Source organism: Streptosporangium sp. NPDC049248, from assembly GCF_040678965.1.
In the GTDB taxonomy this organism is placed as follows: domain Bacteria; phylum Actinomycetota; class Actinomycetes; order Streptosporangiales; family Streptosporangiaceae; genus Streptosporangium; species Streptosporangium fukuiense.
This window is the reverse complement of record NZ_JBFAQY010000020.1, coordinates 1-115,343: the sequence shown is the minus strand read 5'-3', so window position 1 is coordinate 115,343 and position 115,343 is coordinate 1. Positions and strand designations below refer to the sequence as shown.

Below are 115,343 nucleotides of genomic sequence, written 5' to 3'. Positions count from 1 at the left end.
CCCCGACGAGGTCGTGGCGCTGGGCGCGGCGGTCCAGGCCGCCGTCATCAAGGGCGAGCTGAAGGACGTCGTGCTGCTGGACGTGACGCCGCTCTCCCTCGGCATCGAGACGCTCGGCGGGGTGATGACGAAGGTCATCGAGCGCAACACCACCATTCCGGCCCGCCGCTCCGAGGTGTTCAGCACCGCGGAGGACAACCAGACCGCCGTGGACGTCGCCGTGCTGCAGGGCGAGCGCGAGCGTGCCGCCGACAACCGTTCCCTCGGCCGGTTCCGGCTGGAGAACATCAGGCCCGCTCCGCGCGGCGTGCCGCAGGTCGATGTGACCTTCGACATCGACGCCAACGGGATCCTGAACGTCTCGGCCAAGGACAAGGACACCGGCGCCGAGCAGCGCATCACGATCAGCGAGAGCTCGAACCTGGACACCGGTGAGGTCGAGCGGATGGTCGCCGACGCCGAGCGGCACCGCGAGGAGGACCAGCGGATGCGGCAGGTCATCGACGCGCGCAACGAGCTCGACAGCGCCGCCTACCAGGTGGAGCACCGCCTGGCCGAGCTGGGGGAGTCGGTGCCCGTCCATGAGAAGGCGCGGGGCGAGATGCTGGTGAACGACGCCCGCGAGGCGATCAAGCAGGAGGCCCCGCTCGACCGGGTCCGCTCGCTCACCGCCGAGCTCCAGCAGGTCTACCACAGCCTCGGCGCGTCGGCCTCCGGCGCCTCCGGCCCGGGGAAGGGCGCGACCGGGGCTCCGGGCGGTCAGGCGGGTGCCGGCGGGAACGACGACGTCATCGACGCGGAGTTCACGACCGATGAGTGAGACAGCCGGGCAGGGCGGCCACGTCCCTGGTCGTGAGCCGGATCCGCGGGCCCAGGGCCGGCCTGGCGCCGAGGGGTCGGGCAAGGACCGGAACCGGCAAGGCGGCCAGGAGGAGCACGGCGGGAAGAGCCATGCGCAAGAACGGCACGGTCAAGGACAGCACGGTCAAGGACCGCATGCCCAGGAGGCGCGCGGGGAGCCAGAGGCCGCCCCGGCCGACCTGGCGGCCCGGGTCGAGGAGCTCCAGGCCCTGGTGAGCGACCTGCAGGACCGCTGGCGGCGCGCCCTCGCCGACCTTGACAACCTGCGCAAGCGCGTCAGCAGGGACACCGGGCGGATGCGGGAGGAGGAGCGGGCGCGGGCCGCCACCGAATGGCTGCCCGTACTGGACAACCTGGACCGCGCGCTGGAGCACGCGGAGACCGACCCCGCCTCCATCGTCGACGGGATGCGGGCGATCAGGGACCAGGCGCAGGAGGTGCTCTCCCTCCTCGGCTACCCGCGCCGCGACGACGCCGGCGCCGCCTTCGACCCGGCCAGGCACGAGGCGGTGGCCGTGCTCCCGCAGGAGGGCGTGCCCGACGGCACGGTCCTGCAGGTGGTGCGGCCCGGCTACGGAGACGGCGAACAACAGCTACGGCCCGCGCTGGTCGTGGTGGCCAAGGGGGACTGATGCCCCCCGAGCGCGACTTCTACGAGATCCTCGGAGTGCGGAGGGGCGCGAGCCAGGAGGAGATCCAGCGCGCCTACCGCAAGCTGGCGCGGGTCAACCACCCCGACGTCAACAAGGACCCGGCCGCCGAGGACCGCTTCAAGGAGGTCTCCGAGGCGTACAGCGTGCTGTCCGACCCCGCGACCCGGCGCCGCTACGACGCCTTCGGGCCGAACTTCCGCCAGGTGCCCGAGGACGTGGACCCCGAGGCATGGGCGCGCGCCCAGGGCCGCCGTACGCGGGCCGGCGCGGGGGCGGGCCGTGCCGGCGGGGGCAGGGCCACGGGGCAGGCCGGTTTCGGGGAGGGGATCGACCTCGACGACCTTCTCGAAGGGCTGTTCTCCGGACGGGGAGCGCGGGGAGGCAGGGCCGGCGGAGGCTGGGGGCCGATCCCCGGCGCCGACCAGGAGGCCGAGATCGAGCTGAGCGTCGAGGACGCCTACCGGGGCGGCCGCCACTCGATCACCGTCGGCTCGCGCACGCTGCGGGTCGAGATTCCCGCGGGTGTCTCCGAGGGGCAGCGCATCAGGCTGGCCGGACAGGGCGGAAGGGGCGGCGACGGGGCACCTGCGGGCGACCTCTACCTGATCGTCAGGATCGCGCCGCACCCCCGGTACCGGGTCTCGGGGCGAGACATCCACGTCCTGCTCCAGGTCACCCCGTGGGAGGCGGCGCTCGGCGCCACCGTCGCGATCGACACCCCCGCGGGCGAGGCCAAGGTCAAGGTGCCGGCGGGCACCTCCAGCGGCAGGCGGCTGCGGCTGCGCGGCAGGGGGATGCCCGGTCCCCAGAACAAGGCGGGCGACCTGTACGCCGAGGTGCGGATCATGGTTCCGGCCCGGCTGTCGGAGGAGGAGCGGCGGCTGTTCGAGCAGCTCGCCGCTGTCTCCACGTTCGATCCGAGGAGACGGCGATGACCCATCCCTTCCCGGAGCGCAGGCCGCCCCACCCGGGGGCGCGGCCCTCCGGCCCGCGGGGGGCGGCCTCGGCCGGGGGCTCCGTCTCCCGCCCGGGGAGGGCGTCGGGCGGAGTGGAGCGGACCTATCAGCTCACCAGGCCCGAGCGCCTGGATCTGGAGACGTTCGCCAGCGCGACGGGGACCCACCCCGAGCTGGTGCGACGCCTTGTCAGGCTGGGCCTGATCGAGGCCGGGACCGACTCCGCCGGGCACCTGTGGTTCCCGCCTCCCGCAGTGCTCACCATGGCGCGGATCCGGCGGCTGCGGGCCGGGTTCTCGATCAACTACGCCGCGCTCGGCCTCGTGCTCGACCTGCTGGACCGCATCGCCCAGCTGGAGGCCGCCCAGCGTGGGCGTTCCCGACTCACCGGAGGCTCGCCGTGGACATGAACCAGCTGACCCAGAAGTCGCAGGAGGCGCTGCACGACGCGCAGACCAAGGCCCTGCGCTTCGGGCACACCGAGGTGGACGGCGAGCACCTGCTGCTGGCGCTGCTCGACCAGCCGGAGGGGCTGATACCCCGCCTGCTCTCGTACGCGAACGTCGACACCGACAGGCTCAGGGGCGATCTGGAGGCGGAGCTGGGCCGCCGCCCCAAGGTGAGCGGCCCCGGTGCCGCGCCGGGCCAGGTCTATGTGACGCAGCGGCTCTCCCGCCTGCTGGACGCGGCCAAGCGGGAGGCCGACCGGCTCAAGGACGAGTACGTGTCGGTGGAGCACCTGCTCATCGCCCTGCTGGAGGAGGGCAGTTCGAGCTCCGCCGGGAGACTGCTGCACGATCAGGGGCTGACCAGGGACGGCTTCCTCAAGGCGCTCACCGCGGTCCGCGGCAACCAGCGGGTGACGTCCGCGATGCCCGAGGTGGCGTACGAGGCGCTGGAGAAGTACGGGCGCGACCTGGTGGCCGACGCCCTGTCGGGCAAGCTCGACCCGGTCGTGGGGCGCGACGCCGAGATCCGCCGCGTCGTGCAGATCCTGTCCCGCAAGACGAAGAACAACCCCGTACTGGTCGGTGACCCCGGTGTCGGCAAGACCGCCATCGTGGAGGGTCTCGCGCAGCGGATCAGCCACGGGGACGTGCCGGAGGGACTCAAGGGCAAGACGGTCTTCAGCCTCGACATGGGCTCGCTGGTGGCCGGGGCGAAGTACCGGGGCGAGTTCGAGGAGCGCCTCAAGGCCGTGCTCAACGAGGTCAAGGCCGCCGAGGGGCGGATCCTGCTCTTCGTCGACGAGTTGCACACCGTGGTGGGCGCCGGAGCGGCCGAGGGCGCCATGGACGCGGGCAACATGCTCAAGCCCATGCTGGCCCGCGGCGAGCTGCACATGATCGGGGCGACGACCCTCAGCGAGTACCGCAAGCACATCGAGAAGGACGCCGCGCTGGAGCGCCGGTTCCAGCCGGTGATGGTCGACGAGCCCTCGGTCGAGGACGCCATCTCCATCCTGCGCGGCCTGCGCGAGCGCCTGGAGATCTTTCACGGGGTGAAGATCCAGGACAGCGCGCTGGTGGCCGCCGTCGTGCTGAGCCACCGCTACATCTCCGATCGCTTCCTGCCGGACAAGGCCATCGACCTGGTGGACGAGGCGTGCGCGATGCTCCGTACGGAGATCGACTCGATGCCCGCCGCGCTCGACGAGCTCACCCGCAGGGTGATGCGCCTGGAGATCGAGGAGGCCGCGCTCGCCAAGGAGGAGGATCTCGCGAGCGGGGTCCGCCTGGAGGAGCTGCGCGCGGAGCTCGCCGACGTGCGCGCCGAGGCCGACGCCATGCGGGCGCAGTGGGAGGCCGAGCGGCACGCGCTACGCGCGGTCCAGAACCTGCGCGAGGAGATCGAACACGTACGTGCCGACGCCGATCGGGCCGAACGCGACTACGACCTCAACCGTGCCGCGGAGCTGCGGCACGGCAGGCTGCCCGACCTGGAGCGACGGCTGGAGGCGGAGGAGGAGCGTCTGCTCGCCAAGCAGGGGACGGCGCGCCTGCTGCGCGAGGTCGTCACCGACGACGAGATCTCGATGATCGTCTCCCGGTGGACGGGCATCCCGGTGAGCCGCCTGCAGGAGGGCGAGAGGGAGAAGCTCCTCCGGCTCGACCAGGTCCTGCACGAGCGGGTGATCGGCCAGGACGAGGCGGTGCGGCTGGTGGCCGACGCCGTCATCCGGGCCCGTTCCGGCATCAAGGACCCGCGCCGCCCGATCGGGTCGTTCATCTTCCTGGGACCGACGGGCGTCGGCAAGACCGAGCTGGCCAAGGCGCTCGCGGAGGCGCTCTTCGACACCGAGGACAACATGATCCGCATCGACATGAGCGAGTACCAGGAGCGGCACACCGTCAGCCGCCTCGTCGGCGCGCCCCCCGGCTACGTGGGGTACGAGGAGGGCGGCCAGCTGACCGAGGCCGTGCGGCGCAAGCCGTACTCCGTGGTGCTCTTCGACGAGGTGGAGAAGGCGCACGCGGATGTCTTCAACACGCTGTTGCAGGTGCTGGACGACGGGCGGCTCACCGACGCGCAGGGCAGGACCGTCGACTTCCGCAACACGGTCCTGATCATGACCTCCAACATCGGCTCCGTCTACCTCCTCGACGGCGTCACACCGAGCGGAGAGATCGAGGAGGAGGCGCAGCAGCGGGTGATGGCCGAGCTGCGCGCGCACTTCCGCCCCGAGTTCCTCAACCGCGTCGACGACATCGTGATCTTCAAGCCGCTCACCATGGAGGAGATCGAGCGCATCGTCGGCCTGATGTTCGCCGAGCTGCGGACCCGTCTCGAACAGCGGGGGATCCGGCTGGACGTCACCGAGGCCGCGCTCAGGTACATCGCCGAGCGCGGCTACGACCCGGTCTACGGCGCCCGCCCGCTGCGCCGGTTCATCTCCAGGGAGGTCGAGACGCGCATCGGCCGCGCACTGCTGTCCGGGGAGGCCTACGAGGGGGGCGTGGTCCGGGTCGACCTCGCCGAGGGGGAGCTCGACGTCACCTACCGATGAGGAGAACCGGCGACGTCACCAGATGTCGTGCGATGCCGGAACCGCGGGAAGGGGAGCCGGATCCCCACGGTCGCGGCGGGCACCCCGCGCTGCGGCGACCGCGGCAGCGCGCCGTCCCGGATCGCCGAGGCGGTCGACAGCCGCGTGGGGGGCGACGGTGAGCACCTCGCCAGGTAGACGGCCCAGGTGAACCGCGTCCGGGGAGGGGCGCTCAGGGGTCTTCGCGGAGGTCTCGGTGGCCGTGGTGGACGCCCTCCTCGGCGGAGAGCCTGGCCAGCTCGACCCGGGAGTGGATGCCCAGCTTGCGGAAGACCTGCCGCAGGTGGAAGGCGACCGTGTGCTCGCTGATGAACATCTGCTCGGCGGCGTTGCGGTTCGTCAGCCCCTGGGAGACCAGGTCGCAGACGGCCTGCTCGGTGCCGGTCAGGCTGGCCCATCCCGAGGTGGGATGGGCGGTCCTGACCCAGTGGCGGCGCCGCTCGCCCAGCAGCCGCAGCCTGCCCCGTACTCGGGCGGCGTCACGGACGGCCCCCATCGCGCCGTAGCAGGCGAGCGCGATCTTGAGGTTCTGCACGGCCGGATCCCGGCAGCCGTCGTCCGCGCCGAGCAGCACGCCCAGATCCTCCGCCGCCGAACCCCTGGCCCACGGATCGCCGTGCCCGGCCACCGCGCGGCCCAGCGCCTCGGGGTCGCCCTCCCGCAGTCCACGGGCGTGGTCGGCGGCCACCGACGGGCTGGGCAGGCCGGGGCTGCGCCGGGCGATGCCCTCGGCCGCGTCGACCACGGCGTCGGCCCGGTGCCGCTGACCCGTCGCCATGGCCAGCCGTACCAGCCAGGCCGCGGCGGTGGGCTCGCTGGTCAGCGCCCCGGTGTGCCGGGGAAGCGCGTCGTACAGCCCGCCGAGCGAGCTCATCCCGCCCGTGGCTCCGTCGCGCGCCTCGTTGATCCGACCGGCCACCAGCTCCGAGCGCAGCCACGTGCGCGGGGGCAGGCCTCGCGCCGACCCGGCGAGGTTCCTCTCCATGTACCTGACGGCCCCCGGCAGGTCGCCCGCCCGCAGTGACGCGGTGCCGAGCACCGACAGGGCCGAGGAGGCCGGTGACGGGGCGCCCAGGATCCCGGCGGCGGCCAGGGCGGCCTCCGCGTGCTCGATCGCGCTGCCGAGCCTGCCCGCGGCCAGGTGCAGGCGGGCGCGCAGGACGGGGATCTCCGCGGCCCAGGCCGGCTCGCCCTCGGCCTCGGCCGCGGCGATCTCCGTCGTGCTCTCCGCCTCCTCCAGCAGCCAGAGGTCGATCAGCATCGAGGCGAGCACGGCCCGGGGCTGCTGCCGCCGCCGTCCACCGGCCGGTTGCTCCACGGCCTCGCGCGCCAGGTCCAGTCCGTACGAGAGCCTGCCCTCGTCCCAGGCCAGCAGGGCCAGGTCCGTCAGCGTCTCGGCGCCGCCGCCCCCGGTCAGACGGGCCGGGCGGGTCCGGGCGGCGCGCTCGACCTGTTCGCGCAGCGCTCGTCGCACCGGTTGGGGCACCCTCTCGACGACCGAGCGCCACAGCAGTTCGTGCCTGAACGCCAGCTCGTCGGGGGTGGTGACGAGCACGCCCGCGGCCAGGGCCTCCTCCAGCGCGGGAAGCAGTGCGGCCGGGGTCTCGCCGAGCATCTCGGCCGCGTACGCCGGTGAGAACGAGCGCCCGAGCACCGCCGTGGCCTCCAGCAGGTACCTGGTCTTGGCGCCGAGCTCGTTCAGCCGCCGCCGGACGGCGGTGTGCACCCGCAGGGGCAGCTCGGCTCTGGCCGGAGTGGTCTCGGCCAGCCGGGCGACGCCGTCCCGCACGAGGACGGCGCCCTCCTCGCACAGTCCGGTGAGATATTCCGACAGCAGCAGCGGGTTGCCGCCGGCCTGTGCGGCCAGTGCCGCCAGATCCTTCCCGGGAGCCGCGCCCAGGATGTCGGCGCAGACCTCGGCGACCGCGCCGTCGTCGAGCGGGCGCAGTACGGTCCGGGTGGCCCCCTCCTCTTCGAGCAGGTCGAACAGCCGTCTGGCGTCGCCGCGCGCCGGGGTGCTGCGGCAGGCCAGCAGCCATGCCACCGGCCGTTCGGCCAGCCGCGAGGGCAGTGTGCGCAGGGCCATGAGCGTGGCGGGATCGGCCCACTGCAGATCGTCCAGGGTGACCAGCAGCGGCCCCGCGCCCAGCCTTCTCTCCAGCGAGGCCCTGACCTGCTCGGCCAGCCAGAGCAGCAGGCCGGGACCGTCGGGGGCGGCGTTCCTGGCCACGGCCAGGGGCGCCGGGGACTCCTCCAGGGCCGACAGCAGCGGCCCCAGCGGTGTCAGCCGTCCCAGCTCGTCGGCCCGTCCGTTCGCGACCGCCGTCCCCCGCGCGGCCGCGAGACCGGCCGCCTCGCCGAGCAGCAGCGTCTTGCCTGTCCCCGGCTCGCCCTCGACGAGCATGACGTTCCCTGTGGTGGACGCGACGCCTTCCAGCAGGGCGAGGACCGCCGCCTGTTCATCTCTCCGGCCGCGCATCGTCTTGTCTCGGATCTGGGGTCATACGCCAGGCTTTCTTAGCGGTGATTACCCGTATGACATCCCCATCGGGCGAAATGCCATGCGGTGGATGCTCCCGACTACTGGTTGTTTGATGCAGATTTGACCTTTAAGTACGACTTCTAGTCCTTCTGTCGATCTGGCCGATGCCCGACGAGCGTGATCTCCGGGAGGCGATCGCCGCGTGCGTTTCGTACGGTCCCCTCCCCGGCGGGGACCGGATTGTCCTGACGAAAAACGGCCGAGGCTCGCGGAGATGCCCGCCACGCGGGTAGGGGGCGTGCGTTCTCGTACAGGATGGGAGTCGGGGCGGCTCTAGAGACCACGGGCCTGCGCACAGCACTTGAACAAGCCCATGGCGAGAACCTTGAACTCCGGCGCGAACTCGCCCGCCGGGGCGGATGACCGTTGAGCACCATTCCAGCAACTGAGCAGCAGGCTGTTCCTAGGAGCAGCCAGTCAGGATCAGAACCGCGGTCAAGATAAGCGAGACGAGCGAGGTCCACCCTCCCACACAGAGTGCTGCCGCCAGGGCGAACGGGACTGCACTAAGCAACGACCACCACAGCGGGTCCGTCGTGGATAGCCCCAGCTTGCCGAGGGCTGACGCCCCGGCAACCCAGCTGATCGCCCCGAGAATCAAGACCGCGCCCGCCCACAGCACCCTGCCGCCTGGGGTCGCCGTCATCGACGAACCGTCGGGTGTCATGAGCGCCACAACATACAAAACGGCCATCGCGAAGAGCGCGGCGAAGACCAAGACGATCGGGCCCAGCCCGAGAACAAAGACAGCGACAACATAGAAGCAGGGGCCAAGCAACGAGCCCCACTCCGATTATTTGACCGACAGTTTAGGGCCATTTCCGGCCCGACAGAACCGCCTTCCACCTGGCGACTAACGCAGATGACCGCATCGCAAGATCGTAACGTTTACTCAGCAACATCCGGGAGTGCTGAGTGACGCGACAAGCCAACGCTCCTGCGATCGCATGAACATTCTGATCAGCCTTGACGCCCTCACCTCATGATCGTCCTGCAGATAAGTTCCGGGCCGGGAGGAATGGCTTCCCTTCCTGCGCCCGGACGCTGGTCCGGACGTTTCTGGCTCTCGATGTACTCGCGGATGATCTCCACTGGTGCGCCGCCGCACGAGCCAGCGAAGTACGACGGCGACCACAGGTGACCGTGCATGATGTGCCGGTCGATCCGGCCGGTGAACTCCTTGCGCAGGTAATGCGCCGAGACGCCCTTGAGCCGGTTGACCAGAGTCGAGATCGGCAGTTTGGGCGGGTAGTGCACGAGTAGGTGCACGTGGTCTTCCTCGCCGTTGAACTCCCCCAGGGCCGCGCCGAGCTGGGCGCACACCTCCCGCATGACCTCCTCGCAGCGGGTGAGCATCGCATCATTAAGGACGCCGCCCCGGTACTTGGTGACGAAGACAAGATGAACTTGAAGGTTGTAGATGACGCTACGGCCCCTTCTTACATCAGGGTCTGGTTCCCATCGAGGTGACATAGACAAGATGATACCCATGGTAAAATCCCGGGGATGAAGCTGGTCGTGCAGGTGAAGCTGCTCCCCGACGCCGCCACGGAGGTGGCGCTGCGGGAGACGCTGACCCTGTGCAACCGGGCCGCCAACCACGCATCCCGCCGCGCCTTCGACACCGGCACCAAGAACAAGACCTCCCTGCAGCGCCTCGTCTACGGCGACCTGAAGGCCATGGGCCTGTCCGCGCAGCCCGCCATCCACATCGCGCGGAAAGTCGCCGGGGCCTACGCCACACTGAAGGCCAACCTGAAGGCCGGAAACCACGGCCCGAACACCGCCACGCGGCGCACCAAGGTCGAGAGCAAACCGATCCGGTTCCGCAAGGACGCCGCGCAGCCCTACGACGACCGGTGTCTGTCCTGGCAGTACGGCGCCTCTACGATCTCGATCTGGACCGCGCGCGGCCGCTTTGGCCGCATCCCCTTCGCCTGCTCGCCCGAACAGATGAAGTTGCCGACCGCCTACCGCAAGGGCGAGTCCGACCTGGTGTTTCGGGGCGGCTCCTGGTACCTGTACGCCACCTGCGAGATGCCCCAACCCCAGACCTTCGAGCCCGACGGGTTCCTCGGCGTGGATCTCGGCATCGCCAACATCGCCACCACATCCGATGGCATCGTCCACGCCGGCAAGCACCTGAACCAGGTACGCCACCGCAACCGGCGGCTGCGCCGACGCCTGCAATCCAAGGGCACCAAGGCCGCCAAGAGGCTCCTGCGCAAGATCTCCGGCCGGGAAGCGCGCTTCGCGGCCGACACCAACCACCGCATCTCCAAGACCATCGTGACCGAGGCGCAACGCACCTCGCGCGGCATCGCCCTGGAAGACCTGGGCGGCATCCGCGCAAGGGTACGGCTCCGCAAGCCCCAGCGGGTCACGCTGCACTCTTGGAGCTTCCACCAGTTCGGCTCCTTCGTCGCCTACAAGGCGTCCCGGGCCGGGGTGCCGGTGGTGTACGTGGACCCGGCCCACACCTCGCAGGGGTGCTCGGCATGCGGCCACATCTCGAAGAAGAACCGGCCCGATCAGGCCACCTTCCGATGCATGTCGTGCGGCTTCGCTGAGCACGCCGACGTGAACGCGGCCCGTAACATCGCCGTGCGCGGTGTCGCGAGCTGGGCAGTGAGTCACGCTACCGACGACGCGGCCTGAACCGTGCACCCCATGCACGATGAGGAGCTGCAAGCTCGGCCCCTAGGGCCGAGAAGCTGACTGGAGGAAGCATGGATCAGAGCACCTCGACAGAGCTCTCGGCCGTCGCGGTCGAGGCCGCCCGCGCGGCGGGCGACCGGCTCCGCAAGGCGTTCAGGTCGCGTCCCGCGGTCGAGACCAAGAGCGACTTCCACGATCCGGTGACCGAGCACGACCGTGCCGCGGAGGAGATCATCCGGGAGGTCATCGAAAGGCGCGTCCCGGGCAGCACGGTCATCGGCGAGGAGGGCGGCAGCGAGGGGTCCGGTGAGATCCGCTGGTACGTCGACCCGATCGACGGGACCGCGAACTTCGCCGCCGGGCTGCCCTTCTTCTGCGTGTCGATCGCCGCCGCCGCCGGGGACGAGGTGGTCGCCGGGGTGGTCTACGACCCGGTGCGCGACGACGAGTTCCGGGCCGACCTGGGCGGGGCCTGGTGCAACGACGTGCGGTTGCGCAGCGCCGGTGCCACGCGCGATCGGGAGGCGATGCTGCTGACCAGTTATCCCACCCCCCGTGAGCTGGCCGACGGCGGGGAGGAGGTGCTGCGCGAGTTCGGCCGGATGCTGGCGTCGTTCGCCTCCACGCGCCGTCCGGGCAGCACGGCGCTCAAGCTGGCCCATGTCGCGGGAGGGTGGGCGGACGTCGCCTACGGCAGTAGGGTCAGCCCATGGGACGTGGCGGCGGGGTCGCTGCTGGTCCGGCAGGCGGGGGGAGTGTTCATCCCGCTGGACGGATCGATCTTCGAACCTGGCGGCTACCTCGCCCATGTCGGCGGGTTCGATCTGGCGGGATCGGTCATGAGCGATCTGGTTCCCCCGGGCCGCTCGGCCTGAACACGGGCGAGGGGAGACCCGCGTGGTCCACGAGCAGGCGTCACCGCATTACCTATTGATCCTGTAGGAAATACAGGTAACATGATTGTCTCGCCGTACGAAGGAGCCGCCATGAGCCTGGAGTCGAGGGCGGAGAGCCCGCTGGCCACCGCGGTCGGGGCCGCGCGCTGGATCCGCTCGGCGGCCGTGGACGACGAGCGGGGACGGCACTGGCAGGCCAACCCCGACCCCCGGGGCCAGGCCGCGATGCCCGACCACCCCCTGTCGTTGTACTCGGGGGCGGCCGGGATCATCCTGTTCTTCCTGGAGCTCGCCGCCGCCACGGGTGAGGAGGGCTACCTGGACGACGCCGCGGCCGGGGCCCGCTATCTCGCCGCCACCTGGCGGGAGCAGGCCGATCTCTCCCTCCACCACGGTCTGGCCGGGGTGATGTTCGCCCTCGCCGAGGCCGGATGGGCCACCGGTGAACGGGGTTTCGAAGTCGAGGCGGGCGCGGTCGCCGACCGCATCGTGCGCAGTGCCCGCCCCATCGACGGCGGCCTGGGCTGGACCGGTGACCCCGCCCAGCGCGGCGACGGCGGGATCATCCTCGGCCTGCTGCACGCCGGGGGCATCCTGGGGGTGCCCGCCTACCAGGAGATCGCCGTCGAGGCCGGCGCCCGCATCGCCGCACTCGCCGTCCCCGGCCACCGCTTCGGCGAGGGCGCCTGCGCCGACCTGCCGCTGGACGCGGTCACCCCGGGGTTCCTGTCCGGCACGGCCGGCACCGCCTTCCTGCTCGCCCGCCTGTACGGCGTGACCGGCGAGACCCGCTTTCTCGACGGCTCTCGCAGGGGGGCCGACTTCGTCCGCGCGGTCAGCGCCGTGACCGAACGGTGCGCGCTGGTGCCGCACCACATCCCGCAGGGCCGCGACCTGCACTACCTGGGCTTCTGCTCCGGCTCAGCGGGGGTCGCCCGGACCTTCTACGAGCTGTACCGGGTGTCGGGTGACGCCGGAGACCTCGACTGGGTCGAGCGGCTGGCCAGGGGGATCGTCAGCAGCGGCGCCCCCGCCGGCCAGAGCGGTGGCCACTGGAACTCGGCTTGCCAGTGCTGCGGCACCGCCGGGCTGGTGGAGCTGTTCGTCGGGCTCTGGGCGGCGACCGGCCGCCCGCAGCACCTGGAGTTCGCCCGCACGCTGGGGGAGAACCTGACCGGCCTGGCAACCGGCCACGACGGCCGGGGCTCTCGCTGGTACCAGGCCTACCGGCGGCTGCGTCCCTGGGAGGTCACCGCCGACACCGGCTACATGGTCGGCGCCGCGGGCATCGGGGCCGCGCTCCTGCATCTGGACGCCACCGCGCGCCCGCAGGAGGCCCGGCGGCTCATCCTGCCGCCGGACAACCCGTTCCCCGCCATCCCGCTGCCGAGCGCGACGCTCCGCCGGTCCTGAAGAGCGTGGAAGGCGCGTCGCCGGTGAACCGGGCGATCATCGTGGGGGAGCACGGCGCGGGCCCGCGTACCTCCCCCCACCCTGTACGGTCGGCATCGAGGTCTTCGCGGGTCCCGGCATCACGGCCCCGTCCCCTGGCGCGCACGGCATCCGGACCATGTCACCCCCGCGCGCCCGATCGTGCCGGTCCGGCCGTGGAGGGACGGCGGCCGCCGCGCCTCCCACGCCGGAGGCCCGAGAACGACGCACCCTTTGGCCGTCAAGGGGTGACAAAACTCGTGACCATGATTGGTGATTCTCCGTGAGTGCCACCCAGGGCCTGCCTAATCTCGGTGTCGTGACGATCGAGGATTTCCTTCCCGACCCGGGCCGTTCCACAGTCGCGATCGAACCGGCCCGGCCGGGCGTGGGCCACTGGGCCGGTGCGCCGAGCGCCGTGGCGAGCGACGGGCTGATCTATCTCGCCTACCGGCTGCGCCGCCCCGTCGGCGAGGGTCGCGGCTACGCCGTCGCCGTCGCCCGCTCCACCGACGGCGAGCGGTTCGAGACCCTGCTCACCATCGACAGGCGGGAGATGGACACCGAGTCACTGGAGCGACCCACCCTGGTCCGCACACCGGAAGGGCGCTGGCGGCTCTACCTCAGCTGCGCCACCTACGACACCAAGCACTGGCGGGTCGAGGTGCTGGAGGCCGACGACCCGTCCGGGTTCCGCGCCTCGCAGCGGCAGGTGGTGCTACCCGGCGACCCGAAGACCGGCGTCAAGGACCCGGTGATCGTGCGGCGGGGCGGCGTGTGGCATCTGTGGGCCTCCTGCCACCCCCTGGCGGAGGACGACGAGGCCGACCAGATGGTGACCGACTACGCCACCAGCGCCGACGGCATCGAGTGGACCTGGCAGGGCACCGCGCTCAGCGGCCGGCCCGGAGACTGGGACGCCCGGGGGGCGCGGGTGGCGGCGGTCCGCTTCCTCGGGGAGCAGGTGGTGGCCTTCTACGACGGCAGGGCCACGGCGGCGGAGAACTACGAGGAGAAGACCGGTGTCGCGGTCGGCGCCGACCCGGCGGAGCTGACCCCGGTCGGCACCGGGCCGGCCGCCCTCTCGCCGCACGCGGGCGGGGGCCTGCGCTACCTGGACATCGTGGACCTGCCGGAGGGCGGGCGGCGGCTCTACTACGAGTACACCCGCGCTGACGGGGCGCACGAGCTCCGCACCGAGCTGCGCTGAGCACGGCCGCCGGCCTGCGCGAGGTCACGCCGATCACGCCCCGGCCGGGCACGGTGAGGTTCGAACGGTGAGGCCCACGAGCCCCGTACCGGGTGGTGCCGCCCGGTACGGGGCTCGGGCGCGCACCGGCGAATCGGGGACTCCCGGAAGGGAGAACACCGTCACGGCAACGGGGCGGCTCGCCGGCCTCGCGGCGGACACCGAGAGTCGGCGAACGGTCAAACCTGGGGGCGGCCGTTGCGGGCCTGGCGCTGGCCGTTGGGGCGGACGCCCACCAGGCCGCCGGAGCGTTCGCGGGGGCGGAGCCAGTCGCTGAAGTCCTCGCCGGTCACCCTCTGCAGCAGTGCCACGTCCTGGGTGAAGTGGGAGATCAGTTTCTCCCGCTGGTCCCAGGTCAGCGGCTGGCGGGAGCGGGCCCGCCGCTGCAGCGTGCGCTCCAGTGGATCGGTCAGCGCCACGCTCACCCGCGACGGCAGGAACCGTCCCACGGACGACCCCACGCGCAACGCCCGCGACAGCATCCGGTGTCCGCGGGTCGGCTCCGGATGGGCGGTCACGTTCTCCCGGGGGACCTCGGTGACGACGCCGGTCTCCACGCCGAGGAAGCGGCAGATCCGGTCCAGCGTGTCGGCGGGCCGGTCGACCAGGTCGCGGTAGCGGTAGACGAGCACCTGTTCGCGGGGGAACAGGGTGAACAGGTGTTCCAGCTGCCTGCCGTACCTGCCGAGCCCCAGGTAGTGCCAGAACGGCGCCCAGCCGGCCGCGACCCTTCGTTCCTCCTCGGCGCAGGCCTCCAGCACGTCGCCGATCGGCTCCAGTCCGGCCGACCACAGATGTGTCCAGTTGGAGTGGGCGCGCTCCACCGGGTCGCGCAGCACCACGATGAGCCTGGCGTCGGGGATGGTCCTCCTGATGCGCCGCTGGGCCGCCAGGTCGTAGAGGTAGAACGGCGTGGACTCGCCGGTGAGCGTTCCCGGCGGTGCCGCGTCGAACAGGGCTTCGTAGTCCTCGCGCCGCCAGACGTGCTCGCGGTAGGTCTGGACGTCGCCCGGGCCTCCCTTGGTGGGAGGGGGGCCGTCACTGAGGAAGAACTTCGGCTCCTTCACCGGGGACATGAACAGCTCCGGGTGCCGGGCCAGTGCGGCGTGCAGGGCGGTGGTCCCGGTTTTAGGAGCACCGATCGTGAGGAAATTCGGCAGGGGCATCGTTATTACCCTCAATTCCTACTATTATTATTGGTAAATATAACCCCTTTCCCGGTGAAGGCAAGCGTCCCACCGCGGGGTCGTCGTGCCCCAAAGGCCTGCCCCTTGGCGGGAGTTCCAGTCGCCGGCGCCTGACCCCCAGCTCATGGGGGGCGAGTCGCACTGTTTCGTTCAATGAACGCCAGGTGCTTCTCTGCTATTTCGACGTCGCGAGGGGGTTTTTGTTGCGTTGTAAATAAACGCGGCGTCCGTTCCGTATTCCGATCCTGATGCGGCCCGCCGGACTCCCGGGGGCGAGCGCGGCCCCGGGATCCTTTCCGCGGCGGCGATCGAGCATCGGGCCACCCGCCGCGAGGGCTTCGGCATCGGGACGCCTCCTAGGGCGGCCGGAAAGGCGTGCGCGAAGGAGCGAACCGGGAACCCCGCCGATACCCTTGCCGAATGCCCGACCCGTATCTGACTCCGCGGAACACGACAGAGCACGAGATCGACATAAGGCGCTCCCGTTTCCTGTGCGCCGTCGGTCAGGTCACCTCGGAGGAAGAGGCCAGGGAGTTCGTCGCCGACCGTAAACGGCTGTACGGTGACGCCACGCACAACTGCTCGGCCTACGTGATCGGTGGCGACCGCCGCATCCAGCGGGCCGACGACGACGGCGAGCCCGGTGGCACCGCGGGCACCCCGATGCTGGAGACCCTGCTGCGCAGGGGCGTCGCCGACGTGGTGGCGGTGGTCACCCGGTACTTCGGCGGGGTGAAGCTCGGTGCGGGAGGTCTGGTCCGCGCGTACGGCTCGTCGGTCGGCAAGACGCTGGATCTCACGCCGCTGGTCGAGATGGTGCCCGCCAGGGTCATGACCGTGACCGTGGACCACGTCCAGGCCGGGCGGCTGGAGAACGACCTGCGCATCTCGCCGTACGAGGTCAGGGAGGTCCGCTACGGCGCGGAGGTCGGCTTCCGCGTCGCGGTGCGCGAGCGTGACCTGGCCGGCTTTCCCGGCTGGGTCGCCACGCTGACCGCGGGCCGCGCCAGGATCGAGCAGGGCGAGACGGTCCATCTCAAAAACAGCTGAAATGGTGCCGGACCGTATAAGAGTAAAGATATTCAGACGTCCCCCGCGTGGGCTCAAACCATTTTTCGGCGGCGGTCAATGTGGGATAGGTCACAGTTGGGTGTGGCGAGACCCGCCGGAGGGCGGGTGCGCCCGCCCTTTCCCGGGCCGTGACGGCCGCTGCCCGCCGCACTCGCCTGGTCGGCCGACACCCACCCTGACGTGCGAGAACCCCGGAGATTTAGTGATCGCCGCGATGGGGTTCCAGGCACCTGTGGTTTTCCGCAGCCGAACCCTGTGGCGTGCACGAGGCGGGAACGGGCGCATTCCTCATCCACGCCCTACCCAACTCTCCGTAGCCTTGTCCCTATGAGTTCACCGAATCTCGACGGAGTCGCCGGATGGGCGATCAACCTTATGGAAACCCTGGGTGCGCCAGGGGCGGGGCTGGCGATCGCACTTGAGAACCTGTTCCCGCCGCTGCCCAGCGAGGTGATCCTGCCGCTGGCCGGGTTCACCGCGAGCAAGGGGAACATGGGGCTGTTCGACGCCGTGCTCTGGACGACCCTGGGATCGGTGATCGGCGCGCTGGCGCTGTACGGGGTCGGGGCCGTGCTGGGCCGCGAACGCGTGGTGTTCATCGCCTCCAAGCTGCCGCTGGTCAGCGTCTCCGACATTGAGAAGACCGAGGCGTGGTTCGCCAAGCACGGCAGGAAGACCGTCTTCTTCGGCCGGATGATCCCCATCTTCCGGAGCCTCATCTCGATCCCGGCGGGGGTCGAGCGGATGCCGATCCTCATCTTCACCCTGCTCACCACCCTGGGCAGCCTCATCTGGAACACGGCGTTCGTGATGGCGGGGTTCCTGCTGGGAGAGAACTGGTCGCTGGTCGAGGACTACATGGGGATCGTCTCGAAGGCCGTGCTGGGCATCGTGATCCTCGCCGTGCTGGTCTTCGTGGTCGTCAGGCTGTCCGACAGGCGCAAGGGAAAGCACCACGCCTGATCCGTGAAACCGCCGAACAGGGCCTGCCGGATGTCGGCAGGCCTCGCGCTCGGGGCCCTCTCGGCCGGGGCCGGACCGCACCGAACCGGCCGGGACATGGACGGGCATCGTGGCGGCGGCCGATCAGGAGCGCAGGCGCATCGAGCGCGACCTGCGCGACGGCGTGCAGCAGCGCCTGGTCTCGCCGGCCATGTTGATCGGGGCGCTCGTCCGAACTGCTCGATGAGCTTTTCCGTCAGGCCCACGATCAGGCTCAGCAGGTGCTGGGAGCCCTGAAGCCGCCGCCCCTGCCGCACGCTCCGACTCCGAGCGCCAAGCGCTCTCCGCGGCGGCCCCCGTCGCCGCGGAGGCCGCCGCCGAAATCAAGACGAGCAACCGCCGAACCCGGCCGCACGCCAAGGAACCCGAGCGCGCGGCCGACACCACGGTGGACACGGTTCACGTGAAGGCCCAAAGCTCGTTGTCGTCGACCAAGGTCGCGGCGTCGATACGCTTGAACTCATCTGATTCGTAGTACGTGAACGTCCTGCCCTCCGTAGTGCGCCACCACGACTCAAGCTTGGCTTTGAGTCGATGCTTCAGGTCCTCGTATGTTGTGTCGGCGGCGAGGTTGCGCTCCTCGTGGGGATCATGCTGAAGGTCGTACAACTCCTCGGCGGGTTCGTCGGGGCCGTAGTAGTAGACGTACTTGTAGGAACGAGTCACGATCATCCGGAACGGGTGCCACCCCCAGTAGGCGCCGTAGTGCTCCATGAAGACCTGCTCAGGACCTTCTGCCTGCCGGAGCACCACATCGGTGACCGAGCGGTTCGGCCAGTCGTCGGGTACTTCCACCCCGGCGAGTTCCATCAGAGTTCGGGGCAGGCTCACGTTCACTCCGAGGCTCGCCGTGCGGGCACCGCCCGCGACACCGGGCGCCTTGATGATCAGAGGAACACGGAAGAGTTCTTCGTACGGGAATGTGCCTTTCAGCCGCAAGCCGTGGCCGCCCATCATGTCGCCGTGATCTGATGTGAACGCGATAACCGAATCGTTCCAAAGACCGCGGCCCTCGAGTGCGTGGCGGACTCTGCCAAAGAGTTCGTCTACTTTGGTGATCATTGAGTAGTACTGCGTCATTTCAAGACGCAACTGTTGCCTGGTGACGCCTCCTCCGGGCGACTCTCTTCTTTTTCTCTGGAACTCGGGCCTGCCGGTCAGGTCGTCGGCAAAGGAGGGGGGAATCGGCATCTGTTCCGGGTCGAACGACCGGATGTATGGCTCGACGGACTCGAAGGGGGGATGCGGCTGATGGAGGGATATCACTAGGAAGAGCGGTTCCGTCGCGTCGTAGCTCGCCAGGAAGTTCGTGGCGTCGCGAGTGATCTCCTCGTCCACGACCGCCAGGGAACCTCCGCCACCGCGTTCGATCCCCTTCTCGTAGCCGAGCTTCTCAAGCGGGTACCCGAAGTGGCTCTTACCGAAGTAGGCGGTCCGGTAACCGTGTTCCTTGAGGACCTGCGCGATGGTGCGGTGCCGGGGGCCAAGGTGGCCGGTATGGCCACCGAAGCCATAGATCACCATCACGCCGGCCTCGTGGGGGTGGAGGCCTGTCTGCAGGGACATGCGAGACGGTGAACATTGTGGGTTCGAGCAGTAGAACCGGTCGAAGAAAACGCCTTCGTCGGCGAGCGCGTCGAGGTTGGGCGTCCGGGCCAGCGGATCGACACGGCCCTGTCTCATGTACTGCATCTGGTCGCAGATGAACAGCACGATGTGCTTGCCGGGTAAATCAGACATGCTCACGTCATGCTCCGATCCGATCGATGATGAGGGGAGAACAGCTATGGGCGGGCCTTTCGGGCGCGGTGAGGTGTCCGCCCTTGAGTGCGTGCTCGCTCCCGCTCGTCAGGGCGTGGTGTTGAGCAGCAGCCGACCACGGATGAGCTGTCCTGGCGTGGTGTGGACCTCCATGCCGTCGCAGGCCCGCCATCGAAGCCGGATGAGGATACCTCGGAATTTCACCGATGGAGTCGACCACGCCTCCTAGCGCCGTACACGCCCCGTAGCGCCGTTGAGTACCTCCCAGGTCGCGATCTCGTCGACGCTGACCGGCTTCTTCAGGACACCGAGCTGTTGGTACTCGCTGAGCGCGCTCTCCCAGAGCGCCTTGTCCATCCACCCCCATCCGTGCTGCTGGGTCTGGGGTCCGTACAGGAAGCCGGGAAGAAGGGTCTTGATCTCCTCAAGCTCGTGCTTCTTCTGAAGCCCGGGAGCGGTCTCGGCCACCATGTCGACCGCCTGCTGTGGGTTGTCGATCGCGTAGGCCCATCCCTTGGAGACCGCTTCGAGGAAGGCGACCAGTTCGTCTCGGCGGTTGGTGAGGGTTTCCTCCGTGGCGATGTAGTAGTTGGACTGGATGCGCACGCCGTTGTCCCACAGGGTCTGGTGGTTGAGGCCCTTCTCCTTGGCGGGGGCCAGTTGCTGGAGGTTGAGCACCCAGGCGGCGAAGAGGTCTACCTGCCCCGTGATGAGCGGGGTCGTGTCCGCGCCGACCTTGACCAGTTCGACGTCCGACAGGTCCAGGCCGTTCTTGCGGAGCAGCGCGGAGAGCAGGGGCTCTCCACCGACCTGCACCCCGATCTTCTTGCCCTTGTACTGACTCACGCTGGTGATGCCGCTGCTCTTCAGGGAGAAGTAGGCCAGCGGCGCCTTCTGCATCGCGGCGCCGAAACAGCGGACGGGGATGTCTTGACTGCGCGCCAACATCAGCGCGGGCGCGTAGGTGATTCCGACCAGGGAGTTTCCCCCCGCCACCAGCGGGATCGGATTGGCGTTCGGGCCACCTGGCCGGGTGGCCACCGTCAGCCCGACCTCCTTGAAGTACCCGAGTTTGTCGGCCGCGATCTCGCCGGCCGACTGGACGTTGGCGAGCCAGGCGAGCTGCAGGGAGAGATTCTTCGTGCCGGGCACGGTGGTGTTCCGTGTGACCGCGTCGCGACGGTCCTGCCCGCAACCCGCGAGCAGAGTGGCTGAGCTTAGTCCGGCGACGCCTGCGAGCGCTGTCTTGAGCATGGAGCGCCGGGAGAGATCATTGTTCGGCATGGGTGTCCTCTGGGGGTGTTCTCAAGAAAGGAGAGGCCGTACGGAGAATGCACCGAAAGCCGAGATGTGAGCTCGACGTGTCGGCGGCCTGGGGGCTGCGAGCTGCCGGTCGGTAGCGTCGGCAGTAGTCGGGGGCGCACAGGTGCGAGCCGCCCTTGGTGACGAAGCGTGGAATACGGGCTTGTGGCATCGTGGGATCCCACGCGTCGTCCGGAACTCGCGGGGGGCCGCAGCAGGGTGACGGGGCCTTCGCTGACCGGCGGGTGGCGGTCCACCAGCTGGTGGTCCACTCCCACACGTTTCCCGTCATGTCGTGGAGGCCGTACCGGTTGGCCGGGTAGGAGCCGACGGGGGAGGTCCCCACCCAGCCGTCCGCGGCGAGGTTCTCCCAGGGGAACCGGCCCTGCCAGGTGTTCGCCCGATACTTCCCGCCGGGGGTGAACTCGTCGCCCCACTCGTAGCGCGCCTGGTGCAGACCTCCGCGCGCGGCGTGCTCCCACTCGTCCTCGCCGGCGAGCTCGGCTCCTCGCCAGCGCGCGTAGGCGCGGGCGTCCTCGATCGTGACGTGGACCACCGGATGGTCCTCCACACCGGCGATGTCACTGCCCGGCCCTGAGGGGTGATACCAGGTGACGCCCGGTACGACCTGCCACCACTGCGAGGCGTCGTTCAGGTCGACTGGATGGTCACCGGGAGTGAACAGCAGAGAGGAGGGGGCTCGCAGGTCAGGAGGCAGGTCGCGGTACACGCTCGCGTCCAGCGGACGTTCCGCGTCGGTGACATGACCTGTCGCCTCGACGAACTCGGCGAACCGCCGGTTCGTCACCGGGCAGGGGTCCATCCAGAAGCCGGCCACGAGCACCTCGCGCGCGGGGGCTTCCTCCGGATACGCGGTGTCACACCCCACGATGGTTCTGCCGCCGGGAATCCAGACCATTCCCTCGGCGGCAGCGGGCCCGGTCATGTGGGACGCTCCTCAAGCAGTCTGAGGTCCAGTCGCAGCAGACGCCCCAGCACCCCAGCACTGAGTACCGGCGAGGCGCTGTCACGCCCAACGGCCAGGCCGAGGAACGAGACGTTGTCGAGCGTCAGGGGGATACGTCCCTCGCCGACGGTCACATCGTCGATGAGCAGCCGGACGCTGCCGCCCCGCTCCCGCGCGGGGCGAAACGAGATCTCCACTCGCGCCGGGACGGTGGGAACGGGCATCCCGGCACTGACACGGGTGCGGTGGCCGAGCGCGTTGTACTCGTAGACCAAGATCCCGTCGATGATGCCGAGCCCGTGCCCGGTGAGCGCGCTGCCCTGGGCGAACACCGTCCCGTCGCCCTCCCCGGCCAGCAGGTCCGCCCGGCAGCTCCAGGCACGCCTCGCCAGGTTGGGGGCGAGGCCGAAGGGAACGTAGGTCGGCGGGTACAGGGTCCACCGGGTGCGCCGGTAGGCGGGGGCGACGTGGCCGCCGTTGAGCATGTCGCGCATGGGACGGTCGTCCAGCGGGAGGATGCCGTTGGCCTCGGCCTCCCGCCACCAGAGCGCGGCCAGTTGCTCGACGAGACGAGGCTGCCGGGCGGCGAGGTCGTGGTGTTCCGAGACGTCGGTATGGAGGTCGTACAGGCGCCACCGGTCCTGGGCGTAGTCCTCACCCGTAACGTGCTCGGCGACGATCTTCCATCGCTCGTGCACCAGCGCCCGGTGACCGAACATCTCGAATGCCTGGGTTCGGCGGCCTGCGGGGACGTCCGGGTTGTCGAGCGCGGGGGCGACGCTCCGCCCGTCCATCGGACGTTGCGGCACACCGGCGATCGACCTCGGCGGGTCGATGCCGACGACGTCGAGGATCGTCGGGGTGATGTCGATGGCGTGCACGAACTGCGTCCGCACCGCCCCGGCGTCTCCGATCCTGTGGGGATAGCGGACCAGCAGCGGCGTGTTGACACCACCGCCGTCCACGTACTGCTTGTAACGCCGGAAGGGGGTGTTGCTCGCCATGGCCCAGCCTGCCGGGTAGTGCGGGGCGGTCGTCCTGCCTCCGGCCGCCTCAAGGAAGCGCTCCGACTCGGACAGCTCCTCCGACAGGCCGTTGTACGGGGCGAGCACCTGCATGGCGCCGCTCCCGCCCTCGTGACTGGCACCGTTGTCGCTCAACAGCACGATCATCGTGTCGTCGAGAACACCGCATCCGCCCAGTGCGTCGAGCAGCCGCCCGATCTGTGTGTCGGTGTGCTCGAGGAAGGCCGCGTAGGTCGCCTGCAGCCGGGTGGCGACGCGGCGCTGCCGGTCGTCGAGGTCGTGCCAGGCCGGTATGTCCTGGGGCCGCTCTGACAGCTCCGTCCCCTGTGGAACGATCCCAAGCTCGATCTGCCGCTGGAGGCGTTCCAGGCGAATCCGGTCCCAGCCGTGCGCGAAGACCTCGTCGTACTTCTCCACCAGGTGCACCGGCACCTGAAACGGCGCGTGGGTCGCGCCGAAGGCCAGATAGAGGAAGAATGGCCGGTCGGCAGCCAGTGAGGTCTGTTCGCGTACGAAGAGTACGGCTTCGTCGGTCAGGTCTTCGGACAGGTGGTAGTCGTCGCCGAAGTCCCGGCGTATCCGTGTGTTGTCCCGGACGAGCTCCGGCGTGTAGTGGTCGGTCACCCCGCCCATGAAGCCGTAGAAACGCTGGAATCCCCGGCCCAACGGCCAGTTGTGGAAGGGGCCGGCGTGCGAGGTCTCCGTCAGCGGCGCGAGGTGCCACTTGCCGACCGCCATGGTCGCGTAACCGTTCGTGTCAAGGATCTGGGCGAGCGTGCCGCAGGTGGCGGAGATCTGGCCACGGCAGTTGGGAAAACCGGTGTCCACCTCGGACAGGAACCGCATACCGACGTTGTGTGAATTCCGGCCGGTGAGGAGGGCCGCCCGGGTCGGGGAGCACAGTGGCGTGGTGTGGAAGTTCCTGAAGCGCAGGCCGTCGGAGGCGAGCCGGTCGATGTTGGGCGTCCTGATCTCCGATCCGTAACAGCCGAGGTCCGCGAATCCGGTGTCGTCGAGGACGATCACCACGATGTTGGGCCGGTTCGAGTGGCTGGGGGTCTCGGGCCACCACGGCGTGGACTCGGTGACGGAGGTGCCGATGACGCCGCGGAACTCTTCCTCGAAGGTCATCGCGCCGGCTCCTGCTCCCAGCGCACGATCAGCTTCTCGGCGACGGCGACGAGCCCGAAGGCGATTATCGCGAGTATCGAGACGACCAACATCGTCGCGTACAGCAGTGTCGTGTTGAAGTCGAACGTCGACTGGATGATCAGGTAGCCGAGCCCCCTGTCCGCGCCGATCCACTCACCCACCACGGCGCCGAGCACGCAGTTCCCTGTTGCGATCTTCAGTGCGGAGAAGATGAAGGGAAGGGCGCTGAACACCCTCACCCGCAGGAACGTCTCCCACGGCCGCGCCGAGAGGATCGCCATGAGCTCCAGCATTTTGGGATCGACGTTCTTGAAGCCGACGATCGCGTTGACCAGCGTCGGAAAGAACGAGATCAACGCCGCGATCACAATCTTGGGTGTGGCGTCGTTGCCGAAGATGATGATGAGGATCGGCGCGATGGCGATGATCGGGACCGTGCGCAGGCCGACCACGATGGGAAAGGTGAGTCGTTCGAGGAACGGGCTCATCACGAAGACGACGGCCAGCGCGATGGCCGCGGCGTTTCCGATCGCGAAGCCCAGGAAGGCCTCCTGCGCGGTCTGACCGGTGTTGGAGTAGATGAGTTCCCAGTTGTCGACAAAAGCGGTAAAGACCTTCGAGGGGGCCGGCACCAGGTAGACGGGCACGGCAAAGGCCCGAACCACGGCTTCCCACAGCGCGACAAACAGGACGAAGCCCATGGCCGGTACGAGAGTCCGCGCGATCGGTGACCGCTTCTTCGACCTCCTTTTTTCCTGGAGGCGGCCGTGCTCACGAGTGCCCGCCTGGACGGTCACAGTTCCTCCTCGGTGAGCAGGCGCCGCAACTGGGCGACGATGCCGGTGAACTGGGGGCTGTCTCGCAAGGACAACTCGCGGGGGTACGGCAGAGGCACCTCCACCGTCGCCCTGACGCGACCCGGTCTGGAGGACATGAGGATCACGCGCTGCCCGAGGAACACGGCCTCCGGGATCGAGTGCGTGACGAAGACGATCGTCGTCTTGCTGGCCTGCCAGATGTCCAGAAGCTGGACATTCAGCCGGTCGCGGGTCAGCTCGTCCAGGGCGCCGAACGGCTCGTCCATCAGGAGAATGTCGGGCTTGGTCACCAGCGCCCGCGCGATGGCGACCCGCTGCCGCATTCCTCCCGAGAGCTGGGACGGGTAGGCCTGAGCGAAGGAGGTGAGCCCGACCACGGCGAGAGCCTCGTCCGGCGACATGCCGAGCTTGCCGCGCACGCGCGACGGCCCGACCTGGGTCGGTAGGAGCACGTTGTCGATGACCCGCCGCCAGGGCAGCAGGGTGGCGTCCTGGAACACGAAGCCAACGCGCCGGTGCGCTCGGGCGGTGCCTGGGCTGTCGCCCAGGACGTTCAGCTCTCCCTCCTCGGGACGCAGCAGGTCGGCGATGAGGCGGAGTGTGGTGGACTTGCCGCAGCCGGAAGGGCCGAGTACCGATAGGAACCCGCCGTGCCCGACCCCGAAACTCACGTCGTCAAGAGCGACGATCCTGTCACCGCCGACGGTGAAGGAGACGGTGACCCGGTCAAGGGCGAGTGCCTCGCGGCTACCGGTGTTAGGTAATGTGTCTGATTTTTCACGCTCGGTCGATCTGTTCATCGCCGCTCAACTCCTATCCGGCCGGCATGTCCGACGCCTCCGATGAGCGGTGGCGCCAAGTTGCCGCTGATAAGGCCATCAGGATAGGTTGGACCTTCTACCTCGTCAATATTCATTCCGGCAGAATCGGTGCTGTCGAATGGGCGGTAGTGGTGTGACCGGAAGCAAGGAAGGGTGGGCCTGATGCCATCACAACCTGCGACGCGATCAGTGCAGCGCACTCAGCGGAGCGCCCTCGTGCGGGAACTGCTCGAACGGTTCCCCGCCGACTCCAAGCTGCCCCCCGAGGTGACCCTCGCCTCCGAGCTCGGGGTTTCACGCAACACGCTCCGCGAGGCGTTGGAGGAGTTACGTGTCCGTGGGCTCGTGGTTCGCCGGTGGGGCATAGGCACCTTCATGGCGAAGCGGCCCGAGCAGATCGAGTACACGCTCTCGGACCTGGTGTCCGTCGAGACGCTGCTCACCGCCGCCGGACGTGTGTGCCGCATCGTCGAGCAGCCCCACGGGAAGGTGCCGGCGGACGACGATGTCGCCACCGCCCTGCATGTCCCGCGAAAAAGCGAGGTCTGGAAGACCGACCGGCTCTACTTCGCCGACGAGATCCCCGTGGTGTGGGTCCACGAGTTCCTGCCCACCTTGCTCGACGGAGTCTCCATCGACCCCCGGGGGGTGGGCGATGACATCCAGGCGTACTTCGCGCAGCAACTCGGTATACCCCTGAGTCATGCCGACGCCTACCTGGAGCCACTGGTGCCGGACGAGAGGACTTCCGAGTTGTTGGACGTCGATTCCTCGACGCTGGTGGTCCGCACCTGGCAGACGATCTATACGGTCAGGGGGCACACCGCGGTGTACGCCGTGGCGACGTTCCGGCCCGACATCCTCCACATCAAGTTCCAGCGTCGCCCCCCTGTCCTGTAGCGCCTGTAGCGCCAGGTGGGCGGGCTGCTGCATGTCGCCGGCCACAGCCGCCGTGTTCTGGCCGTGCTGCGCTATCTCGGCCTCCGACGCCGGATCCCGGCCGGTCGAAGATCGAGGATACGGCGGCCGCCCCGGTACACCCGCCGCTCAGAGCCGGAGCTCGTCCTCCTGGGCCGAGGTGAGGTCGCTGGGCCAGAGCCGGTAGACGTTGAGGCGCGTCTCGTAGTACTTGTCCGTCTCGCCGACCCACTGCATGCCGATGCGCCTGGCCGTGCCGGCGCCGCGCTCGTTGTTCACCCGCACGACCGCGACGAGTTCGTGGGCACCGATGGAGAAGGCCCATCCGGCCAGGGCGCGGCCGGCCTCGGTGGCGTAGCCGTGCCCCCAGAAGTCGGGGGCGAGCTGCCAGCCGATCTCGATGTCCTCCTCGTCGGGCGGCAGGTACCTCAGGGAGAGGCCACCGATGATCCGCTGGTCGGAGTTGCGGACGATCGCCCAGCGGCCGAGCGGGGGTGTCAGGGTTTCACGGTTGCGTTCCCACGCCTCCAGCGTGGCCCGCATGGCCCCCTCACCGTCGAGCTGGTTCATCGCCGGAGACAGCCACCGGGTGACCTCCGGTGTGCCGTAGATGGCCAGAGCGTCGCGGGCGTCCTCGGGACTCCAGTCGCGTACCGTGAGGCGGTCGGTGGTCAGTAACGCCATGGTCTTCCTCTCCCCGGCGAGCGAGCCGGCCGTGCGGCGACGAGAGAACAGCGAGTAGCAGAAAGTGTTGTTTTCTTGCCGGAAATGTCCGATGTGTTGCCCTTGTGAGGGTACGCCCATCTGGCTGCCGTCGACCAGCCGGGTGGGAATTACCCGTTCAGGGGTGATCGCCCTGGTCAGCCCTCCAAGGCGTACTGCATCACCCGGAGCTTGGCCTGGGCCTCGGCGAGCTCGGACGCGGGATCGGAGTCGCCCATGATGCCGCACCCGGCGAACAGCCTGGCCCGGGGGCCCTCGATCTGGGCGCAACGCAGCGCGATCCCCCACTCGCCGTCCCCCCGCGCGTCGATCCAACCGACCGGACCGGCGTATCCGGCGCGGTCCATGCCCTCAAGCTCGCGGATGACGCCGAGCGCGGCCCCGGTCGGGGTGCCGCCGACGGCGGCGGTCGGGTGCATGGCCGCCACCACGTCCAGGACCGAGATCCCCGCCGACAGCCGCCCGGTCACCGGGCTGGCCAGATGCTGGACGTTGGGGAGCACCAGGAGTTCGGGCTCCTCGGGGATCTTCAGTTCGGCGCAGAGCGGGTCGAGCGCCTCCCGTACCGACGCGACCGCGCAGGCATGCTCGTAGCGGTCCTTCTCCGAGGAGAACAGGGCGGCGCCGCGTGCCATGTCGTCCGCCCGGTCGCTGCCCCGCGCGATCGTGCCGGCCAGCACCAGGGACTCGACGGTCTCCCCGGTACGCCGGACCAGCAGCTCGGGGGTGGCGCCGACCAGCCCGGCGCAGGAGAAGGTGTAGCACTCCGGGTAGCGGCCCGACAGGCGGGCCAGCAGCAGGCGGACGTCGATCGCCCGCTCGGCGACGGCGGTCAGGTCGCGGGCGAGCACCGTCTTCTCCAACCGGCCCGACCTGATCCGCCGGACGGCGCGGGCCACGGCGTGCTCCCACTCCGGCGCGCTCAGGCTGCCGTCGCCGTACCGGATCCTGCCGGGGTCGCGGAGCGGGGTGACGGCGTCGAGCCGCTGCTCACCGACGGTGGTCAGCCAGGCGCGGCCGTCGCGGCGGGCGAGGACGGTCCGGGGGACGAGAAGGACCGACCCGCGTGACTCCGGGTCGAAGGTGAACGAGCCGAAGGCGACGGGGCCCGAACCGGGGGTCGTCACGTCGTCGGCGACATCCGCCTCGCCGAAGAGGTCCGACAGCCGGTCACGAGCCCAGTCGAAACGCCGGGGGCCGGGCGGCACCTCCAGACGCAGGGCCTCGCCCCAGGCCACGAGGCCCTCTCCGCGCCTGACCCAGGCATAGGGCGCGGTCTCCGGCAGTCGTGCGAACAGGTCACCGGGGTCGTCGACGGAGGTGGTTCGCACCACGAGAGGACGGGTTGATCCGAGCGCTACACTCACCTCCGCCACTCTATGCCGGAAACTGAACATGTTCGACGGCGGTTCCCCCGTCAGCACGGCCGCCACGCGGTGTCAAGAAAACCAAGGCACTCGGTCAACGGAACCTGCCGTCCTGGCCTGCGGTGATACATCCGAAGCAGACGCGATCTCTCAGCGGAGGTGTCATGCTTCGCAGGACTGTGACAGCACTCACAGGGCTGGCCGCCCTGACGGTCGCCCAAGCCGTTCCGGCCGGGGCGACAGCGGTGGGGCAACCCTGGCGGCCGGTGGTCATGGCGGCGCTCGGAGACTCCATCAGCGCGGGGTTCAACGCCTGCGGGTGGTACGTCACCTGCGCCTCGCGTTCCTGGTCGACCGGCGAGCACCGCGATGTCAGGAGCCACTACCTGAGGCTACGCGCCCTGGACGTGGCACTCGCCGGGCACAATGTGAACCTCGCCGTCCCCGGCTCCACCAGCGCCGACCTGGCCGGGCAGGTGACGCAGGCGGTCGGCCACCGCGCCGACTACGTGACGCTCCTGATCGGCGCCCAGGACGTCTGCGTGTCCGAGGAGCGGCTGATGACCCCCGTGGCCGTCTACGAGAGCCGGGTGGCCGGGGCGCTGGCCCTGCTGCGGGCGGGCAGGCCCGACGCCCGGGTGTTCGTGGCGAGCATCCCCGACATCAGCCGGCTCTGGCAGACCGGTAGGAACAACCTGGTGGCACGCGGGTTCTGGGAGGTGGGCCGGATCTGTCCCACCATGCTGGCGCGCCCCACCTCGACGTCGGCGGCCGACCAGGCCCGCCGCGACCGGGTGCGCGACCGGGTGATCGGTTTCAACGCCGCACTCGCCAGGGTCTGCGCGGCGTACGGCCCGAACTGCCGGTTCGACGGCAACGAGGTGTTCAGGCAGGCGTTCACGCTGAGCCACATCAGCAAGTGGGACTTCTTCCACCCCAACGCCGCGGGTCAGCGGCTGATCGCGGAGAAGACCTACGGCGCGATGCGCGACTGGCTCGCGGAAGAGGAACCGGTGCCCGTCCTCGCCCCCTGAACCGGCGGCCCGGACCGGCCGGTCCTCAGAGCCAGCCGTTGTGCCGGGCGGTGCGGGCGGCCTCGATGCGGTTACGGGTGCCGGTCTTGCCGATCGCGGCGGACAGGTAGTTGCGGACGGTGCTCTCCGACAGGTGCAGCCGCCGAGAGATGTCGGCGATCGTCGCGCCGTCCGCCCCCGCGGCCAGTACGTCCCGCTCGCGATCGGTCAGCGGGCTGGCGCCGGCGCTCAGCGCGGCGGCGGCCAGCGCGGGATCGATCACCTTCTCGCCCGCCAGGACCCGGCGGATCGCCGCGGCGAGATCCTCGACGGGGCCGTCCTTGACGAGGAATCCGGCGGCGCCCGCCTCCATCGCCCGGCGCAGGTAGCCGGGCCTGCCGAAGGTGGTCAGGATCAGCACCCGGCAGCCGGGCAGCCGGTCCCGGAGGCCGGCCGCGGCTTCCAGGCCGCTGATCCCCGGCATCTCGACGTCCAGCAGGGCGATGTCGGGACGTGTGTCCAGCGCGGCGGCCACGACCTCGTCGCCCCCGGCGACCGTGGCGACGACCTCGATGTCGTCCTCCAGGCCGAGAAGCAGGGCCAGCGCGCTGCGCATCATGCCCTGGTCCTCGGCCAGCAGCACCCTGATCATGAAAGCGTTCCTCCTCGGCGGAAAACCAGCGATCTCGAAAGGCTCCTCCCCGGCGGAAGAGCGCCGATCACGGGAGCGTCACCCTCAGCACGAAGCCGTCGCCTCCGCCGGCCTCCAGCGTTCCGCCGAGCGCGACGACCCGCTCGGTCAGGCCGCGCAGGCCGTTGCCCAGGGCCCCCGGGCCGGCCCCCCGGCCGTCGTCGCGGATCTCCAGCACCGTGCCCTCCAGAGTGATCTCGCAGGTGCGGGCGGCGCTGTGGCGGACGACATTGGTCACACCCTCCCGCACGGCCCAGCCCAGCAGGGCGTCCGCCTCCGGCGCGGGGCGGTCCTCGGAGACGGTGACCGTGGCGGCGATGCCCGCGTCGGCCAGCACCGTGCGCGCCGAGGCCAGCTCGGCGGCCAGCCCGCGCCCCCGGTAACCGCTGACCGCGGCCCGCACCTCGGTCAGCGCCTTCCGGCCGACCGCCTCGATGTCGGCCGCCTGCCGAGCCGCCGCCTCCGCGTCGCGGGGGGCCAGCCGCCGTACGGCCTCCGCCTTGACCACCATCACCGACAGGGTGTGCCCGAGCAGGTCGTGCAGGTCGCGGGAGAACCGCAGCCGCTCCTCGGCCACCGCGACCCGGGCCAGCTCCTCACGGGTCTCCTGGAGCTCGGTGATCACGGAGAAGAGCTTCAGGACGACGCTGACCACCAGGCCGCCGGTGGCCGTTCCCCAGGTGGCCAGGGAGATACTCGCCCAGCCGGCTCCCGAATGCCACATCACCGCGGTCAGTGCGAGAGTCAGGACGGTCAGGAGGAGGTAGACGGACCTGCCGCGCAGCACGACCCCGCAGGCGATCGTCATCAGCGGTGCGAGGTAGAACCAGTTCTGCGCCGGCCCCGTCAGCAGCAGGAAGATCACCACCAGCAGCCCGGCCAGGGCCACGGCCGCCGCTCGTCGCCGGCCACGGAAGGACAGCCGGATGCAGAGCACGTACAGGACGGCGAAGCCGACGACGCCCAGCGCGGCCGGCAGCGCCGGCCGCACGTGTCCTTCCACGAGGTCGCTGATCGGGGGGTAGGCGATCAGCAGCCACGGATAGAAGGCGAGCTCCCCGGGCCCCTGCCTTCTCAACCTCCCCGACCACTTCCGTCCGGCCGTTCCCGGCCGTTCCGGTCTCGCCCTCTTCGGCCCCTGCGGCCCCTCCCGCCCGGTGACCCCCGGTCCCTCCGGCTTCCCGCTCATCCGGCCACTCCTATCACGCGGCCCGCGCGATTCACACCACGCGCCCGGCCCGGCGGTAGCCGTACACCGCCAGGACGCCGAAGGCGACCAGCCAGCCGGTCAGGATCAGTGCCACGCCGGCCCCGGGCGCCTGACCGAAGGCGATCTTCCGCGCCAGGTCGGCGTAGGCGAAACTCGGCGTCCACTCCGCGAGCGCCTTCAGCCAGGAGGGGAAGGTCTCGGCGGGCAGCCACAGACCTCCGACGATAGCCAGCGCCAGGTTGGCCGCGATGTTGAGCACGGCGGCGGTCTGGCCGCTGAACCGGTAGCCGATGGCCAGGCCGAGCAGGGTGAAGGGCAGGGAACCCGCCCAGAGCAGCAGCACGATCGAGGCCCACTGCCAGATCTCCAGCCGTACCCCGTTGAGCAGCGCCGCCGACAGGCACACCCCGGCGATCGCGGGCAGTACCACGAGCATCCCGGTGCCCGCCTTGCCGGCGATCACCTGTACCGGCGCCAGGGGAGTGATGCGCAGCTGCCGCAGCCAGCCCGCGGTCCTGTCCTCGGCGATGCCGGCGCCGTTGTTGAAGGCCGAGCCGATCGCGCCGAAGGCGGCCATGCTGACCATCACGTGCAGGACGGCCCAGCCGTGGTCGTCACCCGCCACGCCGAGGTTGGTGAAGAGCAGGTACATCACCACGGGCATGGTGAAACCCATGATCACGTATCCCGGGTCGCGGCGGGCTCTGGCGATCTCCAGGCGGATGTAGCCGAGCATCAGGCGTCCGCTCCCGTCAGTGCGATGAAGGCGTCCTCGAGCGCGGCGGGGACCACCTCAAGGTCTCGTACGGCTCCCGCCTCGGCCAGCGCCAGCACGGTGGCGTCGGCGTCGCGGGTGCGCAGGTGAGCGCGCTCCCCACGGCTCTCGACGGAGGTGACCCCGGGAAGGAGTTCCAGCCAGGCCGTCTCCGGGGCGGAGACGGTGACGCTGACCGTGGTCAGCGAGACCAGGCGCTTGATCTCCCGGCTGGTGCCGTCGGCCACGATCCGGCCTCTGTCGATCACCACCACCCGGTCGGCGTACTCGTCGGCCTCCTCCAGGTAGTGGGTGGAGAACAGCACGGTCCTGCCGCGCGCGGCGAAGGCACGCATGCTCTCCCAGAACTCCCGCCTGGCCCGGACGTCCAGCGCCGCGGTCGGCTCGTCCAGCAGGATCAGCTCCGGGTCCCCGGCCAGCGCCAGCGCGAAGCGGAGGCGCTGCGCCTGGCCGCCGGAGAGCCGCTCCACCCTGCGGCCGGCCAGCTCCTCCAGCCCCGCGACGGCCATCACCTCCCGTAGCGGGAGCGGCGCCCGGTAGGTCCCGGAGACGAAGCCGAGCAGCTCACCGACCGTGGTCCGGGAGACCAGGCCGCCCTCCTGAGGCATCGCCGCCAGCCGTCCGCTCCGGATCGCGGTCTCCGGGGCGCCCCCGAACACGCGTACCGTCCCGGAGTCGGCGGCCAGCAGCCCGAGCAGCAACCGGATACCGGTCGACTTGCCCGCGCCGTTGGGACCGAGCAGGGCGACGGTCTGTCCGGCGGGGATGTCGAGGCTGAGGTCGTCCACGGCGCGTACCGCCCCGAAACGTTTGGTCACGTTATTGAGTGACACCGCGTTATTCGTCATGCGAAAGACGTTACGGAGGGCGCAGGATCCCAGGTAGATCCATCGATCCAGGACTGCCCGGGACAAATGTCACCCCTCGGTGCTCGCGGAGTTCCCGGCCCGTCACCGGAATCACAGCGTGGAGGCCCCGGTGGACCCTGTGGTGGGGGCATCGGGCGGGGCAGGCCGGCCGCTCTCAGCCTCGCCTGCCCTTTCCCGTTCCCCCCGCCCGGTCGGGCTTTCGTCTCAGACCGCCAGCGCGGCGAGCGCGGCCGCGGTCTCCTCCGGCCTGGAGAACATCGGCCAGTGGCCGGTGGGCACCGCCGCGAAGCTCCACTCGGGTCCGGCGAGCGCCGCGAAGGCCGGGTGACCGGCGTCGATCATGGCGTGCACCTGCTCCAGCGGGAACGAGCACGCGATGAGCGTCTTGGGCAGCGCGTCCGCGCCGCCCTTGAGCACCAGGGGCCGGGTCATCGTCCCGTACGGCTGGGGGGTCGCGCGGGAGGTGAACCATTCGCGCTCGGCCTCGCCCAGCCCCTCCAGGCTGGCCCCGGCCTGCTCCTGCTCCTCCCAGGAGATGAGCGGGTAACCCACCCCGTCGCCCCGCTCGGCGACCCGCTTCTCGATGAACGCCCGCCACTCGGGCTCGTTGATGTCCAACTGGGTCATGCCGTCGGCCAGCGGACCGCCGTCGAGGTAGACGATCCGGGCGACGCGCTCGGGAATCCGGTCGGCCGCGCCGGTGACCGGCGCGCCGGCCCCGCTGTGGGCGACGAGGATCACCTCGCTCAGGTCCGCGAAGACGACGGTGTTCACGATGTCCTGGATGTGGGTCTCCAGATCGACCCCGGGGCCCGCCAGATGCGCTCTGTCGCCGAGCCCGGTGAGCGTGACCGGGTGGACCTCGTGCCCGGCCTCGCGCAGCGGCCGGGTTACCTTCTCCCAGGCCCACGCGCCCAGCCAGAAACCGGGAACCAGCAGGTAAGTGCTCATATCTCAGCTCTCCTTCGTTCGCCTGGTCTCACCCTAGGATCGAACCCGGACAGTATCGGTCCTGATTTTTGAGGAGATCTCGAATGACCGCCGCGAGGGTCCTCGCGCTGCTGGAGCTGCTGCAGGCCGCTCCCGGCCTGACCGGTCCCGATCTCGCCGCCAGGCTGGAGGTGGACGAGCGCACGGTGCGCCGCTACGTGGTGCGGCTGTCGGAGCTCGGCGTGCCGGTCTCGGCCGAGCGGGGCCGCCACGGCGGCTACCGGCTGCTGCCCGGCTACAAGCTGCCGCCGCTGATGCTCACCGACGACGAGGCCACCGCGGTGGTGCTGGGGCTGCTGGCCGGGCGGCGGACCGGGCTGGCGGTGGGGGAGACGGCCACCGAGAGCGCCCTGGCCAAGATCCAGCGGGTGCTCCCGGGGCCGCTGCGCGAGCGCGTCGACGCGATCTCGGAGACGCTGGGCCACACCGGCGCCGCGACGCGGGCACCCGCCCCGAGGGCGGGCCCGCTGCTCGCCCTCGCCGACGCCGCCCGCCGCCGGGTCACCGTCCGGCTGGCCTACCGCTCCTGGCGTGGCGACGCCTCGACGCGCGACCTGGACCCGTACGGCATCGTCTTCCACTCCGGCCGCTGGTACGTCGCGGGACTCGACCACGGCAGCGGGGAGATCAGGACCTTCCGGGTGGACCGGGTGGCGGGCGCCGAGCGCACCGAGCGGAGATTCCCGGGCCCGGACGACTTCGACCCGGTCGCGCACGTGGTCGGATCGCTGTCGGCGGTGCCCTACCGCCACGAGGTCAGGGTGCTGCTGGAGGCCACGCTGGAGGAGGCCGCGGCCCGGATTCCCGCCGCCACGGCGACCCTGGCCGAGACCTCAGCCGGGGTGCTGCTGACCACCAGGGCCGAGCGGCTGGACGGGATGGCCCAGATGCTCGCCGGCCTCGGCTGGCCGTTCACCGTCGTCGCCCCCGCCGAACTGCGCGACGAGGTCAGAGCCCTCGCCGCCCGCCTCCTCGCCTCCGCCGACACCACCCCGCCCTGACCGGGGCTCCTGCGGATCGAACCGGCCGGGTGGAGCCGAGGATTCCGTGCCGCATATCTATATATCGAGTTTGACTTATATAAGTTGAAACTGAAATACTCGTCGTCGGCCACGCCCGGGCGAGGCGCACCGGCCCGCCGGGACCGCCGGCGAGCCGACCGCCCTGGCGGCCGAGAACATCCGTACTTCCACCTACCCTGACGGGAGTTCATCCGATGTCACAAAAAATAACCACTTTCCTGATGTTCGAAGGAGCGGCGGAGGAAGCGATGACGTTCTACACGTCGCTGTTCGACGACGCGGAGATCCTCGCCATCGCCCGCTATGGTCCCGAGGGGCCTGGCGCGGAGGGCAGCGTGCAGCACGCCACGTTCACGCTGGCGGGCCAGGAGTACATGGCCATCGACAGCAACGTGCAGCACGCCTTCACCTTCACCCCCTCGGTCTCGCTGTACGTGCAGTGCGAGTCGGAGGCGGAGATCGAGCGCCTGTACGCGGCGCTGCTGGAGAACGGCGAGCCACTGATGCCGCTCGGCTCCTACGGCTTCAGCAAGCTCTTCGGCTGGACCAACGACCGCTTCGGCGTCTCCTGGCAGCTGAACCTCGCCTGATTCCTCCCCGGCCCGCCGCGGCGGATCCCGCACGCTCGTGACGCGGCCGGCTCGCGGTCAGCGGGAACGCCGGCGGGGTGGCAGGCGTGGCACCACGAGCCGAGGGCGGGCCGCCGGGTTGGGGGTGTGCGGCGGCTGCAGGACCAGGCGCTCCAGGGCGACCTCGATCGCCCGGTCCAGCTGGGTGTCCACGCCCGCCGCGTAGTCCTGCGGGGTGATGTCGACCTCGATGTCGGGGTCGGTGCCGTAGTTCTCCACCCGCCAGCCCACGTCGTCGAAGGCGAAGGAGAACTCCGGCTGGGTGGTGACCGTCCCGTCGGCCAGGTGATGCCGGGGCCAGATGCCGATCACCCCGCCCCAGGTGCGCTTGCCGATCAGCGGGCCCAGGCCGAGCAGCTTGAAGGTGTGGCTGAAGATGTCGCCGTCGGAGCCCGCCCACTCGTTGGCGATCGCCACCATCGGGCCGCGCGGTGACTCGTCGGGGTAGGGCTCGGGTACGCCCCAGCGGGGGAAGTTGTAACCCAGGCGGCGCCGGGCCAGCTTCTCCAGCAGCAGCGCCGACACGTGGCCGCCGCCGTTGAAGCGGACGTCCACCACGAGCGCCTCGCGGTCGTACTCGGTCAGGAAGCCGCGGTGGAACTCGGCGTAGCCCTCCGGGCCCATGTCGGGGATGTGCAGGTAGCCGATCCGGCCGCCGCCGAACTCGTGGCAGCGGGCCCGGTTGGCCTCCACCCAGTCGCGGTAGCGGCCCGGCTGCTCGTCGCCGATGGCCATGACGGTGACGGTCCGCCGCTCGTCCCCGCGCCGGATGGTGAGCTGGACCTCCTGGTCGGCCTGGTTGACCAGCAGCTCGTCGGGGCTCACTTCGCCGCCGACGGGCTGGCCGTTGACGGCCAGCACCACGTCACCCGGCTGCACGTCCACCCCGAGGCGGTTGAGCGGCGAGGTCGCCTCGGGGTCCCACCGGTCACCGCCGACGATCCTCGCGATCCGGTGGACACCGTCCTCAAAGGCCCAGTCGACGCCCAGCTTGCCCTGCCGGTAGTGCGGCCGGGGCCGGTAGGCGCCGCCGCTCTCGTAGGCGTGCGAGGTGCCCAGCTCACCGAGGAGCTCCCACAGCAGGTCGGAGAACTCCCCCCGGGTGGTGACCCGGTCGACCAGCGGCAGGTAACGCAGGTAGACGCCGTCCCAGTCGAGCCCGGCCATGTCCTCGGTCCAGAAGTTCTCCCGCTGCAGCCGCCAGGCCTCCCTGAACATCTGCCGCCACTCGGCCTCGGGGCGGATGGACACCTTGACCCGGGACAGGTCCACCCATCCGCTCGTCCGGCCCGGGGTCTCGTCGCTCTCGGGCTCCTCGCCCGCCTTGACCACCCGCAGCCGCCTGCCCGCCTGGTAGAGCAACGTGCTCTGGTCACGGCCGAGCCGGAACTCCGACACGTCCCCGACCACGGTCTCCTGCTTCTGCTTGGCGAAGTCGTAGACGTGCAGGGTGCCCTCGGAGGAGTCGGCGTAGTCGTCACCGAGACTGCCCTCGACGGGAAAGGTCAGGTAGACGGCCTTGCCCTTGATGCCGGCGATGCCCTCGTAGCGGCCCTCGGGGACGGGGAAGCCGACGATCCGGTTCTCGATGCCGTCCAGATCGATGACCACCTCGGGCACCTCGTCGTCCTCGTTCTCGTCATCGTCGCCGTCGTCGTCCGTGAGAGGCCGGGGCTTGGGGACGAAGGGAGAGGTGACGTCGGTGCGGAGCGCGATCGCGTAGGGGCGGGAGCCCAGCGGGAAGCCCAGATCGAAGTGGAGCTCGTCGTAGACGGGATTGAAGACGCGTTTGCCGATGAAGTAGAGATAGTCGCCGCCCGGGTCGAAGGCGGGCAGGACGTCCGCCAGCACCGGCCGGGTGGCGAAGAACGTCTCGCCCGTTTCGACCCGGCACAGTTTCACCGCCGTCGTCTGCGCGGTGTCCCGGCAGGCGTACGCCAGCCAGCGGCCGTCGGGGGACCAGGCCAGGTCCTCGATCGCGCCGAACCGGCTGGAGTCGACGGTCCTGCCCTGTGCCAGGCCCCTGCTCTTCTTGGCGGCCCTGGGGGACCTCTTCGGTGCGAGGTCGACCAGGATCAGCTCGTTGCGGTGGTTGGCCACCGCGACCAGGTCGGCCGTGGGGGAGACCTCCAGCGCGGTGGCGCGGCCGACCTCGAGGTGGTCGAGCCTGACGGGGTCGGCGGAGCCGTCGGCGGTGAGCACCACCAGCACCTCGCGGTCGCCCTCGTCGCTGGCCGCAGCCACCAGTCGCTCACCGTCGTTGAGCCAGTTCAGCAGCCGGTAACGCACCCCGTACAGCGCCCCGTGCTGGCGTACCGGACCCTCCCAGGCGGCGAAGGAGAACGCCTTGCCCCGGGTGGTGATGGCCAGGCCACTGCCGTCGGGGCTGAGCGTGGCGCTGTCCAGGAAGTTCTCGGCCGAGGCGAAGCGGCGGTTGAGCTGGGTGCGCGAGCTGCGCAGCCGTACCTCGATGGGGCGCGACTCGCCCTCCTCCACCAGGTAGAGCTCGGCTCCGGCATGGTAGACCAGCCGGTGGCCGTCGCCGGACAGGTTGCGGGCGTAGTAGTCGGCGTGGTCCGAGTGCCTGCGCAGGTCGCCGCCGTTCGCGTCGCAGGAGTAGACGTTGCCCACGCCCTCGTGGTCGGAGATGAAGTAGACCCGGTCCCCCACCCAGCAGGGCGAGGCGAGATTGCCGGGGAGCGCGGTGAGCCGCCGGAACCGCCCGTCGTCGCCGGTCTCGATCCACAGATCGCCCACCGTGCCGCCTCGGTAGCGCTTCCACCGGGCGGGGTCGGCGGTGTTGCGGCCGAGCACGATCCGCGGGCCGTAGGAGATGGTGTTGGCCGGGCCGTACGGCAGGAGCTCGGGCATCCCATCCGGTTCCACCCGGTGCAGCCGGTTGCGGCCGTCGAAGGGCTGGCCCTGGTCGCTGGCGTAGACGATGCCGCCGTCGGGATCCCAGCCGGTGACGCTGGACCGGGCACCGTGGTAGGTCACCCGCCGGGCCGCGCCTCCGTCGGCGGGCATCACGTAGACCTCCTCGGGCCCCTCCTCGCGGCCGACGAAGGCGAGCCGGTCGCCATCGGGGGAGAAGCGCGGGTATCCCGCCTCGGCCACCCCGGCGGTCAGCCGGAAGGCCCGCCCGCCGCCGGCGGTGACCATCCACAGGTCGTCCTCGGCGGCGAAGACCACCATGTTGCCGAAGATCGTCGGAAAACGAAGGTAGGCGGACATCGTGTCACTCCATGATCGGGCGACCGGGTTTCATGCCGGTCGCCCGATCATGATTTCACGCCCTCGGCGGCTAGGAGGCTCGTCCACCCGGGTGGACGGACCCCGTCTCGGGCAACCTGATCTCGGGCTGTCCGGCCTGTTTCTTCGCCTGTTTGGCGGAGCGTGTCGCTTTTATGGCGGCCTTCTTGCTCTTGCCCGAGCTCTTCGCCGCCTTGTTCTTGCTGTCCTTGGTGTTCTTGGTGTCCGTCATCGTTTCCCCCGTTGTGCTTGATGGACGACGCCCTTGATTAGGCACTCAAGGGGGTTTAATACCCTTTGCAAGCATCAACCACCCACAGACTGTGTGGTTGTGGATACGGTGCGTGGCCGAGGGTGGCGCCGGCCGGCACGTCGAATCAGGTGCGCTCCTCGCGTCCGGGGGCTCCGGTGAGAGCTCCTGCCGCCGCGCTCACTCATGCCCCGATGATCGCTGTGTCGGTGTCGCGCACGCGGAGCTCGCGGTGGCGGGCCGGTGGCGGCCGGTGGCGGCCAGGAGCGCGAGGTCGCCTTCGAGGCCGTCCGAGACGGTCCGCCGACGTCGGGCGGGGGGCCGCTCGTCCCGGGGGCCGTCCGGACGAGCCGCCGGAGCGGCCGATGGCGGTGATCGGGACCGCGGGAATGTCGAGATCGCGGAGAAGGCTGGGAATCGCCCGACAGCTGAGTCGCGGCCCTTCCGCCCCCGAGGGAGGGCATGATCACGTGCTTGGATCGCGCCTGCGAAAAGAAGAGGTAAATCGCAGCCCTCGGAACGGATAATGATCTTCACGATTGGGCAGAACGTCGGCACATGGCTTGCGTTCCGGGGAGGTGATGCATGGCCTGGTCACAAGACGAGGAGCGCATGCTGCTGCAGATCGAGCGCCATCTCGTCGATGAGGATCCGCGGCTCGCCGCGCGGCTGGAGTCGTTCAACGAACGTGTCCAGCGCAAGGAGGGTGGCGGTGGCCGCAAACGCGGAACCACGAAGGGCCGGGGGCGTTCTGCCAGACGCCTGCGCCGTTCGACGGTCATCATCATGTTCAGCTGGTTGCTGATCGCGACGTTGATCGCCACGCTTCTCATCATGGTGCTGCGCCACGAGGCGGCCGCGGCGTTCCCGCTGTGACAACGGCCGCCGCCGCGATCGCGGCCGTTCGTCAGCCGAGGGCGCGCAGGAAGTCGGCGGCCACCGGGGCGGCGACCGCCCCGCCGCCGGAGCCCTCCTCGACGATCACCGCGAAGGCCAGGTCGCCGCGGAAGCCGATGAACCAGGCGTGGGTCTTCAGGTCGTCCTGCGCGCCGTACTCGGCGGTCCCGGTCTTGCCCCGGGTGCCCCGGGGCAGGCCCGCGTCCTTCGCCGTTCCCTTGGTGACCACCGCGGACATCATCTGGTGCATGCCGGGCATGACGGCCTCGGGGAGCGGCTGAGACTCGACCTTCTGCTCGACCGAGGGGACCAGGGTCGGCGGGCGCCAGGTGCCGTCGGCCAGCGCGGCGGCCACCGAGGCCATCATCAGCGGACTGGCGGTGATCCGGCCCTGCCCGAAGGACTCCGCGGCCAGCTCCGCGTCGCTCTGGGCTCTGGGAAAGCTGCCCTTGGCGGCCGGGACGCCGATGCTGAACTGCTTGTTGAAACCGAACAGCTCCGCGGTGCTCAGCAGTTTGTCGGCGCCCAGCCGCTCCTTGGCCAGGGGCGCGAAGGTGGTGTTGCAGGAGTGGGCGAAGGAGTCGGACAGCGACACCGAACCGTAGGCGGCGTGGTGGGAGTTGCGGATCGGCAGGCCGCCGACCTTGACGTCCTTGGGGCAGGTGACCCGATCGCCCGGCTTCATCCCCTCGGCCAGCAGTCCCACGGCGGTGACCGCCTTGAAGGTCGAGCCGGGGGGATAGTTGCCGTCCAGTGCCCGGTTGAAGCCGCCCTTGTTGTTCACCACCGAGAGGATCTCGCCTGTCGAGGGTTTGATCGCGACCAGCGCGGTGGTCTTCTCCAGGTCGCGGACCGCCTCGACCGCGGCTCGCTGGACCCGCATGTCCAAGCTGGTCTCCAGGTTCTCTCCGGCCTCGCCCTCGATCTTGCCGAGCGTCTTGACGGTCTTCTTGTCCGCGCCGACGAGCTCGACCTCGGTGTCGGGGGTGCCGGCCAGGCGCTTCTGGAAGGTGCTCTGCAACCCGCTCGCGCCGACCGCGTCGCCGACCTTGTAGGGGACCCCCAGTTTCGCGACGCTCTTCGCCGTGGCCTTCTCCAGGTAGCCGACGAGCTGCTGCACCGAGCCGCCCACGTCGGCGCCGTCGATGCGGACGCCGTCGGCGGAGGTGATCGCGGCACGCTCCGGCCACTTCGTTCTCAACGCGAAGACGGTGGTCGCGGTCAGGTCGGGGTGGACGGCACTGGGCGACCACCTGACCCGCCAGTGCCGGTCGACGACCGCCAGGTCGACGCTGCCGGAGTAACTCCACTCACCGACGTCCTTCAGCTTCAGCGTCGCGGTGTAGGAGGCCTGGCCGGTGCCGTCCCCGGTCTCGCGCACCCCGTCGAGCCGTACCACGGTGTTCTCCACCGCCAGGGCCTTGCGCATGTTGTCGTACGTCGTGGCGAGTGCCGGATCCGGCGCTGCCAGCTCGGCGCGCATGCCCGCCAGGTCGCCGCTCTGCCAGGCGCTGACGAATCGCTGTGCGGTCTCCTGGGGCGTGCCCCTGGTGTGCAGGTACCACCAGGCGCCGCCGCCGGCGGCCCCCGCCACCAGTACGACGGCCACCGATGTGATCGCGATCGTTCTGCCCCGTGCCACGTGATCCCCTCAGCTCTCGGTCCCCCAGGGCCGCAGCCTAGCGTGACCTGCGCGAGATATTCCGATAAATGATCATTTGCCCTGTGTACGGCTGGGCGCGTAGCTCGTCACGTACTCCTGCCCGGACAGCTCCTGGATCGCGGTCATGATCTCGTCGGTCACCCTGCGCCGGTCGCGCGCGCTCGTCTCGGAGCCGGTGAAGGTCATCGGCTTGCCGATGCGGACGTTCACCCGGCCAGGCCTGGGCCTCGCGGCACCGATCGGCAGCACCTTGTCGGTGCCCTCCATCGCCACCGGGACCACCGGCGCGCCGGTGGCCAGGGCCAGCCAGGAGACGCCGACCTTGCCCCGGTAGAGGCGGCCGTCGGGAGAGCGGGTGCCCTCGGGGTAGATGCCGAACAGTTCGCCGTTGCCGAGCACCTTCGCCGCCGCGTCGAGCATGTCCTGGGCCGAGGTCGGGCTCTGCCGGTCGATGCTGATCTGGCCGGTGGCGCGCATCCACATCGCGGTGACGGGGTTACCGGTGAAGTACTCGGCCTTGGCGACGAAGCGCACCTGGCGCTTGAGCACCAGCGGCAGGAAGGTCGAGTCGAGGATCGACAGATGGTTGGAGGCCATGATGGCCGGGCCCGTGACGGGAACGTGCTCATGCCCGGTGACCGTGGTCGGCCAGAGCAGATGCAGGAGCGGAGCGCTGACAGTCTTGGTCAGGCGATAGAGCACGGACTCTCCTCATGAGACGGGTTCACCACACTAGGTGGTGGCCCGACGGCTGACGGTTGTACGCAACCGCACAAGCGGAGCGGCCGGGTTTGTAGCCCTCCTCCAACAGCGTGGCCCTTTTCCGGGGCGAGCCCGACGAAATCCTCCGGTCGAGCCCGGTGAAAAAGAAACGTCCCGCGAGCCCTGGGGGCTCGCGGGACGCGATGTCTTGGTGCCGATGTGGCGGTCGCCTCCTCGGCGAGAGGCACAACACGGCTCCAGCCGAACGGTATTCCGTGAAGGCGGTAATTTGCGGCCCGGGGGACACAAACCACATCGGCACGATCACTCTAACGGACGTCCGCCGGTGGTTATTCCGCTTCTCCCGTCACCGGCGTGTCAGACAGGGCCGGTGGCCTCCGGCCACTCGCAGCTCACGGCGGGAATCGGGCGGCCCCGCCGCGCGACGTCCCGGCCCGCGAGGTGCGGTCTCATCCGCCGGGAGCGGCGTACGAGGGGAAGGTTCAAGGCGCGGGTGTGCTCTTTCGGCGGCCGGCCGCGGGGATCGCCGGCGCGGCGCCGCAGGAAGGCTCAGCAGTCGGCCAGCCGGGCCTGCGCGCGGGCCCACGGCTCGTCGTCCCCTTCGGGGAGGTAGGTGACCAACTGCTCGCTCTGCCGCACCAGGGCGCGGATATCGGAGACCACCCCTTGGGCGCGGGCCTGGACCAGGGCGTTGCCGAGGGCGGCGGCCTCCACCGGCCCGGCGACCACGGGCAGGCCGGTCGCGTTGGCGGTCATCCGGCAGAGCAGCGCGTTGCGGGCGCCGCCGCCGACCACGTGCACGACCTCCACATCCCGGCCGCTGAGGCGCACGGCGTCGCGAAGCGTGCGCCGGTAGGCCAGGGCCAGGCTCTCCAGCACGCACCGTACGGTTTGCGCCTGTCCCCGCGGGGGCCGCTGGCCGGTTCGCTCGCAGTAGGTCATGATCCGGGCCGGCATGTCGCCGGGGGGCATGAAGACCGGATCGTCCGGGTCGACCACCGCCTGGAACGGGTCGGCCTGCGCGGCGGCGTCGAGCAGGCCGGCCACGTCGGTCTCGCCCCAGGTGCGCATGCACTCCTGCAGGATCCACAGACCCATCACGTTGCGCAGGTACCGGACGGTGCCGTCGAGGCCGCCCTCGTTGGTGAAGTTGGCCAGACGGCTCTCCTCGGTCAGGACGGGCTCGGGGAGTTCGAGCCCGACCAGCGACCAGGTGCCGGAGGAGATGTAGGCGAACCGTTCGGTGCTCGCGGGTACCGCCGCCACCGCGGAGGCGGTGTCGTGCGAGGCGACCGTGGTGATCGGGGTGGAGTCAGGCAGCCCGGTCTCCGCCGCCACCTCGGCCAGCAGCGTCCCGGCGGGCGCTCCGGGGTGCCGCAGCTCCGGTAGCAGCCCGGCGGGCAGACCCAGTCGCTCCGCCAGCCCCCGTGCCCAGTCGCCGGTCCGCACGTCGTACAGGCCGGTGGTGGAGGCGTTGGTGACCTCCGCGCCGACGGAACCGGTCAGCCAGCGGGTCAGCAGGTCCGGGATCATCAGCAGCGTCTCGGCGCGGCCGAGATCCGGTTCGGCGAGCAGCTGGTAGACGGTGTTGAACGGCAGGAACTGCAACCCGCCGACCTGGTAGAGGGTGTCGGCTCCCAGGTCGGCGACGACCCGCTCCATGATCCCGTCGGTCCGCCCGTCGCGGTAGTGCACCGGGTTGCCGATGAGCCGTCCCGCGCCGTCGAGCAGCCCGTAGTCGACGGCCCAGGAGTCGATGCCGATCGAGTCGACCGGCCCGGCCTCGCGAAGCCCGTCGAGCACCCCTCGATAGAGGGCGAGGATGTCCCAGTGCAGGGTGCCGTCGACCCGGACCGGGCGGTTGGCGAAGCGGTGCGCCTCGGTCAGGCCGATCCGCTCGCCTTCGATCCGCGCCGTCATCACCCGGCCGCTGGAGGCTCCCAGGTCGACCGCCGCGTAAACGCTCATCTGTCACTCACCACTCGTGGTCAGGTGGCCGCCGCCGTTCCGTCCGCCTCTCGGCCGGTGGACTCGCGGGCGACCAGTTCGGGCTGGAACATGATCTGCCGGTGGGCGTGCTCGCCGGGGTTGCCGCACTCGTCCAGCAGCAGTTCGGTGGCGATCCGCCCGAGTTCGTAGGTGGGCTGACGGATCGAGCTCAGCGACACCGCCGAGGCCACCGCGAAGTCGATGTCGTCGTAGCCGATCAGGGCCACGTCACCGGGCACGCCGACCCCGGCCTGGTGCAGGCCGCGCAGTACACCGAGGGCGAGCATGTCGTTGGCACAGAAGATCGCCTCGGGCAGCCGCCGGGAGCGGATCAGCCGCTCCGCCGCCTGCTGGCCCGCCCGCGCGGTCATCGCGGGCATCTCCACCGTCTCCAGCGCGGTCGCCGGGGCGAGACCCGCGGCGGTGAGAGCCAGCTCCACGCCCCGTCTGCGGTCCGCGCACTGCCGGATGGTCAGCGGGCCGGTGATGTGGTGGATGCTCCGCGCGCCGCGCTCCAGCAGGTGGCGGGCGGCCAGCCGGCCGCCCGCCACGTCGTCGACGCTCACCGAGCACAGGCCGGGCCGGTACGCCGGGTGGTCGACCAGCACCACGCTGATGCCACGCTCGCGCAGCTCGTCGAGCCGCCGGGGATCGTCGTCCGACGGCGTGATCAGCACGCCGCGTACCCGATGTTCGGCGAACACGCGCAGGTTGTGCTCCTCCTTGGTGCGGGAACCTCCCGAGTTGCCGAGGATCACCGCGTAGCCGAGCTCGCTGGCGACCTCCTCGGCGCCCGCGGCGACGTCGGTGAAGAACGGGTTGCCGATGTCCATGAGCGACAGCCCGATGGTCCGGCTGTGCCCGGCGCGCAGCGTCGAGGCGGAGCCGTGCCGGACGAAGCCGAGCTCGCGGATCGCGCGCCTGACGCGCTCCCGGGTCTCGGGGGCGACCCGCTCCGGCCGGTTGAGCACGTTGGACACCGTGCCGGGGGAGACCTGGGCGACCCGAGCGACCTCCTTGATGCCGACGCCGCTCACCCGCTGCCCCCCTTGACCCGGCATAGATTAAAACGTGTTACACGATGTCGGCAAGACCTTACTCAAAGATGGCGGTAGGCCTACCACCCCCCTGCCTGCGTAGTTGTCGTAACGCGTTGGAAACGAGAGCTTCACCACCCATTGACAACGCCGGACGCTGCGGATTAGCGTCCGGTCAGTCTTCTAAAACGTTTTTAGAGCAGGGAAGGGGTGTGGCGCGGTGACCGCACCGGGCGAAGGGGAGGCGCCACCCGGGCCGCCCCCCGACGGGGCCCCTCCGGTCCTGGCGCTGGCCGGGGTCAGCAAGGCGTTCGGCGCCGTGCAGGCGTTGCGCGAGGTCTCTCTGAACCTTTACGCCGGAGAGGCGCACGCGCTCGCCGGGGAGAACGGCGCGGGGAAGTCCACTCTGGTGAAGATCCTGGCCGGGGTGCACCGTCCGGACGCCGGGCAGGTCCTGCTGGACGGAGAACCGGTGGAGTTCGGCAGTCCCGCCGACGCCCAGCAGGCGGGCGTGGCCGTGATCTACCAGGAACCCACGATGTTCCCCGACCTGTCGGTCGCCGAGAACATCTTCATCGGCCGGCAGCCCAAGGCCGCGCTCCGCCGCATCGACCGCAGGGCCATGCACGGCCGGGCCGCCGAGCTGTTCAAACGGCTCGGCGTGGCGCTCGACCCCGAGCAGCCGGCCCGTGGTCTGTCCATCGCCGACCAGCAGCTCGTGGAGATCGCCAAGGCGCTCTCCCGGGACGCCCGGGTGCTGATCATGGACGAACCCACCGCGGCGCTGTCCGGCAACGAGGTGACCCGGCTGTTCAACGTGGTCAAGGCGCTGCGCGAGCAGGGGTGCGCGGTGCTGTTCATCTCGCACCGCCTGGACGAGATCTTCGAGCTCTGCCAGCGGGTCACCACGCTGCGCGACGGCGGCTGGATCGCCAGCGAACCCGTCGCGGGCCTGACCCACGACGACCTGATCCGCCGTATGGTCGGCCGCGACCTCGACAACCTCTATCCCAAGCAGGAGACCGTGGTCGGCGAGGTCGCCCTCAAGGTCGGCCGGCTCACCCGTGAGGGCGTGTTCACCGACGTCTCCTTCGAGGTGCGGCGAGGCGAGATCGTGGCACTGGCGGGGCTGGTCGGCGCCGGGCGCAGCGAGGTCGCCCGGGCCGTCTTCGGAGTGGACCGCTGGGACGCCGGGACCGTGGAGGTCAACGGAGAGCGGCTGCCGCCCGCGTCCCCGACCGCCGCGATGTCCGCGGGCCTGGCCCTGGTCCCCGAGGACAGGCGTCAGCAGGGGTTGGTGATGGACCACTCGATCGAGCGCAACATCGGCATCACCGGCCTGAAGGCGCTGCGCCGTGGCCCGGTGATATCCCGGGCCGCCGAGCGGGACCGCGCCCGCGACTGGGCCATCCGGCTCCAGCTCAAGTTCAACCGGCTGTCGGACGCGGTGAACGTGCTCTCCGGCGGCAACCAGCAGAAGGTCGTGCTGGGCAAGTGGTTGTCCACCAAGCCCGACGTGCTCATCATCGACGAGCCCACCCGGGGCATCGACGTGGGCACCAAGGCCGAGGTGCACCGCCTGCTGTCCCAGCTGGCCGCCGACGGGCTCGCCGTGCTGATGATCTCCTCCGACCTGCCCGAGGTGCTGGGCATGGCCGACCGGGTGCTCGTCATGCAGGAGGGGCGGCTCGTCGCCGAGATCCCGCGGGAGCGGGCCACCGAGGAGAGCGTGATGACCGCAGCGACCGGAGGGACCTCGTGATCGACAGGAACGAGGGCGCCGGAAAGCGCGGTGCCCGGGTCATGCGGCGGACGGAGGATGCCTCGTGAGCACCGTCACCGCCGGGCGGAGCACCCGGAACCTGGTGGACCTGGTCTTCCGGGCCCGCGAGCTGAGCATCGTGGCGGCACTGGCCGTCCTGGTCATCGTGACCGTGGGCGTCAACGGCAACTTCCTGTCCGAGCAGGGCGTCAAGGACATCTTCCTCAACGCCTCCATCCTGGTGCTGCTCGCCGTGGGCCAGTCCGTCGTGGTCATCACCCGCAACATCGACCTGTCCGTCGGCTCGGTCGTCGGCCTGGTGGCCTTCACCGTCGGGGACTTCCTCGCCGCCGACCACGGCAGGGGCATCGTCTTCGCGGTGGTGCTGGGCGTCGCGATCGGCGCGCTCTGCGGACTGGTCAACGGCCTGCTGGTCAGCTTCGGCCGAGTCCCGGCCCTGGTGGTGACGCTCGGCACGCTGTACGTGATCCAGGGCGTCGACCACTACATCGCCCACGGCAGGCAGATCAACGCCGTCGACCTCCCTCCGGCGCTGCTGTCGCTGGGCAACGGCACGGTGTTCGGCATCCCGTACCTGCCGATGATCGCCGTCCTGGTGATGCTGGCCGTCGGCTACTACCTGCGCTCCTACGCCTCCGGCCGGGACTTCTACGCCATCGGCTCCAGCCCGGAGGCGGCGGCGCTGGCCGGTGTGGCCGTACGGCGCCGCGTCATGGCGGCCTATCTCTTCAGCGGTGCGCTCGCCGGCCTGGCCGGGGTGCTCTGGCTCTCCCGGTTCGGCACCGTCGTCGCCGACGCCGCGAACGGCTGGGAACTCCAGGTGGTCAGCGCCGTCGTGGTCGGCGGCGTGGCGATCACCGGCGGTGTCGGCACCGTGTACGGCGCGGCCCTCGGCGCGCTGCTGCTCACCACGATCACCAGCGCGCTGGTCGTGCTCAAGGTCAGCCCGTTCTGGCAGCAGGCCATCACCGGCGCGTTGCTGCTTCTGGCGATCAGTGTCGACCGGCTGCTCGCCCTGCGGGTCGCGAGGGTACTGCGGAGGAGGAACTCCCGACATGGCTCCTGACGTGAAGTCCGCCACCGGCGCCGCGGACACGGCCGCTCCGTCCCTCGCCGGGCTGCCGGAGCGTGGCTCGCCAGGCCGCCTCCTCCGCTGGGACGTGCTGGTCGGCCTGCTCCTGGTGCTCGTCTTCATCGGCGGCTCGGTGGGATCGCCCGGCTTCGCCGGCGTCGACAACCTGTCCTTCGCCCTCGGCGACCTCGGTGAGATCGCGCTGATCGCACTGGCGATGACCATGCTGGTCGTCGCCGCCGAGGTGGACCTGTCGGTGGCCTCCGTGCTCGGCCTGTCGAGCGCGCTGGTCGGCACCCTGTGGGACGCCGGCTGGGCGATCGAGACGATCATCCCGCTGGTGGTCGTGGTCGGGGCGGTGTGCGGCCTGGTCAACGGCCTGCTGGTGACCAGGCTGGGACTGCCCTCGCTGGCGGTGACGATCGGCACGCTGGCGCTCTACCGGGGGCTGGCCTACGTGGTGCTCGGGGACAGGGCCATCGCCGAGTTCCCGCAGCAGTACGTCTCCCTCGCCGTGGAGGATGTTCCCGGTACCCCGATCCCCTATCCGGTGGCGCTGTTCGTCCTGCTGGCGATCATCACCGGCGTCGTGCTGCACGCCACCGGATTCGGCCGCTCGCTGTTCGCCATCGGCGCCCAGGAGGAGGCCGCGCTGTTCGCCGGCATCCGGGTCAAGCGCGTCAAGCTCATCCTGTTCGTGCTCTCCGGCACGGTCGCCGCCTTCGCCGGAGTGATCTTCACCCTCCGCTACGGAAGCGCCCGCGCCGACAACGGCATGGGCCTGGAGCTGGCCGTCATCGCGGCCGTCCTGCTGGGCGGCGTCGACTTCGACGGCGGCAAGGGCACCCTCGGCGGGGTGATCGCCGGAGTGCTGCTCATCGGCCTTCTCCGCAACCTGCTCATGCTCAACGACGTGTCGACGGAGATCCAGTCGATCGTCACCGGACTCCTCCTGATCATCTCGGTGATCACCCCGCGTCTCGTTGCCGTCATCGGGCAACGCCGGCGCCGTCCGTCACCCGTCCCATCGCCCACACCCCCCGCATCCTGAGGAAGCGCTTATGTTCACTGTTTCGCGAAGGTCCGCCTCGACCGCGGTCATGGCCGGCCTGCTCTCGCTCGGGCTCGTCGCCTGCGGCGGCGGCACCACCAAGGACTCGGCCGGCTCGGCGGCCTCCTCGGCCCCGGCGGCCTCGGCTCCGGCCACGGCCGACCCGAACGCGCCGCTCAAGGAAGGGCTGAAGCTCGCGTTCCTGCCCAAGCAGATCAACAACCCCTACGAGACGATCGTCGACAAGGCGGGCATCGAGGCGGCGGCCGAGTTCAAGGGCGAGGCCAAGGAGGTCGGTCCCTCCGACGCCTCGGCCTCCTCGCAGGTGTCCTACATCAACACGCTGACCCAGCAGGGCCACGACGCGATCCTGATCGCGGCCAACGACGCCAACGCGGTGTGCGGCCCGCTTCAGCAGGCCCGCACCAAGGGTGTGAAGATCGTCTCCTACGACTCCGACGCCTCCAAGGACTGCCGGGACATCTTCATCAACCAGGCCAACTCCGAGGAGATCGGACGCAGCCAGGTGAAACTGCTGTCGGAGATGATCGGCGGCAAGGGCGAGGTGGCGATCCTGTCGGCGACGGCGAACGCGACCAACCAGAACACCTGGATCGAGTTCATGAAGGACGAGCTGGGCAAGCCCGAGTACGCCGAGCTGAAGCTGGTCAAGGTCGCCTACGGCGACGACGACGACCAGAAATCCTTCCAGGAGACCCAGGGACTGCTGCAGGCATACCCGGACCTGAAGGGCATCATCTCCCCGACCACGGTCGGCATCTCCGCCGCCGCCCGCTACATCTCCGGCTCCAAGTACAAGGGCGAGGTCGTGCTGACCGGGCTGGGCACCCCGAACCAGATGCGCCAGTTCGTCAAGGACGGCACGGTGGAGAAGTTCGCGCTGTGGAACCCCAAGGACCTGGGCTACCTGGCCTCCTACGCCGCCGCGGCGCTGGCCTCGGGACAGATCACCGGCGCCGAGGGCGAGGTGCTCAAGGCCGGCAGGCTCGGCGAGCGGACCATCGGCAAGGACGGGGAGATCATCCTGGGCCCGCCCTTCGTCTTCGACAAGGCCAACATCGACCAGTTCGACTTCTGACGGACACCGCCGGGCACGGCGCGCCCGACCCGCGCGCGCCGTGCCCGGGTGGGACCGGCCGGCGTGCGTGCCGGAACGGTCGGACCGCGTACCCCCACTGGATCAGGAAGATAGGAGGAGGGGCTGCCACGGCCGTGGCCGGGGCCGCCCCGGAGCTTCGATGAGCGACATCAAGACCGCCCTGCTGGCGCAGGCCATCGAGACCCCGTCATGGGCGTACGGCAACAGCGGTACCCGGTTCAAGGTGTTCGCCCAGCGAGGGGTGCCCCGGGATCCGTACGAGAAGCTCGCGGACGCCGCGCAGGTGCACGCCTTCACGGGCGCCGCGCCGAGCGTGGCGCTGCACATCCCCTGGGACCGGGTCGACGACTACGCCGACCTCGCGGCGCACGCGTCGAACCTGGGAGTGCGGATCGGCGCGATCAACTCCAACGTCTTCCAGGACGACGACTACATGCTGGGCAGCGTGACGAGCCCGGACGCGCGGGTGCGGCGCAAGGCGACCGACCACCTGCTGGAGTGCGTCGACGTCATGGACGCCACCGGTTCGGACACGCTCAAGCTGTGGTTCTCCGACGGCACCAACTACCCCGGCCAGGACGACATCCGTTCCCGGCAGGACCGGCTGGCCGAGTCGCTGGCCGAGGTCTACGACCGGCTGGGCGAGCACCAGCGCTTCCTGCTGGAGTACAAGCTGTTCGAGCCGGCCTTCTACACCACCGACGTGCCCGACTGGGGCACCGCCTACGCCCACTGCGTCAAGCTCGGCCCCAAGGCACAGGTGGTGGTCGACACCGGGCACCACGCGCCGGGCACCAACATCGAGTTCATCGTGGCGTTCCTGCTGCGCGAGGGCAAGCTGGGCGGGTTCGACTTCAACTCCCGCTTCTACGCCGACGATGACCTGATGGCGGGGGCCGCCGACCCGTTCCAGCTCTTCCGTATCATGTTCGAGGTGGTTCGCGGTGGCGGATACACCGAGGACGTGGCGTTCATGCTGGACCAGTGCCACAACATCGAGCCGAAGATCGCCGGGCAGATCCGGTCGGTGATGAACGTGCAGGAGGCCACGGCCAAGGCGTTGCTGGTGGACCGGGCGGCACTGGCGGCGGCGCAGTCCGCCGGTGACGTGCTGGGGGCCAACGGGGTGTTCATGGACGCCTACAACACCGACGTGCGCCCGCTCCTGGCGGAGGTACGCGCCGAGCGGGGGCTGGACCCCGACCCGATGGCCGCCTACGCGCGCTCGGGGTACTTCGAGAAGATCGCCGCCGAGCGTGTCGGCGGTGCCCAGGCCGGCTGGGGCGCCTGAGACCCGCGCCTCGCACTCTGAGAACACGGTTCATTCGTTGGGGGATATTTCATGAGAACGCCGGTTGAGAAACTGCTGCAGCGGTCACGGGCGCTCGGCGCGGACCCGCGCAACACCAACTTCGCGGGCGGCAACACCTCGGCCAAGGGCGTGGCCGTCGACCCGGTGACCGGCTCCGACGTGGAGCTGATGTGGGTCAAGGGATCCGGAGGAGACCTCGGCACGCTGGCCGAGACGGGCCTGGCCGTACTGCGGCTGGACCGGCTGCACGCCCTGAGCGGTGTCTACCCGGGCGTCGAACGCGAGGATGAGATGGTCGCCGCATTCGACTTCTGCGCCTTCGGCAAGGGCGGTGCGGCGCCGTCGATCGACACCGCGATGCACGGCCTGGTGGACGCGGCACACGTGGACCACCTGCACCCGGACGCGGGCATCGCGATCGCCACCGCCGCCGACGGCGAGGCGCTGACGGCACGGATCTTCGGCGACCGGGTGGTCTGGGTGCCGTGGCGGCGCCCCGGCTTCCAGCTCGGCCTCGACATCGCCGCGATCAAGAAGGACAACCCGCAGGCCGTGGGCTGTGTCCTCGGTGGCCACGGCATCACCGCCTGGGGCGACACCTCCGAGGAGTGCGAGGCCAACTCGCTGTGGATCATCCGGACCGCCGAGGCCCACATCGCCGAACACGGCGCGGCCGAACCGTTCGGCCCGGTCAGGCCCGGCTACCGGCCGCTTCCCGAGGAGGCCCGGCGCGAGCGGGCCGCCGCGCTCTTCCCGGTGATCCGCGGCCTGGCCTCCACCGACGTGGCGCAGGTCGGCCACTACACCGCCACCGACGAGGTGCTGGACTTCCTGTCCCGCGAGCGTCACCCCGAACTGGCCGCGCTGGGCACCTCCTGCCCCGACCACTTCCTGCGCACCAAGGTGGCCCCGCTGGTGCTCGACCTGCCCGCCGAGGCTCCGCTCGACGACGCCGTCACCCGGCTGCGCGAGCTGCACGCCGCCTACCGCGAGGAGTACGCGGCCTACTACGGCCGGCACGCCACCGCCGACTCACCCGCCATGCGCGGCGCGGATCCGGCGATCGTGCTGGTGCCGGGGGTGGGCATGTTCTCCTTCGGCCGGGACAAGCAGACCGCCCGGGTGGCCGGGGAGTTCTACGTCAACGCGATCAACGTGATGCGCGGTGCCGAGGCGCTGTCGCGCTACGCCCCGATCGAGGAGAGCGAGAAGTTCCGGATCGAGTACTGGGAACTGGAGGAGGCCAAGCTGCGCCGGATGCCGGCGCCGAAGCCGCTGGCCACCAGGGTCGCGCTGGTCACCGGGGGCGGCTCGGGCATCGGCGCGGCCACCGCCCGCAGGCTGGCCGCCGAGGGCGCGTGCGTGGTGGTGGCCGATCGCGACCTGGACGCCGCGGAGAAGGTCGCCGCCGAGCTCGGCGCCAGGGCCTACCGGGTCGAGGACGTGGCGACCGCCGTGCGGATGGACGTCACGGACGAGGCACAGGTGATCGCCGCGCTCCAGGCGACGGTACTGGCGTTCGGCGGGGTGGACCTGGTGGTCAACAACGCCGGCCTGTCGCTGTCACGCTCGCTGCTGGAGACCAGCGTCACCGACTGGGACCTGCAGCACGACGTCATGGCCCGCGGCTCGTTCCTGGTCTCGCGGGAGAGCACCCGGGTGATGGTCGGCCAGGGCATGGGCGGGGAGATCGTCTACATCTCCTCCAAGAACGGGGTGTTCGCCGGGCCGAACAACGTGGCCTACGGGGCGGCCAAGGCCGACCAGGCGCACCAGGTGCGGCTGCTGGCGGCCGAGCTGGGCCAGTACGGGATCAGGGTCAACGGCATCAACCCCGACGGGGTGGTGCGCGGCTCCGGCATCTTCGCCTCGGGCTGGGGGGCCAACCGGGCGGCGGTGTACGGGGTGCAGGAGGAGAAACTGGGCGAGTACTACGCGCAGCGCACCCTGCTCAAGCGCGAGGTGCTGCCCGAGCACATCGCCGCCGCGGTCTTCCAGCTGACCCAGCTCACCCAGACCACCGGCCTGCACATCCCGGTGGACGCCGGTGTCGCCGCCGCCTTCCTGCGCTGACCCCGCTTCCCGTGGCAATCCCCGCTGAGAGGAGAACGTCTTGACCACGGCTCTGGATCGGATCGTCCCGCCCCGCACGAAGGTGGGGCTGGTCGCCGGCGGGCTGGGGGCCTACTGGCCGCAGTTCCCCGACCTGCTCCCGCAGCTCCGGCGCTCCTCCGAGCGCGTCTCGGAGCGGATGCGGGAGCTGGGGTGTGACGTCGTCGACGTCGGCTTCATCTCCGACGCCCAGGAGGGCGCGGTCGCGGCGGAGAGGCTGCGCGAGGCCGGCTGTGACATCATCGTGGGCTTCCTGACCACGTACATGACCGCGACGATGCTCCTGCCGGTCGCGCAGCGCAGTGGCGCGCCGGTACTGCTGATCAATCTCCAGCCCAGCGAGTCGATGGACCACGCGACCTTCGACACCGGTCAGTGGCTCGCCTACTGCGGGGCGTGCCCGCTGCCGGAGATGGCCAACACCTTCATCCGCGCGGGCATCCCCTTCCGGTCGGTGTCGGGGTACCTGGAGGACGAGCGGGCCTGGGCCAAGATCGGCCGATGGGTGCGGGCCGCCGGTGTGCGCGCCGCGTTGCGCCGGGGCCGCCACGGGCTGATGGGACACCTGTACCCCGGCATGCTCGACGTGGCCACCGACCTGACCCTGGTGCCGGTGAACCTCGGCGGGCACGTGGAGGTGCTGGAGTTCGACGACCTGCGGGTGCGGGTGGAGAAGGTCACCGACGCCGAGGTCAAGGAGCGCACCGGTCTGGCACGGGAGGTCTTCGAGCTGGCCGACACGGTCAACGACGAGGACTTCGCCTGGGCCGCGCGGGTCTCGGTCGGGCTGGACCGGCTGGTGGAGGACTTCGCCCTCGACAGCCTGGCCTACTACCACCGGGGTCTGGACGGGGAGATCCACGAGCGGCTGGGCGCGGGCATGATCCTGGGCTCGTCCCTGCTGACCGCGCGGGGCATCCCCACGGCCGGTGAGTACGAACTGCGTACCTCGCTCGCCATGCTGGTCATGGACCGGCTCGGGGCAGGCGGTTCGTTCACCGAACTGCAGGCGCTGGACTTCGCGCGCGGCCATGTGGAGATGGGCCATGACGGCCCCGCCCACCTGGCGATCAGCGCGCGCCGGCCGCTGCTGCGCGGGCTGGGCGTCTACCACGGCAAGCGCGGCTGGGGCGTTTCGGTGGAGTTCGACGTGGCGCACGGTCCGGTGACCACGCTCGGCCTGCTGCAGCGGCGCGACGGGACGTTCGCCTTCGTGGTCTCCGAGGGCGTCACGGTGGAGGGTCCGCTGCTGCGGATCGGCAACACCACCTCGCGGGTGGACTTCGGCTGCGACCCGGGGGAGTGGACCGACGCGTGGAGCGCCACGGGCATCTCCCATCACTGGGCGCTGGGCATCGGCCACCGGCTGGCCGAACTGCGCGCGGTCGCCGACCTGCTCGGCATCGAGGTCGTCCACGTCCAGCCCTGAAGCGAGGCCCCGCCGGCCGCCCCTCCCGAGGGAATGACCACTCCACCGGGCGGCGGCGCGGCCCGCGACTTCGGGGAGAGCACCCCGCGCGGGGGTGAACCACCCGGCACCCAATCGACGTCGACCCCGGATCCTACGGTCCGGGGTCCATCCGCCCACGCCCGAGAACACCTCTGCGACCCCGGGGAGAAGCGACACCTTGACCGTCCTCCCCGCGGCTGAGGCCGGGGAATTCCGGCCCCCGCGGGCCGGGATTCCCGATCCACCGGCAACCGCCCGGCCGGCCTGAGCCGGCCGGTTCCCACGTCGCGTCCACAGGCGTCTCACCTCTCCGCCAATCCGTCGATCACACCGCGGCGGCCTGTCAGCGCCACCGCCGAACCCCTTACCGAACCGCGCGGCGCCGCGCCGTGCTTCCGCACCCCCCAGAGCCAGAGCTCGGGGTCTCCACGCTCAAGGAGATTCGATGAGTAACGACAGCGCCCGGCACGTCCGGTTCACCCGTAGGCGCCTCCTGCAGGCCGGGGCCCTCGCCGGAGCGGTCACCGCGGTCGGCTGGAGCTCCCTCCCGGGCGCGGCCACCGCCCGGACCTCCGCTCAGATCCTCGGCAAGGACAAGGACCTCACCGGTTGGTTCGCCAACCCGGGCCGCGACGTACAGCCCAGGTTCCGCTGGTGGTGGCCGGACGCGAAGGTCGATCCCGCCGAGATCAGGCGCGAGGTCGACCAGATCGCCGACGCCGGCTTCGGCGGCGCGGAGATCGCCGCCGTCCACCACAGCATCAAGGACAAGTCGGTCCTCGATGTGGCGGCCAACGGCTGGGGCACGCCGGCATGGAACGCCGCCGTCGAGGCCGCTCTCGACCAGGCGGCCAAGCGCGGGATCACCATCGACATCACCCTCGGGCCGAGTTGGCCCGCCGCCGTTCCCACCATTACCGCCGACAGCCCCGCCGCGGTCAAGGAGCTCGCCTACGGCACCGCGACCGTCGCGGCCGGCGCGGCGTACAGCGGTCCCGCCCCCGCTCCCGCCGTCGCCGCCGCCCCCGGCGTCACCGTGCAGAAGCTCATCCTCGTCCAGGCGGTCCGGGTCGACACGGCCAACTCCACCCGTAAGGAGACCGGGCTCGACGCCGCCTCCGTCCAGGACCTGACGGGCCAGGTCGCCGACGGGCAGCTCAGCTGGACCGCCCCGGCCGACGGGCAGTGGGTCATCCTGTCGTACTGGGAGCGCGGCTCCGGTCAGCGCCCCGAGTCCGACCCGCACACTGACCCGCTCTCCTACGTCGTCGACCACTTCAGCCGGGCCGGGACTCAGGCGGTGATCGACTTCTGGGAGGCCAACCTGCTGACCCCCCGGATCCGCGAGCTCCTGAAGAAGGCCGGTGGCGCCCTGTTCGAGGACTCCATCGAGTTGGAGACCGACGCGCTCAACTGGACGCCGGACCTGCCCGCCGAGTTCGAGCGGCGCCGGGGCTACCCGCTCCACCGGTACCTGCCGGTGATCGTGCGCAACAACGAGAACCCGGTCTACTCCTACGAGGCGGAACTGACCCGGCAGGTCCGGCATGACTTCTGGGAGACGGTCTCCGACCTCTTCAACGAGCACCACTTCACGATGCTCCGCGACTGGGCGCACACGATCGGCATGGGGCTGCGCGCCCAGCCGTACGGGCTGGAGACCGACGCGATCGCGTCCGCCGCCATCCTCGACGTCCCCGAGGGCGAGTCGCTGGGGTTCAAGAACCTCGACGACTACCGGGCACTGGCCGGCGGCCGGGACATGGCGGGCCGGATCGTGCTGTCCTGTGAGGCGGGAGCGTACCAGGGCGGTGCCTACAACACGACGTGGGAGAAGTTCCTGCGGACCATGGGCGGCGCGTACGCGGCCGGCCTGAACCAGACCTACCTGCACGGCTTCTCCTACGCCTCGGCCCCCGGCGTCAACTGGCCGGGCTATGCGGCCTTCACCCCGTACAACGGCGGGGTCGGCTACTCCGAGTCGTGGGGCCCTCGCCACCCGACCTGGCGGCACGTCCGCGATGTCTCCGGCTACCTGAGCCGCGTCCACCAGGTGATGCAGGCCGGAACGGTCAGGGCGGACGTGGCGGTCTTCCGGCAGAAGGGCTACACCAAGACCGGGATCGGTGCCAACTGGTTCACCGCCAGCGGCATCCCGCTCGGCTGGACCCACCAGTTCCTCAGCGCCCCGCTGCTCGACCTGCCGAGCGCGACCGTGTCCGGAGGCCGGCTGGCGCCCGGCGGGCCCGGGTACAAGGCGCTGTTCGTCGAGGGCGACCTGTTCGCCGGCGGCGACCGCACGCTCCCGGTGGTCGTCGCCGAGAAGCTGCTCGGTTACACCAGGGCGGGGCTGTCGCTGATCTTCCTTGGCGACTGGTCGGCGGCCAAGGTGCCAGGCGTGGCCAAGGAGGGCGAGAACGAGCGGCTGCGGACGATCCTCGCCGAGCTGTTCGCCCAGCCCAAGGTGCGCGTCGTGGCGGACAAGGCGCGGGTGGGCGAGGCCCTGGCCGAGCTGGGACTGCGGCCGGACGCGATGTACGCGCAGAGCTCGACCCTGCTCAACGCCCGCCGGGTCGCCGACGGTGTGGACTACTACTACCTCTGCAACGGCAAGCACGCCGAGACCGTGAAGCCGCCGGTCGCCGCGATCGACCACGAGATCTCGCTGACGCGCACCACCCGCGACGCGGTGCCGTACCGGCTGGACCTCTGGACCGGTCAGGCCGATCGGATCGCCGCCTACACCGAGGACGGTGACCGGGTCCGGGTCAGGGTGGCCCTCCAGCCGAGCCAGGCCGTTGTCATCGCGCTCGGCAAGCCCGGCCTGTTCGGCACCAAGGGGGGCCGCCGCCAGAACGCCGTCACCACCACCGCCGATGAGGTCCGTTTCATCGACGGAGAGCTGATGGTGCGCGACACCCAGGCCGGGAGCTACCAGACCGTCCTGTCCAACGGCCGCACGGTCACGACCGTCATCGAGGCCCTGCCCGAGCCGATGACGCTGACCACGTGGCGGCTGGAGGCCGAGGACTGGAAGCCGGGCGCCTCCGCCACCGAGACGGCCGTCGCCACATGGAAGCCGGCGCTCGACGCGCTCAAGCCATGGCCGCAGATCCCCGAGCTGGCGGACGTCTCCGGCATCGGCCGCTACACCGCCGTCGTCGAGCTGGGCGCCGGGTGGACCGGTGGGCACGGTGCCTACCTGGAACTGGGCGAGGTGTTCGACACCTGCCGGGTGACGGTCAACGGCAGGCGGCTGCCCCCCGTCGACCTGATCAACCCGGTGGTGGACCTCGGCGCGCACCTGCGCCGCGGGCGCAACACCATCGAGGTCGAGGTGGCCACCACGCTGAACAACCGCCTGCGCGTCGCCGACCCCGGCGTCTACAGCGGCATGCCCCGCCAGAACTACGGCCTGATCGGCCCGGTCCGGCTGGTCCCCTACGGTCAGGCCCGCGTCTCCGGCACGTGACGCCCGCTCGACGGAGGGCACCGTCCGGGCCCGCACGGCGGACACCGTGACGCTCTACGCCGTCGGCTCCGGGACCTGGACCTTCCCGGCCGTCGCCATGGGCTGATCCTCCACCTGCCCGGATCTCTCCGCCCGGGACCACGCGTCCCGGGCGGAGAGGTCCGCGGTTCCGGGGAGCGTCTCCGCGGGCCCGACGGAGACGGCCGAGGAAGGGGTGCGCTCGCGCACGTCCTCGCTGCGGATCGCCATCACAGCGGGCGGGCTGCCCAGGTCACCGTACCTGGCGGCGACGGCGGCGGTGATCGCCCGGCAGGCGTCGGCGACCGTCTCCTTCGAGGAGCCCGGCGGCTGACCGGCCGACAGGTGACCCAGCAGCGCCGCGAACCGCAGCTCCTCGGCCGCCGCGCGGGGAATCCCGTCGTCGGACGGCGGCAGGGGCCGGTCCAGCCAGAACACCCCGCCGCGCAGGAACGCGGGATATGTCACCTCGTCCCGCTGGAGCGTGCGCACCGAGTCGACCAGTAACCGCCCGAACTCCGTCAGGTCGGTATCCGGTGGCAGGTCGGTCGTGACCAGCAGCGAAACCCTCAGTGCGTTGACCATGAGCGGTTATCCCTCCTTGAGGTGGCTCATAGTAGGGGGCGCCACCGACAGTTACGGTGCGGCTGGTGAATCGTGGCGAGTCCGGGTTTCGATCAGAGGGCCGCAGGTACCGGTGGATCACCGCTCGCGGTCCCGCGCCGACGGTCAGAGTGGCCTGGGGGCGGGCAGGGTGATCCTGTCGACGGCCTCGCGGCGGCGCCGTTCGGGACGGCGGTCGTAGCGGGCCGTGGTGGCGGGGGAGGAGTGGCCGACGAGGGCCTGCGCGGTGGCCAGGTCCACCCCGGCGTCGAGCAGCTCGCCGATGAAGGTGCGCCTGAAGTCGTGCGGGGTACGTGCCCCGGCGCCGGCCTCGGCCAGGCGCCTGGCCAGGATGTCGGCGACCGCCTGGCCGGTCATGGGCGCTGGCCCGCGGTCCCTGGTCCGCAGCCGGCCGAACTTGCTGATGGGGCAGAACAGGGCACCCGCGGAGCGGCCCCGTACGGCCAGCCAGCGTTCCATCCTGGCCACGGCCTCGGTGGTGAGGTAGACCATCCGCTCCTTGTCGCGCTTGCCGCGCACCCGCAGCGAGCGGGAGCCGGGGTCGTAGTCGCCCAGCGCGAGCCCGGAGATCTCGGCGCGGCGGCAGCCGGTGGAGTAGAGCACCGCCAGCAGGGCGGCGTCGCGGACCCCCGCGGCGGAGTCGTCGCGATCGCAGGCGGCCAGCGCGGCGCCCACCACCTCAGGCGGGACGTGCTGGCCCGTTGGCAGGCGGGTGTGCTCGACCGTCGGCAGGTCCGCGGCGCGCTGGTACTCCTCGGCGGTCATCAGGCCGAGCCGCCAGGCCTCGCGCAGCACCCTGCGCAGCGCGACCAGGTGCTTGTTGACGTACGAGGGGGACCAGCCGCGCTCGGTCATCAGGGCGCGGATGCGTACCGTGTGCTCGTAGCGCAGCAGGTGCCAGGGCTGGCCCGCGCCGCTGGAGACCTCCTCGCCGGAGACGAGCGCCGCGAGCCTGTCGAGACAGCCGCGCATGGTGCGGCGGGACTCGGCGCTGGTCAGGGAGTCGAGATACACCCGGTAGGGGTCTCGTGCGGGCTCGATGGACGGGCCGGGCGAGACGGGGACGGCTGGCACGCTCACCGTGCCGACCCTACCGGGCGTCATGAATCCACGTCGTGAAGGCGCGGGCGCGAGATTCCATTCCCGCCGGATAGGAGGAAGGATCGCGGTATGACGGACGGACGAGTGACGGCGGTCAGCCGTAGCGCCACCCACACCTTCGGCAAGACCACGGAACCCGTCATCCGGCTGCTGGCCGGGCTGGGCGTGGAGGGGGACGCGCACCTCGGGGTGACCGTGAAGCACCGGTCGAGGGTGGCGCAGGATCCCACCCAGCCCAACCTGCGCCAGGTCCACCTGATCCAGGCCGAACTCCACGACGAACTGCGGGCCGCGGGTTTCTCGGTGGCCGCCGGAGAGCTGGGGGAGAACGTCACCACCCGGGGCGTCGACCTGCTGGGCCTGCCGGTGGGGACGCTGCTCGGACTGGGGCGGGAGGCGGTGGTGAAGGTGACCGGGCTGCGCAATCCCTGCGGGCAGATCGAGGGTTTCCAGAGGGGCCTGCTCAAGCAGGTGGTGGGCAGGGACGAGAACGGCGAGCCGGTCCGCAGGGCCGGGGTGATGGGCGTGGTGGTGGCGGGCGGTGAGGTGCGGCCCGGCGATCCGATCGAGGTGGAGCGGCCATCGCCCCCGCACCGGCGCCTGGACCGCGTCTAGGTCCATAACGCCATGTCGCAGCCGATAAGTGTGTGGTTGGCTGTCCCCAATGGACATCTCATCGCGCGCTTCCGCCTACCTTCGGGCATATGACGAGCAGCTCCGGGCCCGGCCGATGCCGGGTCGCACGGCCGAGAGGATCGGGCCGCTGCTGAGGGTCGTGTCGAACGGCCACGGCCAAGGTTTCCTGACATATCGCGACCTTGGTGGTTTGGAGGGTGTCGAGCTGGACGCCTTCATCGCGCGCCAGCGGGACTTCTTCACCCGGGTCGGGCGCGAGGTCGAGTGGAAGTACCACGGTTACGACCTGCCCGCCGACCTGCCCGAGCGGCTCGCGGCGGCCGGGTTCGAGGCGGGGGAGCGGGAGACGCTGCTCGTCGGCGAGGCCGGTGAGCTGGCCGGTGCCCACGTGCCACCCGCCGGGGTGCGGCTGCGCGAGGTGGCGGGGCGGGATGACCTGGAGCGCATCCGCGAGCTGGAGGAGACGGTCTGGGATGCCGACCACGGCTGGCTGCCCGGCATGCTGGAGCGCGAGCTCGCCGGCCCTGGGGATCCGTGCACGGTGGTGATCGCCGAGGCGGGCGGGCAGGTGGTGTGCGCGGCATGGGCGCGTTTCCACGAGGGCACCGACTTCGTCTCACTGTGGGGCGGCTCGACCCTGAAGGAGTGGCGGGGCAGGGGTATCTACCGGGCGATGGTGTCGTACCGGGCGGAGCTTGCGGTGGCACGAGGTTTCCGCCTGGTGCAGGTGGACGCCTCCGATGCCAGCCGCCCGATCCTGGCCAGGCTCGGCCTGGAGGCGATCACGACGACGACGCCGTACGTGTGGGTGCCGCCGACCCTCTGACCTGGCGTCGCCCGCGATCTGGCCCGCTGGAAGCAATATGAGGTGAGTTATTTGATTCTGGTAGCTTGGCGCGGATCAACTGGATCAAGACGAGATCGCGCCGTCGCGACTCGCGGCTCGCGACGAGAGGACACGCATGTCCGAGGTGCTAAGTCGGCGCGCGCTCAACCGGGCCACCCTGGAGCGGCAGCTGCTGCTGGCCCGCGCCGAGTCGTCCGCGTTGGAGGCGGTCCGGCACCTGTACGGCATGCAGGCCCAGGCACCCAACCCTCCCTACGTCGGGCTCTGGACACGCCTGGCCGGGTTCACCCACGGCGACCTCGCCCGGTTGATCAACGAGCGCCAGGTGGTGAGGCTGGCGCTGATGCGCTCCACCATCCATCTGGTCACCGCCGACGACTGCCTGGCGCTTCGCCCGCTGCTGGGGCCGACGCTGGCGCGGGGCCTGCGGGGGGGCATGCACGGCAAGGGCCTGGCCGGCGTGGACCTGGACGAGCTTGCCGTCACCGGGCGCAAGCTGGTGGAGGAACGTCCTTTGACATTCCGTGAGCTCGGGGTGCTGCTGCAGGAGCGGTGGCCGGATTCCCCGGCCGCCGCCCTGGTCGCCGGGGTGCGCAACACGCTGGCGCTGGTGCAGGTCCCGCCGAGAGGGATCTGGGGGGTGGGCGGCCAGGCCACCCACACCACCGCGGAGGCATGGCTGGGTCGGCCCCAGGACGAGCGGCCCTCCGCCGAGGAGGCGATCCGCCGCTACCTCGCCGCCTACGGTCCCGCCACGGTGATGGACGTTCAGCAGTGGTCGGGCATGACCCGCCTGGGGGAGATCGTTCGCGGGATGGGCCTGCGGACCTTCGCGACCGAGGACGGCGCGGAGCTGTTCGACCTGCCCGAGGCGCCGCGCCCCGGCCCCGAGACCCCTGCCCCGGTGCGCTACCTGTCGGAGTTCGACAACACGCTGCTGTCGTTCGCCCCGCGGACCAGGACCCGGATCACGGAGGAGGAGTATCGGGGGCGGATCTTCACGATCAACGGCATCATCAAGGCGACGGTGCTGGTCGACGGCTTCGTGCGGGGCATGTGGAAGGTGACGGGGAAACGGGGCGAGGCGATCCTGGAGGTGGAGCTGTTCGCGCCGGTGAGCGCGGGGGAGCGGGCGGACCTGGAGCTGGAGGGAGCACGCCTGCTCGACTTCGTCGCCCCTGAGGCGTCAGCTCGCGACATCCGCTTCCGCGAGGCCTGACCGCGCCGCTTCCGCGAGGTCGCGCCGGCCGATGGGCCAGGTGGGCGGTGTCCTTGACCGGGCGAATCAGGCCAGGGTCTGCACTGCCGGGGCGAGGGCGTCCCAGTGCCGTGGGCCGATCGGCCGGGGTCGATGGTTACCAGGCCAATTCTGGAAATTGGCCGTTCTCCCGGCGGGAGGGATGCTCGATGATGTGCCCATGATCTCTATCAGTGCCCTCGCGGGCATCGCCGTGGTCGCCCTCGGCCTGGTGCTCACCCCCGGCCCCAACATGATCTACCTGGTCTCGCGGTCCGTGACGCAGGGGCGCTGGGCCGGGCTGATCTCGCTGGCGGGCGTCGCGGCGGGCTTTCTGGTCTACCTGCTGGCGGCGGTGGCCGGGATCGCCACGATCTTCGCGGTGGTGCCCGCCGTCTACACGGCGGTCAAGCTCGCGGGCGCCGGGTACCTGCTCTGGCTGGCCTGGAAGACGATCAGGCCCGGCGGTGAGCCGATCTTCGCCCCCGGCACCCTCCCGGTGGACCCGCCGCGCCGGCTGTTCTCCATGGGGTTGGTCACCAACCTGCTCAACCCCAAGATCGCCATTGTGTACGTGTCGGTGCTGCCGCAGCTCGTCGATCCGGCCCGGGGCGACGTCGGCACGCAGAGCCTCCTGCTGGGAGCCATCCAGATCGTCATCGCCCTGTCGGTCAACGCGATGATCGTGCTGACCGCGGGCTCGGCCGCGACCTTCCTCGCGCGGCGGCCCACCTGGATGCGCGTGCAGCGCTACTTGACGGGCACCGTGCTCGTGGGCCTCGCCATCCGCGTCGCCGGCGACCGCTCGCCCGCCGTGGCCGCCTAGGGGCCGTTCTCGCCGGTGCCGGCCCGTCGCTCTCGTCCGGGTACGCCTTGGGGCCCGGCCCGGGGTGGCCCCTCCGGCACGTGACACCCGGGCCGCCACGCGCTCACGCGTGCGCTCCATGTCGTGGTCGGCCGCACGGTGTGCCTGGCGGGAACCGCCCGGATGCGGGGCGAGACGGGTCCGGCCGGGGGGCCGCGCTCCGGTTCTCAGCCGTGACTGAGGTCGACGACGCAGAAGACGTTGCCCTCGGGGTCGGCGAGGACCACGAAGTCGGGGTCGTCCGGATAGAGGTCCCAGTCGACGCGTTCGGCCCCCAGCGACACCAGTCGCTCCACTTCGGACGCCTGCCCGGCGGCGTCGGGGACGAACAGGTCGAGGTGCGTCCGGGGATGACGGCGCACCGGCGTCCTGCTGATGTCCAGTGCCAGCGGGACGCCGTCACCCTCCACCGGGTCGATCACGGTCCAGTCGTCCCCGGTCTCGCCCTCGCGCGGCGCGTAGTCCAGCGCCCGCGTCCAGAACCCGACGGCACGTCGCATGTCGGTGACGCCCAGCACCACCTGTCCGATCCTCACCATGTGCCGATCCTGGCAGGGATTCCCGGCAGGGGGGAACCCGGAGGGTCCGGGCCGCGACCGTGCCCGGGACCCTCTCCCGGTTCGCGGCCGTTGACGCGAACACGGCCACCGGGCTCGGTCGCGGACGTGCCTCCGGATGTGTTCCCCGGTGTTCGAGGAAGACGCGGACCTCTCGTCAACCGGGGTTGACGGAGGGTTGGTGTCAACCTATATTGACATTCACGGGCGGTGCGCGGGCGCCGAGACGGTTTCAACGCGTGGCCGTATACGGGCCGTGGCCGTTTCGCCGCCCCCTCGGCGGGTGGCGTGCCATCGCGCCCGCTCCCTCATCCGATCAAGGAGGTTTGTGATGTCCGTTGACGTCGTGATCGCCGGTGGTGGCCCGAACGGGCTGATGCTGGCCTGCGAGCTGAGCCTGGCAGGTGTCCGCCCGGTGCTGCTGGAGCGGCTGCCGGAGCCGGGCGAGGAGCCCAGGGCCAACGGACTGGTCGGGCGGGTGGTCCAGGTGCTCGACAGCCGGGGCCTGTACCGGCGGTTCACCGGTGCCTCACACCCCCCGGTTCCCGCGCCGTTCTTCATGTTCGGCGGCATGCACCTGGACCTGAGCGCGCTGGACCCCGGCCCGCTGCACATCCTCCCGATCCCGCAGCGCCGCCTGGAGCAGCTGTTACAGGAGCGGGCGCTGGAGCTCGGGGTGGAGATCCGGCGCGGCCACGAACTGGTGGACCTGGCGCAGGACGGGGACGGTGTCACGGTCGCCGTCCACGCCCCCGGCGGAGACTACGAGCTGCGCACCCGCTATCTGGTCGGCTGCGACGGAGCCCACAGCGTCGTACGGAAGCGGGCCGGTATCGGCTTCCCCGGCGCCACCGCCGAGGACGTCGTGTCGCGCAGCGCCCACGCCGTCCTGCCCGCCTCCGCGCTCGATCCCGCGACCGGCGAGCTGCTGCTGGCCGGGGCACGCTGGAGGCCGTTCATGTTCCACCGAACCGCACACGGCGTGTTCGCCCTCGCGTCGTTCGAACCGGGCGTGCACCTCGTGACCACCATGGAGTGGGGGCGGGGGCGGATCGACGAGCGGGTGCCGATGACCCTGGAGGAGTTGCGTGACAGCGTGCACAGGGTGCTCGGGGCCGACCTGCCGATGACCCCGCCGGCGAGCCGAGGCCCCCATGTGCTCCGCCGCCTCACCGGCGGCAACACCCGCCTGGCCGACCGCTACCGCGCCGGTCGCGTGCTGGTGGCCGGGGACGCCGCGCACGTCCACTCCGCGGTCGGCGGTCCCGGGCTCAACCTCGGCCTGCAGGACGTTGTGAACCTCGGCTGGAAACTCGCCGCCGAGGTTCACGGCTGGGCGCCGCCGGGACTGCTCGACACCTACCACGGCGAACGGCACCCCGTGGGCCGGCGGGTCGTCACGCACACCCGGGCGCAGGCCGCCCTGCTCGCCCCCGGCGAAGAGGTCACCGCGCTGCGCGAGCTCTTCGCCGAGCTGCTCGAACACAAGGAGAACCGGCGGCACATCGCCGAGCTCATGGCGGGTTCGGACATCCGCTACGACATGGGGGATGCCTGCCCGGTGCCGCACCCCCTCCTCGGCCGCCCGGCACCGGACCTCTCCCTCGCCACGGACGCGGGCGCCGTGCGGCTCGCGGACCTGACGCACGGCGCCCGGCCGCTCCTCCTCGACCTCGGTGGGGGCGACGAGCTGGAGGAGACGGCGGCGGGCTGGAAGGACCGGGTGGACGTCGTCACCGCCACTTCCAGCCGGCGGGTCCCCGCCGGGCTGCTGATCCGCCCGGACGGCTACGTCGCCTGGACGTCCCCTGACGAGGAAACGGGCGATCCCGTGAGCCTCGGCCTACGGGAGGCGCTGGCCACCTGGTTCGGCGTCCCCGCGTAGGTCTTCTCGTTCCGCGCCGCCCACCTGACCCTCGCCTGCCCTATCTCGACCCTGGCCCAGCGGTGGTTGCCGTTCGACATCCACACCCCGCCCCTGCGCCTCGCGGGCACCCCGTAGCCGCCGAACGCCCTCCGCGGCTCTCACTGTCGCCGGCGAAGTCCGTGCCGTAGCGTTCCACGCGTGACACCCACCCAGCTGCGCGCGTTCGCCACAGTGGTACGGCTCGGTTCGGTAAAGCTGGCGGCGGGGGAGCTGGAGGTGTCGGAGGCCGCCGTCTCGCTGCACATCGGCCAGCTGCGCAGGGAACTCGGCGACCAGTTGTTCACGCGGACGGCCTCCGGGCTCGCCTTCACCCCCGGCGGCCTGCGGCTGGCGAGCCGCGCGACGGAGATGCTCAGCCTGCAGGAGCGCACGATCGTCGAGGTGGGCCAGGCGGCCCGTGGCCGGCGGTTGCTGCGCGTCGCCGCGTCGAGCCTGTTCGCCGAGTACGCGGCTCCCGGCCTGATCGAGCTGTTCGCCGGCCGGGCCGCCGACCTCGATGTGGAGCTGAGCGTGCACGACCCGCGGAAGTTCGGCGCCCTGCTGCACTCGCGGGCGGTGGACGTGGCGATCGGGCCCAGGACGGGCAACCTGGACGAGTCGCTGGCGTGCCGGCCGTTCCTCAACTATCAGGTGATCGTCGTGTCCGGCCCGGACCATCCGCTCGCCGGGCTCGACGCCGGCGCCCACCAGCTGCGCGAGGAGACCTGGCAGCTCGGCCCGTCGGCCGCGGCGGACATCGGTGCCGTTCCCACGATTCTGCGCCGGGTCAGCGTGCCCGAGGAGCACCAGCGGATCTTCCAGAGTCACGCGGCGGCGCTGGAGGAGGTCAAGCGCAACCACGGCGTGGCACCGACGGTCTCCTTCGCGGTGGCGCGGGATCTGGCCACCGGCCGTCTCGTCCACATCGCCGGCCGCGCTCTCCGGTACGACGGTGTGTGGGCCACGCTGACCCTCGTCGAGCGTGGTGCCCCGTCGGTGGCCGCCGAGCTCGTCCGGTTCGTCACCACCCCGCGCGCCACGCAGGCCATGCTGCGCGGTCCGGGGGTGAGCCCCGGCCGGTTCCGCCCCTCCATCCACGTCACCCTCTGGAGCTAGGCCCCTTCGCCCACCGGGGTCAGGCGGCGCGCCGCGATCTTCTCCGCCGCCCTGCGAGGCACCAGCTGACCGACCCTCGCCACGGTGAGTTCCGCGGAACAGGACCTAACGGGCGGCGGAGATCTCGGCGATCACATGCCGCAGGGACCGGAAGGTGTCCGCGGGCAGCAGCCGGTCGCAGTACGGCAGGGCGGCGGCCATGGCGGCGACGCGCGGTTCGAAGCCGGGGGCGGAGGCCCTGGGGTTCATCCAGATCACCCGGTGCGCGCGCCGGCGCAGTCGCGCCATGGCGGCGGCCATGGCCTCCGGGGGGTCGCTGTCCCAGCCGTCCGAACCGATGATCACCACGGCGCCCCGTACCGACCCTCCGTGGTGGGAGGCGAGCAGAGCCCGCACGTTGGTCGCTATCCGTGTCCCGCCGAACCGGTCGGAGACCCTTTCCGTGGCCTGCTCGACGGCGACGGCCGCGGACCTGTGCGCCAGGATCGGGGTCAACCGTGTCAGCGACGTGGCGAAGGCGAACACCTCCGCGCCGGCGGCCAGCGCCAGGGCGCGCATCAGGTGCAGGTAGGCGGGCGCCTGCGCCTGCATGGACTGGCTGACGTCACAGAGCAGCACGACGCGTCGAGGCCTGTCGACCGCCCGCTCCCGCAGCAGGTGGAGTGGTTCCCAGCCGGTCCGACGGGATCGCTGGACCGTGGCTCGCACCGCGACCCTCCTGCCACGGGGGTCGGCCGCGAGTCGCCGGCTGCGCCTGGTGGGCCAGTCGGTCACCGCGGAACGCAGCCACCCGCCGAGCAGTTCCATCTCCCGCGCGTCGAGTTCCTCGAACGGCACCTCCGCCCGCCCTTGGAGGTCGCTCGGCAGGCGGTCGGGCACGGCCGGCGGGCTGTCCGACCGCTCCGCGTCGGCGACCACCGCGGGGAGCGTCGCCCAGGGCAGCGCGTCCCCTGGCCGCCGGTCCGCGAAGGCGGGCGGGAAGACGGAGACGTCGTCGTCTCCGCCGGTCACGGCGGCCCGCGACCGGCGGCGCGTGGGCGGGTCCAGGGCGAGTGCCGCGTCGCCGAACACGGCCGCGAACACCGTGTCGAAGGTGTCGATCTCCGAGCGCCGCCGTACCAGGCTGATGCGGGCGGCCCAGTACAGCCTCGGCAGCGAGTCCGGAGGGGAGGCCGCCAGCGCGTTGACGAGGTCGTCGACGGCGGTGAGACCGACCGGCACGCCGTGCTGCCGGAGCCGGACCGCCAGCGCGACGGCGAACGCCGCCCGATCGACACCCGGCGCCGGCCCGCTAGGCGACAAGGAGGTAGACGACGACGGCGACGAGGACGACGAGGACGGCGAGGACCGGAAGCACCCGCCGGTAGACGGATCCGCCGGCGACGCTCATCACGTCCAGCGGTTCGGGGTCGATCGCCGGGGCGTTCTCGCCCGCTTCCCGGGGGACCGGTTCGGGGTCCGTCCGGACGTTCCCCGCTGCGGTCCCGGCCGGAACGCCTTCGGGTTCGGAGCCCGGCGGGACGCTCGCCGGCCGCCGGTCGGCGGTGGGGGGAGCGGCGGATACCGGACTCCCGGCGACCTCGGCCGCTGCGGCCGTATCGGCGGCGAGCCTTCCTTCGAGGCAGTCGACGAACTGGCCGAGCAGCTTCCCGGAGACCTCTTTGATCATTCCGCTGCCGAACTGGGCGATCTTTCCGGAGATCTTCAGGTCGGTGTCGACGGTGACGACGGTACGTGCGCCGTCGGCCCGGAGCAGTGCGGTGATGACCGCTGAGGCGTTGCCCGCCCCTCGCGAGTCACGGCCTCTGGCGTCGATGACGGCACGGTGGTTCACCTCGTCCTTCTCGACGAACCTGACCGTGCCCGCGTACTCGGAGACGACGGGGCCGACCTTCACCCGGACCTTGCCGGAGTGGACCTCGCCCTCGACACCGGTCAGCTGGGCCCCCGGCATGCACGGGGCTATCCCCTCGAGGTCGGTGAGCACCGTCCACGCCCGGTCGATCGGAACGTTGACCGTGAACTCATTGTCAATCCTCATGAACCGCCCTTTCTACGCCGTCTTCGTGCCGTCGATCAGGCGGTCGCGCCGCAGGCGTCGCCCGGGTCGTCGAGCGCGCCGGTGATCGTGTCACGGTCGTCGGGTGTCTTCGCGATGGTGCTCAGCGTCCGGACGACGTCCTGCCTGACCAGACGGGTCGCGCCGACCGCGGACAGGGCCGCGACCCAGTCGATCGTCTCCGCCATGCCGGGGGCCTTGTCCAGGTCGAACCGGCGCACCCGGCCGATGAACTCGGTGACCGACCTGATCAGTGCCTCGTTCGCGCCGGGTACCGAACGGCGCAGGATCTCCACGGCCCGCTCGGCCTCGGGAAAGTCGATCCAGTGGTACAGGCAGCGCCGCCGGAGCGCGTCGTGCAGGTCCCTGCTGCGGTTGGAGGTCAGTACGACGACCGGCCGGCGTTTCGCGGTGAACGTGCCGAGCTCCGGAATCGTGATCGAGGACTCGCCGAGGAACTCGAACAGCAGGGCCTCGAACTCGTCGTCGGCGCGGTCGATCTCGTCGATCAGCAGCACCGGCGGCACCGGGCCGTCGTGCCGGACGGCCCGCAGGATCGGGCGTTCCTGCAGGAACTCCGCGCTGAACAGGTCGGCGTCGGCCAGGCTGTCCCGCCGTGACTCGGCGAGCCGGATGGCGAGCAGTTGCCGCTGGTAGTTCCACTCGTAGAGCGCCTCGCTCGCGGTCAACCCCTCGTAGCACTGCAGCCGGATCAGAGGGGTGTCCAGGACGCGGGCCAGGGCCTTGGCGGCGGTCGTCTTACCGACGCCGGGTTCCCCCTCCAGCAGCAGGGGCCGGTCGAGAACCAGCGCGAAGAACAGCGCCGCGGCGGTGCCCTCGTCGACCAGGTAGTCCATCTCGTCCAGCCGCCGCCTTACCTCGTCGGCGTCGGCGAAGGCCGGGGTCACGACGCACCCTCGGCGCCGGGACCGGTTCGCGACGGTGGCGGGCGATACTCCGGGCGGCGCGAGTCGGTTGCCTGCACGTCTCTACCGCCTGTCCTTCTCCGCGTGACGTTCCCGGCAGCCCGGTCCGCAGAACCACACGTCCTCGCCGTCGACGGCCAGGTGGGGCGTGTCGGGGGAGACGGTCACCGCCATTCCGCAGACGGGGTCGACGGCCTGGATGATCGGACTCGCCGCGGCCTCGCCGCCCGCGGGAGCGGGGACGGGTACCGCCGGGGTCAGCCCGCGGGTGCGGATCGCGGCGATGATCTCGGCCAGGATCGACACGGCGATCTCGTGCGCGGTGCGGGCCCCGATCTGGAACCCGGCCGGTGAGCTGATCCGGGCACGCTCGGTCTCGGTGAGTCCCATCTCCGCCAGCACCGCCGCGCCGCGCCGGCGGCTGGCCACCAGGCCGACGAGCCCGACCCCGGCGTCCAGTGCCGCGCGGATCGCGGCGGTCTCACCGCGCCCGTGGCCGGTCACCACGGCCGCGGTGGCGCCCGCAGGCCCCTGCCCGTCCGCCGCCCGCCGGACGGTGAGGTCCAGCGGGCCGGCCAGCTCGGCCAGCGCCTCGGCGATCGGTGACTCGCCGGCGACCCAGATCACCGGTGGCGGCAGCAACGGCTGGAGAAAGATCTCCAGTGCGCCGCCCGACAGGCAGGGGTTCACCACGACCTGGGCGCCGGGGGAGTCGGGGAAGGCCGGCTCGCCCTCCGGCAGCACCCGCAGCAGCACCGAGCGGCCGTCCCTGAGCGCGCCGAGAGCCGCCGTGCGCACGGAGCTCTCCGCGCACCGGCCGCCGACGAAGCCCTCGATGGACCCGTCGGGCAGCACGATGGCGTCGTCGCCGGCGTTGACCGAGGTCGGGTAGTGGGCGCGGACCACGAGCGCGTGGACGAACGGGACGCGGTCCGCGGCCAGTTCTCTCATTCGCACCGAGATACCGGAAGGCATGGACGCTCCGATTCGGTCAGATCGGCGGCTGCGGTGCGCCGCGCATGGCGTCCCACACTCGGGAGGGGGTGAGCGGCATGTCGGCGTGGCGGATGCCGAACGGTTTGAGGGCGTCGACGACCGCGTTGACGATCGCCGGAGGGGAGCCGACCGTCGCCGACTCGCCGACGCCCTTCGCGCCGATCGGGTGATGGGGCGAGGGTGTCACGGTGAATCCCGTCTCCCAGTCGGGAACCTCCAGCGAGGTCGGGATGAGATAGTCCATGAGCGACCCGCCCAGGCAGTTGCCGTCCTCGTCGAAGGCGATCATCTCCATCAACGCCATGCCGACGCCGTCGGTGAGACCGCCGTGCACCTGCCCCTCGATGATCATCGGGTTGATCTGGGTGCCGCAGTCGTCGACCGCGATGAACCGCCGCACCTTGACCTGGGCGGTGCCCGGGTCGATGTCGACGACGCAGATGTAGGCGCCGTGCGGATAGGTCAGATTCTCCGGGTTGTAGCAGATCTGTGCCTCCAGCCCGCCCTCGACGCCCTCGGGCAGGTCTCCCGCGCCGTGCGCCCTCATGGCGATGTCCTGGATCGTCACGGACTTTCCAGGGTCGCCCTTGACGTGGAAGGCCCCCTTGCGCCATTCCAGGTCGGCGACGGAGACCTCCAGCATTCCCGAGGCGATGAGCCGTGCCTTGTCGCGTACCTTGCGCGCCACCAGGGCCGCGGCCGCACCGGAGACCGGGGTGGAGCGGCTGCCGTAGGTGCCCAGGCCGAACGGCGTCTGGTCGGTGTCGCCGTGCACGACGTCGATGTCGGCGGGCGGGATGCCGATCTCCTCGGCGACGATCTGCGCGAAGGTCGTCTCGTGGCCCTGCCCCTGGGTCTGCACGGACAGTCGCACCACCGCCTTTCCGGTCGGGTGGACGCGCAGCTCGCAGCCGTCGGCCATGCCCAGGCCCAGGATGTCCATGTCCTTGCGCGGGCCAGCGCCGACCGCCTCGGTGAAGAAGGAGACGCCGATCCCCATCAGCTCACCGCGGGCCCGCCGCTCGGCCTGCTCGGCGCGGAGCTCGTGGTAGCCGGCGATCTCCATGGCCCTGCGCATGGTCGGCTCGTAGTCGCCGGAGTCGTAGACCCAGCCGGTCTTGGTGCGGTACGGGAACTGGTCGGGCTGGATGAAGTTCCTGACGCGCAACTCGACCGGATCCATCTCCAGCTCGTAGGCCAGGCAGTCGACGATGCGCTCGATGAGGTACACGGCCTCGGTGATGCGGAACGAGCAGGCGTAGGCGACGCCGCCGGGCGCCTTGTTCGTGTGGACGGCGGTCATCCTGCAGTACGCCGCCTGAAGGTCGTAGCTGCCGGTGAACACGCCGAAGAAGCCGGCCGGATACTTCACCGGGGCGGCGACGCCGTTGAAGGCGCCGTGGTCGGCGAGCACGTTGGTGCGGACGGCCAGGATCTTTCCGTCCCTGCTCGCCGCGATCTCGCCGCGCATGATGTAGTCGCGGGCGAAACCGGTGCTCGTGAGGTTCTCCGAGCGGTCCTCCATCCATTTCACCGGCTTGCCGGTGACGATCGACGCCACGATCGCGCAGACATAGCCGGGATAGATTGGAACCTTCCCCCCGAAGCCACCGCCGATATCCGGTGCGATGACCCGGATCTTGTGCTCGGGCAGGCCGGCGACGATCGCGTACAACGTGCGGTGGGCGTGCGGCGCCTGGGTCGTGGACCAGAGTGTCAGCCTGCCGTCGATCCGGTCGTAGTCGGCGACGCACCCGCAGGTCTCCATCGGCGCGGGGTGTACGCGAGGATAGACGATGTCCTGGCTGACGACGACGTCGGCTGTCGCGAACACCGCCTCGGTGGCCGCCTCGTCACCGGTCTCCCAGTCGAAGACGTGGTTGTTCTCCTTGCCCTCCAGGTCGTCGCGGATGACGGGGGCGCCGGGGTCGAGGGCCCTGCGCACGTCTGTCACCGGTTCGAGGACGTCGTACTCGACGTCGATCAGCTCCAGCGCGTCGCGCGCCGCGTAGTGGTCCTCCGCCACGACGAACGCGACCTCCTGGCCCTGGAAGCGGACCTTGTCCGTCGCCAGCACGGCCTGCACGTCGCCGGAGAGGGTGGGCATCCAGGCCAGCCCCTTCTCGGCCAGGGCGGCACCGGTGACGACCGCCTTGACCTTCGGGTGCGCCTCGGCCGCGCTGGTGTCGATGCTCACGATCCGCGCGTGCGCGACGGGGGAGCGGAGGATCGCCAGGTGCAGCATGCCCGGCAGGCGCACGTCGTCGCAGTAGCGGCCCTTCCCCCGGACGAACCGGGGGTCCTCCTTGCGCAGCATCCGGCCGTAGCCGACCGGCTTGTGGTCGTTGCTCTCGAACTCGGCGGCGAAGCGGTCGTCGGTGGTGGTCATGGCGCGCTCCCGGTGGTGGCGGCCGGCTGCGAGCCCGCCTCGTGAGCGGCGGCCCACCGGACAGAACGGACGATGGTCGCATAACCAGTGCACCGGCAGATCTGGCCGGAGATCGCCTCGCGGATCTCCTGCTCGGAGGGGTCTGGGTTGCGGTCGAGCAGGGCCCGCGCGGTCATCATCATGCCGGACGTGCAGAACCCGCACTGCAGGCCGTGGCACTCCATGAATCCTCGCTGCACGGGATCGAGTTCGCCGTCCTGTTCGAGGTCCTCCACCGTGCGTACCTCGTGGCCGCCGGCCATCGCCGCGAGCACGGTGCACGACTTGACCGGCTCGCCGTCGAGCCACACCACGCAGGTGCCGCAGTTGCTCGTGTCGCAGCCCCAGTGGGTGCCCGTCAGCCCCAGGTGGTCACGGAGGAAGTGGACCAGCAGCAGGCGGCCCTCGATCTCCCCGGTGACCTCCTCACCGTTGACGATCATCGAAACCTGCACGTCATCCTCCCTCGCTGATCCGGGCGACGGACCGCCGCAGTGCCCGCCTGGTGAGTTCCTTGGCGAGGTGGCGCTTGTAGTCGGCGCTGCCGCGCATGTCGGTGACCGGGCTGCAGCTCTCGGCGGCGAGGGCACCGGCCCGCTCGTAGAGCTCCTCGGACGGCGGCCTGCCGCGCAACGCCTCGGAGACCGCGGGCAGCCCCGTCGTGTTCGGGCCCACCGCGGCCAGGCCGACCCGGGCGTCGGAGATCACTCCGTCGGTCAGCCAGACGGCCGCGCCCGCGGACACGATCGCCCAGTCGCCCGCGCGCCGCTCGACCTTCTCGTAGGCACTCGACCCGTTCGGCCGCGCCGGGATGCGGATCTCGATCAGCATCTCGTCGTCCGCGACCGCCGTCTCGTACGGGCCGCGATGGAACTCCTCCATCGTCACGACCCGCTCCCCGGTCCGGCCGCGGATCACGCAGCTCGCCCCGAGGGTGGTGCACACGGCCGACAGGTCCTCCGAGGGATCGGCCTGGCAGAGCGAGCCGCCCAGGGTGCCTCGGTTGCGGACGATCGGGTCGGCGATGACCCGTTCGGCGTCACGGAAGATCGGAAATGCCCTGGCGAGCTCGTCCGACTCCAGCAGCTCGCGGTGGCGGGTCATCGCGCCGATACGGGTCTGCGCCGGTTCCATCCGGATGTATCCCAGCTCGCCGTGCAGATCGTTGATGTCGATCAGGTACTCCGGGTTGGCCAGCCGGAGCTTCATCATCGGGAGCAGGCTGTGACCGCCCGCGAGGAGCCGCGCCGAACTCCCCAGCCGCTCCAGCAACCCGATGGCGTGATCGACGCTGGTGGCACGCTCGTACTCCAACGGGGCCGGAACCTGCATGCGGACACCCCTCCGTCTCGTGCTCGGCAGCCCAGTGCACTCCGGCCCCGCGAAGCTGTCAACGGCCACCTAAGCATTCCCTTAATTCGCGAAAGAGGCGTCGGCCGGGGGCCCGGGGGCGGTCCGGCCGCCGCGTACCCCGAGTACGGGAGCCGGCGTGGCGGACCGGGGGATCGCCGGTGCAGGCTTCCCAGGACCGGCCGGGTCGCCGGTTCTCTCCCGGAGACGCCCGCGCCGGTCGCCGGTGTGAGGGCGTGCCGCGGAAAAGGGGGCGTTCACCGTCGGGAGGCGGTCACGCCTCCGGGGACGATCGAGGGACTACCGAATGTCCATGGCCGGCCCCGGTAAAACTCCTCTTCCGCTGTTCGAGACTCGGGCATCACAAATGTTAGCCCTATCATTTTTTTTCCAATCTTTTTCCGGCCGAAGGTGTTAAATGGGGGGGTAAAGTGCCAGGTTAAAGCGTTTTCGGCAGCCCTGGAGTTTGGGCCTTGACAGCGATTCTGTTATCGCAAACACTCAGGAAATCTCGGCGAAACAAAGCTCGGAGTTCCCCGTTCCGGGTGGCGAGTTCCCGTGATCGGAATTGTTAGCGTTAACACAAGTAATCGTCAGACATTGGCAAGCGCCATGATCACCCCCCCAGGAGCAGTGTCATGAGAAGACGATGGACAACGGCCCTCGCCATGATCTTCGCCTTCACCCTCGTCCTCGCCTTGGCCGGACCCGCGCCCGCCGCGAGCCCGATCACGACGTCCATCTACACCGCCGACCCCGCCGCGCTGGTCGTCGGCGACACCATGTACCTGTACACCGGCCACGACGAAGCGGCCCCAGGCGGCACCAACTTCGTCATGCGCGACTGGCACGTGTTCTCCTCCACCGACGCCACGACCTGGACGGACCATGGGGCGAGGCTCTCGCTGTCGAACCTCCCCTGGGCCGGTGCCGACGCGTGGGCGGGAGAGGTCGAGCCCCGCGGCGGCAAGTACTACTGGTACGTCCCGGTCAACGGCAACGGCGCGGGCTGGATGGACATCGGCGTCGCGGTCGGCGACAGCCCGCTCGGCCCGTTCACCGACGCCAAGGGCGGGCCGCTGATCAGCGACAGCACCCCGAACTCCTCGCCGCTCAACATCGACCCGACGGTCTTCACCGACGACGACGGCCAGGCGTACATCTACTGGGGCTCCTACTACGGCCTGCGCGCGGCCAAGCTCAAGCCCGACATGATCAACCTGGACGGCCCGGTGATCACTCCGGCGGGGGTGAGCAACTTCTGGGAGGCCCCCTGGATGTTCAAGCGGAACGGCACCTACTATCTCGCCTACGCCGCCAACGACTCCGGCTGCTCCCAGCCCGGCTACGCCTGCATCCGCTACGCCACCGCCACCAGCCCGCTCGGCCCCTGGACGCATCGCGGTGTCGTGCTCGACCAGGTCAGCTCGACCACCAACCACCCGGCCATCGTCGAGTTCAAGGGCCAGTGGTACATGGTCTACCACAACGCCGCGGCGCCGGGCGGGGGCAACTTCCGCCGTTCGGTCACCCTGGACAAGCTCTACTGGAACGCCGACGGCACCATGCAGAAGGTCGTGCAGACCTCCGGCGGAGGAGGCGGCCAGCCGCCCTCCGGTACCAACCACGCGCTGACCGCCACCGCCTCCACCTCGTACGTCTCTCCCTGGGAGACCCTCGGAGCGATCAACGACGGCTATGTCCCGGCGAGCTCCGCCGACCACAGCCACGGTGCGTACGGCAACTGGAACCACCAGGGCACCGAGTGGATCGAGTACCGGTGGACCACCGCCAAGAGCGTCGGCAAGGTGGCGACCTACTGGTTCGACGACGATCAGGGCATCGACCTGCCCGCCTCCTGCAAGGTGCAGTACTGGAACGGCAGCGCCTACGTCGACGTGCCCGGCCAGTCGGCCTGCGGCGTCGCGGCGAACACCTACAACGTCACCACGTTCACCCCGGTCTCGACCACCCGGCTGAGACTGAGCATCACCTCCAGAACCGGCTACTCGACCGGTGTCCTGGAATGGATGGCTCTCTAGGAGCACGCAGGCCCCCGTGTCAACCCCCCTCCGAGAGATGTGAAGCGATGCCCGTCCTCTCCCGCGCCCGGCGGTCGCTGACCGCCGCCGCCGTCACCCTGCTTCTCGCCGCGACCTCGCTCACGCTCGGCACCCCCGCCTCGGCGGTGCAGAGCATCGGACTGCCCACCTTCAGCGGGCCCGCGATCCCGGCCCCGCCCGTCCCGTACACGCCCGGCAACATGATGCAGAGCATCTACGACGCCGAGAGTTCGGGCACCGACTTCTGGATGGACCGGCTGCTGTCACGCTCCGGCAACGACCCCGCGGGCACCTGGCTGATGAGCCGGGGCCGCGCGGTCTTCATGAAGAACCACACCCCGTCCGTCATCGGCTTCGGCGGTCAGGTGGCCTACTGGGAGAGCATCTCCAACGAGCACGCCTACTCGGTGGCGATCTCGCCCGGCACGTTCACCGAGCAGCCCGCCCAGCGCTGGCAGGCGCCCAGCCACTGGAAGAGCGTGCACACCAGCGGCTCCCTGGTGGTGAACGTCACCAAGTTCATCACCCACGACAACGTCGCGGTCACCAACCTGTCGGTCACCAACAACGGTTCCGGGTCCCAGACGCTCACCCTTAAGGCGACCTCGCCGTACGCCAAGACCCCGGTGGGCACCGAGCTCACCGGCATCGTGGACGCCAAGAACAAGCTCACCACGATCTTCCCCAGGCTCTCCGGGGACGGCTTCGCCGTCAGCGGCACCGACCTGACCCGCTCGCTCACCGTCGCCGCCGGGGCGACCGTGACGACCAAGGTGGTGATGGGCTTCGTGACCGACGAGCTCCCGGCCTCGCTCACCGAGTACCAGTCGTACCGCTCGGCCACCCCCGCCGCCGCGTTCGCGACGCACGTGCGGGCCTACAACCAGTGGTGGGCGCAGAACATCCCCTACATCGACGTGCCCGAGCCCGCCATCAAGAAGAGCGTCTACTACCGCTGGTGGCTGATGCGCTTCAACCATCTGGACGCCGACATTCCCGGCCAGGACTACCAGTGGCCGACCTCGGTCGAGGGTGCCCTGGGCTACAACAACGCCATCGCGCTGACCGTGCCGATGTTCGTGGACGAGCTCAAGTACCTGCGCAACCCGATGTACTCCTACGGACCGTGGGTGTCGGCTGGCGAGGTGTCGAAGAACGGCCGCTACATGGACAACCCGGGTGATCCGGAGAACTGGTCCAACAGCTACACCCAGTACATCTCCGAGGCGGCCTGGCGCAGCTACCAGATCCACGGCGGCCAGCCCGGCATCGCGGCCAACCTCGCCCGCTACGCCGAGCAGGACGTCAAGGGCCAGCTCGCCTTCTACGACCAGGACCACAACAACCTCATCGAGTACGACTGGGGAGCGCTGACCGGCAACGACGCCGACGCCGTCTCCTTCCACTGGCGCGCCGGGCGCCTGGACCGCACCGAGTCGGCCTACGTCTACAGCAACGCCATGGCCTCGGCCTCCGCCTACGACGCGGTCGGCAACACCGCCAAGGCCAACGAGATGCGCACCATCGCCACCAACGTCAAGAACGCGATCGTCAACGTGCTCTGGAACCCCACGGCGAAGGTGCTGCAGCACCGGCATGTGTCGACCAACGCGCTGGTGCCCTGGAAGGAGATCAACAACTTCTATCCGTACTCGGTGGGCCTGATGCCCAACACCGCCACCTACCGCGAGGCGCTGCGGTTGTTCGACGACGAGACCGAGTATCCGATCTTCCCGTTCTACACCGCCAACCAGAAGGACAAGGCCGCCGCGGCGGCCGCTGGCAACCCGGGTTCCAACAACTTCTCGCAGATCAACTCGACCGTGCAGTTCCGGCTGCTCTCCTCGGCGCTGCGCAACTACCCGACCTCCTACATCACCGGTGACCACTACAAGAAGCTGCTGTACTGGAACGCCTGGGCGCAGTACGTCGGCGGCAACACCGCCTGGCCCGACTCCAACGAGTTCTGGGCCAACTGGAACCCCGGGACGAAGACCATCGACTACCGCTCCTGGATCCACCACACGATCCTGGGCAGCAGCAACTGGACGGTCGTCGAGGACGTGGCGGGCCTGCGCCCGCGCGACGACGGCAAGGTCGAGCTGTCGCCGATCGACATCGGCTGGTCGCACTTCACGGTCAACAACCTGCGCTACCGCAACAGCGACCTGACCGTCGTCTGGGACGACCCCGCCGACGGCGTCGTCCGCTACACCGGTGTCCCGCAGGGCTACTCGGTGTACGTCAACGGCACCCGGGCCCTCACCGTCGACCGCCTCACCCGGCTCGTCTACGACCCGGCCACCGGCACGGTGACCTTCCCCGGCGCCGCCGGCACCGTCGGCCACAACGTCGCGATGCCCGGCATGCAGGCGCCCACCCAGGTGGTGCAGACCGACGCCCGCGTGGTCGACATGTTCGCCAAGGCCGGGGTCAACCTCACCTCCGGCGCCGCCCCGGCCAACCTCGCCCAGGGCCGGGCCGCCACGGCCTCCTACACCGCGTCCGGAACCACCACGGCCGCGGCGGTGGACGGCTACACCATCAACGACCCGATCTGGGGCGCCAAGGGCTCGGCCAACACCCAGGACTGGTACGAGATCGACCTCGGCTCGTCGCAGACCTTCAACGACGTGCGGCTGCACTTCCGCAACGACCGCGCGGCGGGAGGCTACGCCGAACCCGCGATGTACCAGATCCAGTATCACGACGGCAGCACCTGGGTCACCGTCCCCAACCAGGCCAAGAGCCCGGCGGCGCCGGTGTCCAACTACAACCGGGTCCGCTTCCCCGCGATCGGCGCCCAGCGGGTCCGGGTGCTGATGACCCACAGGGCGGGCCTCAGGACGGGCCTCACCGAGATCAAGATCTACAATTCCGCGGGCAGCCCGCCCGCCGAGACCAACCAGGCCCCCTACGTCCTCGCCAGAAAGGATCCCGCCTACAACCAGCCCTCACAGGTGCGGCTGCTCGGCACCGTCAAGGACGACGCGCTGCCCAACGGCACCCTGAGCACCACCTGGTCGCTGGTCGGCGGCCCGGGAACGGCCGTCTTCACCGCGCCGGCCGCGGCCGTCACGCTGGCCTCGTTCACCGTCGCGGGCACCTACACGGTGCGGCTCACCGCGAGCGACGGCGCCTCCACGGCCACCTCGGACGTCACGGTCACCGTCGCCCAGGGCTCCGGCGGCGGGGGCGGCGCGGCCAACGTGGCGGGCTCCGCCACCGCGTCGGCGTCCTACACCTCCCCCTGGGAGTCGGTGAACGCGATCAACGACGGGTTCACCCCGGCGAGTTCCAACGACTCCGCCAACCCGCGCTGGGGGACCTGGCCCGAGACCGGCACCCAGTGGGCCGAGCTGACCTGGAGCCAGCCGCAGCGGCTCAACTCCGCCGAACTGTACTTCTTCGACGACAACGGCGGGGTGCGCGTGCCCGCGTCCTGGAAACTGCAGTACTGGAACGGGAGCGCCTACGCGGACGTGCCCGGCGCGGGCACGTACAACAGGGCGCTGAACACCTTCAACAAGGTCGACTTCACTCCGGTGACCACGACCCGGCTACGGGCGTCGCTGACCAGCGGCGCCGGATCCGTCGGCCTCCTGGAGTGGCGGGCCTACGCGGAGGTCCCGCAGTCGATCCGCCCGGTCCACCAGGCGACCCTGGCGGGGCAGGTCCCCACGCTGCCCACCACGGTCACGAAGGTCTACGCCAACGGCTCCCGGGTGAACTCCCCGGTCACCTGGGCGCAGATCACCCCCGCCCAGGTGGCGAACGGCGGCTCGAGCCTCACCGTGGCGGGGATCGTCGAAGGGGCGAGCACGACCGCCTCGGCCACGGTGTGGGTGCGCACGACCGGCGCGGTCAGCATCACCTTCATCGAGCCGGAGACCGTCTTCACCCCGGTGGGGGTGGCCCCGTCCCTGCCCTCGACGGTCACCGCCACCTTCAACGACGGTTCGAAGGACAACGTCACCACGACGGTGAACTGGGCGTCGATCCCCGCCTCCCGGTACGCCTCGGCCGGGACCTTCACCGTCACCGGCACCGTGCCGGGCACCTCGCTCGCCGCCCAGGCGACCGTCACCGTGGGAGGCGCCGCCTCATCCGGCTAGGCCCCGGTGTCCCACCCTCCTCCCGGGCTCAGGCCCGGGAGGAGGACCGCAAGCACGCCCACCGTTCGAGACCTGACCCCTTACGGAGGTTCGCGCATGAGACGCTGGTGGATGGCGGCCGTCCCCGCCCTGATACTCGGCTTACTGATGTCTCCGGCCGACGCGGCGGTGGCCGCGCCCGGAGACGGCAACCTGGCGGTCAACGCGACCGCGACCGCCTCCTACACCTCTCCCTGGGAGAGCATCGCGGCGATCAAGGACGACATCGACCCCCCGCAGTCCAACGACACGGTCAACCCCCGCTGGGGCACCTGGCCGCAGACCGGTGCGCAGTGGGCCGAGCTGACCTGGGCGCAGCCGCAGGCACTGCGCTCGGCACAGGTGTACTTCTTCGACGACAACGGCGGGGTGCGCGTGCCCGCGTCGTGGCGGCTGCAGTACTGGAACGGGAGCGCCTACGCCGACGTCACCGGCGCGAGCGGCTACCCGACGGCGGTCAACGCCTACAACAGGGTCGTCTTCACCGGTGTCACCACGACCAGGCTGCGCGTGCTGCTGCAGAGCGGCGCGGGCTCGGTCGGCCTGCTGGAGGTGAAGGTCTACGCCACCGAGTCACCCGGCGACGGAGGCGGCACCGGCTGGAGCCCGCCGGCCAACCTCGTCACCCCGCTCAACCAGGTCTGGCAGCACGTCGAGAGCACCTACAACCCCGGGCCCTCCGCCTTCCGCAACTACGGCTGGGACCAGGTCATGGCCAACGGCGGGAGCATCAACTACTGCGTGCGGTGGGACTCCTCGGCACCGGTCTCGGCCGCCCTGCGCGACCAGATCCACGCCTCGCTCGCCCGGCAGTTCAAGAAGTGGATGGACGTGATGGCCGGCCACAACGGCTGGCCGTACGCGAACGTCCCGGTCAAGGTGGTCGGCTGGGCCGTGCGCGACCGTGCCACCCTGCAGTGGAGCGACAACTCCGTGGACGTCTACGTCAACGACATCCGTGAGAACGCTCCCCAGTGCGCTCAGCCCTGCGGCCGGTTCTTCAACCAGAACGGCCAGTATCCCAACTGTCCCGGCGGCCTCGCGCGCCACTACGACATGTCCTTGTGGCTCACCGCGGGCATGAGCGGCGGCGCGGGCGGGGACTGGGGCCAGCGCATCGGCAGCGAGTACTACGTGAGCAACCTCAACGCCGACAACATACACATACTGCTCCATGAGATGGGGCACAGCTTCGGCCTCGACGACTTCTACGACTGGACGCCCACCGGCGTCGGAGGCTTCCTCATGAAGGCGGGAAGCGCCGGTCAGATCACCGAGTTCGACAAGTGGATGTTCCGCGACTGGTGGCGCCATCTCAAGAGCCGTTACGGCCTGTGAGAGCTCTTCGGCCGGTGCCCCTCCCCGGGGCCCGGCCGTCCTCCCCGCCTAGCCCCGCCCGATGATCCGGTCGCCGAGCCGGGCGACGAGCTGCGCGCGTACGTGCGCCGGAAGGGCGCAGCCGTGCGCGACGAGCGTGTCGAGCGAGGGCAGGTCGAGGAGCACGGCCCAGTCCTGGACGTCCTCGCAGTAGGAGACGTCGAGGTGACGGAGACCTTTCAGCGCCTGGAGCGGGGCCAGCGACCGCACGGGCGTGTTCCTGATCGACAGGTGCTCCAGCGTGCGCAGGCCCTCGATGCCGTCCAGGCCGGTCAGCGGCGTGTGCTCCAGGTCCAGCCGCGTCAGCGAGGTGAGGGCGGAGATGTCCTCGGGGACGCGGTGCAGGCGGCTGCCGGACAGGTCGAGCTCCGTCACCCCGGCCGGTGCGGCGAGGGCCGAGAGCAGGAGCGCCGGCGGCGGGAGTATCACCGGCCGGGGCTGGGCGAGCACCGGTGACCGCCCGGCGGCGGCCTCCTGCAGGACACGCCAGCGGTCCACCGGCTCGCCCAGCCCGCCGAGGCGGACGTAGCCCGAGGGCAGCCACGGCGCCAGCCGCTCGGCCACGATGTCGGCGCGGTCGCCGACGCCGACGACACCGGCCCGCAGCAGGCCGTAGTGCTCGTACGCGTGCTCGGCGGGCACGAACAGGTCCGCCACGATGTCCCCGCCCGCGACGAGGGAGCCGTCGTTGCCGGAACAGAAGATCACTCCCGCGGCGACGGTACCGAGCACCAGGTGGTCCGCCGCGCTGTGGATCGCGCGGGCCCGCAGGTCACCGGCCACCGCGAGATAGCTCTCCGAGACGTCGCCGTCGTCGAGGAGCCCCTCCACCACCAGCGAACCGATCACGATCAGCGGCGCCTTCACGTCCAACCACCCGGGAACGTAGGTGTCGCCGAGCCAGATGGTGGCCCGCTGCACGGTCCATCCTGACTCGGTCCGCTCCGCGCCGTGGGGGAAGACCGAAGGCGCCTCGCCGGGAAACGCCAGCGACCACGCCTGAGCGAACAGCAGGCCGTAGACGGGAGGCATGATGTGGTGCGGCCACTCCCCGGCCTGAGCCGGTCGCCGTAGCCAGGATCCGATCGGATGCAGCTCTTCGGCGATGTCACCGAAATAGTCCAGCGCCTCCGCGCCGGCCCCGGCTCGCTGCCGGAGCACCGCCAGCGCGTCACCAAGACGCTCCGACGCCCCGGCGAAATGCTCTTCCGTCAAATCCATGTCACATACGGTACTCACCGCAACGAATGCCGTGCGCCGTTCGAGTGACGCTCCCGGATGCCGGGCGTGTCGGAGAAACCACCGGGCGCGACCGCCCGGCGACGAAGGGCAAAGTGGATCTTCGCTGGGACCTCGGGTACCGTGCCCGGGGCCCGGAGAACTCCGGTGCGCCCCGCGAACACGAATCATTGTGACATCGGAAGGATGAACCGACATATGGACACCGGCAATCACCGGACCCTGCGGTTGCTCGTCACCGGAGGCGGAACCGGTGGCCACACCTACCCCGCGCTGACCACGGTCGCGGCCCTGCGCGACCACGCCGGCGCGCGGGGGCTCGGCCTGGACGTGCTCTGGGTCGGTACGGCGACCGGCCTGGAGGCCCGCATCGCGGCGGAGCACGGCATCCCGTTCCGGGCCATCAAGGCCGGCAAGCTCAGGCGTTCGCCCAACCCGCGTGAGCTGCTCACCAACCTCGTGGACATGTTCCGGATCCCCGTCGGCGTGCTCCAGGCGTTCGGTATCGCCGCCCGCTACCGCCCCGACGTGGTGCTGTCGACCGGCGGGTACGTCTGCGTGCCGCTGGGCGTCGCCTCCCGGGTGCTGGGCCGCCCGCTGGTCATGCACGAGCAGATCACCTCGCTGGGTCTGGCCAACCGCATCCTGTCGCGCTTCGCCCGGCGGATCGCGCTGACCCACCCCTCCTCGATCGAGCACCTGCCCGCCGGGGTGCGCGACCGGGCCGTGGTCACCGGCAACCCGGTCCGCCCCCATCTGCTGCGCGGCAACGTCGACGCCGGACGGCGCCACTTCGGGCTCTCGTCCGACCTGCCGGTGGTCTACGTGACCGGCGGCGCGCAGGGCAGCCGTCAGATCAACACCATGGTCGAGACGATCCTGCCCGAACTGCTCGCCAGGGCGCAGGTGCTCCACCAGTGCGGCCCCGACTGGATCGACCAGCTCACCCGTACCGCCGAGGGGCTTCCCGAGCGGCTGCGCGATCGTTATCACCCTGTGCCGTACGTCGGCGCGGAGCTGGCCGACGTGTTCGCCGCGGCCGATGTCGTGGTCTCCCGCAGCGGCGCGGGCACCGTCGCCGAGCTGACCGCCGTGGGCAAGGCCTCCGTCCTTATCCCCCTGGTGCCCTCCGCCGCCGACGAGCAGCGTCAGAACGCCCGTTACCTCGCCGAGGCGGGTGCCGCCCGGGCGCTGCTGGAGAACGGTCCCACCGCCGAGGCGCTCCTGGCCGAGCTGGACGCGCTCCTGCGGGATCCGGGCGCTCGTGCCGCCACGGCCGGCGCCGCGGGCTCCCTCGGCCGTGTCGACGCCGCCGACGCACTGGCCCTGGTGCTCCTGGAGGAGGCGAGGGTGGCCGGCAAGGCCGGCTGAACCGGATGGGTCCGTCGGCGAACAACCTCGAAGAACCTCGGAGCCCGTCCATGAGACGCGCCGAACTCGCGGGGCCGGAGGGGGACCGGCCGTGAGGCGGGCGCCTGGGATGAGATGAGGGCGGATCGGCGGCGGTGACGGATCGGCTGGTCACCGAGCCGGCGCCGCCGCGGGACGGGTTCGCCGTCATCGGGGATCCATGCCCTTGTGCGTGGGGGCGGGAGGGGCGGTCATCGGGCTCTGATTGTTAGCGCTACCAGCTGGGGCGTCAAGAGTATCCGGCATCACGATTCGGGAAGAAACTCCGTTTGGAAAGGGAAATCCAGGTCGCTGCGCAGAGCGTAGAAAAGGTGCCTTCCTCGGTATTGACAGGCTCGGTGTTATCGCAAACACTCTGGTAACCCCAGCGAAACATGGCGAGGACCCCATGACACCGAGCTCCGACGACGGCAGGGCACGGACCAGACCGGCGGTGCTCGACGACGTCGCCGAGCTCGCCGGGGTCTCCGCCATGACCGTGTCGCGAGCGCTGAACGCGCCCGACAGGGTGCGCCCCGAGACCCGGGCGCGCGTCATGGCGGCGGTGAACAAGCTCGGCTACCGGCCCAACCCGGCCGCGCGCCAGCTCGTCACGGGCCGCTCGGGTGTGCTCGGCGTGGTCAGCTTCGACACCACCCTGTACGGGCCCGCCTCCACGCTCTACGCGATCGAGCAGGCGGCCAGGCAGAACGACTACGTGGTCAACATCGCCAGCCTCGGCGCGCTGAATCGCAGGTCGATCGGTGAGGGGGTCGAGCGGCTGCGCGCGCAGTCGGTCGACGGCATCGTCATCGTCGCCCCCCACGAGTCGGCCGCCGACGGCCTGCGCCACCTCTCACCCGGTCTCCCGGTGGTCGCGGTGGACGCCGGGGAGGACATCCCGGTCCCCGTCGTCATGGTCGACCAGCGCGGTGGCGCCGTACGGGCGACGCGACATCTGCTGAGCCTCGGCCACGAGACGGTCTGGCACCTGTCCGGCCCTCCCAACTGGATCGACGCCAGGGGACGGGTCGAGGGGTGGCGGTCCGTCCTGGAGGCCGAGGGGCGGCCGGTGCCCGAGGCGGCGGCCGGTGACTGGAGCGCCTACTCCGGTTACCGGCTCGGCAAGCGGCTGGCCGGCGATCCGTCGGTCACGGCGGTCTTCGTGGCCAACGACCAGATGACCCTGGGGGTGCTGCGGGCCCTGCGCGAGGCCGGCCGGCGCGTCCCCGAGGACGTGAGCGTGGTGGGCTTCGACGACGTGCCCGAGGCCGCCTACTTCTGGCCGCCGCTGACGACGGTCAGGCAGAACTTCGGCGAGGTCGGCCGGCACGCTTTCCGGCTGCTGCTCGACCGTATCCAGGGCACCGAGCAAGAAGGCCCGCGCATCGTGGAACCCGAACTGGTGGTCAGGGAGAGCAGCGGTCCCGCCCCCCACTGAAAGAGAGAAACCATGTTCAAGAAAGTGCCCGCGGCGCTGGCCGCCGGGCTTCTGACCCTCGTGCTCACCGCCTGCGGCGGTGGCGACGCCGGGAGCGGTGGCGGATCCGACCGGATCACGCTCGGCTTCTCGCAGGTCGGCGCGGAGAGCGGCTGGCGGACCGCGAACACCAAGTCCGTCCAGGAGGCGGCCAAGGAGGCCGGCATCGACCTGAAGTTCTCCGACGCCCAGCAGAAGCAGGAGAACCAGATCAAGGCCATCCGCTCGTTCATCCAGCAGAAGGTCGACGCGATCGCCTTCTCGCCGGTGGTCGAGTCGGGCTGGGACACCGTGCTGAAGGAGGTCAAGGACGCCGGCATCCCGGTCATCCTGACCGACAGGGCCGTCGACTCCGCCGACACCTCGCTCTACCGGACCTTCATCGGCTCCGACTTCGTCATCGAGGGCCAGAAGTCCGGCGAGTGGCTGGTCAAGGAGTACGAGGGCGAGTCGGGCCCGGTCAACATCGTCGAACTTCAGGGCACCACGGGCTCCGCGCCCGCCAACGACAGGAAGAAGGGCTTCGGGGAGGCCATCGCGGCCGACCCCAAGTTCAAGATCATCGCTTCGCAGACCGGTGACTTCACCCGCGCCAAGGGCAAGGAGGTCATGGAGGCCTTCCTCAAGGCGCACAAGGACATCGACGTCCTGTTCGCGCACAACGACGACATGGGTCTGGGGGCGATCGAGGCGATCGAGGGCGCGGGACTCAAGCCGGGCACCGACATTAAGATCATTACCATCGACGCGGTCAGGGACGGCATGCAGGCCCTGGCCGACGGGAAGATCAACTTCATCGCGGAGTGCAGCCCGCTGCTCGGCCCGCAACTGATGGACCTGGTCAAGAAGGCGGTCAAGGGCGAGCAGATCCCGCAGCGGGTCCTCACCGAGGAGACCACCTTCACCCCCGAGCAGGCCAAGACGGCCCTGCCCGATCGCAAGTACTAGCCGCGCCGGCGGCGAGGTCCCCCGGGGCCTCGCCGGTGGCCGGGGAGCGCCGACGCCGGGAATCCGGGCGTCGGCGATCCGATCGCCCGGAGAGTCCGCCGGGCGGCGGTGACGGCCCGGAGCGGTGGCGGGAGTTAAATCGGAGGCGGGCGAAGGCCCGTCGCCGGTACGCTCCCTCGGCATCTCCAGGCCGTCACCGACCAGGCCCCGCGGGGCCGGAAAAGAAGAGCCGTAGTTGACCAGGATCGCGGTAACCGGTGTAACCGGAAATCTAGGACGCCTCGTCGTTGAGGATCTGCTCGCCAAGGTTCCTCCCGGTGACCTCGTCGCCCTCGCCCGCACCCCGGAGAAGGCGGCCGACCTGCCGGGCCGCGGTGTCGAGGTGCGCCGGGGAGACCACGACGACGCCGTCTCCCTCGACGCCGCCCTCAAGGGGATCGAGGTCCTGTTCCTGGTGTCCGGCCCGGACATGACGCCCGGGGTCCGCCTGCGGCAGCACCGCACCGTCATCGACCGCGCCGTCCGGGCGGGGGTGCGCCGGATCGTCTACACCGGTGCTGCCGGCGCGGAGAACGACCCTGTGGTCGGTGGCCCGGCCGCCGACCACACGGCCACGGAAAAGGCGCTTCACGAGTCGGGGACGGCCTACACCGTGCTGCGCAACGCGCTCTACTCCGAGGCGTTCCTGGGCACCGCGCTGGCCCAGGCGAGGCAGACCGGCGAGATCACCTCCTCCACCGGCGGCCGGCCGCTCAACACCGCGCGGCTCCGCGACCTGGCGCTGGCGGCGAGCGCCGCCCTGACCGGCGCCGGGCACGAGAAAGCCACCTACGAGCTGTACGGCCCGCTCTGGACCTATCCGGAGCTTGCCGCGGCCCTCGCACGCGTCCTGGGCGGCCCCGTCGGCTATCGGGAGGTCACCGACGCGGAGGCCGGCTGGCTGGGAAGCCTGTTCCCCGCGGTGCGCGCGGGCGCCCTGGCGACGACCGGCCCCGATCTCGCGCGCCTGCTCGGCCGGCCGGCCGCCGGCCTGGAGGAGACGGCCGCCGCCCTCGCCGCGCGCATGGGCGGCTGAGCTCCGGCGGCCGGTCAGGTCAGATAGTCGCGCAGGGCCCGCGAGCGCGAGGGGTGGCGCAGCTTCGTCATGGTCTTGGACTCGATCTGCCGGATGCGCTCGCGGGTCACCCCGTAGGCGCGGCCGATCTCCTCCAGGGTCTTCGGCCGCCCGTCGCCAAGCCCGAACCGCATCGCCACCACCCCGGCCTCACGCTCCGACAGCGCCTCCAGGATCGTGTGCAACTGCTCCTGAAGCAGCGCGGAGGCCACCGCGTCCTCGGGGGTGATCGCCTCGGAGTCCTCGATGAGGTCGCCGAACTCGCTGTCGCCCTCGGTGCCCAGCGGGCTGTGCAGGGAGATCGGCTCCCGACCGTACCCCTGGACCTCGACGACCCGCTCCGGGGTCATCTCCAGCTCCACGGCCAGTTCCTCGGGGGTGGGCTCGCGGCCCAGGTCCGTCGTCATCTGCCGGTGCACGCGCGCCAGCTTGTTGATCACCTCGACCATGTGCACGGGGATGCGGATGGTGCGGGCCTGGTCGGCGAGCGCCCGGGTGATCGCCTGCTTGATCCACCAGGTGGCGTACGTGGAGAACTTGAACCCCTTGGTGTAGTCGAACTTCTCCACGGCGCGGATCAAGCCCAGATTGCCCTCCTGGATCAGGTCCAGGAACAGCATGCCCCGGCCGGTGTGGCGCTTGGCCAGTGACACCACCAGGCGCAGGTTCGCCTCCAGCAGATGGTTCTTGGCCCGGTGGCCGTCCTCGGCGAGCCATTCGAGCTCCGCGCGCACGTCGGGCTGGAGTAGATCGCTGTCGTTGAGCCGCTCGGCGGCGAACAGGCCGGCCTCGATGCGCCTGGCGAGCTCGACCTCCTGCTCGGCGTTGAGCAGGGGAATCCTGCCGATCTGCTTGAGATAGTCCTTGACCGGGTCGGTGCTCGCTCCGACACTCGCCTCCAGGGCGGCGGGCATCTCGTCGTCGTCGGTCAGGACGAGTTCGTCTTCCTCAACGGTGCCTTCCACGGTGGCGGCTTCCATGGCGTTCACACCTTCCCCGGGTCTGGTCAGATACAACAACCCGTGCAGTTCAAGGTACGTCCCGCGAAGGTGTGCTGCGGCGCCTGGCTCGCCGTCGTGTCCTTCGCTGGGAGCGGAGAGTTTCCGCCGCCGGGCTCTCATGCTGGAAGGTGCCGGCGCCGAGCGGGCGGCCGGGCCGCCTCCCCAGGCGAGGAGGCGGCCCGGCCGCCCTTCGGCGACGCTGCGGGCGTCGCGATGGCGGTCGGATGTACGGGACGGGGCGGGACCTCGGGATCAGGCTGGGAAGTCGCTCGGAGAGACGCCGCGGGTAGGGGCGTTACCTCCCCTGGTGGGAGTGAGGGTGAGGGTCCAGATGGTCGAACTGGTGGAGGTCGTGACGAACCTCAGCCGCTTGTCGAAACGCCGGTAGGCGGGATTGCGGGTGAACCTGCCACTGGAGGTGCTGAACCTGTGGCCGGAGGTGTAGAAGATGGTGTAGGTGCCGTCCCTGACCACCCTGACGGTGGCGGTGGACCGTGCGCGGACGTAGACGCTGAGCGCCTTGGACCTGCCGCGGACCAGGGTGATGACGGCGTCCGTCCGGTTGCCGTTCTTGACCTTCAGGGTGCCCTGCCCGCGGCTGTAGCGGGAGTAGAGGATCTTTCCGTTGCCCGGCCGTGCCGCCGCCGCGGCGGAGATCGTGACGGTCTCCGCGATCGAGGCGGCCGCGGGGGTGGCGGCGATGGAGCCGGTCAGCAGAACAGACGCGAGGATCGCTCCCGCGAGGGGGCGTAGTTTGACCATTGCGTAAATATGACCAATCTGTGATGGCAGGTCAAAGTTATTTATGTCTTCAGTGGATTTTCAGTTGTTCTGCGAAGATATTGGAACCTGTGGCGAGGCCGATTTCGTACCGGCCGGTGCGGGAGAGTGAACGGTCAGGTCACCTGGCCGTGTACCAGAGGACGACCTTCTCCAGCTCCGTGGCGGGGCCGTCCGCGAGAACGCGCACGATCTCACCGCGCAGATCCAGCATGACGATCTTCGTGGTCCTCCCGGGCATGGTGGCGAGGAAGTGGCGGTCGCCCAGCCAGCCGCCGAACCTCAGTCCGTTCCGGCATGGTCCGGCTTCCTCTCCGGGGCGGTTACCTTTTCCGTGGCCCTGACGGTTCGCGGGCGCGGCACGGATCCGACGCCGGCAACGGGGTGGAGCGGCGATCACCTCCCCGGTCAGGGGGCGGAGACCGTCAGGACGGCGGCGCCCTCGACCCGGTCGGCGGCCAGGTCGGCCAGGGCCCGGTCGGCCTCGGCCAGGGGGTAGGGCACCGTGGTCACCCGGGGCGGGTGGACCATGGCGAGCTCCAGGTAGGCCCGGCCGTCGGCCCGGGTGTTGGCGGTGACGCTGCGCAGGGTGCGCTCCTGGAACAGGTGGCGCTGGTAGGTCAGCGGCGGGATGTCGCTGAGATGGATGCCCGCCACCGCGAGGGTGCCGCCCCGCTCCAGCGCGGCCAGCGCGACCGGTACCAGCTCGCCCACCGGGGCGAACAGGATCGCCGAGTCCAGCGGCTCGGGCGGGGCGTCCGCGGCGTCGCCCGCCGAGGCCGCGCCCAGCGTCATGGCCAGTTCCCTGGCTCTGGCCGAACGGGTCAGCACGTGTACCGTCGCGCCCTGGGCGATGGCGATCTGCGCGGTCAGATGCGCCGAGGCGCCGAAGCCGTAGATGCCCAGGCGCCCGCCGGGAGGAAGGTCGCTGCGGAGCAGCGCGCGGTAGCCGATGATCCCGGCGCACAGCAGCGGTGCCAGCTTCTCCGCCGGCGTCTCCGGCGGCAGCGGGTAGGCGAAGTCCTCGGGAACGGTCAGGTATTCGGCATAGCCGCCGTCGGCGTCCCAGCCGGTGTAGGTCGAGCGAGGACAGAGGTTCTCCGAGCCACGCAGGCAGTAGCGGCAGTGACCGCAGGTCGAGCGGAGCCAGGCCGCGCCCACCCGGGTGCCCGGCGACAGCCGTCCGGCGCCGGGACCGGCGGCCACCACCCGGCCCACGGCCTCGTGGCCGGGGGTGGTCCTCGGACGGCGTGGCCGCAGGTCGCCCTCGGCGAGATGCAGGTCGGTACGGCAGACCGCGCAGACCTCGACACGGACCAGCACCTCGCCGGGCCCGGGGGAGGGGACCGGGACGCGGACCTGACGCAGGGGGCGCGAGAGGATCGGCCCCGGGTGGGTGACGACCCAGGCGTCCATCTCCGCGGGGATCACAGGCCGTGCCGGATGCGCCGGCCGCTGACCTCGGTGGCGGTGATCCTCACGTACAGTTCCCGCTCGCCTCCCGCCCACGGCCGGACGCCCAGCGCCGCCAGGGCGGCCCGGTCCTTCTCGGAGGAGACGTGCCGGATCCCGCCGCGCACCAGCACGCTCCAGCCCTCGTGGCAGGCGTCGTCGATCCGGTCGACCTCGAAGGCGACCTTGCACTCGACCCCCCGGATCCCGGTGCGCAGGGAGGCGTCGAGCGGGCCGCCGAAGGCGGTGCGGAAGATCACCGAGTCGCCGTGCAGGGCGTAGTTGACCGGAAGGATCACCGGACCGTCGGCCTCCTCGAAGGCGATCCTGCCCACCCCTCCGGGGGTGATGAGCCGCAGGCACTCGTCCCGGTCGAGCTTCTCCAGCACGGGGTGACCCGTTGCCGGGCCGTGACCGGGCGGCAGGCCGGTGTACTTGCCGAGCAGTTCCTCGGGCCTGGTGTCCAGGGCGGTGGCCACCCGGTTCACGGTGCCGGTGTTCGGTGAGGCCGCGGACTCCTCCAGGTAGGCGAGATAACCGGGATCGATTCCGGCCCGCCTCGCCAACTCCTCCCGGCTGAAGCCGAGATCCTCGCGTCGTCTGGCGATCCGGCGGCCAAGGTCGCCCGGCGCCGATCTGCGTCCGGTCATGGGTTTCTCCCACCGAGAAGATCGATGTCGCTGCGAGTCCGGGGCTCCTCCGGCTCCGCGTTCCTCGATCGGCATCACCTGAGGCTTCCCCCGCGGCCACAAGCCCCTAACCCGCCACCTCACCTGCGGAGACCTCGCCGCCGTCCGTGATCTTCCAGGGCGAGGGCCATAAGTCCCGGATGCGGGGGCGAGGGGGCGGGACCAAGGTCCCCCCGATCAGGGCCCGGCGGCCCTACGTGGCAAACCCCCCTAATCGGAATCCTTGCGGAGATATCACTCGTGAGACGGAGCATCGATGGACGTCTTGGACCTGTCGCGCTGGCAGTTCGGGATTACGACGGTCTACCACTTCCTGTTCGTGCCGCTGACGATCGGTCTGTCGGTACTCGTCGCAGGATTCCAGACCGCCTGGCACCGTACAGGCAATCCCACCTACCTGCGGATGACGAAGTTCTGGGGACGTCTGTTCCTGATCAACTTCGCGATGGGGGTGGTCACCGGCATCGTGCAGGAATTCCAGTTCGGGATGAACTGGAGTGACTACTCCCGCTTCGTCGGTGACGTGTTCGGCGCGCCGCTGGCGATGGAGGGACTGATGGCCTTCTTCCTGGAGTCCACCTTCCTCGGACTGTGGATCTTCGGTTGGGAGCGGCTGTCGCCCAGGGTCCACCTGGCCACGATCTGGATCGCCGCGATCGGCACCAACCTGTCGGCCTATTTCATCCTCGCCGCCAACTCCTGGATGCAGCACCCGGTCGGCTACCGCCTCAACCCCGAGACCGGCCGCGCGGAGCTCACCGACATCTGGGCGGTGCTCACCAACTCCACCACCCTGGTCACCTTCCCGCACGTGCTGTTCGGCGCGTTCGTCGCCGCCGGAACGTTCGTCGCCGGAGTGAGCGCCTGGCAGCTGCTCAGGAAGAGGCACGTGGAGCTCTTCCGCGTCTCGGCGCGGGTGGCCATGGCCGTCACCCTGGTCGCCGCGATCGGGGTGTCCCTCTCCGGGCACTGGCAGGCGCAGATCATGACCGAGCAGCAGCCGATGAAGATGGCCGCCGCCGAGGCGCTGTGGGAGGACGAGACCTCCGCCGGCTTCTCGATATTCGCCGTCGGCGATGTCGAGAACGGGCGCAACCACATCAACCTGCAGATCCCCTACGGCCTCAGCCTGCTGTCCACCAACACGCTGGACGGCGAGGTGGAGGGCATCAACGACATCCAGGCCCGCTACGAGAGCATCTACGGCCCCGGCGACTACCGGCCGGTGGTCGGCCTGGCCTACTGGTCCTTCCGGTTGATGATCGGCTTCGGCATGCTGGCCGCGCTCCTGGCCCTGGCCGGGCTCTGGTTCACCCGCCGCGGCCGGCTCCCCGCCGGCGCCTGGTTCCACCGGATCGCCATCGCAGGCATCGCGCTGCCCTTCCTGGCCAACTCGCTGGGGTGGATCTTCACCGAGATGGGCCGCCAGCCCTGGACCGTCTTCGGGCTGATGCGTACCGCGGCCGCCGTCTCACCGGGCGTCGACGTCACCGAGGTCGCGATCACCCTGGTCGGCTTCACCCTTCTCTACGCGGTGCTCGCGGCGATCGAGGTCCGGCTGCTCCTCAAGTTCATCCGCCTCGGCCCCGAGGACGAGACCGAGAAGCCTTCCGAAGACACCACCCCCGCGCTCTCCTACTGAGGCACCGACCAAGGAACCCCCATGGAACTCACCACCGTCTGGTTCGTGCTCATCGCCGTGCTGTGGACCGGCTACTTCGTCCTGGAGGGATTCGACTTCGGCGTCGGCATCCTGCTGCCGTTGCTGGGCAGGGACGAGGCCGACCGCAGGACCGTCCTGGCCACCATCGGGCCGGTCTGGGACGGCAACGAGGTCTGGCTGCTGGTCGCCGGAGGAGCCACGTTCGCCGCCTTCCCCGAGTGGTACGCGACCCTGTTCAGCGGGTTCTACCTGCCGCTGTTCCTCATCCTCGTCGCGCTCATCCTGCGTGGCGTGGCCATCGAGTACCGAAACAAGAGCGAAAGCTCCCGAGGCTGGGACCGCACGCTGTTCATCGGATCGCTGCTCCCCGCCTTCCTGTGGGGCGTGGCCTTCGCCAACATCGTCCGGGGCGTCCCGCTGGACGCCGACCACGAGTACACCGGGACGCTGCTCACCCTGCTCAACCCGTACGCGCTGCTGGGTGGCCTGGCCACGCTCTCGCTGTTCGTGCTGCACGGCGCGCTCTTCCTGACCCTGCGCACCGACGGCGACCTGCGCGCCCGATCGGCCGTCATAGCGAAGAGGCTCGCCGTGGTCACCCTGGTCGTGGGCGGAGCCTTCCTGGCCGCCACCCAGCTCAGCGGCGGCAGGCCCGCCACCTGGGCGAGCGCCGCGCTGGCCGCCGCCGGGATCGCGGGCGCGCTGCTCGCCACCCTGCGCGGCCGCGACGGCTGGGCCTTCACCGCCAACGCGGTGGCCGTCGTCGCCATCACGGTCACCCTCTTCGGTAACCTCTGGCCCGACGTGATGCCCGCACTGGACCCGGCCAACAGCCTGAACGTCGACAACGCCGCATCCAGCCCGTACACGCTCACGGTGATGACGTGGGTCGCCGTCGTCTTCACCCCGCTCGTCCTCGCCTACCAGGGCTGGACCTACTGGGTCTTCCGCCGCCGTCTGACCCGCACCGACCACGGCGGCGCCCACGTGGTCTAGCGGCTACGATGAACGTTCTCCAAGGGGGCTCGATGCGGTTGGCGTTCAGCACGCTCGGCATGCCGGGGCAGGGTCTCGCGCGGGCCGTCGAGACGGCCGTGGCGTACGGGTGCGCCGGGCTCGAACTCCGCCTCCACCCCGACACCGGGGTCCACGCCGGGCTCTCCCCGGCGCGGCGGGCGGAGGTACGCGCGGCCGTCGGGGCGGCCCGGCTGGAGATCTCCGCCCTCGCGGGATACGTCGGGATCGCCGTGACCGGCCCGGACGAGCCCGTGGTACGGGAACTTCGCGAGGACCTGGTCCTCGCCGCGGATCTGGGCGCTCCCGCCGTGCGGGTCTTTCCCGGCGGGCAGGACCTCGAGGCGGGGGCGCGGCGGCTGCGCGCGGTCGCGGACCTGTGCGCCGAGTCCGGGGTGCGGGTGCTGGTGGAGACCCACGACGCCATGCCGACCGGGGCCGCGGTCGGACGGCTGCTGGACGCCGCGAGTGTGCCCGAGACCGCGGGCGCGCTGTGGGACGTGCTGCACCCGTGGCGTCACGGCGAGGCGCCCGCCGGCACCCTGGCCGCGCTGGGTGATCACCTTGCGTACGTGCAGATCAAGGACGCGGTCTCGGCGGACGACACCACTCCGGTGCCGCTGTGGGCGGGCGGGGTTCCCCTGGACGGGTGCGGTGATCTGCTGCGCGGCTTCGGCGGCTGGGTCTGTCTGGAATGGGAACGCGCCTGGTACCCGCAGGTGGCGCCGGTGGAGGAGATCCTTCCCGGCGCCCGCGAGTGGGTGGCGCGCTTCTCGGCCTGATCTCAGCCCCGATGCCACGAGGACGGTCGCGCCGGATGGAGGACGGCGTTGATACCGAGCGCCGCCGCGGCGCGGACGTTGACCGCCCGGTCGTCGAGAAAGGTGACGTCACCGGGGGCGGCGTCGAGCCGGCGCAGGACCTGCTCGAAGACGGCGGCATCCGGCTTGGCCAGGGCCAGCCGGCAGCTGTAGAAGCGATGGGTGAACGCCGCGGACCACGGCGCGTCGTCGATGGCCGCCGCCAGCGACTCGGGGGCGTTGGACAGCAGGGCGAGCCTGTGGCGCCCGGCGAACCCCTCGATCGCGCGCAGGGTGTCGGGGTCGAGGTGGGACCAGCTCGCGGTGTCCGCCGCGTCGAGCCTGGCCACGAGGGGATCGCCGTCGTCGAGCGTCCGGCCGAGGACCTCGCTCCAGTACGCGTGGGGGGCCTGGCCGAGGTCGTAGGCGTCACGGTGGCGCCAGTAGCGGTCACGGAAGGTCGCGAGGTCCTGGCCGGCGAGCTCCGCCATGACCGCTATCTCGCCGGCGGGCTGTGGCCTGGAGATGACCTCGCCGTAGTCAAGCAGCATCCATGTGGTCACGGGCTCTCCTCGTTGTGGGCCGGCACCGGCGTGCCCGGCGCCTCTCCAGCCTGCCCGGTGCGCCGGGGCGGAGAGGCACTTCCGGGCCGGAAGTCCTGGATTTCTCGGGCGGTCGCGGTTCGGCGCCTCAGCCGGTGACGATCGTCAGGTCGGCGCGGGCACGGACGTCGTCGCGGGTGTGGAACCTCTCCTCCTGGGCCGCCCAGCGCTCCCAGTGCGGGGCGTAGAGATCGCCGTCGCGTTCCAGCGCGCGGGCCTTGCGCACCTCGTCGGCCGCCTCCACCCAGAGCAGGCCGCTCAGGTACGGCGCGGCGGCCAGCGCGCCGGAGCCGGTGCCGTCGACGACCAGGGTCCCGGTGGCCGGAACCTCGTGCCACTCGGCGTATGCGCCGTCCGCCCAGTCGTAGCGTCGCCATCGTGCGGGCCGGTTCAGGCTCAGCGGCAGCAGGATCCACTCGACCAGCGCGTCGACCCCGCCCAGCAGGCCGTCCCACCCCGGGTAGAGGTCGTCCATCCGTACGACGGGAGCGGCCGGCTCCGCGGCCACGGCGGTGGCGAGGGTGGACTTCCCCGACCCCGAGCGCCCCTCGACGGCCAGGACACGGGTGCGCCCCGCCCGGGCGGGGCGGGCGCGCAGCCAGGCGGAGATCCGCGGCGCGTGGCCGTTCATGGTCTGCGTCATCGCGCGTCACCCCGGTTCGGCCGCCCGGGGGGCCGATGAAGCGCGCCAAGGAACCGCGTACGCGCCTCCCGTCGAGCAGCCGACGAGGGCCGCCCGCTCCACCCCGAGCGCGTCGAGCACCGCCGGCAGGTCCTCGTGGTGCGCGAACTCACCGGCCGCGTCGCCGGACCCGCCGTACCCGCGCCAGTCGTAGCGGATCACCCGGTGGCGTGCCGACAGTGCCAGGAACCGGTGCTCCCACATCCGCCGGTCGGCCATCCCCGCGTGCGCGAACAGCACCGCGGGACCGGAGCCCGCCTCGTCGTACGCAAGTTCCACGCCGTCTCGTCGAATCGTCGCCACCCCGGCAACCTACCGAGTGGACACCACTCCTGGAACGTGTGTTCGCCGTCGACGAAGCATCGCAGGGGTGCCCGCGCGACGGCCGGGCCGCACACCGGGTTCGGGTTTGTCGGTCAGGGGCGTTAGCGTTCCGCGCATCACGGTCGCGGGTGAGGAGATCCCCGCGGACGTCGGCAATCCGTGCGTGGTGAGAGGCGGGATCCTTTGGGCTGGCTGGCGGCGGGCGACGGGTACGAGGTCGCTCTTGTGGAGGGCCGGGTGGCGGCGAGGGCCACCTCCGGTCGCGCGGCGGGACGACGGCTGAAGTCGCTGCCCAAACAGGTGCGTGAGCATCCCGAGGTCGAGCGGCTGCGCCGCCTGGCCGAATGGCTCGACCGGCACGAGGCCGCCTGCGTGGCGCGGGTGGACGCCTGGATGGTGTCGTCCCTGCCCGTTCCCACCGAGCTGGTGGCCCGGGTGTGGCCGGACGAGGCGTGGCGGTCGGTACTGCGCGACCTGGTGGTGGTCGGTGACGACGAGGTGGGTTTCCTGCGGGACGTCACCGACTCCGGCGAGCTGCGGGTCGTGAACCTGGACGGCGAGACCGTCCGGCTGTCCCCGGAGACGGTGACCCTGCCGCATCCGGTGCTGTTGCCGGATCTGGAGGAGCTGAGGGAGTTCGCCGCGGAGCTGGGCGTGACCCAGCGCGTCGAGCAGATCCACCGGGCGACCTGGGGCAGGCCGGTCGATTTCGTGGAGCCGGGAAAGCAGGAGGAGAAGGCCGCGGAGGTGAAGGAGTTCGCCGGGGGAAGGTTCGCCTCCCGGTTCGGTCTCGCCGCCCGCGCCACCTCGCTCGGCTACCGCGTTTCCGGTGGCTACGCCACCTGTGTGGTGCGCGACGCGGGGCGAAGCGCCGAGGCCTCCGTCTGGATCGGCGAGCCCTACTGGGACGGCGAGACCGAGACGGGCGACCTGACTTGGCGCGACCGGGAGGGCAGGCGGCTGCCGTCGCGGGAGATCGGCCCGGTGGCCTGGTCGGAGGGAATGCGCATGGCCGCGGCGCTGTACGCCGGCCGCGACGTCGAGAAGGGAACGAACGCGTGAGCCACACCACGTCGTCGCCGGGCACCCCGGCGAGTCAGCCGCCCGGGGAGCCGGAGCGGGCCGAGGTCACGGACGCGGCCATGGTTCGGGAGCTGCTGGAGGCCGGGGCGGTCCTGCCGTCCGGCGCGAGCTGGGGCGGTGAGCGGGCGGTGCCGTTGACCGCGCGCGCCTACCGGCACCCCGGGCTGGCGGAGCGGGTGGTGGTGCGTCTGGTCGCCGAGGAGCTGGGCGCCGCGGAGGATGCCGCGGCCCGCTTCCTCGGGCTGGAGCCGGACGGCGAGCCGGTCGTCGTCGGGGTGGGCCTGCGGCGCTCGCTCGGGTTCCCCGAGTGGGTGCTCGTGCATCACCCACAGGACGGCCACCACGCGCTCGCCCTGGTGCCGGAGCTGGACCGCGCGGGCAGGCAGGTGAAGTCCAAGCCGAAGGCCGCCCTCGACGCCTACCAGCGGCTCGCCACGCAGCTGGCCGGGGCCGTCCCGCACTTCCTGCCGACGTTCCTCGAACAGGCGGGCCGGGTGTTCCTCTCGGTGGAGAACACCGCCTATGCGGCGCAGCTGTTCACCCAGGCGCGCAGGGCCGAGGCGGAACACGGACTGCCCGTCGACGAGGACCGGCTTGACGCGGTGTTCCTGGAGTTCGCACTCGCGGGAGCCCTGCCGGTCAAGGCCCTGTCGGCGTACGCGAAGGAGTTGGCGGGCCGGGTGCCGGCCGGCGAGGCCCTGCGCAGGGTCCGCCGGCTGTGTGTGCGCCGCACGGCGACCGGGCTGTCGCCGTCCGCGCAGATGGCCGCCGAACTGCGTCGCCTGGCCAGGGCCGCCGGGCGCGACGCGGACGCCGAGGAGCAGGAGTACCTGGCGGACCTGCTCGGCCTGCCCGCCACCTCAGGAGCGCCGCTGGGCTGGTGGAAGGCGCATCGCCCCGCCTTGGTGGCCCTTGCCCGAAGAGAGCCCGCGATCCGCGGGACGCTGCTGAACATGATGCCCGTCAACGGTGACGGCGAGATGCCCGCCCTCTGGCTGGAGATGCTGGAGGACTCGGGAGCCGTCGCGGGCCTGGGCGCGGACGAGGTGCCCGAGCGGGAGCGCCCCGCCGACGGCACAGCGGGCTGGCTCGGACGTTTCCTGGGCATCTGGAATCCGGGGCGGCGGTCCGGCCCGCGGCTGCCGGGCCTGTACACGCTGGTCGAGCGGGTGGCGGGACGGCTGCGTACCGAGCTCGCCGGCACGGGCGGGGCCGTGCCCTTCAAGCCGGAACCCGACCTGCTCGACCTGCTGCTGTCGCTGGAGGTCCCGGTCGCCGATCCGGGCGACGGCGTGGGTCTCCTGCTGGAGTTCTGGGCCGGGAAGGAAGAGGGGCGCGACCTGCTCGCGCTGGCCGCCGACCCGCGCTTCCGGCCCGCGTTCCAGTACGCCGCCTACAGGTTCTACGACGACACCGACGGGCGGCGCGCCGTGCGCCGCCTGGCGGCGTCCCCCGGCGGCCGGACGATGCTGGCCGACTGGGTGGGCGAGGTAGCCCGGCGCTCGGTCGCCACCGGCCTGCCGCAGCTGCCCGACGCGCTCAAACGGCTCACCTGGTTGCCCGGTGAGGCGCTGGCCCTCGCGAGGGAGGAGGTCGCCGAGGCGGCCCGTGCCGACCTCGCCGCCGAGCTCGCCAGGACACTGCGCGGCGGACTCCTCGACGAGCTGGGCTGGCCGGCCTGGGAGGACGCGGTCGCCGATCTCACCGGCCCAAAGGGGGTGCGCGAGATCGAGGTCGCCGACGCCTGGCCGAACCTGATCGTCTCGGGTCCCTCCCAGGTCAGGGTGATCGGCCCGGAGGGGACCGTGCTCACCCACGACCTGCGCCCCGCCCCGGACGGCACCTGGGGAGATCCCGGCTTCCACCACGTGGACGGCGAGTTGCTCGTCTACTGGCACACCTACGGCGCGGGCGACGAGCTGCGCGGATACTGGCACTCCTCGGCGGGCACGACCCTGACGCTGGAGGGGACGGACAACAGGTGGATGCCGGGCGCCGACACGGTCACCCTGCCGCTGCCCGGCGGCGGCAGGGCCACGGGTGCCGGAGTGCTGCACCCGGGTGACACCACGGTGCCCGGCAGGCGCACGCTGATCGGGGACGGGACCTCGTTCTGGACCTGGGACGGAGACGTCGAACACTGGCGCGAGCACGACCCGTCCGGCATGGCCGACGGCAGGCTGAGCATGCCCGGCTTCCTCGCCGACGCGCTGAACTCGGCACCGGTGGGCAGCACCTTCCACGGCGGCTGGGTGCTGCCCTTCGCGGGAGAGGCGACCCCGGCCGGAGTCCCGGTGAGCGGACTGCTCGGCTGGCGGACGGTCCGGCTGCCCGACGGGTCGCTACGCGGTGAGGACCTGGCCGGTCGCACCGTCACCCTGCGCGGCGGCCAGGACGGCCCCGGGCGACCGTCGCGCGCGGTGACGTTCCCCGGCGACGACCGGCCGCGTGCCCTTGTCAAGGACTACCGCGAGATCAAGCTCGTCGACCTTGAAGGCGCCGTCGTCGCGACGGCCTCCGAGGAGCAGGCGCCCGGCCCCTTCGCGGAGGGCACCGCACTGCTGCCGCCCCCGCGTTACTGGCACCTCATGCGGGCCCGCGACCCGGAGGGCTCGCTGGCCCTGCGCGGGATCGACAGGGAGACGGCGGCGGCCCTGCTGAAGGCCGCGAGCTCCCTCGACTCCGCGCGGCTCGCGCACCCCACCCAGCCGGGACAGACGCCGGGAGCCGGACGCCCGGCCCGCGAGGAGCTGTGCGAGCTGGTCCGCACGCTGCTGCCGGGACTCACCCACGACGCGCTGATCGCCGGAGTCGCCGGGGTGACGGCGTTCGCCGCCGCACAGCAGGCGACTCTGGACGCGGCGGCGGCCAGGCTCGCCGGCGCCCTCACCGGCGAGCAGGCGGAGCAGGAGCCGGACGGCCCCGATGACCAGCTGTTCATCGAGGCGCTCAACGGCCTCGGCGCCTCGGCCGACCACTGGTCGCGAGGAGAGCAGTCCCGAGGGGTCCTCCGGCAACTGCGGACGATCGGCCGCGAGCGGCGGGATCCCTCCGGCCCGGCCGTCCGCCTCCATCTGGACGGCCAGGAGCTCGCGCAGTCCCGGCTGGGCTGGGAGCCACTGCTCCGCCACTCGGCCGCGATCGCCTACCGGGCGGCGTCGGCGCTCGAACCCGAGCGGGCGGAGGCGCTGCGAAGGCTGCTCTCCGAGATCGACGCGCTCGGACTGGCCTCCGCGGCCGAGCCCACCCCGTGGCGCCGGCTCGTGGCGCACCTGGAGAGCGGCTGGCTCGACGACGCCAGGGACAGCTGGTACGACAGCCTCTGGCGCGGAGTGCTTCCGCTGGAGGGAGGCGCCTTCATCGCCTTCCTGGAGGCCGACCCGGAGAGCGACGGTTGTACCTTCACGGGACTCTTCCACGACCCGGCCGGCCGCTTCGAAACCCCTCACCCCTACACCGTGCGCTCCCTGGGCCCGGTCGGCGAGACCAGGCAGCCGGGCTGGCTCGGGGAGTTCCTCGGGGAACTCCCCGGACGCGGCCCTGCGCCCTGGCGGGTGAAGGACGCCGAGGAGTTCGCGCGGCTCACCGGGGTGACCACGACGACCGCCAGGCTGATCGTCGCCGGGCTGCCGTACGTGGACACCTACCAGCGCAACTTCCTGCCCGCCGAGGTGCGGGCCGCGCTCGGCCTGAAGGCGGCGGAGGCCGCCGTCGCCAAGGACGAACTGCGCCGGCTGGACGCCGCCGTCCGGCGCGAGGTCGTCGCCGCGCTGCTGCCCGAGAACCCGGCCGCGCTGTGGACCGAAGGCCCGGACGTCGCCGCCGCCGCGCGGGTATGGAACGACAGGGTGGGACGGCGCGCCGCCGTCCCGGAGTGGCTTCTCGGCGAGGCGGCCCGCGCGGTGCGCACCGGATGGGAGCCCGGCCGGGCGCTGCCCGCCCTGCTCGACCCGGCCTCGGCGCCGGAGCTCGGCACGGACCTGCGATGGCGGGTGAAGGGCGACCGCGTCTCCCCGGTCGACGGCGCCGGCACCGGGTTCACCGAGTCCACGCTGGTCTCCACGGTCGCGTTGACCGCGTGGCTGGCCCACCGGCTGCCCTCGGGCGATGCCGTGCGGGCCGCGCTGCCCGCTGTGCTGGCCGTGCTCTCCGACCGGCTGGCGAACCCCGAGCTCCTGCTCGACCTGGGCCGCTACGTCGACCTTCCCGGATTCAGGAGGATCGCCGGAGCCCCCACCGAAGTCGCCGAGGGCTGGGAACGCTACGGCGCGGTGGTCATGGCCACCTACGACGACCAGCCTTCGCCGGGCCTGCGTACCGCCCTGCTCGACGCCTCGGGGAGCGACCCCTACCTGCCCGCCCTGCGGGCCCTGACCGGTGACCAGGGGCAGCCGTTCCCGGTCGAGACGGCACTGCGCACCGTTCGCGACCCGCGTTTCGAGGCGCTACTCGCCGACCCCGGAGACCCCGTGGCGGGGGAGCGCGCGGCCGACGGCACCTGGTGGCCGCAGGATCCCTCCCGCTCCGTGCCCGCGCTGCTCTCCGAGGCCGCGACGCGGTACGGGCTGGGTCAGGACGCCGCCGCGCTCTACCTGGCGCTGCTCGCGATGCCGGACCCCACGGACAAGAACGTCACCCGGTGGACCGGATGGAAGCCCGCGCGGTTCAAGGCGGCCCGCGCCGAACTGGCCGGCACCGACCTGGTGGTCGAGGCCGGTCGCGCCCGAGCCGGTCGTTCACTCTTCCTGCCGGGAGCCTGGACGGACCTCAGGACCCCGAACCTCCCGCTCGAACGGTGGAAACTCCCCATGCTCGACCTGCTCGACGCGGAGAGCGCGCCGCTCGGCGTGGTCGTTCCCATCGAACCCGCCGCCGACCTCTACGCCAGGGCGTGGCAGCGGGTCCGCGGCGGCGACATCCCCCGATTCGAGGAACTCCGGGTGCGGCGCGGCAGGCGCCGCTGAGCGGGGGCGGGCCCCGCCCCCGCGGATCGCTCACCGGAAACCACCGGTTCCCAACGGACCGGCCGGCTGGAACGCGCCTGGGACCGCCCCGTGCGTTCCAGCCGGCCGGGCAGCACGACAGACAGAAGGATCTTCCCCGATGACCATGACCGAACAGACGGTTTCCCCGGCTCCCTCCGGCCGGCAGACGCTACCGGCGGAGGAACGGCACGCCGCCGAGCTCGCCTTCCTCGCCGCCCACGACGACGGTCCCCGGCCCCCCGGCTGGTCGCTGACCCCGCGCGCGGTCGTCACGTTCGTCTGCGGCAGCGAGGGGCAGGCCCTCGAACCGCCCAGAGCCCGGCAGCCGAGTAAGGACGAAGGCTCCTCCTCGCCCGCCCGGCTCGTCATCGCCCCCAAGTTCGTCGGCGAGCGCTCCCTGGTGGAACGCTGCGTGGTCACCCTCGCCGGTGAGCGCGGCCTGCTGCTGGTCGGCGAGCCGGGTACCGCCAAGTCGATGCTGTCCGAGCTGCTCGCCGCCGCCGTCTGCGGCACGAGCGCGCTCACCGTGCAGGGCACCGCGGGCACCAGCGAGGACGCCTTCCGTTACGGCTGGAACTACGCCCTGCTCCTGGCTCAGGGGCCGAGCCGCCAGGCGCTGGTCGACTCCCCGGTGCTGTCCGCCATGCGATCCGGGCGGGTCGTCCGGATCGAGGAGATCACCCGCTGCCTGCCCGAGGTGCAGGACGCCTTGGTGTCGATCCTGTCCGACCGTCGTCTCAGCGTGCCCGAACTCGCCGGCACGCCCGACGCGCTGACCTCGGCGGCCCCGGGCTTCACCGTGATCGCCACGGCCAACCTGCGCGACCGGGGGGTCTCGGAGATGTCGGCGGCGCTCAAGCGCCGGTTCAACTTCGAGACGGTCGCCCCCATCGCCGACCCCGCCGCCGAGGCCGCTCTGGTGCGCGGACAGGCCACCGCCGTGGTGCGCCGGGCCGGCGCGGCCTTCGGCGTCGACGACGCCGTGCTGGACGCCCTGGTCACCGTCTTCCGGGACCTGCGCTCCGGCCGCTCGGCCGAGGGCTGGGACGTGGAACGGCCGGGAACCGTGATGTCCACCGCCGAGGCGGTGCAGGTGGCGGCCTCCCTCGGGGTGGCGGCGGCCTATCTCCCCGGCGGGGACGTCCTCGACCTGATGCCCGGTCACCTGCTCGGTGTGGTTCGCAAGGACGACCCGGCCGACCACGCGCGACTGCTCGGCTACTGGGACGGCCCGGTGCGGCGCCGCGCCGAGGACGGTTCCGCGATGTGGCGTCGTCTCTGGGACCTGCGGGAGAACCTGCGTTGACAGGCGACCGGCAGACGAGTGCTCAGAGCGCGCGGGACGCGCATACCCGGAAAACGACGGCTCAGGGTTCCGAGGTCTCGGATGCGGCCCCGCGGCAGGACGGAACCGGGGAGGCGACCGGCCACCATCCCCGGGAGGCGGTCGACGCGCTGGCCGGGGCCACGCGGCCCTACCTGCTCGGCGTGCGCCACCACAGCCCCGCGCTGGCGGCGGCGGTTCCGGCACTGCTCGACGCCGCCGGAGCGGAGGTGGTCTGCGTCGAGTTGCCCGCCGACTTCCAGCCGTGGTTGGTCCACCTGGCGGATCCGGCCACCCTCGCACCGGTCGCCCTGGCCGGGACACGCGGCGACGGGCGGCTCGGGTTCTACCCGTTCGCCGACTTCTCGCCGGAGCTGGCCGCCATTCGCTGGGCGCGTGAACGCGGGGCCGAGGTGCTCTGCTGCGACCTTCCGATCTCCGACCCCGGCTGGTCGGAGAGTGACCGGGCCCGGCCGGACGCGACGGAGGCGCCGCGGGCCAGGGCCTTCGCCGACGCTCTCACCGCCTCGGTCACGGGCCGGGAGGGGGACGACATGTGGGACCGCGCCGTCGAGGTGCTCGCCCCCGGCTGCCCGCCCGAGGCGGTACGCCGGGCGGCGCTGGGTGTCGGCTGGGCGCTGCGACAGGACGCGGAGGCCTCGGGCGGAGTGCCGCCCGGTGACCTGGTCCGCGAGGCGCACATGCGCGGAGTGCTCGCCGGGGCCGCCGGCGGCGGCCGGCGGGTCGCCGCCGTGATCGGCGCTTTCCACGCCCCCGCCCTGCTCGCTCCCGACCGGGCGGACCCGGGGCGGCGCACCGGCGCTCCCGACGCGCCGGCGGCCCAGGATCCCTCGCCCGCCACGTCCCTCGTCCCGTACGCCTTCGACCTGCTCGACTCCAGGTCCGGCTACCCGGCGGGCATCCGTGACCCGCGCTGGCAGCAGGCGGTTCTCGCCGCGGGCGGCGACCCCGGAAAGGTCAGGGACGCCGCCGCCCGTACGATCACCGAGCTCTGCCGCGAACTGCGCGCCGCTGGGCACACGGCGGGCACCGGCGAGGCCGTGGAGACGCTTCGGCTGGCCTGCGACCTGGCCCGGTTGCGCGGCCTGCCCGCGCCGGGGCGCGGCGAGCTGCTGGAGGCGGTGACGACGGTGCTCGGCCAGGGCGAACCTCTCGGGCGCGGCCGGGCGCTCGCCCGTGCCCTTGAGACGGTGCTCGTCGGCACCGAGCGCGGCAGGATCGCGCCGGGCACGCCCCGTTCCGGGCTCGGCCCCGCGGTCGAGGCCGAACTGGCGGAGCTGCGGCTGCCCCACCCCGGCGATCCGGATCCCCGAGAGGTCCGTCTCGACCCGCTCCGCTCCGATCTGGACCGCCGCCGTGAGATCCTGCTGCAACGCCTGCTGGTGTGCGGAACCGGGTACGGTCGGCCGGCCGAGGTGGCGGGCACGGGTGACGCGACGGCACTCACCACCCGCTGGTCGCTCTCCTGGACCCCCTCGGTCGCCGCACTGCTGGACCTGGCGGGCGTCCGAGGCGTCACCGCGGCTCTGGCAGCCGCGGGGACGCTGCGCGAGACCTTCCGCGGGGAGTCCGCCGAGGGCGGCCCCACCTGCTCGGCGATTCTCACGGGGCTGCGGGCCGCGGCCGTCTGCGATCTGCGGGACCTGGTCGCGGACCGCATCGAGGACGCCGCCGCCGTGCTTCCCGCCACCGCGGGGCTGCCCGACCTGCTCGGGGCCCTCGACCTGCTGGAGGCGCTGCGCCGCGAGCATCTTCCAGGAACCACACCGGAGAGCCGGAAGCGGGCCGCGGAGCTGTTCGGCACCCTGCTGGAGGCCGCCGTACGGTCCCTGCCAGGGCTGGCCGGAAGTGACCGGCCCGAGGACGCGACCGCCCTGACAGCGCTCGCCATCCGCTCCGCCGAGCACCGGCTCGGCCTGCGTCTCGACGACGCGCTGAGCACTCTCACGCGCACCGGCTCACCGCTCGTCCAGGGGGCCGCGCTCGCGGCCCGGATCCTGCTCGACCTGGACGCGCTCGGCACCCTCGGGGTCAGAATCGCGGGATGGGTCGACGGTGCCACGGGCACGGAGGGCCGCCACCGCCTGTCCCGCGCGATCGCCGGCCTGCTGGTCGCCGCGGGCCCGCTCCTGGAGTCGGCCGCCGAGGCTCTCGACCCGCTGCTCGACCGCGTCGACGGTCTCAGCGACCAGGACTTCCTGGACCGTCTTCCCGCGCTGCGCGGTGGTTTCGACACGCTCACCCCGGTGGCACGGGACCGGTTGCTGCGAGCCGTGACCGACCGTCTCGGCGACCGGCTCGACCTGGCGCTGAGCGCCCCGTCCGAGATCCTGGCCCTCTGGACCGCCGCGGATGTCGCCGGGCTGGCCGCGCTGAACACCCTGCGATTCCGCGTACCCGGTCTCTTCCCGCCGGGCGAGGCGGTCACGGTCGCCGGGGAGCCGGACCTTTCGGCCGTGCCTGCGGAAAGGACGGAGCCGGTGCTCCCTGCGGTACCCGCGGCGGAGCGGGAGGCCGCCTCGCGGCGCCTCGCTCCGGCCGATCGGTGGCGGCTGCTCCTCGGCAGGGAGTCCGGGCGGCTGCCCGCCGACGCCAGGCGTTACGCGCACGCCCTGGACGAGCTGTACGGGATGGGAAGGGGAGAGGGGGCAGCCGACTTCGGGTCCGGCGGCGACTGCGGCGGGCAGGGCGTGTCCTTTCCCTCCGCCCGCGAGTGGGCAGCGGAACTCGACGCCCTGTTCGGAACCGAGGTGCGGGAGGAGGTGCTGGCCCGTGCGGCCGACAGCGGGCGGACCGACGTACTGTCCGAGCTCGACCCCGACACGGTACGCCCGTCGATCGAGCTGCTGACCTCTGTCCTGTCCCTGGCGGGCGGGCTGCCCGAGCAGCGGCTGGCCCGGCTCCGTCCACTGGTCCGCCGCCTGGTCGCCGAGCTGGCCAGGGAGCTGACCACCCGGATGCGCCCGGCGCTCGCCGGCCTGGCGACGCCGCGTCCCACCCGCCGCCCCGGCGGCCGGCTCAACCTGCCCGCCACGCTCCGGGCCAACCTGGCGCACACCCGCAGGACCGGCGACGGCAGGTTTCTCGTCGTCCCTGAGCGGCCGGTCTTCAGCACGCGGGTACGCGACGAGGCCGACTGGCGGCTGGTCTTCGTGGTCGACGTCTCGGGCTCGATGGAGGCCTCGGTGGTCTGGTCCGCGCTGACCGCGGCCGTCCTGGGAGGCGTTCCCACCCTCTCCACCCATTTCCTGGCCTTCTCCACCCAGGTGATCGACCTGACCGACCGGGTCGCCGATCCGCTGTCACTGCTGCTCGACGTGCGGGTCGGCGGTGGCACCCACATCGCCGCCGGGCTCGCCCACGCGCGCTCCCTGGTCACCGTGCCGAGTCGCACGCTCGTCGTGGTGGTCAGCGACTTTGAGGAGGGCTATCCGCTCGGAGGGCTGCTCGGCGAGGTCCGCTCCCTCGTCTCCTCCGGTGTGCACCTGCTGGGCTGCGCCGCCCTGGACGACACCGGGGCCCCGCGCTACTCGGTGCCCGTCGCGCGGCAGCTCGTCGCGGCCGGGATGCCCGTCGCGGCACTCAGTCCGCTCGCCCTCGCCCGCTGGGTGGGCGACCGCCTCCGAGGAGAGAACCGTTGAACCTTCCAGCCTCCGCCTCCCCGGCAGGGCAACTGCCACCGGTGGAGCCGCACGTGGTCGCCTCGGCGGTGGAGGAGCTCACCCCCAGGCTGCGGAAGAGACTCGACGCGGCGATCGAGCGCTGCGCCGGGCTTGCCGTCACCGCCTCAGGGCAGACCGTCTCCATCAGCTGGGGCGAGGACGCGGTGGTCACCCTCAGCCCGGGGCCTTCGGGCAGGATCGCCGACCCCGATGCGGCCCGGTGCGGCTGCCTGCTCGCGCCCCGCTGCCTGCATCGCGCCGCCGTACTGAGCGTCTGCCCGGTCGCGGAGGCCGACCTGCCGGCGACCGCCGAGCCGGTCGCCGACGCGTCATCCGGTTCGGACGCGGGGGCGGACGCGCCCCTCGACCCGGTTCCCGGCCGGGAAACCGCACAGAACACGACCGGGAGAGCCGCCCAGGAGGCCGGGCCCGGACCCAGGCAGATGGCCGCCGCGGCCGGGTTGTGGGACGCCGCTACCGCGGTGCTCATGGGCGGGGTGCCCGGTGCCGGAGCGGTACCCCAGGCGGAGCTGCTCCGCGCGGCTCACACCGCCAGGCTGGCGGGCCTGCACAGGGCCGAGGCCGCCGCCCTGCGCGTCGTGCGCGGCCTGCGTGCGGCTCGTGCACGCCATGACGGTCACCGCCTGGCCGACCTGGTCTCCGCGCTCCGGGAACTTCTGCTGACCGCGGGCAGGCTCGCCGCGGCCGACCCCGATCCAGCCCTGGTGGGAACCGCGCGCCGCGCCTACCGGCAAGGCGAGGCACTGAAGGTGTACGGGGTCTGTCGGGAACCGGTGATCAGCGCCACCGGCTACGGAGGGGTGGTCACCCACCTCGTCGCCGAGGACGGCCGCTGGTTCTCCATCGCCGACGTCAGGCCCGGAGGATCGGCGCGTGCCCGTGGTGCCGCCACCGCCACGGTCGCGCTCGGCGCCGCAGCTCTCGACCACGCAGGGCTGGCCAGAGGAGGACTGCTGATCTCCGGCGCGGAGATCTCCCCCGAGGGCCGTCTCGGCGCGGGTCGCGGCGTGCGGGCCAACCCCGTCGCGGGTCTGTCCTGGTCGGCCTCGCCGCTGGCGGCACTGTTCGCCAGGCCGCTCGCCGAGACCGCCGGCGTGATGTTCTCCGGGGACCCCTGGGACGATCCGCGGGACGGCGGGGGAGCGGGGCAGCCGGTCGGATGCGACCTGGTGATCGTCGGTGCCGAGGGAGACCGGGTACTCGCCCGCGAGCTGACGCCCCGTGCGGAGCCGGGTGGCGAAGCGGGCGCGTTCCCCGCGTCCGCCGGACGTTCCGGCGCCGACGGCCCCCTCGGCGGACTGCTGATCCGGCTCGCGCCGGCCGACTCCCATCCCGATCTGGCCCATGTCGCCAACCTGCGGCAGCTCGCGTCCAGGCCGGGGCTGAGGGTACGGGTGATCGGCAGGTTGGACCCCGACAGGGCCGCCACCCTGCGCCCGCTCGCGATCGGGCCGGTCCCCGGAGCCGGTCCGACGTTGCGCCTGCCCGCCGAGTGGATGGACCGCGCCGATCTCGGATACGACCGCCTGCGAGGTTCCCACCTTCCGTCTCGCGAGGACTGCCGGCCCCGAAAGGAGGCGGCCGAGGCCGGCCCCGACCCGGTGGCGGCCTCACCCCTGTGGCGGGCGCGCCGCCTGGTGGAGCTGGCCGTTTCCGGTGGGCGGCGGACGGTCGCGGAGTCCGCGCGCGGCGACTCCCTCGCCCGGCGGGCCGCGCTTCGCCGCGCGGGCTTCGAGACCGCCGCCGACCTCGCCGACGCGCTCACCGCAGAGGCCGACCGCCGCACCCGCGATGTGTTCGGTCGTCTGGTCGACTCCGGCGACGACCTGTACGCCTGGACGTGGCTCGCCGCCGCCGTCCATCTCACGGTCACGGAACGGGCACTGGTCCGGGCCTCCTGGCACGACGACCGCGCTACCGGAGAGCAGGCCGGATGACATCCGCACCGGGATCCGTGGCGCTCCCCGGTGTTCGGCCGCCCTGGGTGAACGCCCTGGCGGGTGCGGGCGGGAAGGACCGGATCAAGAAATGTCACCGGTGGCCGATAGCGTTGCGCGGCATGAGCGATGAGATCACCGACTCCCCCACCGGTTGGGTCGCCAAGCACGCCCGCAGGTACGTCGAGTCGAACGGCGCGGAGGGCCACCTCTATCACGGCCGGCCGACACTGCTGCTGACGACGGTCGGCCGCAGGTCCGGGGTGCGCCGGCGCACCCCGCTGATCTACGGCCGCGACGGTGACGCCTACGTGGTCGTCGCCTCCAACGGAGGGGCCGCCGACCACCCGCTGTGGTACCACAACCTGCTGGTCCTGCCCCAGGCCGAGGTGCAGGTGGAAGCCCGGACGTTCACGGCCCTCGCGCGGACCGCGACCGCCGAGGAGAAGCCCGCGCTGTGGCGGCAGATGGTCGGCATTCACGCCGAGTACGCCGACTACCAGCGCAGGACCGACCGCGACATCCCGGTGGTGATCCTCACGCCCGCCTGAGGTCCCGGACCCGTCACCCGGTCATGACCGCTCGTCCGCGCCGGGGATCTCACGACGGAGTCAGAGGCGGGCCACGACCGTCGCGGTCGCGCGCACGGCTGCGATCCGATGGCGGCGCCCAGCGAGGCCGTGAGCTGTTCGTGATCTCATTTGGACCGCGACAATGCTGGCCACAAAGGGCAGTACGATCTACTGTAATTGACAATAAACCGTGCGTAAGGAGTGGGGCGTGGATCTCATCGTGCCGCCGGCGGAACGGGTGTGCTGATGGCCAGTCAAGCAAGCATCGGTGACCGCATCCGCAGATTGCGGTTGAGCAAGCACATGTCCCAGGCGCAGCTGGCCGGGTCCGATCTGTCTGACAGTTATGTTTCGCTCATCGAGTCGGGGAAGCGGAATCCCACTCCGAACGTCACGCGCCTGCTGGCCGAGCGGCTCGGCTGCGGTATCGAGTTCCTGCTCCACGGGATCGAGCCGCACCAGCGCGTCGACACCGGGCTCGCCCTGCGCCACGCCGAACTGGAGCTGTACCACGGAGATCCGGTCGTGGCGGCCGATCGTTTCGCGGAGACGGTCAGGGCCGCAGGTGACGACAACGTCGCTCTCGCCGCGCAGGCGAGGTTCGGCCGGGCTCGTGCGCTGGAGGCCCAGGGACACACGGCGCGGGCGGTCGAGGCGTACGAGCGGCTTCGCCGCGAGGCCGCGGCGCATCCCGAGCGCCTTGCCGACCTGCCGGTCGTCGTGGCGCTCTGCCGCTGCTACCACCGAGCCGGTGACGCGCTACGCGCCCGGGATCTCGGGCTGAACGCTCTGGCGCAGGCCGTTCGGCTCGGGCTCGACCAGGGCGCCCTGGCTCTCGACCTCGCCGTGGTGCTCGCCGAGACGGAGATCGACCTGGCATATGCCGAGCGCGTGCTGTCGGCGTCCGGCGTGCCCGAGGCCACAGGCCGCGGTCCGGAGGTTCTCGGCCTGTGGCAGGCCAGCGCGGCCGCGGCGGAGAAGGACTCCGCACTGGCCCTGCGGCTCGCGGAGGACGCCATCGCCGCCGGCCGGTCCACCCGGATGGCCTCCGACTACGCCCGGAGCGCGATGTGCTGGGCGTGGATCACCGCCGCGAGTCCCGAGGGGGCCGGCCTTGACCGGGCGGGCGGGTTCGCCGCCGCCGCGGCCGAGGTCCTCGCGCGCCTGTCACCCGGGGCGGTCGAACATGCCCGGAGCCTGGTCGTGCTCTCCCGCGTGCGGTTGCGCGCCGGTGACCTGGACGCCGCCGCCGACCTGTCGGAGCGGGCTCTCGGCCTGCTCACCGGTGTGCGCGGGACGGTGCCGGCCATGGCGTACGTGGTCCTGGCCGAGCTCGCCTTGGCACGCTCCAAGGACGGCGGCCCGGCGCTGGCGGAGGCGCAGGAGGCGCTCGCCGACCCGGCCACCACGTCGGCCTCCCGCACCGACAGGCAGTCGGCCAGGCTCTGGCGTGAGATCGGCGACCTCTGGGGGCGGGCCGGATCACCGCAGAGGCAGGCGAACGCCTATCGCCGGGCGCTCGAGACCGTGGGGGTCTGCTCGCGGCTGGAGACGCCGTCCGGCTTGACATGGCGTGCGGTGGCGACTTCCGCGACCCCGGCGAGCCCGGTGATTTCAGCGCGTCTCGGCGTCTCGGGTGAGTCGAGAACCGGGTGATGTCTTCGCCCTGACGCATTGACGCCCCGCCCCTCTGCCTCTTTGAAAGTGGGCACGCGCCGATGACGGATGGGCGGGGCCGCTTCGTTAAAGGGCCCCAGCAGCGCCTGGTGCCCCTGATCAACGGCGCAGACAGCGTGCTGGCATGGTTCGTACAGGACGTCTGGAGCCAGTTCGACGCCAACCACTTACTGCCGGGTGCGCCGTTGTTTCCATCGGAGCGCCGGCAGATGGACGGTCCAGGAGCCCGGACAAGCACCGACGTGGCGCGGCGCGCGCTGGCTGCCGCGGTTGCCCGGTACCTGCCGAGCTGGGAGGGCAGGCTAACCCCGCACGTGCTGCGGCACTACTGCGCCAGCCAGCTCTATCAGGCAGGAGTGGACATCCTCGCGGTTCAGGAACTGCTCGGGCATTCGTGGATCTCCACGACGATGCGCTACATCCACGTGCACGGAACCCGTATTGAGGATGCGATCATGCGCGGCCAGCAGCGCGCCGCCCAGCGTTGGGAAGGACTGATCCGATGAAGTGGAACCTGCGCCTGGCGGCGGCCAACCGAGGCATCTGGAAGGCCAGCGAATTGCGTCGGATGCTTGCCGAGCGTGGCGTGGAGATGAGCACCGGGAAGATGTCCGGGTTGTGGTCAGGCCAGCCCAACGTCTTGCGCCCGGAGGAGCTGGACGCGTTCTGCGCGGTGCTCGGCTGCGAGATCGGCGACCTGATCACCGCTGAACCAGAGAGGGGGCCGAAGTCCCAATCAAGCACGGAGAAACGCAGCACCGCGGTCGGACAGGGCACCATCGTCCCGGGCTCGACCCGGGAGGTGACTCCGAAGGCGCGGTCCAGCCGTTCGCTTCCGCCGCGGTGAAGAATCAGTCGCTCGATAGGTCCTGCCGCACTTGCGCAGGCCCGATCGAGCCTAGTACGAGCCAGCAGGGTGGGCGGCCACGCCAGCACTGCCGTTCCTGTCGGCCGTCCCGAACCGAAGAGCGGCGCACTGCCCGCGACCCGCGAATCGGCGAACCCTGCCGAACGTGTGGGGAGCCTATAGGCCGCCACGACGGCAGCGCCCGGCCCCCTGGCCGACCTCGCCTGAACTGCGAACGATGTCGTCCAGCCAGGACGAGACAACACCCCGCTTCAGCGGTTTGCCTCGACGAGGTCATCGGAAAATTGATGATCTTCCCCATCCATCGCGCGGTGCTGGAACGGGTGGTGGAGGCCGCCGAGTCCGCGAACTGGAGGGGACAGGCTCTGTCCCGGGTGTTGGCTGGCCTGATCAACGTCTTTCACGGCATCCGGAGGAACAGCCAGTCCGCATTAGCCAGCTCGATGCCGAACTTGGCCTCTCCAGCGGCGCTCGGCTGGCGCGCATGGTTCTCAACGAGGTCGGGCTCTTCGTTGATGACACCGTGTCCACGATGCGGCTCTGGATCGACCGCCAGTCCAGCACTCTCCCGGAGGGCTTCCGCGCCGACGTGCAGGCATGGTTGCGGGAACTCGGCTCCGCGGTGAGCTGCAGGAAGCCCTTCCAGGCCGCCAGGAGCAGCGGTTGGGGCGAACCGAACGTGATGCCGATCAGGAGCCGCAAAAGACCGGTGGGTTCCCTCCCGAAGATCTTCATTGGTGCTGAACTCACCGGCTTTTGCGGAGCAAGTTAGAACACAAGTCGGACTTACCGATCCGGGGACGGATCGGCCCCGCCGGACGCGGGCGTCGACTAAGCCGCGACGCATCAGGTTTCTAGCGCTAATTTCTGCACTGAGAGCGGTCACGTGGAACTCTTGATCGGCGGACAGAAAAGTCGCGGCTGACGGACACCGGTTCCTGGTGGGCGGCCACCAAAAGTCTTGGTCA

90 protein-coding genes and 1 pseudogene (1 of these 91 running past the window's edge) are annotated in these 115,343 nt (G+C 71.0%); 51 read left to right on the top strand and 40 right to left on the bottom strand.

What is annotated here, in order from left to right; genetic code table 11:
* The 5 genes in view from dnaK to clpB are tightly spaced (each overlapping or abutting the next) and all read left to right on the top strand, a layout consistent with a single transcriptional unit that may run on beyond the window.
* Positions 1-820, top strand: partial view of a molecular chaperone DnaK gene (dnaK, locus tag AB0K21_RS30215; RefSeq protein ID WP_364155091.1) — the end only. Its footprint begins 1,079 nt before the window's first position; only the last 820 of its 1,899 coding nucleotides appear in the window; its start codon lies off the left edge, out of view; it ends in the stop codon at positions 818-820.
* Positions 813-1,493: a nucleotide exchange factor GrpE gene (locus AB0K21_RS30210; protein ID WP_364155090.1), complete on the top strand. Its 681-nt coding sequence runs from the start codon at positions 813-815 to the stop codon at positions 1,491-1,493. The genes dnaK and AB0K21_RS30210 overlap by 8 nt, the downstream gene beginning before the upstream one ends.
* Positions 1,493-2,449: a DnaJ C-terminal domain-containing protein gene (locus tag AB0K21_RS30205; protein WP_343978302.1), complete on the top strand. Its 957-nt coding sequence runs from the start codon at positions 1,493-1,495 to the stop codon at positions 2,447-2,449. The genes AB0K21_RS30210 and AB0K21_RS30205 overlap by 1 nt, the downstream gene beginning before the upstream one ends.
* The gene (locus tag AB0K21_RS30200; protein ID WP_364155087.1) at positions 2,446-2,880 is read left to right on the top strand and encodes a chaperone modulator CbpM; all 435 of its coding nucleotides are present in this window, start codon (positions 2,446-2,448) and stop codon (positions 2,878-2,880) included. Before AB0K21_RS30205 ends, AB0K21_RS30200 begins: the two co-directional genes overlap by 4 nt.
* Positions 2,871-5,477 carry an ATP-dependent chaperone ClpB gene (gene clpB / locus AB0K21_RS30195; RefSeq protein WP_364155085.1) on the top strand — a complete coding sequence of 869 codons (2,607 nt, stop codon included), beginning with the start codon at positions 2,871-2,873 and terminating at the stop codon, positions 5,475-5,477. Before AB0K21_RS30200 ends, clpB begins: the two co-directional genes overlap by 10 nt.
* 211 nt (positions 5,478-5,688) lie before the next feature.
* On the opposite strand, the gene AB0K21_RS30190 is transcribed toward clpB, so the two are convergent.
* Positions 5,689-7,995: an AAA family ATPase gene (locus tag AB0K21_RS30190; protein ID WP_364155083.1), complete on the bottom strand. Its 2,307-nt coding sequence runs from the start codon at positions 7,993-7,995 to the stop codon at positions 5,689-5,691.
* Positions 7,996-9,033: 1,038 nt separating this feature from the next.
* Complete coding sequence (gene tnpA / locus AB0K21_RS30185; RefSeq protein WP_343982708.1) at positions 9,034-9,531, bottom strand: IS200/IS605 family transposase; 498 nt, start codon at positions 9,529-9,531, stop codon at positions 9,034-9,036.
* 33 nt (positions 9,532-9,564) lie between these two features.
* On the opposite strand from tnpA, the gene AB0K21_RS30180 reads away from it, so the two are divergent.
* From AB0K21_RS30180 to AB0K21_RS30165, 4 genes are all read left to right on the top strand, one after another.
* Positions 9,565-10,716 carry a transposase gene (locus tag AB0K21_RS30180; protein ID WP_364155081.1) on the top strand — a complete coding sequence of 384 codons (1,152 nt, stop codon included), beginning with the start codon at positions 9,565-9,567 and terminating at the stop codon, positions 10,714-10,716.
* A 71-nt stretch (positions 10,717-10,787) separates the two neighbouring features.
* Positions 10,788-11,591 carry an inositol monophosphatase family protein gene (locus AB0K21_RS30175; protein WP_343982701.1) on the top strand — a complete coding sequence of 268 codons (804 nt, stop codon included), beginning with the start codon at positions 10,788-10,790 and terminating at the stop codon, positions 11,589-11,591.
* 111 nt (positions 11,592-11,702) lie between these two features.
* A complete protein-coding gene (locus tag AB0K21_RS30170) occupies positions 11,703-13,025 on the top strand; it encodes a lanthionine synthetase LanC family protein (RefSeq protein ID WP_364155079.1) in 1,323 nt (440 codons plus the stop codon).
* Between the two features lie 337 nt (positions 13,026-13,362).
* The gene (locus tag AB0K21_RS30165; protein ID WP_343980515.1) at positions 13,363-14,253 is read left to right on the top strand and encodes a hypothetical protein; all 891 of its coding nucleotides are present in this window, start codon (positions 13,363-13,365) and stop codon (positions 14,251-14,253) included.
* A 218-nt stretch (positions 14,254-14,471) separates the two neighbouring features.
* Here AB0K21_RS30165 and AB0K21_RS30160 read toward each other — a convergent pair whose 3' ends face one another.
* Positions 14,472-15,458: a sulfotransferase gene (locus AB0K21_RS30160; protein ID WP_343980518.1), complete on the bottom strand. Its 987-nt coding sequence runs from the start codon at positions 15,456-15,458 to the stop codon at positions 14,472-14,474.
* Between the two features lie 441 nt (positions 15,459-15,899).
* On the opposite strand from AB0K21_RS30160, the gene AB0K21_RS30155 reads away from it, so the two are divergent.
* The 3 genes from AB0K21_RS30155 to AB0K21_RS30145 all read left to right on the top strand — a co-directional run bounded on the left by AB0K21_RS30155 (position 15,900) and on the right by AB0K21_RS30145 (position 17,739).
* On the top strand, positions 15,900-16,529 hold the full coding sequence (locus AB0K21_RS30155; protein ID WP_364155076.1) for a YigZ family protein: 630 nt from the start codon (positions 15,900-15,902) through the stop codon (positions 16,527-16,529).
* A 348-nt stretch (positions 16,530-16,877) separates the two neighbouring features.
* On the top strand, positions 16,878-17,513 hold the full coding sequence (locus AB0K21_RS30150) for a DedA family protein (RefSeq protein ID WP_343980524.1): 636 nt from the start codon (positions 16,878-16,880) through the stop codon (positions 17,511-17,513).
* Positions 17,514-17,622: 109 nt separating this feature from the next.
* Positions 17,623-17,739: a histidine kinase gene (locus AB0K21_RS30145; RefSeq protein WP_343980527.1), complete on the top strand. Its 117-nt coding sequence runs from the start codon at positions 17,623-17,625 to the stop codon at positions 17,737-17,739.
* 212 nt (positions 17,740-17,951) lie between these two features.
* On the opposite strand, the gene AB0K21_RS30140 is transcribed toward AB0K21_RS30145, so the two are convergent.
* From AB0K21_RS30140 to AB0K21_RS30115, 6 genes are all read right to left on the bottom strand, one after another.
* Complete coding sequence (locus AB0K21_RS30140) at positions 17,952-19,292, bottom strand: sulfatase-like hydrolase/transferase (protein ID WP_343980530.1); 1,341 nt, start codon at positions 19,290-19,292, stop codon at positions 17,952-17,954.
* A gap of 246 nt (positions 19,293-19,538) precedes the next feature.
* Positions 19,539-20,465, bottom strand: coding sequence for an ABC transporter substrate-binding protein (locus AB0K21_RS30135; RefSeq protein WP_343980533.1), 927 nt, complete (start codon positions 20,463-20,465; stop codon positions 19,539-19,541).
* Positions 20,466-20,583: 118 nt separating this feature from the next.
* Positions 20,584-21,561, bottom strand: a complete 978-nt coding sequence (locus AB0K21_RS30130; protein ID WP_343980536.1) for a formylglycine-generating enzyme family protein — start codon at positions 21,559-21,561, stop codon at positions 20,584-20,586.
* Positions 21,558-23,738 (bottom strand): arylsulfatase, encoded by a 2,181-nt coding sequence (locus AB0K21_RS30125; RefSeq protein ID WP_343980539.1) that lies wholly within the window; start codon positions 23,736-23,738, stop codon positions 21,558-21,560. Before AB0K21_RS30125 ends, AB0K21_RS30130 begins: the two co-directional genes overlap by 4 nt.
* The gene (locus AB0K21_RS30120) at positions 23,735-24,460 is read right to left on the bottom strand and encodes an ABC transporter permease (protein ID WP_343980542.1); all 726 of its coding nucleotides are present in this window, start codon (positions 24,458-24,460) and stop codon (positions 23,735-23,737) included. The genes AB0K21_RS30125 and AB0K21_RS30120 overlap by 4 nt, the downstream gene beginning before the upstream one ends.
* A gap of 92 nt (positions 24,461-24,552) precedes the next feature.
* A complete protein-coding gene (locus AB0K21_RS30115; RefSeq protein ID WP_343980545.1) occupies positions 24,553-25,377 on the bottom strand; it encodes an ABC transporter ATP-binding protein in 825 nt (274 codons plus the stop codon).
* A gap of 183 nt (positions 25,378-25,560) precedes the next feature.
* On the opposite strand from AB0K21_RS30115, the gene AB0K21_RS30110 reads away from it, so the two are divergent.
* Positions 25,561-26,298, top strand: a complete 738-nt coding sequence (locus AB0K21_RS30110) for a GntR family transcriptional regulator (RefSeq protein WP_343980548.1) — start codon at positions 25,561-25,563, stop codon at positions 26,296-26,298.
* A 147-nt stretch (positions 26,299-26,445) separates the two neighbouring features.
* On the opposite strand, the gene AB0K21_RS30105 is transcribed toward AB0K21_RS30110, so the two are convergent.
* Both AB0K21_RS30105 and AB0K21_RS30100 read right to left on the bottom strand, forming a co-directional pair.
* Positions 26,446-27,000, bottom strand: a complete 555-nt coding sequence (locus AB0K21_RS30105; protein ID WP_343980551.1) for a GNAT family N-acetyltransferase — start codon at positions 26,998-27,000, stop codon at positions 26,446-26,448.
* A gap of 176 nt (positions 27,001-27,176) precedes the next feature.
* Positions 27,177-28,406: an isochorismate synthase gene (locus tag AB0K21_RS30100; protein ID WP_343980554.1), complete on the bottom strand. Its 1,230-nt coding sequence runs from the start codon at positions 28,404-28,406 to the stop codon at positions 27,177-27,179.
* Positions 28,407-28,585: 179 nt separating this feature from the next.
* On the opposite strand from AB0K21_RS30100, the gene AB0K21_RS30095 reads away from it, so the two are divergent.
* Positions 28,586-29,440 (top strand): GDSL-type esterase/lipase family protein, encoded by an 855-nt coding sequence (locus tag AB0K21_RS30095; protein WP_343980556.1) that lies wholly within the window; start codon positions 28,586-28,588, stop codon positions 29,438-29,440.
* Positions 29,441-29,465: 25 nt separating this feature from the next.
* On the opposite strand, the gene AB0K21_RS30090 is transcribed toward AB0K21_RS30095, so the two are convergent.
* From AB0K21_RS30090 to AB0K21_RS30070, 5 genes are all read right to left on the bottom strand, one after another.
* Complete coding sequence (locus AB0K21_RS30090) at positions 29,466-30,071, bottom strand: response regulator transcription factor (protein WP_343980559.1); 606 nt, start codon at positions 30,069-30,071, stop codon at positions 29,466-29,468.
* A gap of 67 nt (positions 30,072-30,138) precedes the next feature.
* The gene (locus tag AB0K21_RS30085) at positions 30,139-31,299 is read right to left on the bottom strand and encodes a histidine kinase (RefSeq protein ID WP_364155070.1); all 1,161 of its coding nucleotides are present in this window, start codon (positions 31,297-31,299) and stop codon (positions 30,139-30,141) included.
* 31 nt (positions 31,300-31,330) lie between these two features.
* Positions 31,331-32,056 carry an ABC transporter permease gene (locus tag AB0K21_RS30080; protein ID WP_343980566.1) on the bottom strand — a complete coding sequence of 242 codons (726 nt, stop codon included), beginning with the start codon at positions 32,054-32,056 and terminating at the stop codon, positions 31,331-31,333.
* Positions 32,056-32,943 carry an ABC transporter ATP-binding protein gene (locus AB0K21_RS30075; RefSeq protein WP_364155068.1) on the bottom strand — a complete coding sequence of 296 codons (888 nt, stop codon included), beginning with the start codon at positions 32,941-32,943 and terminating at the stop codon, positions 32,056-32,058. The genes AB0K21_RS30080 and AB0K21_RS30075 overlap by 1 nt, the downstream gene beginning before the upstream one ends.
* Before the next feature lie 225 nt (positions 32,944-33,168).
* The gene (locus tag AB0K21_RS30070) at positions 33,169-33,915 is read right to left on the bottom strand and encodes an alpha/beta hydrolase (RefSeq protein WP_343980572.1); all 747 of its coding nucleotides are present in this window, start codon (positions 33,913-33,915) and stop codon (positions 33,169-33,171) included.
* A gap of 83 nt (positions 33,916-33,998) precedes the next feature.
* Between AB0K21_RS30070 and AB0K21_RS30065 the strand changes: the two genes are divergently transcribed.
* Complete coding sequence (locus AB0K21_RS30065; protein ID WP_364155065.1) at positions 33,999-34,955, top strand: YafY family protein; 957 nt, start codon at positions 33,999-34,001, stop codon at positions 34,953-34,955.
* 215 nt (positions 34,956-35,170) lie between these two features.
* Positions 35,171-35,566 carry a VOC family protein gene (locus AB0K21_RS30060; protein WP_343980579.1) on the top strand — a complete coding sequence of 132 codons (396 nt, stop codon included), beginning with the start codon at positions 35,171-35,173 and terminating at the stop codon, positions 35,564-35,566.
* 57 nt (positions 35,567-35,623) lie between these two features.
* On the opposite strand, the gene AB0K21_RS30055 is transcribed toward AB0K21_RS30060, so the two are convergent.
* On the bottom strand, positions 35,624-38,839 hold the full coding sequence (locus AB0K21_RS30055; RefSeq protein WP_364155063.1) for a PDZ domain-containing protein: 3,216 nt from the start codon (positions 38,837-38,839) through the stop codon (positions 35,624-35,626).
* Between the two features lie 70 nt (positions 38,840-38,909).
* Complete coding sequence (locus AB0K21_RS30050; protein WP_343980585.1) at positions 38,910-39,089, bottom strand: hypothetical protein; 180 nt, start codon at positions 39,087-39,089, stop codon at positions 38,910-38,912.
* A 603-nt stretch (positions 39,090-39,692) separates the two neighbouring features.
* On the opposite strand from AB0K21_RS30050, the gene AB0K21_RS30045 reads away from it, so the two are divergent.
* Positions 39,693-39,983: a DUF3040 domain-containing protein gene (locus AB0K21_RS30045; protein ID WP_343980587.1), complete on the top strand. Its 291-nt coding sequence runs from the start codon at positions 39,693-39,695 to the stop codon at positions 39,981-39,983.
* 31 nt (positions 39,984-40,014) lie between these two features.
* Here AB0K21_RS30045 and AB0K21_RS30040 read toward each other — a convergent pair whose 3' ends face one another.
* The 4 genes from AB0K21_RS30040 to AB0K21_RS30025 all read right to left on the bottom strand — a co-directional run bounded on the left by AB0K21_RS30040 (position 40,015) and on the right by AB0K21_RS30025 (position 45,440).
* Positions 40,015-41,646: a penicillin-binding transpeptidase domain-containing protein gene (locus tag AB0K21_RS30040; RefSeq protein ID WP_364155060.1), complete on the bottom strand. Its 1,632-nt coding sequence runs from the start codon at positions 41,644-41,646 to the stop codon at positions 40,015-40,017.
* 72 nt (positions 41,647-41,718) lie between these two features.
* Positions 41,719-42,369, bottom strand: a complete 651-nt coding sequence (locus AB0K21_RS30035) for a lysophospholipid acyltransferase family protein (RefSeq protein ID WP_343980593.1) — start codon at positions 42,367-42,369, stop codon at positions 41,719-41,721.
* 570 nt (positions 42,370-42,939) lie between these two features.
* Complete coding sequence (locus AB0K21_RS30030) at positions 42,940-44,358, bottom strand: rhamnulokinase family protein (RefSeq protein WP_364155057.1); 1,419 nt, start codon at positions 44,356-44,358, stop codon at positions 42,940-42,942.
* 20 nt (positions 44,359-44,378) lie between these two features.
* A complete protein-coding gene (locus tag AB0K21_RS30025; protein ID WP_364155055.1) occupies positions 44,379-45,440 on the bottom strand; it encodes a substrate-binding domain-containing protein in 1,062 nt (353 codons plus the stop codon).
* A 196-nt stretch (positions 45,441-45,636) separates the two neighbouring features.
* Between AB0K21_RS30025 and AB0K21_RS30020 the strand changes: the two genes are divergently transcribed.
* The 8 genes from AB0K21_RS30020 (at position 45,637) to AB0K21_RS29985 (ending at position 58,788) form a co-directional block, all read left to right on the top strand.
* Entirely contained in the window at positions 45,637-47,178 is a 1,542-nt protein-coding gene (locus AB0K21_RS30020; protein WP_364155053.1) for a sugar ABC transporter ATP-binding protein, read from the top strand.
* A gap of 64 nt (positions 47,179-47,242) precedes the next feature.
* The gene (locus AB0K21_RS30015) at positions 47,243-48,265 is read left to right on the top strand and encodes an ABC transporter permease (RefSeq protein WP_343980605.1); all 1,023 of its coding nucleotides are present in this window, start codon (positions 47,243-47,245) and stop codon (positions 48,263-48,265) included.
* Positions 48,255-49,322: an ABC transporter permease gene (locus AB0K21_RS30010; RefSeq protein WP_343980608.1), complete on the top strand. Its 1,068-nt coding sequence runs from the start codon at positions 48,255-48,257 to the stop codon at positions 49,320-49,322. Before AB0K21_RS30015 ends, AB0K21_RS30010 begins: the two co-directional genes overlap by 11 nt.
* Positions 49,323-49,332: 10 nt before the next feature.
* Positions 49,333-50,421, top strand: coding sequence for a rhamnose ABC transporter substrate-binding protein (gene rhaS / locus AB0K21_RS30005; protein ID WP_343980610.1), 1,089 nt, complete (start codon positions 49,333-49,335; stop codon positions 50,419-50,421).
* A 160-nt stretch (positions 50,422-50,581) separates the two neighbouring features.
* Complete coding sequence (gene rhaI / locus AB0K21_RS30000; RefSeq protein ID WP_343980613.1) at positions 50,582-51,733, top strand: L-rhamnose isomerase; 1,152 nt, start codon at positions 50,582-50,584, stop codon at positions 51,731-51,733.
* A gap of 51 nt (positions 51,734-51,784) precedes the next feature.
* The gene (locus tag AB0K21_RS29995; protein ID WP_343980615.1) at positions 51,785-53,827 is read left to right on the top strand and encodes a bifunctional aldolase/short-chain dehydrogenase; all 2,043 of its coding nucleotides are present in this window, start codon (positions 51,785-51,787) and stop codon (positions 53,825-53,827) included.
* A 40-nt stretch (positions 53,828-53,867) separates the two neighbouring features.
* Positions 53,868-55,295, top strand: a complete 1,428-nt coding sequence (locus tag AB0K21_RS29990) for an L-fucose/L-arabinose isomerase family protein (protein ID WP_343980617.1) — start codon at positions 53,868-53,870, stop codon at positions 55,293-55,295.
* Positions 55,296-55,761: 466 nt separating this feature from the next.
* Positions 55,762-58,788, top strand: a complete 3,027-nt coding sequence (locus AB0K21_RS29985) for a glycosyl hydrolase (protein ID WP_343980620.1) — start codon at positions 55,762-55,764, stop codon at positions 58,786-58,788.
* A gap of 54 nt (positions 58,789-58,842) precedes the next feature.
* Here the strand turns inward: AB0K21_RS29985 and AB0K21_RS29980 are convergent, their stop codons facing one another.
* The gene (locus AB0K21_RS29980; RefSeq protein ID WP_364155048.1) at positions 58,843-59,391 is read right to left on the bottom strand and encodes a hypothetical protein; all 549 of its coding nucleotides are present in this window, start codon (positions 59,389-59,391) and stop codon (positions 58,843-58,845) included.
* 144 nt (positions 59,392-59,535) lie between these two features.
* On the bottom strand, positions 59,536-60,510 hold the full coding sequence (locus tag AB0K21_RS29975; protein ID WP_343980622.1) for a tyrosine-type recombinase/integrase: 975 nt from the start codon (positions 60,508-60,510) through the stop codon (positions 59,536-59,538).
* Between the two features lie 90 nt (positions 60,511-60,600).
* Between AB0K21_RS29975 and AB0K21_RS29970 the strand changes: the two genes are divergently transcribed.
* The 4 genes from AB0K21_RS29970 (at position 60,601) to AB0K21_RS29955 (ending at position 64,077) form a co-directional block, all read left to right on the top strand.
* A complete protein-coding gene (locus tag AB0K21_RS29970; RefSeq protein WP_343980625.1) occupies positions 60,601-61,146 on the top strand; it encodes an MOSC domain-containing protein in 546 nt (181 codons plus the stop codon).
* 49 nt (positions 61,147-61,195) lie between these two features.
* Positions 61,196-61,993, top strand: a complete 798-nt coding sequence (locus AB0K21_RS29965) for a GNAT family N-acetyltransferase (RefSeq protein ID WP_343980628.1) — start codon at positions 61,196-61,198, stop codon at positions 61,991-61,993.
* Positions 61,994-62,129: 136 nt separating this feature from the next.
* On the top strand, positions 62,130-63,233 hold the full coding sequence (locus tag AB0K21_RS29960; protein WP_343980631.1) for a winged helix DNA-binding domain-containing protein: 1,104 nt from the start codon (positions 62,130-62,132) through the stop codon (positions 63,231-63,233).
* Positions 63,234-63,432: 199 nt separating this feature from the next.
* On the top strand, positions 63,433-64,077 hold the full coding sequence (locus AB0K21_RS29955; protein WP_343980634.1) for a LysE family translocator: 645 nt from the start codon (positions 63,433-63,435) through the stop codon (positions 64,075-64,077).
* Between the two features lie 206 nt (positions 64,078-64,283).
* On the opposite strand, the gene AB0K21_RS29950 is transcribed toward AB0K21_RS29955, so the two are convergent.
* A complete protein-coding gene (locus AB0K21_RS29950; RefSeq protein WP_343980637.1) occupies positions 64,284-64,655 on the bottom strand; it encodes a VOC family protein in 372 nt (123 codons plus the stop codon).
* 349 nt (positions 64,656-65,004) lie between these two features.
* On the opposite strand from AB0K21_RS29950, the gene AB0K21_RS29945 reads away from it, so the two are divergent.
* Both AB0K21_RS29945 and AB0K21_RS29940 read left to right on the top strand, forming a co-directional pair.
* A complete protein-coding gene (locus AB0K21_RS29945) occupies positions 65,005-66,558 on the top strand; it encodes an FAD-dependent monooxygenase (protein ID WP_343980640.1) in 1,554 nt (517 codons plus the stop codon).
* 180 nt (positions 66,559-66,738) lie between these two features.
* A complete protein-coding gene (locus AB0K21_RS29940; RefSeq protein WP_343980643.1) occupies positions 66,739-67,695 on the top strand; it encodes a LysR family transcriptional regulator in 957 nt (318 codons plus the stop codon).
* 105 nt (positions 67,696-67,800) lie between these two features.
* Here AB0K21_RS29940 and AB0K21_RS29935 read toward each other — a convergent pair whose 3' ends face one another.
* The 7 genes from AB0K21_RS29935 to AB0K21_RS29905 all read right to left on the bottom strand — a co-directional run bounded on the left by AB0K21_RS29935 (position 67,801) and on the right by AB0K21_RS29905 (position 75,436).
* A complete protein-coding gene (locus AB0K21_RS29935) occupies positions 67,801-68,997 on the bottom strand; it encodes a VWA domain-containing protein (protein ID WP_343980646.1) in 1,197 nt (398 codons plus the stop codon).
* The gene (locus AB0K21_RS29930; RefSeq protein ID WP_343980649.1) at positions 68,987-69,736 is read right to left on the bottom strand and encodes an SRPBCC family protein; all 750 of its coding nucleotides are present in this window, start codon (positions 69,734-69,736) and stop codon (positions 68,987-68,989) included. Before AB0K21_RS29930 ends, AB0K21_RS29935 begins: the two co-directional genes overlap by 11 nt.
* A gap of 35 nt (positions 69,737-69,771) precedes the next feature.
* A complete protein-coding gene (locus AB0K21_RS29925; RefSeq protein WP_364155043.1) occupies positions 69,772-70,662 on the bottom strand; it encodes a MoxR family ATPase in 891 nt (296 codons plus the stop codon).
* A gap of 81 nt (positions 70,663-70,743) precedes the next feature.
* Positions 70,744-71,631 carry an XdhC family protein gene (locus AB0K21_RS29920; RefSeq protein ID WP_364155140.1) on the bottom strand — a complete coding sequence of 296 codons (888 nt, stop codon included), beginning with the start codon at positions 71,629-71,631 and terminating at the stop codon, positions 70,744-70,746.
* 40 nt (positions 71,632-71,671) lie between these two features.
* Entirely contained in the window at positions 71,672-74,065 is a 2,394-nt protein-coding gene (locus AB0K21_RS29915) for an aerobic carbon-monoxide dehydrogenase large subunit (protein WP_343968611.1), read from the bottom strand.
* Positions 74,062-74,559, bottom strand: a complete 498-nt coding sequence (locus tag AB0K21_RS29910; protein ID WP_343968609.1) for a (2Fe-2S)-binding protein — start codon at positions 74,557-74,559, stop codon at positions 74,062-74,064. Before AB0K21_RS29910 ends, AB0K21_RS29915 begins: the two co-directional genes overlap by 4 nt.
* A 1-nt stretch (position 74,560) precedes the next feature.
* Complete coding sequence (locus AB0K21_RS29905) at positions 74,561-75,436, bottom strand: xanthine dehydrogenase family protein subunit M (protein WP_343968607.1); 876 nt, start codon at positions 75,434-75,436, stop codon at positions 74,561-74,563.
* Between the two features lie 656 nt (positions 75,437-76,092).
* Between AB0K21_RS29905 and AB0K21_RS29900 the strand changes: the two genes are divergently transcribed.
* From AB0K21_RS29900 to AB0K21_RS29890, 3 genes are all read left to right on the top strand, one after another.
* Positions 76,093-77,496: a glycoside hydrolase family 43 protein gene (locus AB0K21_RS29900; protein WP_343968605.1), complete on the top strand. Its 1,404-nt coding sequence runs from the start codon at positions 76,093-76,095 to the stop codon at positions 77,494-77,496.
* Between the two features lie 47 nt (positions 77,497-77,543).
* Complete coding sequence (locus tag AB0K21_RS29895) at positions 77,544-81,632, top strand: discoidin domain-containing protein (RefSeq protein ID WP_343968603.1); 4,089 nt, start codon at positions 77,544-77,546, stop codon at positions 81,630-81,632.
* 96 nt (positions 81,633-81,728) lie between these two features.
* Positions 81,729-83,009, top strand: a complete 1,281-nt coding sequence (locus tag AB0K21_RS29890; RefSeq protein ID WP_364155039.1) for a hypothetical protein — start codon at positions 81,729-81,731, stop codon at positions 83,007-83,009.
* Between the two features lie 48 nt (positions 83,010-83,057).
* Here the strand turns inward: AB0K21_RS29890 and AB0K21_RS29885 are convergent, their stop codons facing one another.
* Positions 83,058-84,269: a hypothetical protein gene (locus AB0K21_RS29885; protein WP_343968599.1), complete on the bottom strand. Its 1,212-nt coding sequence runs from the start codon at positions 84,267-84,269 to the stop codon at positions 83,058-83,060.
* Positions 84,270-84,485: 216 nt separating this feature from the next.
* Between AB0K21_RS29885 and AB0K21_RS29880 the strand changes: the two genes are divergently transcribed.
* The 4 genes from AB0K21_RS29880 (at position 84,486) to AB0K21_RS29865 (ending at position 89,179) form a co-directional block, all read left to right on the top strand.
* Complete coding sequence (locus tag AB0K21_RS29880; protein WP_343968597.1) at positions 84,486-85,658, top strand: UDP-N-acetylglucosamine--N-acetylmuramyl-(pentapeptide) pyrophosphoryl-undecaprenol N-acetylglucosamine transferase; 1,173 nt, start codon at positions 84,486-84,488, stop codon at positions 85,656-85,658.
* A 427-nt stretch (positions 85,659-86,085) separates the two neighbouring features.
* Positions 86,086-87,117 (top strand): LacI family DNA-binding transcriptional regulator, encoded by a 1,032-nt coding sequence (locus AB0K21_RS29875; RefSeq protein ID WP_343968595.1) that lies wholly within the window; start codon positions 86,086-86,088, stop codon positions 87,115-87,117.
* A gap of 12 nt (positions 87,118-87,129) precedes the next feature.
* Complete coding sequence (locus tag AB0K21_RS29870; protein WP_343968593.1) at positions 87,130-88,104, top strand: ABC transporter substrate-binding protein; 975 nt, start codon at positions 87,130-87,132, stop codon at positions 88,102-88,104.
* Positions 88,105-88,339: 235 nt separating this feature from the next.
* Complete coding sequence (locus AB0K21_RS29865; RefSeq protein ID WP_364155036.1) at positions 88,340-89,179, top strand: NAD(P)H-binding protein; 840 nt, start codon at positions 88,340-88,342, stop codon at positions 89,177-89,179.
* 14 nt (positions 89,180-89,193) lie between these two features.
* Here the strand turns inward: AB0K21_RS29865 and AB0K21_RS29860 are convergent.
* The 4 genes and pseudogenes from AB0K21_RS29860 to AB0K21_RS29845 form a co-directional block, all read right to left on the bottom strand.
* Positions 89,194-90,180, bottom strand: a pseudogene (locus AB0K21_RS29860) (RNA polymerase sigma factor); the annotation flags it as partial.
* Positions 90,181-90,471: 291 nt separating this feature from the next.
* Positions 90,472-90,981: a hypothetical protein gene (locus tag AB0K21_RS29855; RefSeq protein ID WP_364155034.1), complete on the bottom strand. Its 510-nt coding sequence runs from the start codon at positions 90,979-90,981 to the stop codon at positions 90,472-90,474.
* 426 nt (positions 90,982-91,407) lie between these two features.
* Positions 91,408-92,415, bottom strand: a complete 1,008-nt coding sequence (locus AB0K21_RS29850) for a zinc-dependent alcohol dehydrogenase family protein (protein ID WP_364155032.1) — start codon at positions 92,413-92,415, stop codon at positions 91,408-91,410.
* A gap of 11 nt (positions 92,416-92,426) precedes the next feature.
* Positions 92,427-93,101, bottom strand: coding sequence for a pyridoxamine 5'-phosphate oxidase family protein (locus tag AB0K21_RS29845; RefSeq protein ID WP_343968585.1), 675 nt, complete (start codon positions 93,099-93,101; stop codon positions 92,427-92,429).
* Between the two features lie 295 nt (positions 93,102-93,396).
* Here AB0K21_RS29845 and AB0K21_RS29840 point away from each other — a divergent pair, with 295 nt between their 5' ends.
* The 3 genes from AB0K21_RS29840 to AB0K21_RS29830 are packed head-to-tail and all read left to right on the top strand — an operon-like array spanning position 93,397 to position 96,599.
* Positions 93,397-94,782 (top strand): cytochrome ubiquinol oxidase subunit I, encoded by a 1,386-nt coding sequence (locus tag AB0K21_RS29840; RefSeq protein ID WP_343968583.1) that lies wholly within the window; start codon positions 93,397-93,399, stop codon positions 94,780-94,782.
* Between the two features lie 21 nt (positions 94,783-94,803).
* Positions 94,804-95,799 carry a cytochrome d ubiquinol oxidase subunit II gene (gene cydB / locus AB0K21_RS29835; RefSeq protein ID WP_364155029.1) on the top strand — a complete coding sequence of 332 codons (996 nt, stop codon included), beginning with the start codon at positions 94,804-94,806 and terminating at the stop codon, positions 95,797-95,799.
* Between the two features lie 8 nt (positions 95,800-95,807).
* Positions 95,808-96,599, top strand: coding sequence for a sugar phosphate isomerase/epimerase family protein (locus tag AB0K21_RS29830; RefSeq protein ID WP_364155027.1), 792 nt, complete (start codon positions 95,808-95,810; stop codon positions 96,597-96,599).
* Positions 96,600-96,601: 2 nt separating this feature from the next.
* Here the strand turns inward: AB0K21_RS29830 and AB0K21_RS29825 are convergent, their stop codons facing one another.
* From AB0K21_RS29825 to AB0K21_RS29815, 3 genes are all read right to left on the bottom strand, one after another.
* Positions 96,602-97,180, bottom strand: coding sequence for an HAD-IA family hydrolase (locus tag AB0K21_RS29825; protein WP_343968575.1), 579 nt, complete (start codon positions 97,178-97,180; stop codon positions 96,602-96,604).
* A gap of 127 nt (positions 97,181-97,307) precedes the next feature.
* Positions 97,308-97,862 carry a hypothetical protein gene (locus AB0K21_RS29820; protein ID WP_364155025.1) on the bottom strand — a complete coding sequence of 185 codons (555 nt, stop codon included), beginning with the start codon at positions 97,860-97,862 and terminating at the stop codon, positions 97,308-97,310.
* A gap of 6 nt (positions 97,863-97,868) precedes the next feature.
* Entirely contained in the window at positions 97,869-98,180 is a 312-nt protein-coding gene (locus AB0K21_RS29815; protein WP_364155023.1) for an alpha/beta fold hydrolase, read from the bottom strand.
* Between the two features lie 228 nt (positions 98,181-98,408).
* Between AB0K21_RS29815 and AB0K21_RS29810 the strand changes: the two genes are divergently transcribed.
* From AB0K21_RS29810 to AB0K21_RS29765, 10 genes are all read left to right on the top strand, one after another.
* Entirely contained in the window at positions 98,409-99,287 is an 879-nt protein-coding gene (locus AB0K21_RS29810) for a DUF4132 domain-containing protein (protein WP_343968569.1), read from the top strand.
* Positions 99,284-104,272: a DNA-binding protein gene (locus AB0K21_RS29805; protein ID WP_364155021.1), complete on the top strand. Its 4,989-nt coding sequence runs from the start codon at positions 99,284-99,286 to the stop codon at positions 104,270-104,272. Before AB0K21_RS29810 ends, AB0K21_RS29805 begins: the two co-directional genes overlap by 4 nt.
* Before the next feature lie 139 nt (positions 104,273-104,411).
* On the top strand, positions 104,412-105,599 hold the full coding sequence (locus AB0K21_RS29800; protein WP_364155019.1) for an AAA family ATPase: 1,188 nt from the start codon (positions 104,412-104,414) through the stop codon (positions 105,597-105,599).
* Positions 105,596-109,279, top strand: coding sequence for a DUF5682 family protein (locus AB0K21_RS29795; RefSeq protein ID WP_364155017.1), 3,684 nt, complete (start codon positions 105,596-105,598; stop codon positions 109,277-109,279). Before AB0K21_RS29800 ends, AB0K21_RS29795 begins: the two co-directional genes overlap by 4 nt.
* Positions 109,276-111,258: a hypothetical protein gene (locus AB0K21_RS29790; RefSeq protein ID WP_343976876.1), complete on the top strand. Its 1,983-nt coding sequence runs from the start codon at positions 109,276-109,278 to the stop codon at positions 111,256-111,258. The genes AB0K21_RS29795 and AB0K21_RS29790 overlap by 4 nt, the downstream gene beginning before the upstream one ends.
* A gap of 122 nt (positions 111,259-111,380) precedes the next feature.
* Entirely contained in the window at positions 111,381-111,809 is a 429-nt protein-coding gene (locus AB0K21_RS29785; protein WP_343976874.1) for a nitroreductase family deazaflavin-dependent oxidoreductase, read from the top strand.
* A gap of 267 nt (positions 111,810-112,076) precedes the next feature.
* On the top strand, positions 112,077-113,486 hold the full coding sequence (locus AB0K21_RS29780) for a helix-turn-helix transcriptional regulator (protein WP_343976870.1): 1,410 nt from the start codon (positions 112,077-112,079) through the stop codon (positions 113,484-113,486).
* Between the two features lie 62 nt (positions 113,487-113,548).
* Positions 113,549-114,013, top strand: coding sequence for a site-specific integrase (locus AB0K21_RS29775; protein ID WP_364155014.1), 465 nt, complete (start codon positions 113,549-113,551; stop codon positions 114,011-114,013).
* A complete protein-coding gene (locus tag AB0K21_RS29770) occupies positions 114,010-114,354 on the top strand; it encodes a helix-turn-helix transcriptional regulator (RefSeq protein WP_364155012.1) in 345 nt (114 codons plus the stop codon). The genes AB0K21_RS29775 and AB0K21_RS29770 overlap by 4 nt, the downstream gene beginning before the upstream one ends.
* A gap of 238 nt (positions 114,355-114,592) precedes the next feature.
* Positions 114,593-115,147, top strand: coding sequence for a hypothetical protein (locus tag AB0K21_RS29765; RefSeq protein ID WP_364155010.1), 555 nt, complete (start codon positions 114,593-114,595; stop codon positions 115,145-115,147).
* Positions 115,148-115,343: the final 196 nt, after the last annotated feature.

What these genes read in the sequence shown, in the direction of transcription:
- AB0K21_RS30050 (WP_343980585.1), bottom strand. Translation starts at nt 39,089, where the DNA reads ATGACGGACACCAAGAACACCAAGGACAGCAAGAACAAGGCGGCGAAG.
- cydB (WP_364155029.1), top strand. Translation starts at nt 94,804, where the DNA reads ATGGAACTCACCACCGTCTGGTTCGTGCTCATCGCCGTGCTGTGGACC.
- AB0K21_RS30200 (WP_364155087.1), top strand. Translation starts at nt 2,446, where the DNA reads ATGACCCATCCCTTCCCGGAGCGCAGGCCGCCCCACCCGGGGGCGCGG.
- AB0K21_RS30080 (WP_343980566.1), bottom strand. Translation starts at nt 32,056, where the DNA reads ATGCTCGGCTACATCCGCCTGGAGATCGCCAGAGCCCGCCGCGACCCG.
- AB0K21_RS30075 (WP_364155068.1), bottom strand. Translation starts at nt 32,943, where the DNA reads ATGACGAATAACGCGGTGTCACTCAATAACGTGACCAAACGTTTCGGG.
- AB0K21_RS30160 (WP_343980518.1), bottom strand. Translation starts at nt 15,458, where the DNA reads ATGCCCCTGCCGAATTTCCTCACGATCGGTGCTCCTAAAACCGGGACC.
- AB0K21_RS29995 (WP_343980615.1), top strand. Translation starts at nt 51,785, where the DNA reads ATGAGAACGCCGGTTGAGAAACTGCTGCAGCGGTCACGGGCGCTCGGC.
- AB0K21_RS29880 (WP_343968597.1), top strand. Translation starts at nt 84,486, where the DNA reads ATGGACACCGGCAATCACCGGACCCTGCGGTTGCTCGTCACCGGAGGC.
- AB0K21_RS29845 (WP_343968585.1), bottom strand. Translation starts at nt 93,101, where the DNA reads ATGACCGGACGCAGATCGGCGCCGGGCGACCTTGGCCGCCGGATCGCC.
- AB0K21_RS29930 (WP_343980649.1), bottom strand. Translation starts at nt 69,736, where the DNA reads ATGAGGATTGACAATGAGTTCACGGTCAACGTTCCGATCGACCGGGCG.
- tnpA (WP_343982708.1), bottom strand. Translation starts at nt 9,531, where the DNA reads ATGTCACCTCGATGGGAACCAGACCCTGATGTAAGAAGGGGCCGTAGC.
- AB0K21_RS30125 (WP_343980539.1), bottom strand. Translation starts at nt 23,738, where the DNA reads ATGACCTTCGAGGAAGAGTTCCGCGGCGTCATCGGCACCTCCGTCACC.
- AB0K21_RS29955 (WP_343980634.1), top strand. Translation starts at nt 63,433, where the DNA reads ATGATCTCTATCAGTGCCCTCGCGGGCATCGCCGTGGTCGCCCTCGGC.
- AB0K21_RS29960 (WP_343980631.1), top strand. Translation starts at nt 62,130, where the DNA reads ATGTCCGAGGTGCTAAGTCGGCGCGCGCTCAACCGGGCCACCCTGGAG.
- AB0K21_RS29775 (WP_364155014.1), top strand. Translation starts at nt 113,549, where the DNA reads ATGACGGATGGGCGGGGCCGCTTCGTTAAAGGGCCCCAGCAGCGCCTG.
- AB0K21_RS29770 (WP_364155012.1), top strand. Translation starts at nt 114,010, where the DNA reads ATGAAGTGGAACCTGCGCCTGGCGGCGGCCAACCGAGGCATCTGGAAG.
- AB0K21_RS29830 (WP_364155027.1), top strand. Translation starts at nt 95,808, where the DNA reads ATGAACGTTCTCCAAGGGGGCTCGATGCGGTTGGCGTTCAGCACGCTC.
- AB0K21_RS30065 (WP_364155065.1), top strand. Translation starts at nt 33,999, where the DNA reads ATGACCGCCGCGAGGGTCCTCGCGCTGCTGGAGCTGCTGCAGGCCGCT.
- AB0K21_RS29890 (WP_364155039.1), top strand. Translation starts at nt 81,729, where the DNA reads ATGAGACGCTGGTGGATGGCGGCCGTCCCCGCCCTGATACTCGGCTTA.
- AB0K21_RS29840 (WP_343968583.1), top strand. Translation starts at nt 93,397, where the DNA reads ATGGACGTCTTGGACCTGTCGCGCTGGCAGTTCGGGATTACGACGGTC.
- AB0K21_RS29885 (WP_343968599.1), bottom strand. Translation starts at nt 84,269, where the DNA reads ATGGATTTGACGGAAGAGCATTTCGCCGGGGCGTCGGAGCGTCTTGGT.
- AB0K21_RS30180 (WP_364155081.1), top strand. Translation starts at nt 9,565, where the DNA reads ATGAAGCTGGTCGTGCAGGTGAAGCTGCTCCCCGACGCCGCCACGGAG.
- AB0K21_RS29870 (WP_343968593.1), top strand. Translation starts at nt 87,130, where the DNA reads ATGTTCAAGAAAGTGCCCGCGGCGCTGGCCGCCGGGCTTCTGACCCTC.
- AB0K21_RS29965 (WP_343980628.1), top strand. Translation starts at nt 61,196, where the DNA reads ATGGACATCTCATCGCGCGCTTCCGCCTACCTTCGGGCATATGACGAG.
- AB0K21_RS29820 (WP_364155025.1), bottom strand. Translation starts at nt 97,862, where the DNA reads ATGACGCAGACCATGAACGGCCACGCGCCGCGGATCTCCGCCTGGCTG.
- AB0K21_RS29855 (WP_364155034.1), bottom strand. Translation starts at nt 90,981, where the DNA reads ATGGTCAAACTACGCCCCCTCGCGGGAGCGATCCTCGCGTCTGTTCTG.
- AB0K21_RS29915 (WP_343968611.1), bottom strand. Translation starts at nt 74,065, where the DNA reads ATGACCACCACCGACGACCGCTTCGCCGCCGAGTTCGAGAGCAACGAC.
- AB0K21_RS30130 (WP_343980536.1), bottom strand. Translation starts at nt 21,561, where the DNA reads ATGACCGGGCCCGCTGCCGCCGAGGGAATGGTCTGGATTCCCGGCGGC.
- AB0K21_RS29785 (WP_343976874.1), top strand. Translation starts at nt 111,381, where the DNA reads ATGAGCGATGAGATCACCGACTCCCCCACCGGTTGGGTCGCCAAGCAC.
- AB0K21_RS30175 (WP_343982701.1), top strand. Translation starts at nt 10,788, where the DNA reads ATGGATCAGAGCACCTCGACAGAGCTCTCGGCCGTCGCGGTCGAGGCC.
- AB0K21_RS30090 (WP_343980559.1), bottom strand. Translation starts at nt 30,071, where the DNA reads ATGATCAGGGTGCTGCTGGCCGAGGACCAGGGCATGATGCGCAGCGCG.
- AB0K21_RS30115 (WP_343980545.1), bottom strand. Translation starts at nt 25,377, where the DNA reads ATGAACAGATCGACCGAGCGTGAAAAATCAGACACATTACCTAACACC.
- AB0K21_RS29980 (WP_364155048.1), bottom strand. Translation starts at nt 59,391, where the DNA reads ATGGTCAACGCACTGAGGGTTTCGCTGCTGGTCACGACCGACCTGCCA.
- AB0K21_RS29950 (WP_343980637.1), bottom strand. Translation starts at nt 64,655, where the DNA reads ATGGTGAGGATCGGACAGGTGGTGCTGGGCGTCACCGACATGCGACGT.
- AB0K21_RS29945 (WP_343980640.1), top strand. Translation starts at nt 65,005, where the DNA reads ATGTCCGTTGACGTCGTGATCGCCGGTGGTGGCCCGAACGGGCTGATG.
- AB0K21_RS30140 (WP_343980530.1), bottom strand. Translation starts at nt 19,292, where the DNA reads ATGTCTGATTTACCCGGCAAGCACATCGTGCTGTTCATCTGCGACCAG.
- AB0K21_RS30155 (WP_364155076.1), top strand. Translation starts at nt 15,900, where the DNA reads ATGCCCGACCCGTATCTGACTCCGCGGAACACGACAGAGCACGAGATC.
- AB0K21_RS30120 (WP_343980542.1), bottom strand. Translation starts at nt 24,460, where the DNA reads ATGGGCTTCGTCCTGTTTGTCGCGCTGTGGGAAGCCGTGGTTCGGGCC.
- AB0K21_RS30070 (WP_343980572.1), bottom strand. Translation starts at nt 33,915, where the DNA reads ATGAGCACTTACCTGCTGGTTCCCGGTTTCTGGCTGGGCGCGTGGGCC.
- AB0K21_RS29895 (WP_343968603.1), top strand. Translation starts at nt 77,544, where the DNA reads ATGCCCGTCCTCTCCCGCGCCCGGCGGTCGCTGACCGCCGCCGCCGTC.
- AB0K21_RS29905 (WP_343968607.1), bottom strand. Translation starts at nt 75,436, where the DNA reads ATGCAGGTTCCGGCCCCGTTGGAGTACGAGCGTGCCACCAGCGTCGAT.
- rhaS (WP_343980610.1), top strand. Translation starts at nt 49,333, where the DNA reads ATGTTCACTGTTTCGCGAAGGTCCGCCTCGACCGCGGTCATGGCCGGC.
- AB0K21_RS30150 (WP_343980524.1), top strand. Translation starts at nt 16,878, where the DNA reads ATGAGTTCACCGAATCTCGACGGAGTCGCCGGATGGGCGATCAACCTT.
- AB0K21_RS30210 (WP_364155090.1), top strand. Translation starts at nt 813, where the DNA reads ATGAGTGAGACAGCCGGGCAGGGCGGCCACGTCCCTGGTCGTGAGCCG.
- AB0K21_RS30205 (WP_343978302.1), top strand. Translation starts at nt 1,493, where the DNA reads ATGCCCCCCGAGCGCGACTTCTACGAGATCCTCGGAGTGCGGAGGGGC.
- AB0K21_RS30190 (WP_364155083.1), bottom strand. Translation starts at nt 7,995, where the DNA reads ATGCGCGGCCGGAGAGATGAACAGGCGGCGGTCCTCGCCCTGCTGGAA.
- AB0K21_RS29765 (WP_364155010.1), top strand. Translation starts at nt 114,593, where the DNA reads ATGTCGTCCAGCCAGGACGAGACAACACCCCGCTTCAGCGGTTTGCCT.
- AB0K21_RS29875 (WP_343968595.1), top strand. Translation starts at nt 86,086, where the DNA reads ATGACACCGAGCTCCGACGACGGCAGGGCACGGACCAGACCGGCGGTG.
- AB0K21_RS30110 (WP_343980548.1), top strand. Translation starts at nt 25,561, where the DNA reads ATGCCATCACAACCTGCGACGCGATCAGTGCAGCGCACTCAGCGGAGC.
- AB0K21_RS30045 (WP_343980587.1), top strand. Translation starts at nt 39,693, where the DNA reads ATGGCCTGGTCACAAGACGAGGAGCGCATGCTGCTGCAGATCGAGCGC.
- AB0K21_RS30105 (WP_343980551.1), bottom strand. Translation starts at nt 27,000, where the DNA reads ATGGCGTTACTGACCACCGACCGCCTCACGGTACGCGACTGGAGTCCC.
- AB0K21_RS29850 (WP_364155032.1), bottom strand. Translation starts at nt 92,415, where the DNA reads ATGGACGCCTGGGTCGTCACCCACCCGGGGCCGATCCTCTCGCGCCCC.
- AB0K21_RS30060 (WP_343980579.1), top strand. Translation starts at nt 35,171, where the DNA reads ATGTCACAAAAAATAACCACTTTCCTGATGTTCGAAGGAGCGGCGGAG.
- AB0K21_RS29900 (WP_343968605.1), top strand. Translation starts at nt 76,093, where the DNA reads ATGAGAAGACGATGGACAACGGCCCTCGCCATGATCTTCGCCTTCACC.
- AB0K21_RS30010 (WP_343980608.1), top strand. Translation starts at nt 48,255, where the DNA reads ATGGCTCCTGACGTGAAGTCCGCCACCGGCGCCGCGGACACGGCCGCT.
- AB0K21_RS29800 (WP_364155019.1), top strand. Translation starts at nt 104,412, where the DNA reads ATGACCATGACCGAACAGACGGTTTCCCCGGCTCCCTCCGGCCGGCAG.
- AB0K21_RS29985 (WP_343980620.1), top strand. Translation starts at nt 55,762, where the DNA reads ATGAGTAACGACAGCGCCCGGCACGTCCGGTTCACCCGTAGGCGCCTC.
- AB0K21_RS30025 (WP_364155055.1), bottom strand. Translation starts at nt 45,440, where the DNA reads ATGCCGGGTCAAGGGGGGCAGCGGGTGAGCGGCGTCGGCATCAAGGAG.
- AB0K21_RS30170 (WP_364155079.1), top strand. Translation starts at nt 11,703, where the DNA reads ATGAGCCTGGAGTCGAGGGCGGAGAGCCCGCTGGCCACCGCGGTCGGG.
- AB0K21_RS30085 (WP_364155070.1), bottom strand. Translation starts at nt 31,299, where the DNA reads ATGAGCGGGAAGCCGGAGGGACCGGGGGTCACCGGGCGGGAGGGGCCG.
- AB0K21_RS29780 (WP_343976870.1), top strand. Translation starts at nt 112,077, where the DNA reads ATGGCCAGTCAAGCAAGCATCGGTGACCGCATCCGCAGATTGCGGTTG.
- AB0K21_RS29970 (WP_343980625.1), top strand. Translation starts at nt 60,601, where the DNA reads ATGACGGACGGACGAGTGACGGCGGTCAGCCGTAGCGCCACCCACACC.
- AB0K21_RS30055 (WP_364155063.1), bottom strand. Translation starts at nt 38,839, where the DNA reads ATGTCCGCCTACCTTCGTTTTCCGACGATCTTCGGCAACATGGTGGTC.
- rhaI (WP_343980613.1), top strand. Translation starts at nt 50,582, where the DNA reads ATGAGCGACATCAAGACCGCCCTGCTGGCGCAGGCCATCGAGACCCCG.
- AB0K21_RS30030 (WP_364155057.1), bottom strand. Translation starts at nt 44,358, where the DNA reads ATGAGCGTTTACGCGGCGGTCGACCTGGGAGCCTCCAGCGGCCGGGTG.
- AB0K21_RS29920 (WP_364155140.1), bottom strand. Translation starts at nt 71,631, where the DNA reads ATGAGAGAACTGGCCGCGGACCGCGTCCCGTTCGTCCACGCGCTCGTG.